This window comes from Phocaeicola sartorii JCM 17136 = DSM 21941 (assembly GCF_054653615.1).
In genome coordinates, this window is the sequence record NZ_BAAIFW010000005.1 from 230,687 (window position 1) to 346,029 (window position 115,343).

General features: G+C 42.4%; 101 protein-coding genes, 8 tRNA genes and 3 pseudogenes (2 of these 112 running past the window's edge). 90 read left to right on the forward strand and 22 right to left on the reverse strand.

All coding sequences use genetic code 11. The features are described from left to right. Window positions 1-779, reverse strand: the start of a protein-coding gene (gene pnp, locus ACYQ0C_RS01045; RefSeq protein WP_016275230.1) for a polyribonucleotide nucleotidyltransferase. It extends 1,357 nt beyond the left edge of the window; 779 of the gene's 2,136 nt are visible here — the first part of the coding sequence; its start codon is at window positions 777-779; the stop codon falls past the left edge of the window. A 215-nt stretch (window positions 780-994) separates the two neighbouring features. Here pnp and ACYQ0C_RS01050 point away from each other — a divergent pair, with 215 nt between their 5' ends. The 3 genes from ACYQ0C_RS01050 (at window position 995) to ACYQ0C_RS01060 (ending at window position 3,268) form a co-directional block, all read left to right on the forward strand. Beyond that, window positions 995-2,143 (forward strand): thioredoxin-like domain-containing protein, encoded by a 1,149-nt coding sequence (locus ACYQ0C_RS01050; RefSeq protein WP_025017958.1) that lies wholly within the window; start codon window positions 995-997, stop codon window positions 2,141-2,143. 201 nt (window positions 2,144-2,344) lie between these two features. Beyond that, window positions 2,345-2,809, forward strand: a complete 465-nt coding sequence (greA, locus tag ACYQ0C_RS01055; RefSeq protein ID WP_016275232.1) for a transcription elongation factor GreA — start codon at window positions 2,345-2,347, stop codon at window positions 2,807-2,809. A gap of 51 nt (window positions 2,810-2,860) precedes the next feature. Continuing rightward, on the forward strand, window positions 2,861-3,268 hold the full coding sequence (locus tag ACYQ0C_RS01060) for an HIT family protein (protein ID WP_016275233.1): 408 nt from the start codon (window positions 2,861-2,863) through the stop codon (window positions 3,266-3,268). 263 nt (window positions 3,269-3,531) lie between these two features. Here ACYQ0C_RS01060 and ACYQ0C_RS01065 read toward each other — a convergent pair whose 3' ends face one another. After that, a complete protein-coding gene (locus ACYQ0C_RS01065; protein WP_016275234.1) occupies window positions 3,532-4,575 on the reverse strand; it encodes a mannose-1-phosphate guanylyltransferase in 1,044 nt (347 codons plus the stop codon). A gap of 184 nt (window positions 4,576-4,759) precedes the next feature. Here ACYQ0C_RS01065 and ACYQ0C_RS01070 point away from each other — a divergent pair. From ACYQ0C_RS01070 to ACYQ0C_RS01080, 3 genes are all read left to right on the forward strand, one after another. Further along, window positions 4,760-4,843: transfer RNA gene (locus tag ACYQ0C_RS01070), tRNA-Leu, on the forward strand. A 165-nt stretch (window positions 4,844-5,008) separates the two neighbouring features. Beyond that, window positions 5,009-5,818 carry a Fic family protein gene (locus ACYQ0C_RS01075; RefSeq protein WP_016275235.1) on the forward strand — a complete coding sequence of 270 codons (810 nt, stop codon included), beginning with the start codon at window positions 5,009-5,011 and terminating at the stop codon, window positions 5,816-5,818. 146 nt (window positions 5,819-5,964) lie between these two features. Beyond that, on the forward strand, window positions 5,965-7,788 hold the full coding sequence (locus tag ACYQ0C_RS01080) for a WG repeat-containing protein (RefSeq protein WP_016275236.1): 1,824 nt from the start codon (window positions 5,965-5,967) through the stop codon (window positions 7,786-7,788). A gap of 24 nt (window positions 7,789-7,812) precedes the next feature. Here ACYQ0C_RS01080 and ACYQ0C_RS01085 read toward each other — a convergent pair whose 3' ends face one another. After that, window positions 7,813-8,031 carry a hypothetical protein gene (locus ACYQ0C_RS01085; RefSeq protein WP_016275237.1) on the reverse strand — a complete coding sequence of 73 codons (219 nt, stop codon included), beginning with the start codon at window positions 8,029-8,031 and terminating at the stop codon, window positions 7,813-7,815. Between the two features lie 312 nt (window positions 8,032-8,343). Further along, the gene (locus ACYQ0C_RS01090; protein ID WP_371327421.1) at window positions 8,344-8,847 is read right to left on the reverse strand and encodes an ORF6N domain-containing protein; all 504 of its coding nucleotides are present in this window, start codon (window positions 8,845-8,847) and stop codon (window positions 8,344-8,346) included. Here ACYQ0C_RS01090 and ACYQ0C_RS01095 point away from each other — a divergent pair. Both ACYQ0C_RS01095 and ACYQ0C_RS01100 read left to right on the forward strand, forming a co-directional pair. Then, window positions 8,759-9,103: pseudogene (locus ACYQ0C_RS01095) on the forward strand (Fic family protein); the annotation flags it as partial. The gene ACYQ0C_RS01090 and the pseudogene ACYQ0C_RS01095 overlap by 89 nt on opposite strands. Window positions 9,104-9,858: 755 nt before the next feature. After that, entirely contained in the window at window positions 9,859-10,374 is a 516-nt protein-coding gene (locus tag ACYQ0C_RS01100) for a hypothetical protein (protein ID WP_016275241.1), read from the forward strand. A gap of 134 nt (window positions 10,375-10,508) precedes the next feature. Here the strand turns inward: ACYQ0C_RS01100 and ACYQ0C_RS01105 are convergent, their stop codons facing one another. From ACYQ0C_RS01105 to ACYQ0C_RS01115, 3 genes are read right to left on the reverse strand one after another with little or no spacing between them, the layout of a single operon-like run. Next, window positions 10,509-12,146 (reverse strand): B12-binding domain-containing radical SAM protein, encoded by a 1,638-nt coding sequence (locus tag ACYQ0C_RS01105; RefSeq protein ID WP_016275242.1) that lies wholly within the window; start codon window positions 12,144-12,146, stop codon window positions 10,509-10,511. 15 nt (window positions 12,147-12,161) lie between these two features. Then, entirely contained in the window at window positions 12,162-12,683 is a 522-nt protein-coding gene (locus ACYQ0C_RS01110) for a GNAT family N-acetyltransferase (RefSeq protein ID WP_016275243.1), read from the reverse strand. Window positions 12,684-12,700: 17 nt separating this feature from the next. After that, on the reverse strand, window positions 12,701-13,132 hold the full coding sequence (locus tag ACYQ0C_RS01115; protein ID WP_016275244.1) for a GNAT family N-acetyltransferase: 432 nt from the start codon (window positions 13,130-13,132) through the stop codon (window positions 12,701-12,703). A 106-nt stretch (window positions 13,133-13,238) separates the two neighbouring features. Here ACYQ0C_RS01115 and ACYQ0C_RS01120 point away from each other — a divergent pair, with 106 nt between their 5' ends. From ACYQ0C_RS01120 to ACYQ0C_RS01140, 5 genes are all read left to right on the forward strand, one after another. Continuing rightward, window positions 13,239-13,724, forward strand: a complete 486-nt coding sequence (locus tag ACYQ0C_RS01120) for a GNAT family N-acetyltransferase (protein WP_016275245.1) — start codon at window positions 13,239-13,241, stop codon at window positions 13,722-13,724. Between the two features lie 74 nt (window positions 13,725-13,798). Beyond that, window positions 13,799-14,155, forward strand: a complete 357-nt coding sequence (locus ACYQ0C_RS01125) for a DUF488 domain-containing protein (RefSeq protein WP_016275246.1) — start codon at window positions 13,799-13,801, stop codon at window positions 14,153-14,155. A 176-nt stretch (window positions 14,156-14,331) separates the two neighbouring features. After that, on the forward strand, window positions 14,332-15,843 hold the full coding sequence (gene accC, locus ACYQ0C_RS01130; RefSeq protein ID WP_016275247.1) for an acetyl-CoA carboxylase biotin carboxylase subunit: 1,512 nt from the start codon (window positions 14,332-14,334) through the stop codon (window positions 15,841-15,843). A gap of 24 nt (window positions 15,844-15,867) precedes the next feature. Continuing rightward, complete coding sequence (locus ACYQ0C_RS01135) at window positions 15,868-16,383, forward strand: acyl-CoA carboxylase biotin carboxyl carrier protein subunit (RefSeq protein WP_016275248.1); 516 nt, start codon at window positions 15,868-15,870, stop codon at window positions 16,381-16,383. A gap of 2 nt (window positions 16,384-16,385) precedes the next feature. Then, window positions 16,386-17,918 (forward strand): acyl-CoA carboxylase subunit beta, encoded by a 1,533-nt coding sequence (locus ACYQ0C_RS01140; RefSeq protein ID WP_016275249.1) that lies wholly within the window; start codon window positions 16,386-16,388, stop codon window positions 17,916-17,918. A gap of 131 nt (window positions 17,919-18,049) precedes the next feature. Here the strand turns inward: ACYQ0C_RS01140 and ACYQ0C_RS01145 are convergent, their stop codons facing one another. The 3 genes from ACYQ0C_RS01145 to ACYQ0C_RS01155 form a co-directional block, all read right to left on the reverse strand. Beyond that, window positions 18,050-19,360 (reverse strand): S28 family serine protease, encoded by a 1,311-nt coding sequence (locus ACYQ0C_RS01145; protein ID WP_016275250.1) that lies wholly within the window; start codon window positions 19,358-19,360, stop codon window positions 18,050-18,052. A 204-nt stretch (window positions 19,361-19,564) separates the two neighbouring features. Then, window positions 19,565-19,638: transfer RNA gene (locus tag ACYQ0C_RS01150), tRNA-Asn, on the reverse strand. A gap of 25 nt (window positions 19,639-19,663) precedes the next feature. Continuing rightward, window positions 19,664-19,737: transfer RNA gene (locus ACYQ0C_RS01155), tRNA-Asn, on the reverse strand. A gap of 80 nt (window positions 19,738-19,817) precedes the next feature. On the opposite strand from ACYQ0C_RS01155, the gene ACYQ0C_RS01160 reads away from it, so the two are divergent. The 3 genes and pseudogenes from ACYQ0C_RS01160 to ACYQ0C_RS01170 form a co-directional block, all read left to right on the forward strand. Further along, on the forward strand, window positions 19,818-20,804 hold the full coding sequence (locus ACYQ0C_RS01160; protein WP_025017978.1) for an adenosine kinase: 987 nt from the start codon (window positions 19,818-19,820) through the stop codon (window positions 20,802-20,804). A 43-nt stretch (window positions 20,805-20,847) separates the two neighbouring features. Further along, window positions 20,848-22,542 carry a S41 family peptidase gene (locus tag ACYQ0C_RS01165; protein ID WP_016275252.1) on the forward strand — a complete coding sequence of 565 codons (1,695 nt, stop codon included), beginning with the start codon at window positions 20,848-20,850 and terminating at the stop codon, window positions 22,540-22,542. Window positions 22,543-22,589: 47 nt separating this feature from the next. Next, a pseudogene (locus ACYQ0C_RS01170) lies at window positions 22,590-23,338 on the forward strand (sensor histidine kinase); the annotation flags it as partial. Between the two features lie 742 nt (window positions 23,339-24,080). Here the strand turns inward: ACYQ0C_RS01170 and ACYQ0C_RS01175 are convergent. Genes ACYQ0C_RS01175 through ACYQ0C_RS01185 form a run of 3 tightly spaced genes read right to left on the reverse strand, consistent with a single transcriptional unit; the run spans window position 24,081 to window position 26,943 of the window. Then, window positions 24,081-24,566 carry an outer membrane protein gene (locus tag ACYQ0C_RS01175; protein WP_016275255.1) on the reverse strand — a complete coding sequence of 162 codons (486 nt, stop codon included), beginning with the start codon at window positions 24,564-24,566 and terminating at the stop codon, window positions 24,081-24,083. Between the two features lie 52 nt (window positions 24,567-24,618). Further along, complete coding sequence (locus ACYQ0C_RS01180; RefSeq protein ID WP_016275256.1) at window positions 24,619-25,152, reverse strand: gamma carbonic anhydrase family protein; 534 nt, start codon at window positions 25,150-25,152, stop codon at window positions 24,619-24,621. Between the two features lie 9 nt (window positions 25,153-25,161). Then, window positions 25,162-26,943: an aminopeptidase P family protein gene (locus ACYQ0C_RS01185; RefSeq protein ID WP_016275257.1), complete on the reverse strand. Its 1,782-nt coding sequence runs from the start codon at window positions 26,941-26,943 to the stop codon at window positions 25,162-25,164. 168 nt (window positions 26,944-27,111) lie between these two features. Here ACYQ0C_RS01185 and rpsU point away from each other — a divergent pair, with 168 nt between their 5' ends. The 53 genes from rpsU to ACYQ0C_RS01450 all read left to right on the forward strand — a co-directional run bounded on the left by rpsU (window position 27,112) and on the right by ACYQ0C_RS01450 (window position 61,863). Further along, window positions 27,112-27,303 carry a 30S ribosomal protein S21 gene (gene rpsU, locus ACYQ0C_RS01190; RefSeq protein WP_016275258.1) on the forward strand — a complete coding sequence of 64 codons (192 nt, stop codon included), beginning with the start codon at window positions 27,112-27,114 and terminating at the stop codon, window positions 27,301-27,303. Between the two features lie 77 nt (window positions 27,304-27,380). Further along, window positions 27,381-28,262, forward strand: coding sequence for a tyrosine-type recombinase/integrase (locus ACYQ0C_RS01195; protein WP_016275259.1), 882 nt, complete (start codon window positions 27,381-27,383; stop codon window positions 28,260-28,262). Between the two features lie 14 nt (window positions 28,263-28,276). Next, the gene (hpf, locus tag ACYQ0C_RS01200; protein WP_016275260.1) at window positions 28,277-28,576 is read left to right on the forward strand and encodes a ribosome hibernation-promoting factor, HPF/YfiA family; all 300 of its coding nucleotides are present in this window, start codon (window positions 28,277-28,279) and stop codon (window positions 28,574-28,576) included. A 98-nt stretch (window positions 28,577-28,674) separates the two neighbouring features. Beyond that, window positions 28,675-28,748 (forward strand) — tRNA-Thr (locus ACYQ0C_RS01205). 45 nt (window positions 28,749-28,793) lie between these two features. Continuing rightward, window positions 28,794-28,876: transfer RNA gene (locus ACYQ0C_RS01210), tRNA-Tyr, on the forward strand. A 32-nt stretch (window positions 28,877-28,908) separates the two neighbouring features. Then, window positions 28,909-28,981 (forward strand) — tRNA-Gly (locus ACYQ0C_RS01215). A 10-nt stretch (window positions 28,982-28,991) separates the two neighbouring features. Continuing rightward, window positions 28,992-29,063: transfer RNA gene (locus ACYQ0C_RS01220), tRNA-Thr, on the forward strand. Window positions 29,064-29,114: 51 nt separating this feature from the next. Continuing rightward, complete coding sequence (tuf, locus tag ACYQ0C_RS01225) at window positions 29,115-30,299, forward strand: elongation factor Tu (protein ID WP_016275261.1); 1,185 nt, start codon at window positions 29,115-29,117, stop codon at window positions 30,297-30,299. A gap of 65 nt (window positions 30,300-30,364) precedes the next feature. Next, window positions 30,365-30,437: transfer RNA gene (locus tag ACYQ0C_RS01230), tRNA-Trp, on the forward strand. A 16-nt stretch (window positions 30,438-30,453) separates the two neighbouring features. Then, window positions 30,454-30,648 (forward strand): preprotein translocase subunit SecE, encoded by a 195-nt coding sequence (gene secE, locus ACYQ0C_RS01235; protein ID WP_007838971.1) that lies wholly within the window; start codon window positions 30,454-30,456, stop codon window positions 30,646-30,648. A gap of 13 nt (window positions 30,649-30,661) precedes the next feature. Further along, window positions 30,662-31,204, forward strand: coding sequence for a transcription termination/antitermination protein NusG (gene nusG, locus ACYQ0C_RS01240; RefSeq protein WP_016275262.1), 543 nt, complete (start codon window positions 30,662-30,664; stop codon window positions 31,202-31,204). A gap of 60 nt (window positions 31,205-31,264) precedes the next feature. Beyond that, on the forward strand, window positions 31,265-31,708 hold the full coding sequence (gene rplK, locus ACYQ0C_RS01245; protein WP_016275263.1) for a 50S ribosomal protein L11: 444 nt from the start codon (window positions 31,265-31,267) through the stop codon (window positions 31,706-31,708). Window positions 31,709-31,723: 15 nt separating this feature from the next. Beyond that, window positions 31,724-32,422: a 50S ribosomal protein L1 gene (gene rplA / locus ACYQ0C_RS01250; RefSeq protein ID WP_005844828.1), complete on the forward strand. Its 699-nt coding sequence runs from the start codon at window positions 31,724-31,726 to the stop codon at window positions 32,420-32,422. Between the two features lie 15 nt (window positions 32,423-32,437). Beyond that, window positions 32,438-32,956, forward strand: a complete 519-nt coding sequence (gene rplJ / locus ACYQ0C_RS01255) for a 50S ribosomal protein L10 (protein WP_016275264.1) — start codon at window positions 32,438-32,440, stop codon at window positions 32,954-32,956. A 46-nt stretch (window positions 32,957-33,002) separates the two neighbouring features. Further along, the gene (gene rplL, locus ACYQ0C_RS01260) at window positions 33,003-33,377 is read left to right on the forward strand and encodes a 50S ribosomal protein L7/L12 (protein WP_005844832.1); all 375 of its coding nucleotides are present in this window, start codon (window positions 33,003-33,005) and stop codon (window positions 33,375-33,377) included. Window positions 33,378-33,479: 102 nt separating this feature from the next. Beyond that, complete coding sequence (gene rpoB, locus ACYQ0C_RS01265) at window positions 33,480-37,292, forward strand: DNA-directed RNA polymerase subunit beta (protein ID WP_016275265.1); 3,813 nt, start codon at window positions 33,480-33,482, stop codon at window positions 37,290-37,292. Between the two features lie 37 nt (window positions 37,293-37,329). Continuing rightward, window positions 37,330-41,616, forward strand: a complete 4,287-nt coding sequence (gene rpoC, locus ACYQ0C_RS01270; RefSeq protein ID WP_016275266.1) for a DNA-directed RNA polymerase subunit beta' — start codon at window positions 37,330-37,332, stop codon at window positions 41,614-41,616. Window positions 41,617-41,826: 210 nt separating this feature from the next. Then, window positions 41,827-42,168 (forward strand): DUF3467 domain-containing protein, encoded by a 342-nt coding sequence (locus tag ACYQ0C_RS01275; protein WP_005844838.1) that lies wholly within the window; start codon window positions 41,827-41,829, stop codon window positions 42,166-42,168. Between the two features lie 189 nt (window positions 42,169-42,357). Then, window positions 42,358-42,771, forward strand: a complete 414-nt coding sequence (rpsL, locus tag ACYQ0C_RS01280; protein ID WP_005844840.1) for a 30S ribosomal protein S12 — start codon at window positions 42,358-42,360, stop codon at window positions 42,769-42,771. A 146-nt stretch (window positions 42,772-42,917) separates the two neighbouring features. Beyond that, on the forward strand, window positions 42,918-43,394 hold the full coding sequence (rpsG, locus tag ACYQ0C_RS01285; RefSeq protein ID WP_016275268.1) for a 30S ribosomal protein S7: 477 nt from the start codon (window positions 42,918-42,920) through the stop codon (window positions 43,392-43,394). Window positions 43,395-43,425: 31 nt separating this feature from the next. Next, window positions 43,426-45,543, forward strand: a complete 2,118-nt coding sequence (fusA, locus tag ACYQ0C_RS01290) for an elongation factor G (protein WP_016275269.1) — start codon at window positions 43,426-43,428, stop codon at window positions 45,541-45,543. Window positions 45,544-45,627: 84 nt separating this feature from the next. Then, a complete protein-coding gene (gene rpsJ / locus ACYQ0C_RS01295; RefSeq protein ID WP_002558075.1) occupies window positions 45,628-45,933 on the forward strand; it encodes a 30S ribosomal protein S10 in 306 nt (101 codons plus the stop codon). Between the two features lie 21 nt (window positions 45,934-45,954). Further along, the gene (rplC, locus tag ACYQ0C_RS01300) at window positions 45,955-46,572 is read left to right on the forward strand and encodes a 50S ribosomal protein L3 (RefSeq protein ID WP_016275270.1); all 618 of its coding nucleotides are present in this window, start codon (window positions 45,955-45,957) and stop codon (window positions 46,570-46,572) included. Continuing rightward, window positions 46,572-47,198, forward strand: a complete 627-nt coding sequence (gene rplD, locus ACYQ0C_RS01305) for a 50S ribosomal protein L4 (RefSeq protein WP_016275271.1) — start codon at window positions 46,572-46,574, stop codon at window positions 47,196-47,198. The genes rplC and rplD overlap by 1 nt, the downstream gene beginning before the upstream one ends. Window positions 47,199-47,219: 21 nt before the next feature. Then, entirely contained in the window at window positions 47,220-47,510 is a 291-nt protein-coding gene (rplW, locus tag ACYQ0C_RS01310; RefSeq protein ID WP_016275272.1) for a 50S ribosomal protein L23, read from the forward strand. A 5-nt stretch (window positions 47,511-47,515) separates the two neighbouring features. Next, the gene (gene rplB, locus ACYQ0C_RS01315; RefSeq protein WP_005844853.1) at window positions 47,516-48,337 is read left to right on the forward strand and encodes a 50S ribosomal protein L2; all 822 of its coding nucleotides are present in this window, start codon (window positions 47,516-47,518) and stop codon (window positions 48,335-48,337) included. Between the two features lie 22 nt (window positions 48,338-48,359). After that, entirely contained in the window at window positions 48,360-48,629 is a 270-nt protein-coding gene (gene rpsS, locus ACYQ0C_RS01320; RefSeq protein ID WP_009125135.1) for a 30S ribosomal protein S19, read from the forward strand. A gap of 36 nt (window positions 48,630-48,665) precedes the next feature. After that, window positions 48,666-49,076 (forward strand): 50S ribosomal protein L22, encoded by a 411-nt coding sequence (gene rplV / locus ACYQ0C_RS01325; RefSeq protein WP_005844856.1) that lies wholly within the window; start codon window positions 48,666-48,668, stop codon window positions 49,074-49,076. A gap of 6 nt (window positions 49,077-49,082) precedes the next feature. Next, window positions 49,083-49,814 carry a 30S ribosomal protein S3 gene (gene rpsC, locus ACYQ0C_RS01330; protein ID WP_005844858.1) on the forward strand — a complete coding sequence of 244 codons (732 nt, stop codon included), beginning with the start codon at window positions 49,083-49,085 and terminating at the stop codon, window positions 49,812-49,814. Window positions 49,815-49,835: 21 nt separating this feature from the next. Then, window positions 49,836-50,270, forward strand: a complete 435-nt coding sequence (gene rplP / locus ACYQ0C_RS01335; protein ID WP_016275273.1) for a 50S ribosomal protein L16 — start codon at window positions 49,836-49,838, stop codon at window positions 50,268-50,270. A 6-nt stretch (window positions 50,271-50,276) separates the two neighbouring features. Continuing rightward, on the forward strand, window positions 50,277-50,471 hold the full coding sequence (rpmC, locus tag ACYQ0C_RS01340) for a 50S ribosomal protein L29 (protein WP_005844862.1): 195 nt from the start codon (window positions 50,277-50,279) through the stop codon (window positions 50,469-50,471). An 11-nt stretch (window positions 50,472-50,482) separates the two neighbouring features. Continuing rightward, window positions 50,483-50,740 (forward strand): 30S ribosomal protein S17, encoded by a 258-nt coding sequence (rpsQ, locus tag ACYQ0C_RS01345; protein WP_005844864.1) that lies wholly within the window; start codon window positions 50,483-50,485, stop codon window positions 50,738-50,740. A gap of 2 nt (window positions 50,741-50,742) precedes the next feature. Then, window positions 50,743-51,108: a 50S ribosomal protein L14 gene (gene rplN / locus ACYQ0C_RS01350; RefSeq protein WP_005941865.1), complete on the forward strand. Its 366-nt coding sequence runs from the start codon at window positions 50,743-50,745 to the stop codon at window positions 51,106-51,108. A 20-nt stretch (window positions 51,109-51,128) separates the two neighbouring features. Then, window positions 51,129-51,452 carry a 50S ribosomal protein L24 gene (gene rplX, locus ACYQ0C_RS01355; RefSeq protein WP_007838941.1) on the forward strand — a complete coding sequence of 108 codons (324 nt, stop codon included), beginning with the start codon at window positions 51,129-51,131 and terminating at the stop codon, window positions 51,450-51,452. Continuing rightward, window positions 51,452-52,009 (forward strand): 50S ribosomal protein L5, encoded by a 558-nt coding sequence (rplE, locus tag ACYQ0C_RS01360; protein WP_005844870.1) that lies wholly within the window; start codon window positions 51,452-51,454, stop codon window positions 52,007-52,009. Before rplX ends, rplE begins: the two co-directional genes overlap by 1 nt. 6 nt (window positions 52,010-52,015) lie before the next feature. Then, on the forward strand, window positions 52,016-52,315 hold the full coding sequence (gene rpsN / locus ACYQ0C_RS01365; protein WP_005844872.1) for a 30S ribosomal protein S14: 300 nt from the start codon (window positions 52,016-52,018) through the stop codon (window positions 52,313-52,315). A gap of 57 nt (window positions 52,316-52,372) precedes the next feature. Continuing rightward, the gene (gene rpsH / locus ACYQ0C_RS01370; RefSeq protein WP_005844874.1) at window positions 52,373-52,768 is read left to right on the forward strand and encodes a 30S ribosomal protein S8; all 396 of its coding nucleotides are present in this window, start codon (window positions 52,373-52,375) and stop codon (window positions 52,766-52,768) included. Between the two features lie 14 nt (window positions 52,769-52,782). Continuing rightward, the gene (gene rplF, locus ACYQ0C_RS01375) at window positions 52,783-53,352 is read left to right on the forward strand and encodes a 50S ribosomal protein L6 (protein WP_016275274.1); all 570 of its coding nucleotides are present in this window, start codon (window positions 52,783-52,785) and stop codon (window positions 53,350-53,352) included. A 21-nt stretch (window positions 53,353-53,373) separates the two neighbouring features. After that, window positions 53,374-53,715, forward strand: a complete 342-nt coding sequence (gene rplR, locus ACYQ0C_RS01380) for a 50S ribosomal protein L18 (RefSeq protein WP_016275275.1) — start codon at window positions 53,374-53,376, stop codon at window positions 53,713-53,715. A 6-nt stretch (window positions 53,716-53,721) separates the two neighbouring features. After that, on the forward strand, window positions 53,722-54,237 hold the full coding sequence (rpsE, locus tag ACYQ0C_RS01385; protein ID WP_007838936.1) for a 30S ribosomal protein S5: 516 nt from the start codon (window positions 53,722-53,724) through the stop codon (window positions 54,235-54,237). Window positions 54,238-54,246: 9 nt separating this feature from the next. After that, complete coding sequence (rpmD, locus tag ACYQ0C_RS01390; protein WP_005844887.1) at window positions 54,247-54,423, forward strand: 50S ribosomal protein L30; 177 nt, start codon at window positions 54,247-54,249, stop codon at window positions 54,421-54,423. A gap of 30 nt (window positions 54,424-54,453) precedes the next feature. After that, window positions 54,454-54,900, forward strand: coding sequence for a 50S ribosomal protein L15 (gene rplO / locus ACYQ0C_RS01395; protein WP_016275276.1), 447 nt, complete (start codon window positions 54,454-54,456; stop codon window positions 54,898-54,900). A gap of 4 nt (window positions 54,901-54,904) precedes the next feature. After that, complete coding sequence (gene secY / locus ACYQ0C_RS01400) at window positions 54,905-56,251, forward strand: preprotein translocase subunit SecY (RefSeq protein ID WP_005844891.1); 1,347 nt, start codon at window positions 54,905-54,907, stop codon at window positions 56,249-56,251. 10 nt (window positions 56,252-56,261) lie between these two features. Continuing rightward, window positions 56,262-57,059, forward strand: a complete 798-nt coding sequence (gene map / locus ACYQ0C_RS01405; RefSeq protein WP_016275277.1) for a type I methionyl aminopeptidase — start codon at window positions 56,262-56,264, stop codon at window positions 57,057-57,059. A 1-nt stretch (window position 57,060) separates the two neighbouring features. Continuing rightward, window positions 57,061-57,279 carry a translation initiation factor IF-1 gene (gene infA, locus ACYQ0C_RS01410; protein ID WP_002558052.1) on the forward strand — a complete coding sequence of 73 codons (219 nt, stop codon included), beginning with the start codon at window positions 57,061-57,063 and terminating at the stop codon, window positions 57,277-57,279. Window positions 57,280-57,293: 14 nt separating this feature from the next. After that, a complete protein-coding gene (gene ykgO / locus ACYQ0C_RS01415) occupies window positions 57,294-57,410 on the forward strand; it encodes a type B 50S ribosomal protein L36 (RefSeq protein WP_002558051.1) in 117 nt (38 codons plus the stop codon). Window positions 57,411-57,443: 33 nt separating this feature from the next. Further along, complete coding sequence (gene rpsM, locus ACYQ0C_RS01420) at window positions 57,444-57,824, forward strand: 30S ribosomal protein S13 (RefSeq protein ID WP_016275278.1); 381 nt, start codon at window positions 57,444-57,446, stop codon at window positions 57,822-57,824. A gap of 11 nt (window positions 57,825-57,835) precedes the next feature. Next, window positions 57,836-58,225 (forward strand): 30S ribosomal protein S11, encoded by a 390-nt coding sequence (rpsK, locus tag ACYQ0C_RS01425; RefSeq protein WP_004296327.1) that lies wholly within the window; start codon window positions 57,836-57,838, stop codon window positions 58,223-58,225. Window positions 58,226-58,341: 116 nt separating this feature from the next. Then, on the forward strand, window positions 58,342-58,947 hold the full coding sequence (gene rpsD, locus ACYQ0C_RS01430; protein ID WP_016275279.1) for a 30S ribosomal protein S4: 606 nt from the start codon (window positions 58,342-58,344) through the stop codon (window positions 58,945-58,947). Between the two features lie 11 nt (window positions 58,948-58,958). Continuing rightward, the gene (locus ACYQ0C_RS01435; RefSeq protein WP_005844902.1) at window positions 58,959-59,951 is read left to right on the forward strand and encodes a DNA-directed RNA polymerase subunit alpha; all 993 of its coding nucleotides are present in this window, start codon (window positions 58,959-58,961) and stop codon (window positions 59,949-59,951) included. 3 nt (window positions 59,952-59,954) lie between these two features. Next, window positions 59,955-60,443 carry a 50S ribosomal protein L17 gene (rplQ, locus tag ACYQ0C_RS01440; protein ID WP_005844904.1) on the forward strand — a complete coding sequence of 163 codons (489 nt, stop codon included), beginning with the start codon at window positions 59,955-59,957 and terminating at the stop codon, window positions 60,441-60,443. Between the two features lie 337 nt (window positions 60,444-60,780). Continuing rightward, window positions 60,781-61,206, forward strand: coding sequence for a hypothetical protein (locus ACYQ0C_RS01445; RefSeq protein ID WP_016275281.1), 426 nt, complete (start codon window positions 60,781-60,783; stop codon window positions 61,204-61,206). Between the two features lie 117 nt (window positions 61,207-61,323). Then, the gene (locus tag ACYQ0C_RS01450) at window positions 61,324-61,863 is read left to right on the forward strand and encodes a hypothetical protein (RefSeq protein WP_016275282.1); all 540 of its coding nucleotides are present in this window, start codon (window positions 61,324-61,326) and stop codon (window positions 61,861-61,863) included. Between the two features lie 94 nt (window positions 61,864-61,957). Here the strand turns inward: ACYQ0C_RS01450 and ACYQ0C_RS01455 are convergent, their stop codons facing one another. Beyond that, window positions 61,958-63,757, reverse strand: coding sequence for a MutS family DNA mismatch repair protein (locus tag ACYQ0C_RS01455; protein ID WP_025076770.1), 1,800 nt, complete (start codon window positions 63,755-63,757; stop codon window positions 61,958-61,960). A gap of 1,505 nt (window positions 63,758-65,262) precedes the next feature. Between ACYQ0C_RS01455 and ACYQ0C_RS01460 the strand changes: the two genes are divergently transcribed. After that, entirely contained in the window at window positions 65,263-65,934 is a 672-nt protein-coding gene (locus ACYQ0C_RS01460) for a YMGG-like glycine zipper-containing protein (RefSeq protein WP_016275285.1), read from the forward strand. A gap of 258 nt (window positions 65,935-66,192) precedes the next feature. Here ACYQ0C_RS01460 and ACYQ0C_RS01465 read toward each other — a convergent pair whose 3' ends face one another. The 6 genes from ACYQ0C_RS01465 to ACYQ0C_RS01490 all read right to left on the reverse strand — a co-directional run bounded on the left by ACYQ0C_RS01465 (window position 66,193) and on the right by ACYQ0C_RS01490 (window position 70,513). After that, a complete protein-coding gene (locus tag ACYQ0C_RS01465) occupies window positions 66,193-66,651 on the reverse strand; it encodes a DUF4252 domain-containing protein (RefSeq protein WP_007838906.1) in 459 nt (152 codons plus the stop codon). Then, complete coding sequence (locus tag ACYQ0C_RS01470) at window positions 66,648-67,178, reverse strand: hypothetical protein (protein ID WP_016275286.1); 531 nt, start codon at window positions 67,176-67,178, stop codon at window positions 66,648-66,650. Before ACYQ0C_RS01470 ends, ACYQ0C_RS01465 begins: the two co-directional genes overlap by 4 nt. After that, complete coding sequence (locus ACYQ0C_RS01475) at window positions 67,165-67,677, reverse strand: RNA polymerase sigma factor (RefSeq protein WP_016275287.1); 513 nt, start codon at window positions 67,675-67,677, stop codon at window positions 67,165-67,167. The genes ACYQ0C_RS01470 and ACYQ0C_RS01475 overlap by 14 nt, the downstream gene beginning before the upstream one ends. Next, window positions 67,664-68,158 carry a DUF4252 domain-containing protein gene (locus ACYQ0C_RS01480; protein WP_016275288.1) on the reverse strand — a complete coding sequence of 165 codons (495 nt, stop codon included), beginning with the start codon at window positions 68,156-68,158 and terminating at the stop codon, window positions 67,664-67,666. Before ACYQ0C_RS01480 ends, ACYQ0C_RS01475 begins: the two co-directional genes overlap by 14 nt. Before the next feature lie 338 nt (window positions 68,159-68,496). Next, window positions 68,497-69,225, reverse strand: coding sequence for an SDR family NAD(P)-dependent oxidoreductase (locus ACYQ0C_RS01485; protein ID WP_016275289.1), 729 nt, complete (start codon window positions 69,223-69,225; stop codon window positions 68,497-68,499). Between the two features lie 10 nt (window positions 69,226-69,235). Beyond that, a complete protein-coding gene (locus ACYQ0C_RS01490; protein WP_016275290.1) occupies window positions 69,236-70,513 on the reverse strand; it encodes an O-acetylhomoserine aminocarboxypropyltransferase/cysteine synthase family protein in 1,278 nt (425 codons plus the stop codon). A gap of 122 nt (window positions 70,514-70,635) precedes the next feature. Between ACYQ0C_RS01490 and ACYQ0C_RS01495 the strand changes: the two genes are divergently transcribed. Then, window positions 70,636-71,085, forward strand: coding sequence for an acyl-CoA thioesterase (locus tag ACYQ0C_RS01495; protein WP_016275291.1), 450 nt, complete (start codon window positions 70,636-70,638; stop codon window positions 71,083-71,085). 82 nt (window positions 71,086-71,167) lie between these two features. Here the strand turns inward: ACYQ0C_RS01495 and ACYQ0C_RS01500 are convergent, their stop codons facing one another. Next, entirely contained in the window at window positions 71,168-72,340 is a 1,173-nt protein-coding gene (locus ACYQ0C_RS01500) for an iron-containing alcohol dehydrogenase (protein ID WP_016275293.1), read from the reverse strand. Window positions 72,341-72,542: 202 nt separating this feature from the next. Between ACYQ0C_RS01500 and ACYQ0C_RS01505 the strand changes: the two genes are divergently transcribed. The 14 genes and pseudogenes from ACYQ0C_RS01505 to ACYQ0C_RS01570 all read left to right on the forward strand — a co-directional run bounded on the left by ACYQ0C_RS01505 (window position 72,543) and on the right by ACYQ0C_RS01570 (window position 105,564). Continuing rightward, entirely contained in the window at window positions 72,543-73,592 is a 1,050-nt protein-coding gene (locus ACYQ0C_RS01505) for an acyltransferase family protein (protein ID WP_016275294.1), read from the forward strand. Window positions 73,593-73,599: 7 nt separating this feature from the next. After that, window positions 73,600-74,778, forward strand: coding sequence for a DUF418 domain-containing protein (locus ACYQ0C_RS01510; protein WP_016275295.1), 1,179 nt, complete (start codon window positions 73,600-73,602; stop codon window positions 74,776-74,778). 266 nt (window positions 74,779-75,044) lie between these two features. Then, entirely contained in the window at window positions 75,045-77,243 is a 2,199-nt protein-coding gene (locus ACYQ0C_RS01515) for a GH92 family glycosyl hydrolase (protein ID WP_016275296.1), read from the forward strand. A gap of 34 nt (window positions 77,244-77,277) precedes the next feature. After that, the gene (locus ACYQ0C_RS01520; RefSeq protein WP_016275297.1) at window positions 77,278-79,560 is read left to right on the forward strand and encodes a GH92 family glycosyl hydrolase; all 2,283 of its coding nucleotides are present in this window, start codon (window positions 77,278-77,280) and stop codon (window positions 79,558-79,560) included. A gap of 119 nt (window positions 79,561-79,679) precedes the next feature. Next, window positions 79,680-82,082, forward strand: a complete 2,403-nt coding sequence (locus tag ACYQ0C_RS01525; protein ID WP_175271301.1) for a glycoside hydrolase family 95 protein — start codon at window positions 79,680-79,682, stop codon at window positions 82,080-82,082. Between the two features lie 186 nt (window positions 82,083-82,268). Further along, a complete protein-coding gene (locus tag ACYQ0C_RS01530) occupies window positions 82,269-83,663 on the forward strand; it encodes a sugar porter family MFS transporter (RefSeq protein WP_011964891.1) in 1,395 nt (464 codons plus the stop codon). A 12-nt stretch (window positions 83,664-83,675) separates the two neighbouring features. Next, on the forward strand, window positions 83,676-87,017 hold the full coding sequence (locus ACYQ0C_RS01535) for a DUF5107 domain-containing protein (protein WP_016275299.1): 3,342 nt from the start codon (window positions 83,676-83,678) through the stop codon (window positions 87,015-87,017). A gap of 128 nt (window positions 87,018-87,145) precedes the next feature. Next, window positions 87,146-91,180, forward strand: coding sequence for a hybrid sensor histidine kinase/response regulator transcription factor (locus ACYQ0C_RS01540; RefSeq protein ID WP_016275300.1), 4,035 nt, complete (start codon window positions 87,146-87,148; stop codon window positions 91,178-91,180). A gap of 207 nt (window positions 91,181-91,387) precedes the next feature. Continuing rightward, window positions 91,388-93,415 (forward strand): alpha-galactosidase, encoded by a 2,028-nt coding sequence (locus tag ACYQ0C_RS01545; protein WP_016275301.1) that lies wholly within the window; start codon window positions 91,388-91,390, stop codon window positions 93,413-93,415. A gap of 39 nt (window positions 93,416-93,454) precedes the next feature. Further along, window positions 93,455-96,570 (forward strand): annotated as a pseudogene (locus ACYQ0C_RS01550) (SusC/RagA family TonB-linked outer membrane protein). 62 nt (window positions 96,571-96,632) lie between these two features. Further along, window positions 96,633-98,228, forward strand: coding sequence for a RagB/SusD family nutrient uptake outer membrane protein (locus tag ACYQ0C_RS01555; protein WP_235783088.1), 1,596 nt, complete (start codon window positions 96,633-96,635; stop codon window positions 98,226-98,228). Window positions 98,229-98,260: 32 nt separating this feature from the next. Continuing rightward, a complete protein-coding gene (locus tag ACYQ0C_RS01560) occupies window positions 98,261-101,209 on the forward strand; it encodes a galactose-binding domain-containing protein (RefSeq protein WP_016275305.1) in 2,949 nt (982 codons plus the stop codon). A gap of 11 nt (window positions 101,210-101,220) precedes the next feature. After that, window positions 101,221-103,494, forward strand: a complete 2,274-nt coding sequence (locus ACYQ0C_RS01565) for a glycoside hydrolase family 3 N-terminal domain-containing protein (RefSeq protein WP_016275306.1) — start codon at window positions 101,221-101,223, stop codon at window positions 103,492-103,494. A gap of 117 nt (window positions 103,495-103,611) precedes the next feature. Further along, window positions 103,612-105,564 (forward strand): sialate O-acetylesterase, encoded by a 1,953-nt coding sequence (locus ACYQ0C_RS01570; protein WP_025076767.1) that lies wholly within the window; start codon window positions 103,612-103,614, stop codon window positions 105,562-105,564. A 12-nt stretch (window positions 105,565-105,576) separates the two neighbouring features. On the opposite strand, the gene ACYQ0C_RS01575 is transcribed toward ACYQ0C_RS01570, so the two are convergent. After that, window positions 105,577-106,473, reverse strand: coding sequence for an AraC family transcriptional regulator (locus ACYQ0C_RS01575; protein ID WP_016275308.1), 897 nt, complete (start codon window positions 106,471-106,473; stop codon window positions 105,577-105,579). 187 nt (window positions 106,474-106,660) lie between these two features. On the opposite strand from ACYQ0C_RS01575, the gene ACYQ0C_RS01580 reads away from it, so the two are divergent. The 5 genes from ACYQ0C_RS01580 to ACYQ0C_RS01600 form a co-directional block, all read left to right on the forward strand. Beyond that, entirely contained in the window at window positions 106,661-108,817 is a 2,157-nt protein-coding gene (locus ACYQ0C_RS01580; RefSeq protein ID WP_016275309.1) for an alpha-galactosidase, read from the forward strand. 847 nt (window positions 108,818-109,664) lie between these two features. After that, window positions 109,665-110,255 carry an RNA polymerase sigma-70 factor gene (locus ACYQ0C_RS01585; RefSeq protein WP_016275310.1) on the forward strand — a complete coding sequence of 197 codons (591 nt, stop codon included), beginning with the start codon at window positions 109,665-109,667 and terminating at the stop codon, window positions 110,253-110,255. A 60-nt stretch (window positions 110,256-110,315) separates the two neighbouring features. Next, window positions 110,316-111,314: a FecR family protein gene (locus ACYQ0C_RS01590; RefSeq protein ID WP_016275311.1), complete on the forward strand. Its 999-nt coding sequence runs from the start codon at window positions 110,316-110,318 to the stop codon at window positions 111,312-111,314. A 156-nt stretch (window positions 111,315-111,470) separates the two neighbouring features. Next, window positions 111,471-114,767, forward strand: a complete 3,297-nt coding sequence (locus ACYQ0C_RS01595) for a TonB-dependent receptor (RefSeq protein WP_016275312.1) — start codon at window positions 111,471-111,473, stop codon at window positions 114,765-114,767. Between the two features lie 31 nt (window positions 114,768-114,798). After that, window positions 114,799-115,343, forward strand: partial view of a RagB/SusD family nutrient uptake outer membrane protein gene (locus tag ACYQ0C_RS01600; protein ID WP_025076765.1) — the beginning only. 898 nt of this gene lie beyond the right edge of the window; the window shows 545 of its 1,443 coding nt (coding positions 1-545); its start codon is at window positions 114,799-114,801; its stop codon lies beyond the right edge, outside the window.

Sequence of the window (115,343 nt, forward strand, 5' to 3'; positions counted from 1 at the left end):
GCGATAGCGTATGCTTTATCATAACAAGCTTCGCGTACAGCTTTGCGCAGGTCTTCATCGTTCTCTTCGTGGCAATATTCACGTTTTACCGTAGAACCGACCTCTTCCATCAGTTCCATTTGCGCTTTGCAATGAACTTTGATTGCTTCGTGAGCGGCTTTCATGGCAGCCAATAAGTCTTGTTCGCTAACTTCCTGCATCTCGCCTTCCACCATCATGATGTTGTCGTATGTAGCGGCAACCATTAAGTCCATATCAGCTTTTTCAAGTTGTTCGAAAGTGGGGTTGATAACAAACTGACCATCAATACGTGCTACACGTACTTCAGAAATCGGTCCGCCGAAAGGAATGTCGGAAACAGCCAATGCAGCCGAAGCGGCCAATCCAGCCAGTGCATCAGGCATATCTACTCCGTCGGCTGAGAAAAGAACAATGTTTACGTAAACCTCTGCGTGGAAATTATCGGGAAATAAAGGACGCAATGCGCGGTCTACCAAGCGGCAAGTCAGAATCTCATAATCCGAAGCTTTGCCTTCTCTTTTGGTAAAGCCACCGGGAAAACGTCCGAATGCTGCATATTTTTCTTTGTACTCTACCTGAAGGGGCATAAAATCTGTACCGGGAACTGCATCTTTTGCTGCACAAACAGTAGCTAGCAACATGGTGTTACCCATGCGAAGCATTACAGAGCCGTCTGCCTGTTTTGCCAGCTTTCCCGTTTCGAGTGTGATGGTTCTACCATCAGGAAGCTCGATCGTCTTAACAATTGGATTGATCATAAAAAATGTTTTAATATATTTTTCGTCTAAAATTCATGCAAAGATAGGCATTTATTCTTCTAATTTGGTGAGAATGAGATAAAAAGTTACTATGATTACTGTTTTTTTTCATTTTAATGTGTAAGAAGGTGGATAAATGCTTTGACAAACCACGAAAAGACGTATCTTTGCATCCGAATTTATTAAGAGAACACACATTTATATTAATTTTAGCGATGAAAAAGAATGTATATTTTTTGCTCGCACTTCTGTTGATAGGGTTGAGCGCCTGCGACAATGAACCGAAGTTCAAAGTTCAAGGTGAAATTAATGGTGCTGAAGATAAGATGCTTTATTTGGAAGCGTCGGGGTTGGATGGCATAGTAGCGCTTGATTCGACCAAATTAGGCGGTAGCGGAAGTTTTAATTTTGCGCAGAAGCGTCCGGAATCTCCCGAATTCTATCGTTTGCGTTTGGATAATAAAGTGATAAATTTTGCTGTTGACTCTACGGAAACAGTATCAGTCAAGGCGGCGGCAAATGATTTTGCGACCGGATATCGTATTGAAGGTTCGGAAAACAATTTGAAAATCAAGGAATTGGTGCTGCTGCAAGCTGATTTGCAAAAGAATGTGGACAAATTGGGCCAGAACCGTAATATTCCTGCGGGTATCGCACAGGATAGTCTTTGGGCTATGGTGAACAATTACAAGAATAAAGTGAAGCGCGAATATATTTTTGCGGCTCCTAATATGCCATACGCTTATTTCGCTTTGTTCCAGTCGCTGAACGGGTATATGATTTTTGATCCTTTGACTAATAAGGAAGATGTGAAGTGCTTCGCAGCGGTGGCTACGAGCTTGAACAATGCTTATCCGCATGCCGACCGCTCGCGTAATCTGTATAATATGGTTATAAAAGGAATGAAGAATACTCGTACTCCACGTCAGCAGACGATGGATATTCCTGAAGATAAAATCAAGGAGGCCAGTATCATTGATATCCAGCTGAAGGATTTGAAAGGGAATACACGCAGTTTGACAGAGCTGAAGGGCAAGGTGGTGCTGATAGATTTTACAGTGTATAATAATGCAATGTCTGCCACACACAACTTGGCATTGCGCGAACTTTATAATAAGTACGCTTCTCAAGGGTTCGAGATTTATCAGATCTCACTGGATGGTGATGAGCACTTTTGGAAAACATCGGCAGATAATCTGCCTTGGGTTTGTGTGCGCGACGCTAATGGTGCTTATTCTTCATACATTTCGTTGTATAATGTAACCAATCTGCCTTCAGTGTTCCTGGTAAACCGTAGTAATGAGCTGAGTGCTCGTGGCGAGAATATTAAAGATTTGGATGAAGCCATTAAAAAACTCTTGTAAAAAGCTAATTATGAGTTGAATTTGTTTAAACATGTTACATAGCATCCTTATAAACTTGACTTGTATTAGATAAAATTCTATCTTTGCAAGACTTGAAATACCAAAGAGGGTTCCGACATTTCCATGTCGGAATTCTTTTTGTTTTTATAGGCATAACTAGAACAATGAATAATTTTATAATTTAATAAGGAGGAAAATATTATGGCTTATATGTCAGAAGAAGGTTACAAACAGCTGATTGAGGAACTGAAGTACTTGGAATCAGTAGAACGTCCTAAAATTGTGTCGGCTATTGCCGAAGCCCGTGATAAAGGTGACTTGTCGGAAAATGCCGAGTATGATGCTGCCAAAGAGGCGCAAGGTCTGTTGGAAATGAAGATCAGCCAGCTGAAATCAACAATTGGTGATGCTAAGATTATTGATACTTCAAAAATGAAAGCAGATACAGTGCAGATTTTGACGAAAGTCGAATTAAAGAATGCCAAGACCGGAATGAAGATGGTTTATACTATCGTAGCCGAAAGCGAAGCCAACTTGAAACAGGGCAAGATTTCAGTAAATACTCCGATCGCACAGGGATTGTTGGGCAAGAAGGTGGGTGATGTGGCTGAGATCACCATTCCGCAGGGTAAAATCAGCTTGGAAGTTGTGAATATTTCATTTTAATATGTAAGGCAGGTCTGTTATGCGGGTCTGCCTTATTTAATACTTATAGATATGGCAACAATATTTAGTAGAATTATTGCAGGTGAGATTCCTAGCTACAAAGTGGCTGAAAATGATAAGTTCTATGCCTTTCTGGATATCAATCCGTTGGCCAAGGGGCATACATTGGTTGTCCCGAAACGCGAGGTGGACTATATTTTTGATCTGGATGACGACGAACTGGCGGCGATGCATGTTTTTGCAAAGAGCGTCGCTCTTGCCATCCAACAAGCATTTCCATGCAAGAAAGTAGGTGAGGCGGTGATCGGACTGGAGGTTCCTCATGCACATATTCATCTGATTCCTATCCAGAAGGAATCGGATATGATATTCTCTAATCCGAAGTTGAAGCTCACAAATGAAGAGTTTGTGGAGGTGGCGACAGCAATCAGTCAAGCCTGGGAAGGTGGTGACAAGTAATCTTCTTCTTTAATATATAAAGAGCGGGATGCGGATTTTTCTGCATCCCGCTTTCTTTGTATAGTCAGGCTGAATGGATTTGCCCAATATGAGGTGAAACGGTAAGTTAACTTCATGAGGCAAGTAAGTTAAGTTAAAGTGCCAAGTAAGTTAAGTTACTTGCCCGATGCACTTAAGTTACTTTTTTGAGCTATCGGTGGCTCATCCACCTTATTTTTCGCCAGTCAATTTTATCCGACTATGATCAATGACAGATTTCAGCTTTATACAAATTGATCGCCTAACTTGATCTGTACGTCATTTACGAATTTCCGGATAGCGCTTTCATCGTCTTTCTTGCAGATGAGTAATACATTGTCTCTTGCAGCCACTAAATAACCTTCCAGATCCTGTATAACGGTTAATTTCCCTTCCGGCGCCACTATTACATTATTATGACTGTTATATAATAAGGAGTTTCCGTTTACTACCACATTTCCTTCTTGGTCTTTGGGAGATACGTCATACAAGGAGCCCCATGTACCTAAATCCGCCCAGCCGAAGTCGCATAGCTGGACGAAGACATTGTTGGCTTTCTCCATGATTCCATAGTCAATGGAAATGTTGGGGCAGGAGGCGAAGTCCTCTTCTCCATTGGTCAGTTTGATACAAACTTCGGGCATAATCTCATTGAAAGCTTCTAAAATTGTATTGATATTCCATAAGAAGATCCCTGAGTTCCAATAGAACTCGCCACTTTCAACGAATACTTTGGCAAATTCCAGTTGGGGCTTTTCAATGAATGTTTTTACTTTGAAGAAGTCTCCTTGTTTTTCTTCCTCAACCTGGATATAGCCATAACCGGTTTCCGGCCTGTTGGGTTTGATACCTAATGTCAGCAGTTGTGGAGAGTTTGAAACAAACTCCAGTCCTTTCAAAATAGCAGCTTTGAATTCGTCTTCCTTTAAAATCAAGTGGTCGGACGGGGCTACAATGACATTGGCATTGGGATTGATCTTTTTTATGTGATAGGAAGCCCATGCTATACATGGGGCAGTGTTTCTGCGGGTGGGCTCCAATAGAATTTGTGATTCGTCCAATTCGGGAAGTTGCTCTTGGACTAATTCTTTATACAATACATTGGTTGTTATAAAGATGTTTTCTATGGGGACTATTTTTTTATAGCGATCAAACGTTTGTTGTATTAAAGAACGTCCGGTCCCGAAGAAATCAAGGAATTGTTTGGGGAGGTTTTTGCGGCTATATGGCCAGAACCGGCTACCTATACCTCCCCCCATGATGACACAATAATTATTGTTGTTTGTCATGATATAAAGTCGTTTTAAAGTTTCTGCTAATATAGGGCTTATTTTTAGAAAACCATTGTCCGTTATCCCATAAATCGTAGTACATTTATCTTTTTTTGAAAAAAAATGCGGAAAAGTTTGCAGATATGAAAAAAAGTCGTACCTTTGCAACCGCAATAGAGAAACAAACAAAGTTTCAAAAGATGCCCAGATGGCGGAATCGGTAGACGCGCTGGTCTCAAACACCAGTGGATTCACTTCCATCCCGGTTCGACCCCGGGTCTGGGTACGGATGTAAAAGCTAAGTATTGATTTATCAATCACTTAGCTTTTTGCTTTATTCGAATTTTCCCCACACGTGCAAAAATTCTAGCAGTAAGTCATTATTTTCTTTGGTTGAACATAGTAAATACGCTACCTTTGAAAAGAAATAAAGCCTATTAAATAAAAAACAATGGAACAAGGTGTTTGGCAAGAGATAGAACAGCTATATCAAAAGTTTCAGGAACTAGGTATCAGTGAAGCGGTGGACTATGATAAGTACTACCTCTATTCTCTTGTCACCCATTCCACAGCCATAGAAGGTTCAACGCTGACGGAGCTTGACACTCAGCTTCTTTTTGACGAGGGGGTAACAGCGAAAGGGAAACCGCTTGTGCATCATTTGATGAATGAGGATTTGAAGCAAGCGTATGAGCTTGCCAAGGCAGAATCTGACTGTCTTGTACCTATAACTCCTGCTTTTCTGAAAAGGTTGAATGCAACGTTAATGCGTACTACAGGCGGTGTACATAGTGTAATGGGCGGCTCTTTCGATTCTTCAAAAGGAGATTTTCGTTTATGTGGTGTTACGGCTGGTGTTGGCGGACATTCTTATATGAACTATCTGAAAGTTCCTGCTAAGGTAGAAGAACTCTGTGTCATTCTGCAAGAGAAGCAAAAGACCGTGGGAACATTTCGGGAACAGTATGAATTGAGTTTCAATGCCCATCTTAATTTAGTAACCATACATCCGTGGGTGGATGGCAACGGCAGAACGGCACGATTGCTGATGAACTGGATCCAATTTTATTATCACCTTTTCCCAGCCAAAATATTCAAAGAGGATAGAGAAGAATATATCCTTTCCCTACGTCAATGTCAGGATGAAGAATCCAATCAGCCTTTCTTAGCATTCATGGCAGGACAGTTAAAGAAATCTCTCTCTTTGGAGATTGAACGGTTCAACGTTTCACAGAAGAGAGGGTTTAGCTTTATGTTTTGAAATAAGGATTATGCCACTGGTTTTATATCTTGACGTATTAAATTGGTATATTAAATAAATAGAGTGTTTTTAGGAAGAATTTAATGGATTGATGAGCCCAATGCAAACTCTTTGTTACTTTTGTTAAATGATAAAATGAGAATACTATGGATAAGCCTTTGTTTGTTGAATGTCATAACGCATTAGAATATAATTATCTATTTAAGGATGTTGATAATATGAATTTTTACTCAGCTAAGATGGATGAAAATGAGTATATAGTGGTAGATGATTATGATTGTGATAATTATGACATTTGGTCTGAGGTGCAAATTGTTTTTTTGGAGAATGACAGATTGCTTTGTAGGCATAAAGGAAAATATGGTGTGGTAAATTCAGAAGGTTGGGATATTATTCCTTTTGTTTATGATAAATTTGAGAAAAGAGCGGAAACTAATGGAAATATGTATGATGTTTTATTGGGTAATAGGTGGGGAGTCATTGATTCATCGGGAAAGGAGTTTTTCCGGATAAAATATAGTAACCCTATTCCAATATTAGAGTTTCCAAGAAGAGTTTCTGATGATATGTTGTGTAGGAGAACTATACTTGTAGAGGATGCTGATACTCACCGTAAGGGATTGGTGGATTTCGATGGACGGGAAATCGTCCCTACAATATATTCTAAAATAGAACGAAGTGGGAATTGGGACTATGTTTATGTGAATTTTGGAGCTATGGAGGAAACTGATCCTGATTGTACGTGGAATGGAGTATGGGGATGCTGCAATTGGCAAGGTAAAGAGATTATTCCCGTAAAGTATCATGCTATCCATTATATTAATGAGTATTTTATAGCTGGAGATGATGAATATGAATGTGGTGATGTGTTCGTGGATAGATATTATGGAACATATGATTTATACGATTTAGAAGGTACTATGATTATAGGTGGATTTAACAATTGTCAAATCGGAACTAATTATTTTATTCTTAATTTTGGGATAGTTGTTAAATCTTATTGGAAAACAACTTATTGGGGAAATACTGAAATTGAATATGGTGACGAATTAGTAAAAGAATTAAATTGTGATAAAATGTATTCTATCATTGTTGATAAAGATTTGAAATCATTTATTCCTAGGCATTTAATAAATGAAACTCGTGAAGAAATAGAATATGAATTTGATTTTCTATGTAACAATCTACCTGCGAGTGAAGGTCTGCTTATAGGGGAATCTCCCAAATTGCGCAAAGGGAAAAGATATAGTGAAGATGATAAGATAATAAAGGGGATTAGTGTCTGTTCGGCTTCTTCTATAAATGACACCGTCGTAATGTACAGTATAAGTAAAAAAAATGTAATGACTGATGACTCAATAGGGAGATTGAAAGGAATTGTTTTTTGCAATGAGCGAATGGTTATTGCTCCAACATATATAGATGTAAAATCAATAAATAGTGAGTTGCTTTTTATTCAAAATGAAAGAGGATTAGTTGGTATAAGAAATGTTACAAAAGAATTGCTGGAACCACAATTTAGTTTGATAACTAATCCATATAATAATATAGCTATAGGATTTAAAATTAAATATGTAGAAGAAGATGATATATATCAATGCCAATGCTGTTTATTGAAATTCAACAAAGATGCTATTTGTCAAGAAAATGTGGTAAAAATAACTGGGTCTCAGTTGTATGAATTGTTATATCCAACTTTTAAACCTTTAGATGGTTGGGAAACTCTTGTGTTAAGCGAGGTACATAAAACATTGATAGCACAGTATTGGGAGCACATACCTCATGATAACAATGATACTAATCGTTTTTGGTATCCATATTATAAAGATTTTAAATACCTTTGGGAGGATGAACATTATGAAGAAATAAGAGAGAGTATGTCCGATGATTCGGCAGATTCATACGATTGGAGGTATTATAATGATGGCTTGGATATGGATCAGCAAGATGAACGTTTTTGGAATTTTTAAAAATGCTGCTTTATTTTATATTTATCAAGTGGTGGTTGGCATTCCATTCTTGGATGTATATTGAAGCTTGTTTTGGATAAAATCTTGCAATATTTCTATGGCATACTTTTGAGACTGCTCTTTATTGAAGCTAGGATTTTCAATATATATGATAGAGCAAGAAGGCCCAATTTTTTCTACAAATTCATATTTATGATTCCTTTTTTCTACCACAGACCATGAAGGAAATGTTTCAATTTGCATAGGATTGAATGTTTGGATAGCTGGTTTGGCAGTACATTTATCTGTTTTAACAAAGCGTCCTTTTGTTATTTCTTTTACTATAGGAATTTCTATTTCCTCGGAAGAATGAAGAGTTTGATGACACTTTTGGCAAAGTGTTCTTTCCAGTTTACATATTTTCTGTGTACTTTTTCATACCATACTGCTATTTTTATTGCAGTAATAAACAGAATAGAATAAAAGCACCAACTAAAAGTAGAATGAGGTACATAATTGATTTTTTAAGTAGTTATTATAAGATTTGAACCTAATATTATATGATTAGAAGTTGAGTTAATCATTATCATATTGGATAAATCCAATAGGTTTACGTTCTCTTTGCTGGTTGATTTGCTTCTGTTTATCTGCCAACTGTGATAATGCCAAGTAAATATCATCAAGTTCTTTTCGGGTATCTTCACTAAGGTCATTAACTGCTGCTATTGCGTCTTCATTGCCTTCTTCCAGCATTTTCATGCGCTGCTTTAACTCTTCGATTTCCTTAGTTGTGCTATTTACAGAAGACAAGTATTGGCGTACAGTAACAAAAGCACGCATGATGGATATGTTTATTTCAATAGCTGCTTCGCTATTTAATACAGATGAAAGCATAGCAACACCTTGTTCTGTAAAGGCAAAAGGCATATATCGTGTACCACCTCTTTTGTTTGAGGACGCAATTTGCGACCTCAAACTTTCAAACTCTTCTTTTATTCTGCAAGAGAAGCAAAAGACCGCAAAAACATTTCGGAAACAGTATGAATTGAGTTTCAATGCCCATCTTAATTTAGTAACCATACATCCGTGGGTGGATGACAACGGCAGAACGGCACGATTGCTGATGAACTGGATCCAATTTTATTATCACCTTTTCCCGGCCAAAATATTCAAAGAGGATAGAGAAGAATATAACCTTTCCCTACGTCAATGTCAGGATGAAGAATCCAATCAGCCTTTCTTAGCATTCATGGCAGGACAGTTAAAGAAATCCCTCTCTTTGGAGATTGAACGGTTTAACGTTTTACAGAAGAGAGGGTTTAGCTTTATGTTTTGAAATAAGGATTATGCCACTGATTTTATATCTTGACGTGTTTTCTTCCATTGTTCTCTAAACCACTCGGAAATAAGTCTCTTGTTTATGGTCAATACCAGTTTGGTATTATCCATTGGGGCTTTCTCCACTTTGAATGTATCATTCTTGATGTCGAATCTCCGTTTTATGGAAATCGAGAAACACCAAGTAAAATTATGCCTGATTCGATAATGAAAGTGCGGCTAAATTCTTCTTGAAACTTCGAGATTCTTGAAGAATCAAGAAGAACCTACAATTCTCAGCAACTCCTGATTACCGCTTCCAACTGTAATCTTGAATTTCTATTTTATTTTTTGAAACAATATCTAGGGATATTCCTAAATAATATTCTATGAAAAAGATAGAAGACTAGCTATTTGGCCGAAAAAATAAGAGAAAAGCTCACGTAAAGTAAAATTTTTCTCTTGATTTATAAGAAAGAGGAACATTTACGGAATATCCCTATAACCGTGCAGGCATTCGGTCATTCTACGTACTCCGTTATGCCTAAAAGCATAACGCAAAGGTTGGTAGTTGTTCCCGGTCATCCTGAAACATAATCTTTCTTTTCTTAGAAATATATCGATTCCTTTTGAGAAGAATAACAATTAAAGTTGTGCATGAAAGTATTCCTCTTCCTGGCGGGAGAATTATGTTAATAGGTATGGTAATATCAGTTTATCTTGTTATCTTTGTAAGATAGGATAAGTAATATAGTAATCAATGAAAACTGGAATATGAAATCTTATATAGGAAGGATGATGCTAATATGCCTGTTTTCTATTGTTTGGGGGGGATGTAGTAAGGAAGATGATTTTGAGTTGCCTTCCTTTGCCCAGGCAGTGGGGAAATATGAGGGCAACTATGTGGCTTATAAAAATGGCGATGTGATAAATGAAGGGGAGGCTGCTGTCACAGCAGATTTGACTTCTGAAGAAGCGCGTCCCATTGCCTTGCAGTCGTTTGGATTATGTGTGGAAACTCAAATAATTGATTTTAATTTAAATTGTCGTATCAATCAAGATGAAAACGGATACTCTTGGCGGGAGGAAAAAGTAGCTACTATACCGGGAGTTATTGGGTTTTATGAGTATAAGTCTGTCATCTCAGGAAAGTTGGATGGTCGTACACTGAGTTTTGTCTGGAACAGAATTATATCAAATGCAAATTCATCTTCTGCGGTACGGGTTGTGTTTAATGGAAAAAAAGTAGAGCATGAATATACCTTATCGGGACTTTTTATTTCTTACTGATTAAGACTGTATTTCTATCAGAGCGACCCCACCGGCGCATACCGAAAAAAGTTGCCAGACAAAAATATCTTCCTTATATTTCACACGATGGGAGTACCTCATATTATACTCCCTTAGCGGAAACAGCAGCAATATTAAGTCCTTGCCTTGAACACAGGTTCCACCTTCTGTATCTCCGACTCAAAGCCGAACCAGTAGCCATGTTCCCCCTTTTCATCGGCAGGCAGAAAGCACAGGCGGAGGTTCTCCTTATATTCTCCGTCAATGATTTCCCAGTCAGACGGAGGCAGCTGCCGCTTTGTCCGTACCCTTTCGGCAGGGAGCTTTTTCAGTGACATTCCTGCCTCTATCCAGGCAATGGTGGCCTTTGTCTGGTATTCGGGATAGTTCTGTTTGCAATACTCATAGAGTATCAGTCCTCGTTTTTCCAGACTCATGGGCTGGTCTATCAGATTGGCCTTTGTCAAATATTCAAGAAAACGATAAAGGAATTGTTCATCATTCAAAATGAGTTCGCGTGTCAGTGTCTGCCATGCCGGGGCATTGTAAAAACCATCCAGCAGCCGGGAAAGCCGGCGGGCTGTTTGCAGTTCGCTTACACTGATTTCATGGGTCTGCAAAACCTCGTATGGGGGCAAGGGGGAATACTTGATTCCTAATTCTTCCGCCCTCCGGCGCATTTCGGTGCCGGGAAGCAGTTTGAGCGATTCCAGTTGGATCTCTCCGGCATTATATCCTGCCAGGGTACGGACATCTTCAAATATCTCATGGAGATGATAAAGAGGAAGCCCGGCAATAAGGTCGGCATGGGTTTCCATGTTGGGCAGGGCACACAGGAACTTCAGCCCGTTCAGGGCATCGGACAGCTTACCCATCCGGCGGCTTTTATCAAGTACGGGTTCACGCAGGCTCTGGATACCGGCTTCCAGATGAAGCAATCCTTCGGGCAGCCGGCTGAGTTCTTCTTTCAGCTCTTCCGACAACAAGGCGGGGTGTATCTCCAGATGGAAACGGATATCGGGATGGAATTCCAAAAAGAGCCGGAGCAGTTCTTTGGCTCTTCGCGGGTTGTAATTAAAAGTACGGTCTAATACGCGTACATTTTTGATGCCATGCGCATGGATGAGTCGCAGTCTTTCGCGGATGCTTTCGATGGAAAGGGTGCGTACCGGCTTTTCACCGCCGCTGACGCAGAAGGCGCAAGTGTTGAAACATCCACGTGTGGTTTCCAGTTGGACAAAGGGCTTGCTCCAGTTAAAGAAGCGGCTTTGTTCGGGAGGGACGAGTCCGGCGAAATTCAGTACGCGGGCTATGCCGTTGTCTTTATATTCTTTGTCGGGAGTGAGGTAACAGAGTCCGGGCACGGTGTGCCATTGTTCCGGATGGTTCTGGCAGGCCAGCCATTGTGGAAAGGCTTCTTCACCTTCTCCTCTGAAGACGCAGTCCACAAATGGATTTTTGCGGAGGAACTCTTCATTGTCTCCCAGAAATTCCGGACCGCCCAGTACTAGGCAGGCTTCGGGTATCAAGGCTTTTACTCTGGAGGTGACATGCATCAGCTGCTCATGGTTGAAAAGCCAGGTGGTTGCGGCAAGGATGTCGGGTTGATGGCGGCAGATCTCATCGACAATCATTCCCACATTTTCGTTGATGGTGGCAGATACGATTTCCCATTCTACAGAGGGGTCTGTCATGATTTGTGCATGTAGGGCCGGCAGGGCCAATGAGGAATGTGCATACGAGCTGTTCAGGTCTATCCAGAGAATTTTCATGTTTCTTATTCTTGTTTATTCGGTCGGCAAAGATAGCTCTTTTTCGGTTAATGTCCGCTGGTATGCGATGCGTGATGTGCCGTTGTGGGTATAAATGATGCCGCAACGCCGGAAACCGTACTTCTTCAGGATGTTCTGCATCACAAGGTTGTCATGGTGGGTGTCCACTCGGATATTATCGCAATGTTCGAAGCACCACTTGAAGCAGGCGTCGGCTATTCCCTTCTGTTGGCCACTGGTGGCCATGCGGTGAATAACGTGGTATGGTTCGTGGTTCAGCCAGTTGCCGTCATCAATGCGGGCATACGTGGGGTCTTCTCCGGGAATAAAACAGAAAGTCCCTATAATTTCTCCGTTTTCATTTTCGCAAACATAGTTGGTGCCGTTGGTTATTTCTTGCAGAATCAACTCGGTGGAAGGATAACCGTTTATCCACTGGTTGGGGTTGCCATGCTCTTTCATGAACCGGCGGGCATAGCAGAATATTTCCATAATTGCATCTAAATCTTCGGGTGATGAATGTCTGATTGTTATCATATTGAAATAGGAATGGGTTATTCTAAATTCATTTTGTACACATTGGTCTGTTTTTGTTCAAAGCCTGATTTTTGATACAGTTTGTTGGCGGCAGTCCGTGTGGGGTTTGAAGTAAGCATGATAAGAGGTATGCCTTGTTCCTTCACAAACCGGACAGCGTGTGTGACCAGTTGTTTGCTGAATCCTTGTCCCCGGTATTTTTCGTCTACTACCACATCTTCAATCCATGCCTTACCGCCTGTGGGGCTGTAATAGATACCTACGGTCAGCATTCCCGCAATTTTCTGATCTGCCAGCAGGAAGAACAGGTGGGTGTTCTCTTGGAATATGATTTCTCTGAGAGCCGTCCCGGTCAGTTTCACCGGACGACTTGTGAGCTGTTCCAGCAGTCTCTGCACTGCATCGGTGTACTCCGGAATAAAGTCTTTTACTTCTAGTATTTCTGTCATTTTTATAGCTGAAATTAGAACCGGCTGTAAATATAGTGATTATTCTCCGGATAACTGATTATTTTTTTATATCTTGCTTACGTTTTAATAATAGAGATATGCCATTATGATCAGACGAGTGGAACTTCAGGACGCCAAAGCCATCACGACGATATACAATGAATACATCGAATACAGTGTGGCTACATTTGAGACAGAACCTTTGAGAGAGGAGGACATGCGCAACCGTATTGCCGGAATTGCCGTGCGCTTTCCTTATTTTGTGTATGAGGAAGAGGGAAAAGTTGTGGGGTATTGTTATGCCCATCTGTGGAAGGAGAGGGCTGCTTACAGTCATACGTTGGAAACAACGGTTTATCTGGCTTCCGGATATGAGGGAAAGGGCATAGGCCGGGAATTGATGGAAAGATTAATAGAGGAATGCCGTAGGGATGGATACCATGCGCTGATAGCCTGTATTACGGAGGGCAATGCTGCTAGTGACGCTTTGCATTTGCGGCTGGGATTTAAAAGAGTCTCACGTTTCGAGAAGGTGGGACTGAAATTCGGGCGGTGGCTGGATGTGGTGGATTACGAGTTGCTGTTATCCTGAAACCGCTGTCTGGAATGAACTTTTTAGGGATGTATGGAGTTATAAGCTTGTACCTGAATTAAAAATAACCAGCTATGACTCAAGTAAACATCAAGAGGGTTTATGATGAACCTTCCGAACAAGACGGCTGTCGTGTCTTGGTAGACCGTTTGTGGCCTCGTGGCATGAAACGGGAATATTTGAAATACGATTATTGGGCAAAAGAAGTGACTCCGTCCAATGATTTAAGAAAATGGTTTCATGCGGATGTGGAAAAAAGATGGGGGGCCTTTGCGGATATGTATCAAAAGGAATTGGAAGAATCGGATGCGGCTAAAGCGTTCATTGATAAGATGAAAGCTTATTCGAAGGTAACATTACTTTACGCATCGAGAGAGCCGGAGCGAAATCATGCCAGAGTTTTGAAACATTATTTAGACACACATTTGTAGTTTTTGTGCAAAAAACAAGTATCTTTGCAACCAATTATGGCCCCCACTTCTAAAAATCAGGGGGCTTTCGTTAAATAATCAATACTAATGAGAGATGTCACCCATGTAAGGCGCGTTTATGTATAATGAACGCACCCGTAATTTTGTGTGACATTTCGGGTAAAAAGAGAAAGATTATGATACAAAAGGTTCTAATTGCCAACCGTGGCGAGATAGCCGTGCGCGTTATGCGCTCTTGTAAAGAAATGGGCATCCGCACGGTGGCGGTCTTCTCGGAAGCCGACCGTACGGCGCGTCATGTGATGTATGCAGATGAAGCCTGCCTGATAGGTCCTGCCGCTTCCAAGGAAAGTTATCTGAATATAGATACTATCATTAAAGCTGCCAGACAGCATCATGCCGATGCCATACACCCCGGTTATGGTTTCTTGTCCGAGAATGCCGATTTTGCCCGCCGTTGCAAGGAGGAGGGGATCATCTTTATCGGTCCTGCCGCTGAGACGATGGAGGCGATGGGTGACAAGATTGCCGCCCGTAAGCGCATGATTGCCGCTGGTGTGCCTGTGGTGCCCGGTACGGAACAGCCGTTGCAGAGCGCTGAAGAGGCGGTACGTATCTGTAATGAGATAGGCTATCCCGTCATGCTGAAGGCATCTATGGGAGGTGGTGGTAAAGGGATGAGGCTGATACACAGTGAAGATGAAGTGGTGGAGGCATACAACACCGCTCGTTCCGAGTCTATGTCTTCTTTCGGAGATGATACGGTCTATCTGGAGAAATTTGTAGAAGAACCCCATCATATAGAATTCCAGATTCTGGGTGACAATCACGGCAATGTGATTCATCTGTTCGACCGCGAGTGCTCTGTGCAGCGCCGCAATCAGAAGATTGTGGAGGAGAGTCCGTCTCCGTTCCTTACTCCGGAGCTCCGTCAGGAGATGGGGGAAAAGGCGGTGGCTGCCGCTAGGGCGGTGAACTATTCGGGAGCCGGGACTATCGAATTTCTGGTGGACAAGAACCGCAATTTCTATTTTCTGGAGATGAATACCCGTCTTCAGGTGGAGCATCCCATCACCGAAGAAGTGGTAGGTGTAGACTTGGTGAAAGAGCAGATCCGCATTGCCAATGATGAAGTGCTGCATTTGAAGCAGGAAGAGCTGTATCAGCGCGGTCATGCTATCGAATGTCGTATCTGTGCGGAAGACACGGAGAACAACTTCATGCCTTCACCGGGTATCATCAAGCAGCTGACGGAGCCTAACGGTATTGGTGTGCGCATTGACAGCTACGTGTACGAAGGGTATGAGATCCCAGTTTTCTACGACCCGATGATAGGCAAGCTGATCGTGTGGGCCACAACCCGCCAGTATGCCATAGAGCGTATGCGCCGTGTGCTCTACGAGTATAAGATTACGGGGCTGAAGACCAATCTCAGTTACTTGAAACGTATCATGCATACTCCCGACTTTGTGAAGGGTGAGTATAATACCTTGTTTATCGAGAAGAACTCGCGTATGCTGCTCCGTGGCAACGGCAACAATGAGGAGATTGAGAATATGGCCATGATCGCCTCTTATATTGACTATCTGATGAATCTGGAAGAGAATAAGAGTCCTCAGCTTTCCGATGCCCGTCCCATCAGCCGCTGGCGTGAGTTCGGCCTGCAGAAAGGAGTATTGAGAATCTGATTCTTCATTTAATTAAGCAAAAGTATGGAAATACATATTGGAGACCGCGTAGCCGATGTGACATTGGTGAGCAAAGAGGGTAACAAAGTACAATTTATGATTGACGGGAAGCCGTATGACGTGGATATCGTCATGGCTGAGAACGGAAGCTGCTCTATCCTGCATGACGGCAATTCCTTTAATGCCGAACTGATCCGCGGGGAGGGTGGGAAGAGTTATGATGTGAATATGTTCTACCGTTCCTATCATGTGGACATAGTGGACACCCAGACCAAGTATCTGCGTATGAAAAAGGGCGGCGAGGAGAGACAGGATGACAAGATTGTGGCTCCCATGCCCGGAAAGGTTGTGAAAATTCCCGTCCGGAAAGGGGACCGTCTGTCAGCCGGAGATATTGTGGTGGTGCTGGAGGCCATGAAGATGCAGAGCAACTACAAAGTGACCTCGGACTGCACGGTAAGGGATATCCTGGTCAATGAGGGGGATTCCGTCAATGCCAACCAGGTGTTAATTGTATTGGATATTATAAAAGAAGACTGATCATGACAAGAGAAGAAATATACAACCGGTTTGAGGAACTGGACAAACGCGCGTCGCTGGGCGGCGGTGTGGACAAGATCGAGAAACAACATGCCCAAGGGAAAATGACCGCCCGCGAGCGCATCGGGATGTTGCTGGACAAAGGTACGTTCAATGAGCTGGACAAGTTGGTGAACCACCGTTGCACCAACTTCGGCATGGAGAAGAAGCAGATTGCCGGAGACGGCATGGTCACCGGTTATGGAAAGATAGACGGCCGTCCGGTTTTTGTCTATGCATACGATTTCACCGCGCACGGCGGTTCGCTGAGCGAGACCAATGCGGCCAAGATTGTAAAAGTCCAGCAACTGGCGTTGAAGACGGGAGCTCCCGTTATCGCTTTGAACGACTCGGGCGGCGCACGTATCCAGGAAGGGGTGAACAGCCTCGCCGGATATGCCTCCATCTTTTATCAGAACACCATCGCATCAGGAGTTATCCCCCAGATTTCCGCCATTCTGGGTCCTTGCGCCGGAGGTGCCTGCTATTCTCCCGCACTGACCGATTTCATTTTTATGGTGAAAGAGCAGAGCCACATGTTCATCACCGGACCGGATGTGGTGAAGACCGTGACCAACGAAGAGGTGGGCAAGGAAGAACTGGGAGGCGCCCAGACTCACAGCGGCAAAAGCGGTGTGACTCATTTTATGTGCGATAACGAGGAGGAGACGTTGATGAGCATCCGCGAATTGCTGAGTTTCCTGCCTTCCAATAATATGGAGGATGCCCCGCTTGTTGCCTGTACCGATGACATCCATCGTCAGGTGGAGGCGTTGCAGACTGTCATTCCCGAAGATCCGAACATGCCTTATGATATAAAGGATATCATCGAACCGGTGCTGGACAACCAGTATTTCTTCGAGGTGATGCCTCACTTTGCTAAAAATGTGGTGGTGGGATTCGGTCGCCTGGGAGGTCGTTCCGTAGGTATTGTCGCCAATCAGCCCGCCTGGCTGGCCGGTGTTCTTGACATTGACGCCAGTGACAAGGCTGCCCGTTTCATCCGTTTCTGTGACTGTTTCAACATTCCGCTGATCACTTTCGAGGATGTTCCCGGCTTCTTGCCCGGAACGGTACAGGAGCACAACGGCATTATCCGCCATGGTGCGAAGATTGTCTATGCATACGCCGAAGCTACAGTACCCAAGGTTACTTTAATTACTCGTAAAGCTTATGGAGGTGCTTACATTGTTATGTCCAGCAAGCCGACGGGAGCCGATGTGAACTTGGCTTACCCACAGGCGGAAATAGCCGTCATGGGTGCGGAAGGGGCAGTGAACATCCTTTACCGCAAGTCTGCTCCGGAAGAGAAAGCTGAGATTATCAAGGAATACGAGGATAAATTCTCCAATCCTTATCGTGCGGCGGAACGTGGTCTGATTGATGAAGTGATTATGCCCCGTGACACTCGTTACAAACTTGTTCAAGCTTTGGAAATGTGTCACAACAAAAACCAGAGCAATCCGCCTAAGAAACATGGCAATATGCCTTTGTGATAAAAATCAATACCTCACCACAGATTACTCAGATTGACACTGGCCCACTATAAAACAAGGGGTCTCGATGGAAATAATCAGTGAAAATCTGTGTAGCCTGTGGTGAGGAAGTCCTTTATTTCGCTTCTTTGTTATTCTTTATTCAGCCATGCATGGATCTGTGTCTTGATTTCTCCTTGTGTGTCAGCGTCAAAGCTGCCGATACGGGTGGTATGGCTGCCGCCGGGTAACACATAAACTTTTATGTTTTTCTTGTTCTTCAGCCAAGTGACACCCGAAGCTGTCCAAGGGTCATCGCCGCCATAAATATAGATCATTTCGGGATCATTCTCTTTCAGGAATGTTACCACCTTATTATATAGGGTCTTGTCAAATTTGAGATTGGACAGTTCGGGCGGTAACATGACCTTGTGAAGATAGTCACGGCTGCTCTTTATCGTCAGATACTTTTTGAAAGGTTTGATGTCATATCCGTAATACCCCAGTTCTTTGGCCGCTTGCACATTAAAGGAAGGGTAGGGAGATTGTTCGGAGAAATAATCCGGTTCACAAATAGCCATGAAATGCTTGAATAACGTGTGGTCATCGGCATCTGTTTCCGGAATCTTATTTACAGGAGTTCCCCATTGCCATAGGGCGAATGAGTATTCCAATACATTGAAGTCGTACACTTCGGCTATAGGAACACGGAAGGTATATCCTTTATCCGAGCAATATTTCTCGAACATCGGGAGCAGCCGGCTTTTTCGTTTCAGCACTTCCAACTGGAAGTTTTCAACCCGTTTACGGTTTTCGGGAGTTGAAACTTTATTGGCGATGAACGGTTCATGACGGCCGTCCTCCAATGATTTGTTGAGGGGGGCTACGTAAGGTACGGAGATGTCCACATCATCGGGAAAGTAAGTGCGATAGAACATCGTAGTCTGTCCGCCTTTGCTGATTCCCGTAGCTATCCATTTTTGATCGTATAGTTGCTTTAGGGTAGTGGTTATATGATGCAAATCATACAGTGAGTTCTCTACCGTGAGATAATCCCAGTTACAGGGTTCCGGCATGGATTCGCCGAAGTAACGGTATTCTACGAACACCAGATTGGCGTTGAATAATTTAGATAACTCTTCCTGATAGCGCGGATGGGTGGCATAATGGGCGGCATAGCCTTCGGTAACCAGTACGGTGGGTCGGTCAAAACCTACATGCGAGAGAATGACCCTTTGTTTGAAACTTCCTGCTTCGGGGCGATGCGGATCTAATAGTTGATTAATGAAAAATACATATTTTTCCGGATAGGCATCACTTTGCAACGGCTTTAAATCACTGACGCCCGGAAGGCTTTGAAGTCTTTTTTGTAACTCGGTGGGTGCATCTGCAGCCCGGACCATTTGTAAGGGCAGCAAGACGGCCAGTATTGCCCATAACATAAAAGAATGCGTGTGTTTCATCGTTTATAAATGTTTAATAACTAATTGGCAACAAAAATAGCATATTTGTTCGATTTCACAAAGTTTTGTTCTGATATGCTTATAGGGCCTTAAATTAACAACATTCAATAAGGAAGCAGCTTTAATGTCTGGTCGGCCAGCGTATCCGCCCTGCCCACCTCTTTTCACATAAGAAAAAAGGCCCGCAATTTGCGAACCTTTTTGCTCTTCGTCTTGGACTTGAACCAAGGACCCTCTGATTAACAGTCAGATGCTCTAACCGACTGAGCTAACGAAGAATATTTGCATTTGACTTTAAAAGTGCTCTTCGTCTTGGACTTGAACCAAGGACCCTCTGATTAACAGTCAGATGCTCTAACCGACTGAGCTAACGAAGAAGGTTTTTCTCTCAAATGCGGTGCAAAGATAATAGGTTTTTCCGAAATATGCAATATCTTTGCAGAAAAATTTTAGATAAATGGATAAAATAATTGGAATGGGCAATGCATTGGTTGACGTTCTTGTTACTTTGCAAGATGATTCGCTATTGGATGAGATGGGTTTGCCTAAAGGAAGTATGCAACTTATAAATGAAGATAAATTCTTGAAAATCAGTGGAAAATTCTCTGAAATGAAAACGCATAAAGCCACAGGAGGGAGTGCGGGAAACACTATTTTGGCATTGGCTAACCTGGGGGCACATCCGGGATTTATCGGAAAGACGGGAAAAGATGATTTCGGGCAATATTTTAAAAAAAATGGTTTGAAGCAGGGAATTGACATGAAATTACTTGCCGGTGATTTGCCTACAGGAGTGGCTTCCACTTTCATCTCACCGGATGGGGAACGCACTTTTGGCACTTATTTAGGAGCTGCCGCCACCATGAAAGCCGAAAATCTGACATTGGATATGTTTAAAGGATATGCATACCTATATATAGAAGGATACTTGGTGCAGGATCATGAATTGATTCTTCGTGCTATGCAATTAGGCAAAGAAGCCGGATTGCAGATCTGCTTGGATATGGCCAGTTATAATATTGTGGAGGGAGACCTGGAATTCTTCGATATTTTGATTACTAAATACGTGGATGTGGTTTTTGCTAATGAGGAAGAGGCGAAGGCTTATACAGGCAAGGATGCCTGGGGGGCTATCAATGAAATCGCTTCTAAATGCAGTGTCGTGATAGTAAAACTGGGTGCCCAAGGCTCATGTATAAAGAAAGGTACGGAATGTATCAAACTGGAGGTGCCTCCGGTAAAAAAGGTAGTGGATACCACTGGCGCTGGAGATTATTATGCGGCCGGCTTCCTGTATGGACTGACTTGTGGCTATTCTTTAGAGAAATGTTCCATTATAGGCTCTATCTTAGCATCCAGTGTGATACAAGTGGTGGGTACAACCTTATCAAAGAAAAAATGGGACGAAATAAAGTTAAATATCGAGGCCCTTCTACAGGCTTGAATAGAATAATGTATTAATTTGTGGTTCACAAATACGTAAAGTGATGAAGTGGAATAGTAAGAAAATATTGTTAGTGATTTGCGTGGCCTTGGCTGGTGGCGCTTTGTTTAGTTTTAATAAGGGTGATGACCGTAATTTCCGGATAGCAAAAAACTTGGATATCTTTAATGCGATATTCAAGGAGTTGGATATGTTCTATGTCGATACGATTGATCCTGAAAAAGTGATAAAATATGGTATTGACGCTATGTTGGCGCAGACTGATCCTTACACGGAATATTATCCGGAAGAAGATAATACGTTGAAGGAAATGACTAGTGGAAAGTTTGGCGGGATCGGTTCGGTGATCCGATATTATACCCCCCGCAAGCGTGTGGCTATTATTGAACCGTCCGAGGGAAGCCCTGCTGCTGGAATAGGATTGAAGGCCGGTGATATCATCATGGAGATAAATGGAAAAGATATGGCGCAGGGAGACAGAATCCCCAATGAGCTGACTTCATACGTCAGTGATAATCTGCGTGGTGAGCCGGGAACAACTTGTGTCCTGAAAGTTGAGAGACCTACTTCGGATAGTACCTATGTACCCATGGAGTTTAAAATAACCCGTTCTACCATTCGCACGAATCCTGTGCCTTATTATGGGATGGCGGGCAATAATGTGGGGTATATCGTTATCAGCACTTTTGCTATAGAGAATTGTTCAAAAGAAATAAAGAAGGCATTGATAGAATTGAAACAGCAAGGTGCTGAATCTATTGTTCTCGATTTGCGGGGCAATGGCGGCGGCTTGCTGGGAGAAGCGGTGAACGTAGTGAATTTCTTTGTGCCGAAAGGAAAGGAGATTGTGGTGACAAAAGGCAAGATTAAACAAGCCGGAACTACTTACAAGACGATGAACGAACCGGTAGATACGGAAATTCCGCTGGCCGTGTTAGTGGACGGTGCTACAGCTTCGGCGTCCGAAATTGTCTCGGGTTCCTTGCAGGATCTTGACCGTGCCATTATCGTGGGAAGCCGTACATACGGTAAAGGCTTGGTACAGGTTCCCCGTGAATTGCCTTATAACAGCAGCATGAAAGTTACTACCGCAAAATATTATATTCCCAGCGGACGATGCATTCAGGCCATTGATTATGCTAAACGTAATGCTGACGGTTCGGTAGCCCGCACTCCGGATAGTCTGACCCATGTATTCCATACGGCAGCCGGACGTGAAGTACGTGATGGTGGCGGTATCCGGCCTGATGTGGAGGTGAAAGCTGAAAAGTTCCCGAACATCTTGTTCTATCTGCTCAATGATGATCTGATTTTCGATTATGCTACCCAGTATTGTATCAAGCATCCTCAGATAGGGGAAGTAAAAGACTTCACAGTAACGGATGCCGACTATGCCGACTTTAAGAAGATGTTGCATAAACGTAAGTTTACTTATGACCGACAGAGTGAGAAGATGCTGAAGAACTTGAAAGAAATTGCAGAGTTTGAGGGCTATATGGATGGAGCGAAAGATGAGTTTGCCGCCTTGGAGACGAAACTGACGCATAATCTGGATCATGAGTTGGATCGATTCTCGAAAGAAATAAAAGATGCCATTGCCCAGGAGGTAATCAAACGCTATTATTTCCAGCGTGGTTCGGTGTTACAACGTCTGAAAGATGATCCCGACTTGAAAAAGGCTATTGAGACATTGAATGACCAACCGGAATACAACAAGATACTTTCCGTAACGAAATGATACAATCAGGGGCGGACCTTTCATTGGTCTGCCCCTGATTGTATCATGAAGATTTCTCATACGCCATTATTCATACAATGAAAACTCCGCTGGCTTGTATTTTGATGGGGGGAAATGCTCAGATCAGGTAGGCTGGATCCCTATCCGGACAAGCGCGAGAAGCATTTTCAGATATTGCAGGATGAAAGTGAGTATCTGTTGTCGTTGACAAACAAAGTGCTGACTCTTTCAAAATTGGAAAACTATCAGCTGAGGCTTGTGAAGGAGGAAGTACAACTTCGTCCCATGCTGGAAGACCTTATCGGGAAATATACTGCCAAAGCGGAGAAACCGGTACATTTTTTCCCTCCGGCTGGAGTCGGAGTGGGTGTATGCTGATGAGGAATTTCTGCAAGAAACCCTCAGTAACCTGATAGACAAGTCTATAAAATATTCGGGTGAAGAGGCGGATATACAAATTTCATCCTCATACCAGGCTGATAAATCCTATTTAATAGAGGTAAGGGATAACGGTATGGGTATCCCTCTGAAAGATCAAAGCCGTATATTCGAGAAGTATGAATGTGCTTCGGCAGCCGATCGCAGCCGTAAGGGAGGTGCACCGGGTTTTGGATTGAACTATGTTTTCCGCGTGGCCGAGGCACATGGTGGAAAAGTGAATGTGGAAAGTATTGAAGGAGAGTATAGCGAGTTCTCTCTTTCTCTGCCGGGTGAGACTCTGGTATCCTACCGTGGATTTCAATGGAATTTGCTACAAAATCCACTGGAGCAGGGTGCAATACATACGTATGTGTAGGGCGATGCTTGCGTACGTGTGGCTCGATGCATGCATACGTGCAGGCTTACACGTTACTAACTAAAGTTTATTGTTGAATAAAATACGCCGACATGGTGTTTAAAATACGTCTTCATCTTTTAAGAAAACATCTTCATCTTTTAAGAAAACAACTATACGTTTTTTAAACACGCCAGCATGTTTCGTGAACAGACCTAGCCTGTTCAGTGAACAAGCCTAGTCTGTTCCGCGCACAGACCTAGTCCATTCAGTGTACAAACCTAGCTTGTTCATCGCATTCCCCCCTCGCTAAGTCAATATCCCCCTTTTTCCCTCATCCTTTCATCTTATGTCATACACACAGACAGTCAGCCACTAAAAACTGAAACCACTTCCCCACACTCCCGTTTCAGCCGTATGGCTTGTCTCCTTTCACTGAAATCGGTTGACTCGTGCTGAAAGGAGGCTGAAAAGACAATGACAGGATGTCCCTTTATAGCCGGAACGCCTATGAATAGGGCGTTTCAGTGGTAGCTGAAAGGAGGAAAGAAACAATCGGTTTTTATCGTTGAGGCATACAAAATGAAGGTAATTACAGCATCCCTACAGGTTCATGAACGGATAATGATCACTGGATTGGAAATCATGTGTGCAGGAGTCATTGACACCGGCACACATGAATGTATAAGGCTGGTTAGCCTTTTCGGTAGAAAGAAGGATAAAGGTATCTCTAAAGAGTGCTTTATCCTTCTTGGGTTATGATTTAGAAACTATAGGCTACGCCCAGATTGAATACTGCCTGATCCAGATCACTGATCAATTGGTATTTCATTTCGAAGTTCATGCTCCAGTTTCTATCTAAAGCAAATTCCATACCTGCCCCCAGGTTGACACCGAATTTGCTGGTGCTGGCCCCAAAGCCTGCCCCTATACCTAAATCTTGATGCCAGCTGGTAAATGTAAATCCGGCTAATGGATAAATTTTCACATTGCTTGCTATTGGAACCAAGTAATGGACATTGGCATTAATGTCGAACATGCTCAACCCGTTGTGCTTGAAAAAATAATCCATTGAAGGCTCAATGCGTATCTCATTGGTAATATTGTATTGGTATTTGGCACCAATACCCACACTTTCTGTTTCAGTTCCGTAGCTTAAGCTACCGCCCACTGCCTGTTTCCCTTGCTGAGCAAAAGCGGAACCTAATCCTAGAAATATCAGGCTGGCTGCAATAATGAACTTTTTCATAATCAATCCTTTTTAGTTAATACTAGCGTTTCTTTATTTTCGATAGATAGAACTATTTTTGTTCTTCTCCTTCTTCTTTAAACCAGGAAGCATACATCAGATATCCGTTGGCTATCTTTTGGTTCAGCTCTTTGCTTTGTGCTTCAGGTATCTTTTTGATGAACTTGGCCGGAACACCGGCCCAAAGACTTCCCGGTTCGATAATGGTATTGCTTAATACCAAGGCACCGGCGGCTACAATGGCTCCCTCGCCCACAACGGCATGATCCAGTACGGTAGATCCCATCCCGATCAGGGCGCCATCTTTTATGGTAGCTCCGTGTATGGTTACATTGTGTCCCACAGAGACGTCATTTCCAATCTCCACAACGGACTTTTGGTACAACGTGTGCAGTACGCTGCCGTCCTGAATGTTTACGCGGTCGCCTATACGGATGGAATTTACATCACCGCGCAATACGGCATTGAACCAGATGCTGCAATCTTTTCCGATGACAACATCGCCTATAATAGTGGCATTGTCGGCTAAATAACAGTTCTCGCCGATTTCCGGAGTGAATCCTCTTACTGATTTTATGAGTGCCATAATTTATTTCTAGCGTTTTAAGGGGGATGTTACTTCTTTTAACCACTCGCGCTCCTCATTGTTCAATTTCGGGCTTAATCGGTTATAAACTTTTTCGTGATAGTGGTTGAACCATTCCAGTTCCTCGTCACTCAGCAGGGTTGTAAGAATGGCTTCTTTGTCGATGGGGCAGAGAGTGAGTGGCTCGAATTTATAGTATGTGCCAAATTCGGTTTCCTGTGCCGGGACTATCAACATCGTGTTTTCTGTGCGTATGCCATGACGCCCGGCTTTGTAAATGCCCGGCTCATTGGTCACGGTCATGCCCGGAACAAGTAAGGCGGGCATGTGATTCATGCGGAACTGATGAGGCCCTTCGTGCACATTCAGGAAACAACCTACGCCGTGTCCTGTTCCGTGCAGGTAATTAATCCCGGCCTTCCACATGGGGAGACGGGCAAGTGCATCCAGCTGGGTGCCGCAAGTACCGTGTGGGAATTGTGCCATCGAGAGCTGGATAAATCCTTTCAGGACTAGGGTGTAATCCGTTTTTTCTTCTTCGGTAAGTGTTCCTAAAACAAGGGTGCGGGTAATGTCTGTTGTTCCATCCAGGTATTGTGCGCCACTGTCCAGCAGTAACATGCCTTCGGCTTTTAGTGGGACATCGGTTTCGGGAGTCGCTTCATAGTGCACGATGGCACCGTGGTCCTTGTACCCGGCAATGGTGTCGAAACTGATTCCTTTGAAAGAATCTTGTTCGGCGCGGAATTCGTATAATTTCCTGTCGATGCTGATTTCGGTCTCATTTCCGGTGGGAACGGCTGCTTTCAGCCAACGGAGAAACTTGACCATGGCCACTCCGTCGCGTTCCATGGCATGGTGGAAGCCTTCGATCTCGGTCTTGTTCTTCACCGCCTTCAACAGGAGTGCGGGAGAGGGGGCTACCTCGACAACGGAATTAGTGCAAGCCGCTGCATGGATGGCTGCATTGACACCGGTTGATACCTGGAGTTTTCCGGTGAAGGCTTTCAAATCTTCTTCTACCGCCGGGTAGGACTTGACCTCCACTCCGTTTTCTGCCAGATAACCTTTGATTTCTTCGGATAATTTGTTTTCTATTATATATAAGGTAGAGCCATTGTCGGTAATGAGAAGGTAACTCACAAATACCGGATTGCAGTGTACATCACTTCCTCTCAGGTTTAATGTCCATGCGACTTCGTCCAATGCGGAAATCAGTATGCCTGTGCAACCATTTCGGTGGACTGCCTCCTGTATCTGGGCTATTTTATCTCCACAGCTGATGCCGGCGTACTTTAATTCGTGTATAAACACCTGGTCGCCGGGTAGTCCGGGGCGATCTGTCCATAGCTCCTGAAATGGGTCGGGAGCAAGAGTCAGGCAGATCTGTTTCTTTTCCAACGCTTTCTGTAAGTCGCAGGTTTCCTGATAACTGTTTACCCAGCCGTCTATTCCTACTTTGTCTCCTGCCTTCAACACGCTGCCTAGCCAGTCTGTAATAGAAGGGGTGTCCGGCAGCCGGTCCTTGAATAAGTCGAAGCCTGTGCCTTCCAGTTGTTCGGCTGCTTGAAGAAAGTAGCGTGAATCTGTCCAAAGCCCGGCCTTGTCCAGTGTTACGACAGCTGTGCCCGCCGAACCGGTGAAGCCTGATATCCATTTACGCGCTTCCCAATGTGCGGGAACATATTCTCCCATGTGCGGGTCGGTACTGGGGATAATGAAAGCTGAAAGCTGGTGTTTACGCATGAAATGGCGTAGTCCGGCTATTCTATTTGTAATTTCCGATTTCATTTTAATTGGTTTATAATGGTTTGTACTGGAAAGCAAAGATACGATTTCTGGATTATTTTAGATAAATAATTGCGGAAAGTTTTGTAAATAAAGAAAGTATGTGTAATTTTGCGCCGCAATTTGACTATCAGAAAATTTTAATAACAACATATTTAATAATTAAAAACAATGATTGTAGTACCAGTAAAAGAAGGCGAAAACATTGAAAAAGCGCTGAAGAAGTTCAAAAGAAAATTTGAAAAAACAGGTGTTGTAAAAGAATTAAGAGCTAGACAACAGTTCGACAAGCCGTCTGTATTGAACAGACTGAAAAGAGAGCGTGCAGTCTATGTGCAGAAGCTTCAGCAAGTAGAAGAATAATTAAAAACTCGCACATTCTTTGAATAATTGAATTCTTTTTCATATATTCGTTGCTGAATTGATAAGCGACGTTTCTTATGATGACAGACTCTTTTTTGGATTATCTTCGGTTTGAAAGGAACTATTCTGAGAAAACGATAGTTAGCTATGGAATAGATTTGACCAAATTTGAAGAATACTTCAAGGGGAGGGATGAGAATATTGATTTTACAACGGTAGATGCGGATCTGGTCCGTGGTTGGATAATGAACCTGATGGAGGCTGGGTATACATCTACTTCTGTAAACCGGAAACTGAGTTCGCTCCGGTCGTTTTATCGTTTCCTTCTGAAGAAAGGCGTGGTGAGGGTGGACCCGATGTTGAAAATCATTGGTCCGAAAAACAAGAAGCCTCTGCCTGTATTTCTGAAAGAACGTGAAATGGACCGACTCTTGGATGAGGTCCCTTTTAAGGACGATTTTACAGGTTGTCGGGATAAAATGATATTGGAAATGTTTTATGCTACGGGCATGCGGCTTTCCGAACTGATAGGGCTGAATGATGTGGATGTCGATTTCTCTGCATCTCTGATAAAAGTGACGGGTAAGAGAAACAAACAGCGGCTGATTCCTTTTGGTGAAGAACTGCGGGAAGCGATGCTTGTTTATCTGAAGGTAAGAAACGAAGCGTTGCCTGGAAAAGCGGAGGCGTTTTTTGTTCTGGAGAATGGGAAACGGATGTATGCTGGAAAGGTATATCTTTTAGTGAAACGGAACCTCTCAAAGGTGGTATCGCTGAAAAAAAGAAGTCCGCATGTGTTGAGACATACTTTTGCAACTACTATGCTGAATAATGAGGCAGAGTTGGGCGCGGTGAAGGAATTGCTGGGCCATAGTAGTCTGACAACAACGGAGGTCTATACGCATACAACTTTTGAGGAACTTAAAAAAGTTTATGAACAAGCTCATCCAAGAGCGTAAAAAAGGAGGTATTTATGGAAGTTAGAATTCAAGCTATTCATTTCGATGCAACGGAAAGACTTCAGGATTTTATCCAGAAAAAAGCTGCTAAGTTAGAAAAGTATTGTGACGATATAAATAAAGTGGAGGTGTCATTAAAAGTGGTAAAACCTGAAACTGCAATGAACAAGGAGGCTAGTATGAAAGTGTTGGTTCCTAATGGTGAGTTCTTTGCAGAGAAGGTGAGTGATACATTTGAAGAGTCAGTTGACGTGTGCGTGGACGCACTTTCCAAGCAATTGACAAAATATAAAGAAAAACTGCGCGGTAAATAAAAAAAATCGCTGAAAGTTTTTGAGATTTAAAATAAATATCTAACTTTGCAGCCGCTTAACCATCCGAGGTGGAATGGTTGCAAAGTTAGAAATAACAAGCCTCTTTAGCTCAGTTGGCCAGAGCACGTGATTTGTAATCTCGGGGTCGTTGGTTCGAATCCGACAAGAGGCTCAAGAAAAGATGCTGAAAAGCTAATAGATCTTTGAAAAATAAGTTGGGCAAATACCAGAGTGGCCAAATGGGGCAGACTGTAAATCTGCTGTCTTTCGACTTCGGTGGTTCGAATCCATCTTTGCCCACATTCTTGAGGCTTTGAAAAGTCTTTAGTTTTGCGGAAGTAGCTCAGTTGATAGAGCATTAGCCTTCCAAGCTGAGGGTCGCGGGTTTGAGCCCCGTCTTCCGCTCTCTTTTCTTGCTGTTATAGCTCAGTGGTAGAGCACTTCCTTGGTAAGGAAGAGGTCACGAGTTCAAGTCTCGTTAACAGCTCTTTGATAACGTAATTGCTGATTATTAATCAAATAAATAACAAGTAAAGCTATGGCTAAAGAGAAATTTGAACGTTCGAAACCGCACGTTAACATTGGTACTATCGGTCACGTTGACCACGGTAAAACCACTTTGACTGCTGCTATCACTACTGTGTTGGCTAAAAAAGGTCTTTCAGAATTGCGTTCTTTCGATTCAATCGACAACGCTCCTGAAGAAAAAGAAAGAGGTATTACTATCAATACTTCTCACGTAGAATATCAAACTGCAAATCGTCATTATGCTCACGTTGACTGTCCGGGTCACGCCGACTATGTAAAGAACATGGTTACTGGTGCTGCTCAGATGGATGGCGCAATCATCGTTTGTGCTGCAACTGATGGTCCGATGCCTCAGACTCGTGAACACATCCTGTTGGCTCGTCAGGTAAACGTACCTCGTTTGGTTGTTTTCTTGAACAAGTGCGATATGGTTGACGATGAAGAAATGTTGGAATTGGTAGAAATGGAAATGCGTGAACTGCTTTCATTCTATGATTTCGACGGCGATAATACTCCTATCATCCGCGGTTCTGCACTGGGTGCTTTGAACGGTGTTGCTGAATGGGAAGATAAAGTAATGGAATTGATGGATGCAGTTGATACTTGGATTCCATTGCCTCCGCGTGATATCGATAAACCTTTCTTGATGCCTGTTGAAGACGTATTCTCTATCACTGGTCGTGGTACTGTTGCTACAGGTCGTATCGAAGCTGGTGTTATTCATGTAGGTGACGAAATTGAAATCCTTGGTTTGGGTGAAGATAAGAAATCAGTTGTAACTGGTGTTGAAATGTTCCGTAAACTGTTGGATCAAGGTGAAGCTGGTGATAACGTTGGTTTGTTGTTGCGTGGTATCGACAAGAACGAAATCAAGCGTGGTATGATCTTGTGTAAGCCGGGTCAGGTTAAGGCTCACTCTAAGTTCAAAGCTGAGGTTTATATCTTGAAGAAAGAAGAAGGTGGCCGTCACACTCCGTTCCATAACAAATACCGTCCTCAGTTCTATTTGCGTACTATGGACTGTACAGGTGAAATCACTTTGCCGGAAGGAACTGAAATGGTAATGCCTGGTGATAACGTAACTATTACAGTTGAGTTGATCTACCCGGTTGCATTGAACGTAGGTTTGCGTTTCGCTATCCGCGAAGGTGGACGTACAGTAGGTGCTGGTCAGATTACAGAACTTCTTGACTAATACACATTACATTAGATAAATAATATGATCAGTTCTCGGTCGTAATATACCGGGGACTGATTTTTACGGGAGTAGCTCAGTTGGTAGAGCACCGGTCTCCAAAACCGGGTGTCGGGAGTTCGAGCCTCTCCTCCCGTGCTAAACTTGAAAGAATATGTTTCAGAAAGTAGCAAATTATTGTAAAGAATCTTATGACGAATTAGTCCATAAAGTATCATGGCCTACTCGTAAAGAACTTTCTAGTAGCGCAGTGGTTGTTTTATATGCTTCCCTGCTCATTGCGCTAGTCGTTTTTCTTATGGATTCAGTCTTCCAGTTTGTAATGGAGGATATTATCTATCCGCACTAATAATTGAGTAAAGATGTCTGAGATTGAAAAAAAGTGGTACGTGTTACGTGCCGTTAGTGGAAAAGAAAGCAAGGTTAAGGAATATCTTGATGCTGACATTAAGAATAGTGACCTTAGCGAGTATGTGTCTCAGGTGTTGATTCCTACTGAGAAAGTGTATCAGGTTCGCAATGGTAAGAAAATTGTGAAAGAAAGAAGTTATCTTCCCGGATACGTTTTAGTAGAAGCTGCTTTGGTCGGTGAAGTTGCTCATCATTTGAGAAACACTCCGAATGTAATCGGCTTCTTGGGAGGTTCCGAAAATCCGGTCCCTCTGAGACAATCGGAAGTGAATCGCATACTTGGTACGGTGGATGAACTCCAGGAAGGCAGTGAGGAACTGAATGTACCTTACACCGTAGGAGAAACAGTGAAAGTTGCCGTTGGACCGTTCAGTGGCTTCAGTGGTCTCATTGAAGAAGTGAACACCGAAAAACGGAAGTTGAAGGTTATGGTTAAGATCTTCGGACGTAAAACTCCGCTGGAACTTGGCTTTATGGATGTCGAGAAAGAATAATGCATCCTGTTACGTGCATTAGACTTTCGATATAATTAATATATAAAAATTAGAAACAAAATGGCTAAAGAAGTTGCTGGACTAATCAAATTACAGATTAAAGGAGGCGCTGCAAATCCATCACCTCCCGTTGGACCTGCTTTGGGTTCTAAGGGTATTAACATCATGGAATTTTGCAAGCAATTCAATGCCAGAACCCAGGACAAAGCAGGTAAGATTTTACCTGTAATCATTACCTACTACGCAGATAAGTCTTTTGATTTTGTCATCAAGACTCCTCCCGTAGCTATTCAATTGCTTGAAATGGCTAAGATTAAGAGTGGTTCTGCTGAGCCTAACCGTAAGAAAGTTGCTGAAATTACTTGGGAACAAGTTCGTACGATTGCTCAGGACAAAATGGTTGACTTGAACTGCTTCACTATCGAGTCGGCTATGACTATGGTAGCTGGTACAGCTAGAAGTATGGGTATCGCTGTAAAAGGGGAATTCCCGGGTAATAACTAATAAACTTCAATTATAATGGGTAAACTGACAAAAAATCAAAAGTTGGCTGCAGAAAAAATTGAAGCAGGGAAAGCATACTCACTGAAAGAAGCTGCACAGTTAGTTAAAGATATTACTTTTTCTAAATTTGATGCTTCATTAGATATTGACGTACGTTTAGGTGTAGACCCTCGTAAAGCTAACCAAATGGTTCGTGGTGTAGTTTCACTGCCTCACGGAACAGGTAAGCAGGTACGTGTCTTGGTTCTGTGTACACCTGATGCTGAAGCTGCTGCAAAAGAAGCTGGCGCTGACTATGTTGGTCTTGACGAATATATTGAAAAGATCAAAGGTGGATGGACTGATATTGATGTTATCATCACAATGCCGTCTATCATGGGTAAGATCGGTGCTCTGGGTCGTGTTCTTGGTCCTCGCGGATTAATGCCGAATCCTAAGAGTGGTACTGTAACTATGGATGTAGCTAAGGCTGTTAAGGAAGTTAAGCAAGGTAAGATTGACTTTAAGGTTGATAAGAGCGGTATCGTTCATACTTCAATTGGTAAGGTTTCTTTCACTGCTGATCAGATTCGTGATAATGCGAAAGAATTTATCGCTACTATCATTAAATTGAAACCAAGCTCAGCTAAGGGTACCTATATTAAGAGTATTTATCTTTCAAGTACTATGAGTAAGGGTATCAAGATTGATCCCAAAACTGTAGAAGAAAACTAATAATAAGGAGGAATCATGAGAAAGGAAGATAAAGGCGTTATTATTGGTCAGTTGGCTGAAACCGTTAAGCAATACGGACATTTCTATTTGGTTGACACAACTGCTATGGATGCAGCTAAGACAAGTGAACTGAGAAGAAAGTGTTTTAAAGCTGGTATTAAGCTGGTTGTTGTGAAGAATTCTTTGCTTCACAAAGCTCTGATGAGCATGGAAGATGTTGATTTCTCTCCGTTGTTCGATTCTTTAAAAGGTACAACTTCAGTAATGTTTAGCGAAGTAGCTAACGCTCCTGCAAAGTTGTTGAAAGAATACAAAGAGGAAATTCCTGCATTGAAAGCAGCTTATGCTGAAGAAGGTTTCTATGTAGGTGCTAATCAACTGGATGCTCTTTGCAATATCAAGAGTAAGAATGAAGTTATTGCTGATATCATTGCATTGCTGCAATCACCGGCGAAGAATGTTATTTCTGCTCTTCAATCAGGTGGTAACACCATTCATGGAGTTCTTAAGACTCTGGGCGAACGTGCCGAATAATCAATTTTATAATCAATTAGTAACAAACAATTAAAATCATACAAAAATGGCAGATTTGAAAGCTTTTGCAGAACAATTAGTTAACTTGACAGTAAAAGAAGTTAATGAACTTGCAACTATCCTTAAAGAAGAATACGGTATTGAACCTGCTGCTGCAGCTGTAGCTGTTGCTGCTGGTCCTGCTGCTGGTGCAGCTGCTGCTGAAGAAAAAACATCTTTCGATGTAGTTTTGAAGAGCGCAGGCGCTGCTAAATTGCAGGTTGTTAAAGCCGTTAAAGAAGCATGTGGTCTTGGCTTGAAAGAAGCTAAAGACATGGTAGACGGTGCTCCTAGCACAGTAAAAGAAGGCTTGGCTAAAGACGAAGCTGAATCACTGAAGAAAACTTTGGAAGAAGCTGGAGCTGAAGTTGAGCTTAAATAATATTAGCCTGAGTATCAGGTAATACGGTTAGGAATCCTCAAGCAGAGGATTCTTAACCTTTTTGTGTCTATATTATTATTAAGTTCTACAAAATATTAACAAATGTCTTCAAATACTGAAAATCAAAGAGTTAATTTTGCTTCCATCAAGAATCCGATGAAGTATCCGGATTTCTTGGAAGTGCAATTGAAGTCATTCCAAGACTTTTTACAGTTGGATACCCCGCCCGAAAAACGTAAGAATGACGGGCTGTACAAGGTATTTGCTGAAAACTTCCCTATCGCTGACACTCGTAATAACTTTGTCCTTGAATTCTTGGACTATTACATTGATCCGCCTCACTATTCAATAGACGAGTGTCTGGAGCGTGGTCTCACATACAGTGTGCCTTTGAAGGCGAAATTGAAGCTGTATTGTACTGATCCTGATCATGAAGATTTCGACACGGTCATTCAGGATGTTTATTTGGGGCCTATTCCGTATATGACTCCGAAAGGAACTTTTGTAATCAATGGTGCTGAACGTGTAGTCGTTTCTCAGTTACATCGTTCTCCGGGTGTATTCTTCGGCCAGAGTGTACATGCTAACGGTACGAAATTGTACTCTGCCCGTATTATACCATTCAAAGGTTCATGGATCGAATTCGCTACAGACATCAATAATGTGATGTATGCGTATATCGACCGTAAAAAGAAATTGCCTGTAACGACTCTGTTAAGAGCGGTGGGCTTTGAAAATGATAAAGATATCCTCGAAATCTTTAACTTGGCTGAAGACGTTAAAGTTAACAAGACTAATTTGAAGAAAGTCGTAGGAAGAAAACTCGCTGCTCGTGTTTTGAAAACATGGACAGAGGATTTCGTAGATGAAGACACCGGTGAAGTTGTTTCTATTGAACGTAATGAGGTGATCATTGATCGTGAGACTGTGATAGAAGAGGATCATATCGATGAAATTATTGATTCTGGCGTTCAGAATATCCTTGTTCATAAGGAAGAAGCGAATTCATCCGACTACTCTATTATTTTTAATACGCTTCAGAAAGACCCGAGCAACTCTGAAAAAGAGGCTGTACTTTACATTTACCGCCAGTTGCGTAATGCAGACCCGGCTGATGATGCCAGCGCCCGTGAGGTTATCAATAACTTGTTCTTCTCTGAAAAAAGATATGACCTTGGCGAAGTAGGCCGTTACAGAATCAACAAAAAGTTGGGGCTGACTACGGATATGGATGTGAAGGTATTGACAAAACAAGATATTATCGAAATCATTAAGTATCTGATTGAGTTGATTAACTCTAAAGCGGATGTTGATGATATTGACCATTTGAGTAACCGTCGTGTACGTACGGTGGGCGAGCAGTTGTCTAACCAGTTTGCAATTGGTTTGGCACGTATGTCCCGTACTATCCGTGAACGTATGAACGTACGTGACAATGAAGTGTTTACTCCGATTGATCTGATTAATGCGAAGACTATTTCTTCTGTTATCAATTCATTCTTCGGTACAAATGCTTTGTCGCAGTTCATGGACCAAACCAATCCGTTGGCCGAAATCACTCACAAACGTCGTTTGTCAGCGTTAGGCCCTGGTGGTTTGTCACGTGAGCGTGCCGGTTTCGAGGTTCGTGACGTACACTATACTCACTATGGCCGTTTGTGTCCGATTGAGACTCCGGAAGGTCCGAATATCGGTTTGATCTCTTCTTTGTGTGTATATGCTAAGATCAATGAACTCGGCTTTATCTCTACTCCTTATCGTAAGGTAGCTGATGGCAAGGTGGATATATCTGCTGAAGGTATTGAATATCTCACAGCTGAAGAGGAAGAAGACAAGGTTATAGCTCAGGGTAATGCTCCGTTGGATGATGAAGGCAAATTTGTTCGTGAGAAAGTAAAAGCTCGTCGTGATGCCGATTATCCGGTCGTTACTCCTGACCAGGTGGAGTTGATGGATGTTTCTCCACAGCAGATCGCTTCTATCGCTGCTTCTTTGATTCCGTTCCTGGAACATGACGATGCTAACCGTGCATTGATGGGATCAAACATGATGCGCCAGGCGGTTCCTTTGTTGCGTACAGAGGCTCCTATCGTAGGTACAGGTATTGAAAAGCAGTTGGTTGAAGACTCTCGTACTCAGATTGCCGCAGAAGGCGACGGGGTTGTGGAGTATGTGGATGCAACGACTATCCGTATCCTGTATGACAGAAATGAAGATGAAGAATTTGTAAGCTTTGAACCTGCTTTGAAGGAATACAGAATTCCTAAATTCCGTAAGACTAATCAGAGTATGACTATTGACCTTCGTCCTACTTGTGATAAAGGTCAGCGTGTGAAGAAAGGTGATATCCTGACTGAAGGATATTCAACTCAGGGTGGTGAGCTTGCATTGGGTAAGAATCTGTTGGTGGCTTATATGCCTTGGAAGGGGTATAACTACGAGGATGCTATTGTGTTGAATGAACGCGTTGTACGTGAGGACTTGTTGACCTCTGTACACGTTGATGAATATATTTTGGAAGTCCGCGAGACGAAACGCGGTATGGAAGAATTGACTTCTGATATTCCTAATGTGAGTGAGGAAGCTACTAAAGATTTGGATGAAAACGGTATCGTTCGTGTAGGTGCGCGTATCGAACCGGGTGATATCTTGATTGGTAAGATTACTCCAAAGGGTGAATCAGATCCTTCTCCGGAAGAGAAATTGCTTCGTGCTATCTTTGGTGATAAGGCAGGTGATGTGAAGGACGCTTCATTGAAAGCTTCTCCGTCATTGCGTGGGGTCGTTATCGACAAGAAGTTGTTCTCACGTGTTATCAAGAGCAGAAGTGAGAAGAATGCCGATAAGGCTATTCTGCCTAAACTGAATGATGAATTCGAAGAGAAGGCTGCCAAACTGAAAGATATCTTGATTGAGAAATTGTTGGTGTTGACTAACGGTAAGGTTTCTCAGGGGGTAAAAGATTACTTGGGAACGGAAGTTATTGCTAAGGGTGCGAAGTTTACCAAACGCGATCTGGAATCATTGGATTATACTATTATTCAGTTGAGTAAGTGGACTGCCGACGCTCATAAGAATGATATGATCCGCGATTTGGTCATGAATTACCTGAAGAAATATAAAGAATTGGATGCTGAATTGAAGCGTAGGAAATTCGCTATCACTATCGGTGATGAACTTCCAGCAGGTATTATTCAGATGGCTAAGGTTTATATTGCCAAGAAACGTAAGATCGGTGTGGGTGATAAGATGGCGGGACGTCACGGTAACAAAGGTATTGTGTCTCGTGTGGTTCGCCAGGAAGATATGCCGTTCTTGGCGGATGGAACCCCGGTTGATATCGTATTGAATCCGTTGGGTGTGCCTTCTCGTATGAATATCGGTCAGATTTTTGAAGCCGTATTAGGTCGTGCCGGAAAAGAGTTGGGCGTGAAATTCGCTACCCCTATTTTTGATGGTGCTTCTATGGATGATTTAAATGAATGGACGGATAAAGCCGGATTGCCCCGTTATTGTAAGACTTATCTTTGTGATGGTGGTACAGGTGAGCGTTTTGACCAACCTGCAACAGTGGGTGTAACTTATATGTTGAAATTGGGTCACATGGTTGAAGATAAGATGCATGCTCGTTCTATCGGTCCGTACTCTCTTATTACTCAGCAGCCGCTTGGTGGTAAGGCACAGTTCGGTGGTCAGCGTTTCGGAGAAATGGAAGTGTGGGCGCTTGAAGCATTTGGCGCGGCACATATCTTGCAGGAAATCCTGACTATCAAGTCTGATGACGTTGTAGGACGTTCAAAGGCTTACGAAGCTATTGTGAAAGGTGAACCTATGCCGACTCCGGGTATCCCGGAATCTCTGAATGTATTGTTACATGAACTGAGAGGTCTTGGCTTGAGTATCAACCTTGAATAATAAAAAATATAACTCTTTACATTATAAATAAGGAAGTATGGCTTTTAGAAAAGAAACTAAGATAAAGAGTAATTTCTCGAAAATCTCAATTGGCTTGGCTTCACCCGAAGAAATCCTTGAGAATTCGAGCGGTGAGGTGTTGAAGCCTGAAACTATCAACTACCGTACCTACAAACCGGAACGAGATGGCTTGTTTTGCGAACGTATCTTTGGACCGGTAAAAGACTATGAATGTCATTGCGGTAAGTACAAACGTATCCGTTATAAAGGAATTGTGTGCGACCGATGCGGCGTTGAAGTGACTGAAAAGAAGGTGCGTCGTGAACGTATGGGACATATTCAGCTGGTTGTGCCTGTAGCACATATCTGGTATTTCCGTTCATTGCCGAACAAAATCGGTTATTTGTTGGGCTTGCCTACAAAGAAACTGGACGCTATTGTATATTATGAACGCTATGTAGTTATTCAGCCGGGTGTGAAAGCTGAAGACGGTATTAATAAATTTGATTTGCTTTCTGAAGAAGAGTATCTGGATATCTTGGATACGCTTCCAAAAGAAAACCAATATTTGGAGGATACAGATCCGAACAAGTTCATCGCTAAGATGGGTGCTGAAGCTATTTATGACTTGCTCTCAACTTTGGATTTGGATGCTTTGTCATACGAATTGCGTCATAAGGCAAGCAACGATTCCTCACAGCAACGTAAGAACGAGGCTTTGAAGCGTCTGCAGGTAGTTGAATCGTTCCGTGCATCTCGCGGGCGCAATAAACCTGAATGGATGATTGTACGTATTGTGCCGGTTATCCCTCCTGAACTTCGTCCGTTGGTTCCGTTGGATGGTGGTCGTTTTGCCACTTCTGACTTGAATGATTTGTATCGTCGTGTGATTATCCGTAACAACCGTTTGAAACGACTGATTGAGATAAAGGCTCCGGAAGTGATTTTGCGTAATGAAAAACGTATGTTGCAAGAAGCTGTCGATTCCTTGTTCGATAATTCACGTAAGTCAAGTGCGGTGAAGACAGACGCTAACCGTCCGTTGAAATCACTGTCTGATAGTTTGAAAGGTAAGCAAGGACGTTTCCGTCAGAACTTGTTGGGTAAGCGTGTTGACTATTCAGCTCGTTCGGTAATCGTCGTTGGTCCTGAATTGAAGATGGGTGAATGTGGTATTCCTAAGTTGATGGCTGCAGAACTTTACAAACCGTTTATCATCCGTAAGCTGATAGAACGTGGTATCGTGAAGACTGTAAAATCGGCAAAGAAGATTGTAGACCGCAAGGAACCTGTGATTTGGGATATCTTGGAACATGTAATGAAAGGTCATCCTGTATTGCTGAACCGTGCGCCGACTCTGCACCGTCTGGGTATTCAGGCTTTCCAGCCGCACATGATTGAAGGTAAAGCTATCCAGTTGCACCCGTTGGCTTGTACTGCGTTCAATGCCGACTTCGATGGTGACCAGATGGCTGTTCACTTGCCTTTGAGCAATGATGCGATTCTGGAAGCACAGATGTTGATGCTCCAGGCTCATAACATTTTGAATCCTGCCAATGGTGCGCCTATTACTGTGCCAGCACAGGATATGGTACTTGGTTTGTATTATATTACCAAACTGAGAAAAGGAGCTAAAGGTGAGGGCTTGACTTTCTACGGACCGGAAGAGGCTTTGATTGCTTATAATGAAGGTAAAGTGGATATTCATGCCATTGTCAACGTAGTTGTGAAGGATTTGGACAAGGATGGTAAAATCGTAGATGTGATGATGAAGGAAACCTCCGTAGGTCGTGTGATTGTAAACGAAATCGTTCCGGCTGAAGTAGGCTACCTGAATACCATTATTTCTAAAAAGTCTTTGCGTGACATCATTAGTGATGTTATCAAGGCTGTCGGTGTTGCACGTGCTTGTGAGTTCTTGGATGGTATTAAGAACTTAGGTTATTATATGGCTTTCAAGGGCGGGCTGTCATTCAACTTGGGCGATATTATTATCCCGAAAGAAAAAGAAGAACTGGTAAAACGTGGTAATGAGGAGGTTGAGCAGATTATGATGAATTATAACATGGGTTTCATCACTGACAATGAACGTTACAACCAGGTTATTGATACATGGACTCACGTAAATAGTGATTTGTCTGATATCCTTTACAAGACAATTAAGAACGATGACCAAGGTTTCAACTCAGTATTTATGATGCTTGATTCCGGTGCTCGTGGTTCTAAGGAGCAGATTCGTCAGTTGTCTGGTATGCGTGGTTTGATGGCAAAACCGCAGAAAGCCGGTGCTGAGGGTGCGCAGATTATTGAGAACCCGATTCTTTCAAACTTTAAGGAAGGTTTGTCTGTGTTAGAGTATTTTATCTCTACCCACGGTGCTCGTAAAGGTTTGGCGGATACCGCGTTGAAAACGGCCGATGCGGGATATTTGACTCGTCGTCTTGTGGACGTGTCTCATGATGTGATTATTAATGAAGAAGACTGTGGAACACTTCGTGGTCTGGTTTGTACAGCTTTGAAAAATAACGATGAAGTTATTGCCACTTTGTACGAACGTATTCTGGGACGTGTTTCTGTACATGATATCGTCCATCCTACTACTGGAAAACTGATTGTGGCTGGCGGTGAGGAAATTACAGAGGATATTGCGCAGGAAATCGAGGATTCTCCGATTGAAAGCGTTGAAATCCGTTCGGTATTGACTTGTGAATCTAAGAAAGGTGTATGTGCTAAGTGTTACGGACGTAACTTGGCATCCAGCCGTATGGTTCAGAAAGGTGAAGCTGTTGGTGTAATCGCTGCGCAGTCTATCGGTGAACCGGGTACACAGTTGACACTGCGTACATTCCATGCCGGTGGTATCGCAGGCAATATGGCTGCCAATGCAAGTATTGTAGCCAAGAATAATGCACGTTTGGAATTCGAAGAACTGCGTACGGTAGATACGGTTGATGAAATGGGTGAATCAGTGAAGGTGGTAGTCGGTCGTTTGGCCGAAGTCCGCTTTATTGATGTGAATACAGGAATTATCCTGTCAACTCATAACGTGCCTTACGGTTCTAAATTGTATGCTGCGGACGGTGATATTGTCGAGAAGGGCAAACTTATTGCTAAGTGGGATCCGTTTAATGCTGTCATTATCACAGAAGCTACTGGTAAGATTGAATTCGAAAGTGTGGTTGAAAACGTGACTTATAAGGTAGAATCTGATGAAGCTACCGGCTTGCGTGAGATTATCATTATCGAGTCCAAAGATAAGACTAAGGTGCCTTCTGCTCATATTGTGACAGAAGATGGCAATTTGATCCGTACTTATAACTTGCCTGTGGGTGGCCATGTCGTGATTGAAAACGGTCAGGCTGTGAAGGCTGGTGACATTATTGTGAAGATCCCTCGCGCTGTAGGTAAGGCTGGTGATATCACTGGTGGTCTTCCTCGTGTTACAGAGTTGTTTGAGGCACGTAACCCTTCTAATCCGGCTGTCGTTTCTGAAATAGACGGTGAAATTACTATGGGTAAGATTAAACGTGGTAATCGTGAAATTATCGTTACATCTAAGACGGGTGAGGTGAAGAAGTACTTGGTGAACCTGTCTAAGCAAATATTGGTTCAGGAAAACGACTATGTTCGTGCCGGAACTCCGTTGTCTGACGGTGCGATTACTCCTGCTGACATCTTGACCATCAAAGGTCCTACGGCTGTACAGGAATACATCGTTAATGAAGTGCAGGACGTTTACCGTTTGCAGGGTGTGAAGATTAATGATAAACACTTTGAGATTATCGTTCGTCAAATGATGCGTAAAGTAGAGATCGATGAGCCGGGCGATACCCGCTTCTTGGAACAACAGGTAGTGGATAAGCAAGAGTTCATGGAAGAAAACGACCGTATCTGGGGCAAGAAGGTGGTTGTTGATGCTGGTGATTCTCAGAATTTGCAGCCGGGGCAGATTGTCACTGCCCGTAAGTTGCGTGATGAGAACAGTATGCTGAAACGTCGTGACTTGAAGCCTGTTGAGGTACGTGATGCTATTCCTGCTACATCTACTCAGATTTTGCAAGGTATCACCCGTGCTGCTTTGGGAACTTCAAGCTTCATGTCGGCTGCATCATTCCAGGAAACAACGAAAGTCTTGAATGAGGCTGCCATCAATGGTAAGGTTGACAGGTTGGAAGGCATGAAGGAAAATGTGATTTGTGGTCACTTGATTCCTGCTGGTACCGGTCAGCGTGAATTTGAAAAGATTATTGTCGGTTCAAAGGAAGAGTATGACCGTATTCTTGCTACTCGTAAGAATGTCCTTGACTATAGTGAAGTAGAGTAATTTTAAATATACACAACGTAAAAGAGGCTGATTTCCCAGAGAGAAATCAGCCTCTTTAGATTTATAACAGATGCTATCGGAAAAATATATAGAGCAGCAGTGGGTATGTTGTATTATTGCAAATAAATATCTATATTTGTACTCTAACCAAAGAATTGAAGTTGGGAACATTGAGATTCAGAATATTTTTTAATGCTAAAGTATAAAATCATGGAAAACGAAAAAAATAACAATCAGCTGCAGATAGAGTTGAAAGAAGAAGTGGCTCAAGGAACGTATGCAAATCTTGCCATTATCACCCATTCCAGTTCGGAATTTATTGTTGATTTTGTGCGTGTAATGCCGGGATTGCCCAAAGCTGGAGTGCAGTCACGTATTGTACTGACTCCTGAACACGCAAAACGTTTGATGTATGCATTACAGGAGAATGTTGCAAAATACGAACGTAATTTCGGACCTATCCGAATGCCGGAAGAAATGAATGGGGGAAATAATGGACCGGATGGAAAAACATTCATTCCTCCTATAAGCGGATTTAAAGGGGAGGCATAAGGGCTTTTGTAGCGAAAATAACATAGTAGTCTGTTTTTCAAAAACTTTTTTTGAGAGACAGACTATTTTTATTGGTAGAAAGTATTGTTTATTAAAATGTTATTCGTAACTTTGCAGCCCAAAATGTATAGTTTTGGACTTAGTATAGCAAATTAATAAACAATATATAATAATTAAAAATCAAACAAAATGCCTACTATTCAACAATTAGTAAGAAAAGGAAGAGAGGTTTTGGTTGAGAAGAGTAAATCTCCGGCACTGGATTCATGTCCTCAAAGACGTGGTGTTTGTGTTCGTGTGTATACTACTACTCCGAAAAAGCCGAATTCAGCAATGCGTAAAGTTGCTCGTGTGCGTCTGACTAACTCTAAGGAAGTGAACTCTTATATTCCGGGAGAAGGTCATAACTTGCAGGAACACTCCATCGTATTGGTTCGTGGTGGTCGTGTGAAAGACCTTCCGGGTGTACGTTATCACATTGTTCGTGGTACTTTGGATACAGCTGGTGTGGCTGGTCGTACACAAAGACGTTCTAAATATGGTGCCAAGCGTCCTAAAGCTGGACAGGCTGCAGCTCCTGCAAAAGGAAAAGGAAAGAAGTAAATTGTAACTGAATTCCTGAAACAAAGAATATTAATTTAAGTTTTGGTTTGTTGGAATAAGCTATAAAGGTTGAGTAAATGCTTCGGAGGAAGCGTTGAAGTAAACGGAAAAGTGCAGCCCCAAACAAAACATTATTTTGAGAAAAAATGAGAAAAGCAAAACCAAAAAAACGTGTGATCCTTCCGGATCCGGTATTTAATGATCAGAAGGTCTCTAAATTCGTGAACCACTTGATGTATGATGGGAAAAAGAATACATCTTATGAGATCTTCTATGCAGCACTGGAAACAGTGAAAGCAAAACTTCCTAACGAAGAAAAATCATCTTTGGAAATCTGGAAGAAAGCTTTGGATAATGTAACTCCTCAGATTGAAGTAAAGTCTCGTCGCGTAGGTGGCGCTACTTTCCAAGTTCCTACTGAAATTCGTCCTGATCGTAAAGAGTCAATTTCAATGAAAAACTTGATTCTTTTCGCTCGTAAACGCGGCGGTAAATCAATGGCTGATAAATTAGCTGCTGAGATTATTGACGCTTTCAACGAACAGGGTGGCGCTTATAAACGTAAGGAAGATATGCATCGTATGGCTGAAGCTAACCGTGCATTCGCTCACTTCAGATTCTAATCAAGTAATAATTAATAAGTAAAGGACGAAAATGGCTAAACATGATTTGCATTTGACCCGCAATATCGGTATCATGGCTCACATCGATGCCGGTAAGACAACGACTTCAGAACGTATTTTGTTCTACACTGGATTAACTCACAAAATTGGTGAGGTGCATGACGGTGCGGCAACAATGGACTGGATGGAGCAGGAGCAGGAACGTGGTATCACTATTACATCTGCTGCTACTACTACTCGTTGGAAATATGCGGGAAATACTTATAAAATTAACTTGATTGATACTCCGGGACACGTTGACTTTACTGCTGAAGTAGAACGTTCCTTGCGTGTGTTGGATGGAGCTGTTGCGGCTTATTGTGCGGTAGGTGGTGTAGAACCTCAGTCGGAAACAGTATGGCGTCAGGCTGATAAATATAATGTACCTCGTATCGGTTACGTTAATAAAATGGACCGTTCTGGTGCTGACTTCTTCGAAGTTGTTCGTCAGATGAAGGATGTATTGGGCGCAAATGCTTGTCCTGTAGTAATTCCTATCGGTGCTGAAGAAAGCTTTAAGGGGGTTGTTGATTTGATCAAAATGAAAGCTATTTTGTGGCACGATGAAACAATGGGTGCAGATTATAGCGTAGAAGAGATTCCTGCGAACTTGGTTGATGAAGCTAATGAATGGAGAGAAAAAATGCTCGAAAAAGTAGCTGAATTTGATGACGCTTTAATGGAAAAATTCTTTGATGATCCTTCTACAATCACTGAAGAGGAAATTTTGCGTGCTTTACGTGCGGGAACATTGAAGATGGATATCGTTCCTATGTTCTGTGGCTCTTCATTCAAAAATAAGGGAGTTCAGACATTGCTTGACTACGTTTGTGCGTTCTTGCCTTCTCCGTTGGATACACCTGCTATCGTAGGTACTAACCCGAGCACTGGTGCAGAAGAGGATCGTATGCCTAGTGATGATGAAAAGACTTCAGCTTTGGCATTTAAGATTGCAACAGACCCCTATGTAGGTCGTTTGACTTTCTTCCGTGTTTACTCTGGTAAAGTAGAGGCTGGTTCATACATCTATAATACTCGTTCGGGTAAGAAAGAACGTGTGTCACGTTTGTTCCAGATGCATTCAAATAAACAGAACCCTGTGGAGGTAATTGGCGCAGGTGATATTGGTGCCGGTGTTGGTTTCAAGGATATCCGTACAGGTGATACATTGTGCGATGAAGATGCTCCGATCGTATTGGAGTCAATGGAATTCCCTGATCCGGTAATTGGTATTGCTGTTGAGCCTAAGACCCAGAAAGACCTTGACAAATTGTCTAACGGTTTGGCTAAATTGGCTGAAGAAGACCCGACATTTACTGTTAAGACTGACGAACAATCTGGTCAGACTATTATTTCTGGTATGGGTGAGCTTCACTTGGATATTATTATCGATCGTCTGAAACGTGAGTTCAAAGTAGAATGTAATCAGGGTAAACCTCAGGTTAACTACAAGGAAGCTATCACTAAGACTGTTGAGTTGCGTGAAGTTTATAAGAAACAGTCTGGTGGTCGTGGTAAGTTTGCCGATATCATTGTGGCAATCGGCCCGGTTGATGAAGACTTTACACAAGGCGGTCTGCAGTTTATTGATGAAGTGAAGGGCGGTAACGTTCCTAAGGAATTTATCCCATCAGTCCAGAAAGGTTTCCAGACAGCAATGAAGAATGGTGTATTGGCAGGTTATCCGCTGGATTCACTGAAAGTTGTTTTGAAGGATGGTTCATTCCACCCGGTTGACTCTGACCAGTTGTCATTTGAAATCTGTGCTATCCAGGCTTACAAGAATGCATGTGCTAAAGCAGGTCCTGTATTGACTGAACCTATTATGAAGCTGGAAGTTGTAACTCCGGAAGAAAATATGGGTGATGTTATCGGTGACTTGAATAAACGCCGTGGTCAAGTAGAAGGAATGGAATCAAGCCGTTCTGGAGCTCGTATTGTAAAAGCAAAAGTGCCTTTGGCTGAAATGTTCGGTTATGTAACAGCTTTACGTACTATCACTTCAGGTCGTGCAACCTCATCTATGACTTACGATCATCATGCTCAAGTTTCCAGCTCTATTGCTAAGGCTGTACTTGAAGAAGTGAAAGGTCGTGTGGACTTAGTATAATAGAAAAAGAAGGGGCGACGGGTTAGCGAATGACTCTTAATCCGGCCCCACTTTATATTTAATCATTTTTTAATTTAAAATCTAATGAGTCAAAAAATTAGAATTAAACTGAAATCTTACGATCACAACTTGGTGGACAAATCTGCTGAAAAGATCGTTAGAACTGTGAAGGCTACAGGCGCTATCGTCAGCGGTCCTATTCCATTGCCTACACACAAGCGTATTTTCACGGTAAACCGTTCGACTTTTGTTAATAAGAAGTCACGTGAACAGTTTGAATTGTCTTCTTACAAGAGATTGATCGACATCTATAGCTCAACAGCTAAGACAGTAGATGCTCTGATGAAGTTAGAATTACCGAGTGGAGTTGAAGTAGAAATTAAAGTTTAATGCATTTAAAAATTAACTGAAATGCCAGGATTATTAGGAAAGAAAATCGGAATGACATCCGTTTTCAGTGCTGATGGTAAGAATGTACCATGCACTGTTATCGAAGCTGGTCCTTGTGTAGTTACTCAGATTAAGAGTGTTGAGAAAGACGGCTATGCAGCTGTTCAGGTAGGTTTCCAGGACAAAAAGGAAAAACATACTACCAAACCTTTGATGGGGCACTTTAAAAAAGCTGGTGTAACTCCGAAGAGACACTTGGCCGAGTTCAAGGATTTTGAGACAGAACTGAATTTGGGAGACACTATTACAGTGGAATTATTCAATGATGTAGCTTATGTTGACGTTGTTGGTACTTCTAAAGGTAAAGGCTTCCAAGGTGTAGTGAAAAGACATGGATTTGGTGGTGTAGGTCAGACTACTCACGGTCAGCACAACCGCGCCCGTAAACCGGGTTCTATCGGTGCATGTTCTTACCCAGCAAAAGTATTCAAAGGAATGCGCATGGGTGGCCAAATGGGTGGTGACCGCGTTACTACACATAACTTACAGGTATTAAAAGTGATTCCGGAACACAATCTTCTTTTGATTAAAGGTTCGGTACCGGGTTGCAAAGGTTCAATCGTAATAATTGAGAAATAATGGAAGTTAACGTATTAAATATTAAAGGTGAAGACACCGGAAGAAAGGTTACGTTAAACGAATCTATCTTCGGAATTGAACCCAATGACCACGCTATCTATTTGGACGTTAAGCAGTTTATGGCTAACCAACGTCAGGGAACTCATAAATCTAAAGAAAGAAGCGAAATCAGCGGTTCTACTCGTAAATTAGGTCGTCAGAAAGGTGGTGGCGGTGCTCGTCGTGGTGATATCAACTCTCCGGTATTGGTGGGTGGTGCTCGTGTGTTTGGTCCTAAACCTCGCGACTATTGGTTCAAGTTGAATAAAAAAGTTAAGACATTGGCTCGTAAGTCAGCTCTGTCTTATAAAGTTCAAGAGAACGCAATCATTATTGTTGAAGACTTCACTTTTGAAGCTCCGAAGACTAAGGATTTCGTTGCTATGGTAAATAATCTTAAAATTGCTGACAAAAAGTTGCTTCTTGTTTTGCCGGAAGCTAATAAAAATGTATATTTGTCAGCTCGTAACATTGAACGTGCCGATGTAGCAATTGCTTCTGCATTAAATACTTACAAAGTATTGAATGCTGAAACTCTTGTTGTTACAGAAAACTCGCTCAAGGCTATCGAGAATATCTTATCTTAATTTAAAAAGGAGGCTTAGATAATGGGAATTATTATTAAACCGTTGGTTACTGAGAAAATGACTGCAATTACCGAGAAATTAAACCGTTTCGGTTTTATTGTGCGTCCTGAGGCTAACAAGTTGGAAATTAAGAGAGAGGTTGAAGCTTTGTATAATGTTACAGTAGTAGATGTAAATACGCTGAGATACTCGGGAAAGAGTAAAAGCCGTTACACTAAGTCTGGAATCATCAATGGTCGTACGAACGCTTATAAGAAAGCTGTTGTTACATTGAAAGAAGGCGATACTATTGATTTTTATAGCAATATTTAAAAAAGATGGCAGTACGTAAATTTAAGCCCACAACACCGGGGCAAAGACATAAAATTATTGGTACTTTTGAAGAGATTACTGCATCGGTACCAGAAAAGTCTCTTGTATTTGGAAAGCGCTCAACAGGTGGTCGCAACAATGTTGGTAAAATGACAATGCGCTATATGGGCGGCGGTCACAAGAGAAAATACAGACTTATCGATTTCAAGAGAAACAAAGACGGTGTACCCGCAGTCGTTAAAACAATAGAATACGATCCGAATCGTTCGGCTCGTATCGCTTTGCTGTTTTATGCTGATGGTGAAAAGAGATATATTATTGCTCCTAATGGATTGCAGGTTGGTAGCACATTGATGTCTGGAGCGAATGCAGCGCCTGAGATTGGTAACGCACTTCCGCTTGAAAACATCCCCGTTGGTACTGTAATTCATAATATTGAATTACGTCCGGGTCAAGGTGCAGCTTTGGTGAGATCAGCTGGTAATTTTGCTCAGTTAACTTCAAGAGAAGGCAAGTATTGTGTAATTAAATTGCCTTCAGGTGAGGTAAGACAAATACTTAGTGCTTGTAAGGCTACTATAGGTAGCGTTGGTAACTCTGATCATGGATTGGAATCTTCCGGTAAGGCAGGTCGTACTCGTTGGATGGGTCGTCGTCCTCGCAACCGTGGTGTTGTTATGAATCCTGTTGATCACCCGATGGGTGGTGGTGAAGGACGCGCTTCCGGAGGTCACCCAAGATCACGTACAGGCTTGTATGCTAAGGGCTTGAAGACAAGAGCTCCGAAGAAACAGTCTTCTAAGTATATTATTGAGAGAAGAAAGTAATAACTGATTAATTGAGTAAATTATGAGTCGTTCATTAAAAAAAGGTCCATATATTAACGTAAAACTTGAAAACAAAGTGCTTGCTATGAATGAAAGCGGCAAGAAGGTTGTCGTTAAGACTTGGGCTAGAGCTTCAATGATCTCGCCTGATTTTGTAGGGCACACAATTGCAGTTCATAACGGAAATAAATTTATTCCTGTTTACGTTACAGAAAACATGGTAGGACACAAACTGGGTGAATTTGCACCGACACGTACATTCCGCGGCCATGCAGGTAACAAGAAAAAATAAGCAGGATAATCTGAAGAAATAATAAAGTAATAAATAATGGGAGCAAGAAAAAAAATATCGGCTGAAAAAAGAAAAGAAGCCCTTAAGACCATGTATTTTGCAAAGTTGCAAAATGTTCCTACTTCTCCGCGAAAAATGCGTCTCGTGGCTGACATGATTCGTGGTATGGAAGTGAACCGTGCACTGGGTGTCTTGAAGTTTTCTTCTAAAGAAGCTTCTGCAAGAGTGGAAAAACTGTTGCGCTCTGCTATTGCTAACTGGGAACAGAAAAACGAACGTAAGGCAGAAAGTGGCGAATTGTTTGTAACAAAGATTTATGTTGATGGGGGTGCAACGCTGAAAAGAATGCGTCCGGCTCCGCAGGGTAGAGGTTACAGAATTCGTAAACGTTCAAATCATGTGACTTTGTTCGTTGATTCTAAGAGTACTAATGATAATCAAAATTAAGACTAGATGGGACAGAAAGTTAATCCGATAAGCAACCGTTTAGGAATTATCAGAGGATGGGATTCTAATTGGTACGGTGGCAATGATTATGGTGATGCTTTGTTGGAAGACAGCAAAATCCGTAAATATTTGAATGCCAGACTTGCAAAAGCCAGCGTTTCAAGAATTGTTATAGAACGTACACTGAAATTGGTGACAATCACAGTTTGTACAGCGCGTCCGGGTATTATCATTGGTAAAGGCGGTCAGGAAGTTGACAAGCTGAAAGAAGAGTTGAAGAAAATCACGGACAAGGATATTCAGATTAATATCTTTGAGGTGAAAAGACCTGAGTTGGACGCTGTTATTGTAGCTAATAATATCGCTCGTCAGGTAGAAGGTAAGATTGCCTATCGCCGCGCCATCAAGATGGCTATCGCTAACACAATGCGTATGGGTGCTGAAGGTATCAAAGTGTTGATTTCAGGACGTTTGAATGGAGCGGAAATGGCTCGTTCTGAAATGTATAAAGAAGGAAGAACTCCGTTACATACTTTCCGTGCGGACATTGACTATTGTCATGCAGAAGCTTTGACTAAGGTTGGTTTGCTGGGTATCAAAGTATGGATTTGCCGTGGTGAAGTGTATGGTAAGAGAGAATTAGCGCCTAACTTTACTCAGACTAAAGAGAGTGGTCGTGGCGGTAATGGCAACAATAACGGTGGTAAGAACTTCAAAAGAAAGAAAAACAATCGCTAACGGATTTGAATTTTAGGAATTATGTTACAACCGAAAAAGACAAAATTCAGAAGACAGCAGAAGGGCAGTCAGAAAGGAAATGCTCAAAGAGGAAACCAATTGGCTTTCGGATCATTTGGTATCAAATCTTTGGAGACTAAATGGATTACAGGTAGACAAATTGAAGCTGCACGTATTGCGGTAACAAGATATATGCAACGTCAAGGACAGATTTGGATCCGTATTTTCCCGGACAAACCTATTACCCGCAAGCCTGCTGATGTGCGTATGGGTAAAGGTAAAGGTGCTCCTGAAGGTTTCGTCGCTCCGGTTACTCCGGGTCGTATTATCATCGAGGCAGAAGGTGTTCCTTATGAGGTAGCTAAAGAAGCTTTGCGTCTTGCAGCACAGAAGCTTCCTGTTACTACTAAGTTTATAGTTAGACGTGATTACGATGCTAAAAATCAAAATGCTTAATTTATTATGAAGATTGCAGAAATTAGAGAAATAGCTACCAATGAATTGGCAGAAAGAATTGAAGCTGAAGTAGCCAATTACAATCAGATGGTTTTAAATCATTCTATCTCTCCGCTGGATAATCCTGCACAGATTAAGAAATTACGCAGAACGATTGCGCGTATGAAGGCAGAATTGCATCAGAGAGAACTTAACAAATAATAATGGTCCTCATGGAAGCTAGAAATTTAAGAAAAGAAAGAACAGGTGTTGTAGTAAGCAATAAGATGGATAAGACCATTACTGTTGCTGCTAAGTTTAAGGAAAAACACCCTATTTATGGTAAGTTCGTTTCTAAAACGAAAAAATACCATGCTCATGATGAAAAGAATGAATGTAATGTAGGTGATACAGTACACATCATGGAAACTCGTCCTTTGAGCAAAACTAAGAGATGGAGATTGGTTGAAATAATTGAAAGAGCTAAGTAATTATGATACAAGTAGAATCCAGACTTACAGTGTGTGACAACAGTGGCGCTAAAGAAGCTCTTTGTATCCGCGTATTAGGCGGTACGAGGAGACGTTACGCTTCTGTAGGGGATGTCATTGTAGTTTCTATCAAGAGTGTAATCCCCTCTAGTGATGTTAAAAAAGGTGCAGTATCAAAGGCTTTAATTGTACGTACTAAGAAAGAAATCCGTCGTGCTGATGGTTCTTATATTCGTTTTGATGATAATGCTTGCGTATTATTGAATAATGCAGGCGAAATTAGAGGAAGTCGTATTTTTGGCCCTGTTGCAAGAGAGTTGCGTGCTGCAAACATGAAAGTGGTATCACTTGCACCTGAAGTACTTTAATTTTGTAAAAGATTTAAGTAATGAGTAAATTACATATAAAAAAAGGCGATACAGTTTACGTAAACTCTGGTGAAGATAAAGGTAAAACTGGCCGTGTGCTGAAAGTTCTTGTTAAAGAAGGACGTGCACTTGTAGAAGGTATCAATATGGTATCGAAGAGTACCAAACCTAATGCAAAGAACCCTCAAGGTGGTATCGTAAAGCAGGAGGCTGCTATACATATCTCAAACTTGAATGTGGTTGATCCTAAAACAGGCAAGCCAACACGTGTGGGAAGAAGAGAAAGTTCTGATGGTAGAACATTTGTTCGTTATGCTAAAAAATCAGGAGAGGAGATTAAATAATGAGTAATACTGCTAGCCTTAAGAAAGAATATGCAGAGCGCATTGCGCCTGCATTGAAGAATCAGTTCCAATATTCTTCAACAATGCAGATCCCCGTACTTAAGAAGATTGTTATCAATCAAGGTTTAGGTATGGCTGTCGCTGATAAGAAGATTATTGAAGTTGCTATTAATGAGTTAACAGCAATTACTGGTCAGAAAGCTGTTGCAACAGTTTCACGTAAAGATATCGCAAACTTTAAGTTGCGTAAGAAAATGCCGATTGGTGTAATGGTAACTTTGCGTCGTGAAAGAATGTATGAGTTCCTTGAAAAGCTTGTTCGTGTTGCCTTGCCACGTATCCGTGACTTCAAAGGTATCGAAAGCAAGTTTGATGGAAGAGGTAATTATACATTGGGTATTCAGGAGCAAATCATTTTCCCTGAAATAAATATCGATAGTATTACTAAAATTCTCGGAATGAATATTACCTTTGTAACTTCTGCTCCGACAGATGAAGAAGGTTATGCTTTGTTAAAGGAATTTGGTTTACCGTTTAAAAACTCAAAAAAAGATTAATATATTATGGCAAAAGAATCAATGAAGGCTCGTGAAGTAAAAAGAGCCAAACTTGTAGCCAAATATGCTGAAAAACGTGCTGCGTTGAAGAAGATTGTCAACTCAGGTGACCCTGCTGAAGCTTTTGAAGCTGCTCAGAAATTGCAGGCTATTCCTAAGAACGCCAATCCTATTCGTTTGCACAACCGTTGTAAATTGACCGGTCGTCCTAAAGGTTATATTCGTCAGTTCGGAATTTCAAGAATTCAGTTCCGCGAAATGGCTTCTAATGGTTTGATTCCGGGCGTTAAGAAAGCAAGCTGGTAATTCTTTTTATTTTTAAATATTGTCAGGGTAGTCCTGATTAATTTAATTCATTATTATATGACAGATCCAATCGCAGATTATCTCACCAGATTGAGAAATGCAATTAGTGCAAAGCACAGAGTAGTAGAAGTGCCTGCCTCAAATTTGAAAAAGGAAATCACTAAGATCCTTTTTGATAAAGGCTACATTCTGAACTACAAGTTTGTAGAAGATGGTCCTCAAGGAACTATCAAAGTGGCTTTGAAGTACGACTCAGTAAACAAAGTGAATGCTATTAAGAAACTTATCAGAGTTTCTACTCCGGGTTTACGTAAGTATACGGGTTACAAAGACATGCCGAGAGTTATTAATGGTTTAGGTATTGCTATAATATCTACTTCCAAAGGTGTAATGACTAACAAAGAAGCTGCTGAGCTGAAAATCGGTGGTGAAGTTCTTTGTTATGTATATTAATAGGAGGATAAGCAATGTCAAGAATAGGAAAATTACCCATTAGTATTCCCGCTGGAGTAACAGTTACTCTGAAGGATAATGTAGTTACTGTAAAAGGTCCTAAAGGCGAACTTAGCCAATTTGTAGATCCTTCTATCAATGTTGCAATTGAAGATGGACATGTGGCGTTGACGGAAAACGAAAACGCAATGTTGGATAACATAAAGCAAAGACATGCTTTCCATGGCTTGTATCGTTCTTTGGTTAACAACATGGTTATTGGTGTTTCTGTAGGTTATAAGAAAGAACTGGAACTTGTCGGTGTAGGTTACCGTGCTTCAAACAATGGTAATATTATTGATTTCGCTTTGGGCTATACTCATAATATCTTTATGCAGTTGCCTCCTGAAATCAAGGTAGAAACTAAGTCAGAAAGAAATAAGAACCCTCTTATTATATTGGAATCTTGTGACAAACAACTGCTTGGTCAGGTTTGCTCAAAAATACGTTCTTTCCGTAAGCCGGAACCTTATAAAGGTAAAGGTATTAAGTTTGTTGGCGAAGAAATTCGTAGAAAGTCTGGTAAGTCAGCCGGTGCTAAATAATTTACATAAAATTGTATTATCATGACAACAAAATTAGAAAGACGAATCAAGATCAAATATAGAGTGCGCAATAAGATTTCAGGTACTACTGAACGTCCGCGTATGAGTGTGTTTAGAAGTAACAAGCAGATTTACGTTCAAGTTATCGATGACTTGGCTGGTAAGACTTTGGCTGCAGCTTCCTCTTTGGGAATGGAAGCTATGCCTAAGAAAGAACAGGCTGCTAAAGTTGGTGAACTGATTGCCAAGAAGGCTCAGGAAGCTGGTATTACGACTGTCGTATTCGACCGTAATGGTTACTTGTATCATGGGAGAGTAAAAGAAGTGGCTGACGCTGCTCGTAACGGTGGACTTAAATTTTAATCAATTATGGCAGTTAATAATAGAGTTAAGATAACTAACGATATAGAGTTAAAAGACAGATTGGTTGCTATCAACCGTGTTACAAAGGTAACAAAGGGTGGTAGAACATTCAGCTTCTCTGCAATTGTCGTTGTTGGAAACGAAGACGGTATTATTGGTTGGGGCCTTGGTAAAGCTGGTGAAGTAACAGCGGCTATTGCCAAAGGTGTTGAAGCAGCTAAGAAGAACTTGACTCGTGTTCCTGTATTGAAAGGTACAGTTCCTCATGAACAGTCGGCTAAATTTGGTGGTGCAGAAGTATTCATCAAACCGGCTTCTACCGGTACCGGTGTGGTAGCAGGTGGCGCAATGCGTGCTGTTTTGGAAAGTGTGGGTATTACAGACGTTTTGGCTAAGTCAAAAGGTTCTTCTAATCCGCACAACTTGGTAAAAGCTACTATTTTGGCTTTGGGTGAGATGAGAGATGCCCGTATGGTTGCTCAGAACAGAGGCGTAAGTATGGAAAAAGTATTTAGAGGATAAGGAGGAATTATGTCAACTATTAAGATTAAACAAGTAAAAAGTAGAATTGGTGCTCCTGCTGATCAAAAAAGAGTACTCGATGCGCTGGGACTTCGCAAGATGAATCGTGTGGTTGAGCACGAAGCAACTCCTTCTATTCTGGGAATGGTTGAAAAGGTAAAACACCTGGTTGCCATCGTTAAGTAATTCATTGTTAATAAAAAAACTAATTACGATATGAATTTAAGTAATTTAAAACCTGCAGAAGGATCTACAAAGACTAGAAAAAGAATTGGCCGCGGCCCCGGTTCTGGTTTAGGGGGTACTTCTACAAGAGGTCATAAAGGTGCTAAATCAAGATCAGGTTATTCAAAGAAGATTGGTTTTGAAGGTGGACAGATGCCTCTTCAACGTCGTGTTCCGAAGTTCGGTTTTAAGAATATTAACCGTGTAGAATATAAAGCTATTAACCTTGAAACTATTCAGAAGCTGGCTGATGCTAAGAATCTGACTAAGGTAGGTATGAATGACTTTATTGAAGCTGGTTTCATTTCTTCTAATCAATTGGTAAAAGTACTAGGTAACGGTAGTTTGACTACTAAGCTTGATGTGGAAGCTAATGCTTTCTCAAAGAGTGCGGTAGCTGCAATCGAAGCTGTTGGTGGTAATGCAGTAAAACTCTGATTCAATGAGAAAATCTATTGAAACATTAAAAAATATATGGAAAATTGAGGATCTGAGACAAAGGATCCTCATTACTATATTATTTGTTGCAATTTACAGGTTTGGTTCATACGTGGTTCTGCCAGGTATTAACCCTGCCATGTTAACTCAGTTGCATAAACAGACAAGTGAAGGTTTGTTAGCCTTGTTAAACATGTTCTCTGGAGGAGCGTTTTCCAATGCATCTATATTTGCATTAGGAATCATGCCATATATCTCGGCATCAATTGTAATCCAGCTTTTGGCGATTGCTGTTCCCTACTTTCAGAAAATCCAACGTGAAGGTGAAAGTGGTAGAAGAAAAATCAATCAATATACCCGTATATTGACAATTGCGATTTTGGTTTTCCAAGCTCCCTCATACTTGCTTAACCTTAAGATGCAAGCCGGACCATCACTTAATGCTTCATTAGATTGGACATTCTTTATAATTACTTCTACCATCATTTTGGCAGCTGGAAGTATGTTTATTCTGTGGCTTGGAGAAAGAATAACAGATAAGGGTATAGGTAATGGTATATCATTCATTATTTTGATTGGTATTATTGCCCGTCTGCCGCAATCTTTATTCCAGGAATTCGTTTCTCGTCTGGCTTCTCCGGGTGCAGGTGGTATCATCATGTTTTTGTTGGAAATAGTATTCTTGCTGTTCGTTATTGCAGCCGCAATTTTGCTGGTTCAAGGCGTTCGCAAGGTCCCTGTACAATATGCAAAACGTATTGTAGGAAACAAACAGTATGGTGGTGCAAGACAATATATTCCTTTGAAAGTGAATGCTGCGAATGTAATGCCTATCATCTTTGCTCAGGCAATCATGTTCATTCCTATTACATTGGTGGGCTTCTCAAACGCTGCAACAGCAAGTGGTATTGTACGTGCATTTGTAGATCATACTAGCTTCTGGTATAATTTTGTTTTTGCAATATTGATTATTGTGTTTACATACTTCTATACTGCGATTACAATTAATCCTAACCAGATGGCAGAAGATATGAAGAGAAATAATGGTTTTATTCCGGGAATAAAACCAGGTAAGAATACAGCTGAGTATATAGATGCGATTATGTCTCGTATTACTCTGCCGGGTTCTATATTCTTGGCTCTTGTAGCCATTATGCCTGCATTTGCTGGTATTTTTGGAGTAAAAGCTGAGTTCGCCCAGTTCTTTGGTGGTACATCCTTGTTGATTCTTGTAGGTGTTGTATTGGATACACTCCAACAGGTGGAAAGTCATTTGCTGATGCGCCATTATGACGGATTGTTGAATTCCGGAAGAATCAAGGGGCGTGCTGGTAATGTTGCTGCATATTAATTAGTCTGAGATGATATTTCTTAAGACAGATGATGAGATAGAGCTGCTTCGTCAGAGTAACCTACTTGTAGGTAAAACTCTGGCTGAAGTTGCTAAATTGATAAAACCCGGTGTGACAACCAGGGAACTTGACAAGGTAGCAGAAGAGTTTATTAGAGATAATGGAGCTGTTCCTACTTTTAAAGGTTTTCCCAATCAATATGGTGATCCGTTCCCCAGTGCCTTGTGTACTTCGGTAAATGATCAGGTTGTACACGGTATTCCCAATGATATTCCTTTGAAAGAAGGTGATATTGTTTCTGTTGATTGTGGTACTTACATGAATGGTTTTTGTGGGGACTCGGCTTACACTTTCTGTGTGGGAGAAGTTGATCCCGAGGTCTTGAAACTTTTGAAGACAACAAAAGAAGCTTTGTATTTAGGTATAGAGAATGCCGTTCATGGGAAGCGTTTGGGTGATATAGGTTTTACTGTCCAGCAACATTGCGAGGCTAATTCCTATGGAGTGGTGAGAGAATTTGTAGGTCATGGTATTGGAAAAGACATGCATGAAGATCCGCAGGTACCCAATTATGGAAAAAGAGGATACGGCACTCTGTTGAAAAAAGGTATGTGCATCGCCATTGAACCGATGATAACATTGGGCTCCCGTCAGATAGTAATGGAGAGAGATGGATGGACAGTACGTACTCGCGATAGAAAATGTGCCGCTCACTTTGAGCATACAGTTGCAATAGGAGTTGGGAAGGCAGATATTTTGTCCTCATTTGAATATGTCGAACAAGTATTAGGAGATAAAGCAATTTAATATGGCAAAGCAATCCGCAATAGAACAAGATGGAGTTATAGTTGAAGCATTGTCTAATGCAATGTTTCGTGTTGAGCTAGAAAACGGGCATGAAATTACTGCTCATATCTCTGGCAAGATGAGAATGCATTACATTAAAATATTACCCGGGGATAAGGTCAGAGTAGAGATGTCTCCTTATGACTTATCTAAAGGAAGAATCGTTTTTAGATACAAATAAAAAAGAAATAAGATATGAAAGTAAGAGCATCATTAAAGAAACGTACGCCGGAATGCAAAATCGTTAGACGAAATGGCCGTTTGTATGTTATTAACAAGAAAAATCCTAAGTATAAACAACGTCAAGGATAATTTATTATTTTTGCAAAAAAAATAATTTAGTATATGGCTATAAGAATAGTTGGTGTAGATTTGCCTCAGAATAAGAGAGGCGAGATTGCGTTAACATACGTATATGGTATTGGACGCAGCAGTTCAGCAAAAATCTTGGATAAGGCTGGTGTTGACAGAGATTTGAAAGTAAAAGACTGGTCAGATGATCAGGCAGCTAAAATCCGTGAAATCATTGGTGCTGAGTATAAAGTAGAAGGTGATCTTCGTTCAGAAGTGCAATTGAACATTAAGCGATTAATGGATATTGGTTGCTATCGTGGTGTGCGTCATCGTATTGGTCTGCCGGTTCGTGGTCAGAGCACTAAGAACAACGCTCGTACACGTAAGGGAAGAAAGAAAACAGTTGCAAATAAGAAAAAAGCTACTAAATAATAATTGTTGATATGGCAAAAAAAACAGTCGCAGCTAAGAAGAGAAATGTGAAGGTTGACGCTAATGGACAGTTGCATGTTCATTCTTCATTCAACAACATCATTGTATCTCTGGCAAATAGTGAAGGTCAGATTATCTCATGGTCTTCTGCAGGTAAGATGGGATTTAGAGGTTCTAAAAAGAATACTCCGTATGCAGCACAAATGGCTGCACAAGATTGCGCTAAGATAGCGTTTGATCTTGGCTTGAGAAAGGTGAAAGCATACGTTAAAGGTCCTGGAAACGGACGTGAGTCTGCTATCAGAACTATTCACGGAGCAGGTATCGAAGTTACTGAAATAATTGATGTAACTCCGCTTCCACACAACGGTTGTCGTCCTCCAAAGAGAAGAAGAGTTTAATAGATAACCTATTTTTATATGTAACTTGATTTTGTTAATAATGGATTGCACTTCCTTTCTGTAATCGCGGCTGCAACAAATTAAGTTCATTAGTAACAATTAAATTAGAAAAAGAAATGGCTAGATATACTGGACCAAAATCAAGAATTGCCCGTAAATTCGGTGAAGGAATCTTTGGAGCAGATAAAGTTTTATCTAAGAAAAATTATCCTCCCGGACAGCATGGTAACAACAGAAGAAGAAAGACTTCTGAGTACGGTATCATGTTGGCAGAAAAACAAAAAGCTAAATATACTTACGGTGTATTGGAAAAACAATTCCGTAACCTGTTTGAAAAGGCTGCAAGTGCTAACGGTATTACCGGTGAGATCTTGTTGCAGAGTTTAGAGGCTCGTCTTGACAACGTGGTGTTCCGTTTGGGTATTGCTCCGACTCGTGCTGCTGCCCGTCAGTTGGTAGGTCACAAGCACATTACAGTAGATGGAAAAGTAGTTAATATTCCTTCCTTCTCTGTAAAACCCGGTCAGATTGTAGGTGTACGCGAAAGATCTAAATCATTGGAAGTGATTGCTAATTCACTTGCAGGATTCAATCATAGCAAATATCCTTGGTTGGAGTGGGATGAAAGTTCAAAGGTAGGTAAGTTATTACATATACCTGAAAGAGCGGACATTCCTGAAAACATTAAAGAACACTTGATCGTTGAATTGTACTCTAAATAATAATTAATTTCATGGCGATATTAGCATTTCAAAAACCTGATAAAGTATTAATGTTGGAAGCGGACTCCAGATTTGGAAAATTTGAGTTCCGTCCACTTGAACCCGGTTTCGGTATTACCGTAGGTAATGCTTTACGCCGTATTCTTCTTTCTTCATTGGAAGGATTTGCAATCAACACGATTAAGATCGAAGGTGTGGAACATGAATTCGCATCTGTACCCGGTGTTAAAGAAGATGTGACCAACATTATCTTAAATCTGAAGCAAGTCAGATTTAAGCAAGTAGTAGAAGAGTTCGAAAATGAAAAGGTAAGCATTACCGTTGAGAATTCTAGTGAATTTAAGGCAGGTGATATAAGTAAGTATTTGACTGGATTTGAAGTGTTAAATCCTGAATTGGTTATTTGCCATTTAGATTCAAAAGCAACAATGCAGATGGACATTACTATTAATAAAGGTAGAGGTTATGTTCCGGCTGATGAAAACCGCGAATATTGTACCGATGTTAATGTAATTCCTATCGATTCTATTTACACACCGATACGTAATGTAAAATATCAGGTGGAAAACTTCCGTGTTGAACAGAAGACTGACTACGAAAAGCTGGTATTGGAAATTACTACCGATGGTTCCATTCACCCGAAGGAAGCTTTGAAAGAAGCTGCTAAAATATTGATTTATCATTTCATGTTGTTCTCTGATGAAAAGATTACTCTTGAAACATCCGATGTGGACGGCAATGAAGAATTTGATGAAGAAGTATTGCACATGCGCCAGCTGCTTAAGACGAAGCTTGTTGATATGGACCTCTCAGTTCGTGCCTTGAACTGCTTGAAAGCTGCCGATGTGGAAACATTGGGAGACTTGGTACAGTTCAACAAGACAGATCTGCTGAAGTTCAGAAACTTCGGTAAGAAATCGCTCACGGAGCTTGATGATTTGCTCGAGGGTCTGAATCTGTCGTTTGGAACCGACATCTCTAAATATAAATTAGATAAAGAATAAAAAATGAGACATAATAAGAAATTCAATCATTTAGGTCGTACTGCTTCTCACAGAAGTGCTATGTTATCTAACATGGCTTGTTCTTTGATCAAGCACAAAAGAATCACTACGACTGTTGCAAAGGCTAAAGCTTTGAAGAAATTCGTTGAGCCTTTAATTACAAAATCTAAAGATGACACAACTAATTCACGTCGTGTTGTATTTAGTAACTTGCAAGATAAGTTTGCTGTAACGGAGTTGTTCAAAGAAATCTCTGTAAAAGTAGCAGATCGTCCGGGTGGTTACACTCGTATCATCAAAACGGGTCATCGTTTGGGTGATAACGCTGAAATGTGCTTCATCGAGTTGGTAGATTACGATGAAAACATGGCTAAGACTGCAACTGCTAAGAAAGCAACTCGTACTCGTCGTTCCAAGAAGAGTGCGGCCGCTACAGAAGCTCCTGCAGCACCGGCAGCTGAAACTACAGAGGAAGCCCCTAAAGCTGAATAATCTGTATATCATCATATATAAAAGCCATAGCTATAAAAGCTGTGGCTTTTTTTATGTCATGACCGGCGATAATGAGAGGGGGCGGACAAAGAGAGAGACGCTTACAATTGGTCTTGTCAATGCCTGCAAAGGAGTTATATTGCCCAAAAACTGTTTTAGATTGGGGGAGCATGCAGGTTCTCCGTTAACCGTGTCAAAGCTTATAGGAAGTTTCTCCTCAGCGTGCAAAACAAAAAGACGCTTGCAGAACAAAATACCTTTGATATTTGTTAATTATTGTATGAAATGAACTCCGAGAAGCTATTTATGTTATCTTTGTAACACAGATAGTAAAACGATGAAAGGATTTGTAACAGTCATATTATTTTTTCTGTTGACTTTGGCTTTGGCCAGAACAGAATATGTTGATGTAGCTGCGGCTACATCAATGGAGGTATGCACTGTACAGCATACGGATGCTGCTTCACAACACTCCATCAATGAGGATCGTGTCATTCCCTTGGATAGCAATAAGGGAATAGCGGATATGGAGTTTGGAGATGCTCATACGTTAGCACATCGTGTCAGTGCTTCCGCAGAGCGCATGTACCGTTTTTCCTCCATCGAGACTACCCAATTTATAAAAACCTTGTTGCGTAAGATGGCCACTCGGATGGCCAGTCTTGCAAACTGTCACACCCGTGTGTATGCCTCTTCCCATTTCCTTAACTGGGATAGTGCTTGCGAGCATTATATCTTCGGTATGAGGCGTATTCTCATTTAGCTTTTATTCTTTCACCAATTTGTTTTTCCATGGTTCTGTCTTGTCGGTGATGGCGAGATGCGACCGTGGTATGAGTTATCGTATTTTTAATTAGTAAAGAATAAAATTCAGATTATTATGAGTGATACAGTTTCTGCTGAAGTAACCTTGTTTTCGGCAACACATCCCGATATTGTAAAACGTACCAGCGTCTCTTCCGTTCTTATATCCGCTATCCTTTGTGTGGCAGGTGCGGGTGCGTTTGTAACTTCTTTAAAGCTGGATGATTCCTCATCCACCATGAGTATGGTATGCATGACCGGTGGAACCATTCTGTTCCTGTGGGCCATATTCCGTTTTTTCTGGCGAAGCAAGGAATGGGTATATGTGCCAACCGGTAGTGTGGCGAAAGAAGGGACATGCTTCTTTGATGTATGCGATTTGCATGCCTTGACGGAGGCGTTGGAGAAGAAAGGTTTTGAAACCAAGAATGACGTGAAAGTAAAGACAAACGGAAACGTGCGTATGGACTATATGATTTCTCAAGATAAGAAATTCGTAGCCGCCCAGTTGTTCCGTTTTATCCCCTATACATACGAACCTGCATCTTCTGTGTTTTATTTCACGGGAAATGATGCAAGCGCGTTTGTACATTGCTTGGAGACAAGCGAATTTTGATTTTCTATGACTCTTTATGTTATGAAATAAGGTGTGCCTGTGAAGGTCTGCTTTATTTGCTTAAGACGTTAATGTGATAAATTGTCGGATGGGGTTAGTCGTTGATGATCAGCCCCATCTTTTTCATCAAGAAGCAGGCATTCATGTTTTGGGCTACTCCTTCACGGAGTTTGTATGAAAAGGCCAGCTCGTCGTTGGCGATGTCAGCTTCAAAACAATAGTTCCGTATTTCCTCAGGAAAGTATTCTATTAATTTCCCTAGCAGCAGGTCGTGTGTGGCAATGATGCCGTTCGCTTTCAGCTCCATCAGCTGGCGTACCAAAGCGAATGAGCCTTTCTGTTTGTCCATCGAGTTGGTTCCTTTTAAAATCTCATCCAGAATGATGAACAACTCCTCTCCCTTGTTCAGGCGGTCTATGATCTGTTTCAATCGTTTCAGTTCGGCGAAGAAGTAAGACTCGTTGTCTGTCAGCGAATCGGAAGTGCGCAGACTTGTCACCAGTTTGGCAGGATATAGTTCAAGGGAGGAACAGCATACGGGACAGCCGGTACATGCCAGTATATAATTCACTCCGATCGTGCGCAGATAAGTACTTTTACCCGCCATGTTTGCTCCTGTGATGATGACGAAGAAAGGCCTTGAGGGGATATCGGCATTATTGGTCACACATTGCCGCGCCGGCATCAGAGGGTGTCCCATTTCCTTGGCAAGGAAGACGAAAGGCTTGTCGGCAATGGCCGGATAAGCGTACGCGGGATGGTTGCCGGCAAATGTCGCCAGCGAACAAAGAGCATCAATGTCACCCAGCACGTCCAGCCAGTGGAGCAGATGTTTTCCATATTTGTGCCTCCATTGCTCAATGCGCATAACCTGCCGGAGTTGCCAGAACATGGAACCTTCCAGCAGGACATATAATAATTGGTTGTTGCGCAAGTCCAGTTTATCCAGTTCCCGTGAGAGCTCTTTCAAAATATGGGTGGTAGGTTTCCCGTCCATGCCGAATTCTGCTTTCAGCTGTCTCAGTAGCGGAGCGTTCATATCCCGGTTCTCTATCAGGCTGATCAGTTCGGCATAGATGGACAGGATGCGTAACTTCTTGTCATAAACTCTTTGCAGGTTGCTGACAGGCTTTATCAGTCCGAAACTACCGATCACGAACAATCCGAAAATCAGTCCGAACCACATCATCGGAATGACCCCGGCGAGCCCCAGCGCAGCTAGTACGATATTGACTCCGGGAACTAGTATCAATAACGGGCGGCTCCACCATTTCTCGCTGAAATAGGCCGATGCTTCCGTCCACTCTTTAATTTCGTCGCGGTCACTTGTCGCCCCTTTGTAGAGCAGGCCGGTGATCCGGAAGGCTTCCCGGAAATCGGAATAAGCAGCCAGTTCCTTTGTCGCCTCCTGCCGTCGGATGATCTCTTCCTTGGTCTCCAGATGATTTTGCAGCCATTCCGCCAGTTTCTCCTTTCCGAATGAAGTGCAGGTACGGTTCAAGGCTTGGAACAAGGAGTGTCTTCCGAACAAATCCAGATCGAAAGAATACCTGTGGGCGGGGTTTGTGAATTCCTTTCCGTCCTCAAAAGGCTCATAGTTGTCCGCCAGTGCGGAAAGTTCGTCACTATTCACCCGTATGCAGGTTACCAGCCAGTCTTTTCGGAAAAACAGCCGGTTGTGATACTTCACCAATGCCAGGAAAGGGAGAAAAGTGACCGCTATGGTGAGGCATATAATGGTCGTTCCTGTCTGATAGAAGTAGATGATTCCTATAATTCCCGCTACAAATAGCAAGACCCTCAGCGTGCTGATGCGGAGAATCTTGTTTTTTACTCGGCGGAGCTCTGCCTCGGCCTGTCCGATGCGTTGTTCGTATTTTGCTTTCAATTCCATAATGATAGGTTGTAAATGTCCTTTTGCCATATCGGGCACGGTTTTACCGTGGAGAGGGGGAAGCCTTCTGCGGCAATGCAAGGATATGGCGATGGACTTTTAACTTGTTTTCCGGCAAAGATAGACAAAAAAACGTCCCCTTCTGTTATTTGGATTTATTTTGTGCCTTTGGAACACGGCAGGATTGAGTCAAGGACAGGCTGTATCTACCGTGGGGAAGAACTGATTGTTGACAGGAAAACATGGAATGGGAATTTGACAGTTATAGAAATACTCACATCTACGGAGAAAAAGTCTGATGGCAGGAGTACATCTGAACAGTGACTGTACATTTCAAGCCTAGATAGCACTGCAGAGCGACTTGGTCAGATAATCAGACAGCATTGGGCTATTGAAAGCATGCATCGGGATCCTGACCGCAACCTCCGGCAGGGCAGCATAAAGCGTAAGGCTGAACGGGCGGTCGTGAATCTGGACACCATTCTTTGAAAGAAATAGATGCCGGAATATGAAAAGACAAAACGATATTTCATACTTCCGTAAGTGACAGTGGCGTAGGGATGTAATTCAATAGAAAGTTGGATGCGAAAATGCCCTCATACTCTCACTTTTGTTCTAACTGATTTATTATGAACTACTTATTAGTGGTGGAAGCATATTCTTCAGTGAGGGCATTGCTCTCACTAATGGATGCTTAAAAATAAATTATTCAAACTTTACAACATGATATAAAGTAGCTTTGTTGCTGGCTTTTTGGGGAATGTTCAGCTTACGGAGAATGCGTTCGGATCAATTCATCTTATTGATTGACAGATTCTCATACGTATATTCTTGCTGATAATTGAAAATCTTCATGGGCGGTCATCCATTCTTCTCTCTTCTCTGTAGTGGCAGAATAAAATTAACATTTAAGAAACTGTTCCAAAGGCGAAATTTGCTCAAATTCGGTGCTGTTTTGCCGCAATACCTCCTCTTTTTCATCATTCAACCCCTAACCGTTCGTCCTTATAAAGCAACTGCATGGCTTGTGTATCGGGTTGGCGGTGGTCTATATGCGCATATTCCCCTGTCTATTAGTTGTTTTCTACCTTTTCTTTTCTTACTTTTTATAGGTTATAATTGCTTAGTCACCTTGGTGGTTAAGTCTAACCACTAGGGTGATTAAAGTTAACCACTTAGGTGAACAGACTTAACCACGTCCGTGGTTAACGGATATTGAACCTTTCAATAACTTATGATTGTATTTAAGGATAAGCCGGATAACCTTGGCGATCCAATAAAGGTAACATAACGCACTGGCATGGGTAGGGGAATTGTACGCTCAATTCAAAGCTTAAATGAAAAAGCCGTGCTTTTGGGAAGAAGAACCCTCCATCAGGAATTGTGCCGGCTTGACCGGTGAGGATGAATGACGGAGAATGAAATTTTAACATTGCAGATAACCCCATTGTCAATAGGAAAAAGTATATTTGTCTGTCTGATAAAGATGATAAACGATTGGGAATATGAGAAGAATGATATTTGTTGGGGGGATGGTGGTCAGTCTGCTTACGGCCTGCTCGCCATACGGCATGCAAGGTAATCCGGCGGCAGTGCAAGCCGGTGCGGCCATCGGCGGAGTACTGGGCGCTATTGTGGGTGACAGGGCTGGTGGATATAACGGCTCGCAGTTCGGCGCGCTGCTGGGAACGGTGGCAGGGGCGGCTGTGGGAAATGCCGTGACTACACCCCGGGAGGAAACTTATCCGGCGGATGAGTATTACGTGGAGACCAGTCCGTCCTCTTCGCGGTATGAGAATACTCCCTCTTATGCGCCTTTGTCGGGATTGAGGATTGTCAACCTGCGTTTTATCGATGATAACCGTAACCATGTGATTGATGCGGAGGAAGACAGCAAACTGGTGTTCGACTTGGTGAATGATGGGGATGTGCCCGCTTACAACGTCACTCCGGTGATAGAGGAAATGAACGGCATGAAGCATCTTCTGATCTCACCTTCGGCTCAGATAGCCTATATGCCTGCCGGGAATCAGATAAGGTACACGGCTACTATTCGCGGAGGCAGGAAGTTGAAAACAGGCCAGGCGCAATTCCGTGTTTTTGCAACAGAGAGCAACGGGGCGGTGACCGAAGCGCATGAGTTTACTTTGCCTACCCAAAAACGGATAAAGAAATAAGTCTCTTGATTGGCGGGGCGGGGATTCTGCGGGCGGATAACCTTTTTCCGGAGACAACGTAAGCGTTCGCAGTCCTATTGTTAAGCTTTTCCGGCCGTCCGGTTACTATCTCCAAAACCTGCGGAGTTATCTCCATAGCCTTTGGAGTTAACTCCGCAAGCTTTGGAGATAACTCCATAGTGCTATGGAGATAGTATGTATCCTTTCTTCAGGCCTTAGCAGACGGGGGAAAAGCCTTAAGGTGGGGTATGCGTGGAGTTACTCCTTGTTGATGATGCCTTGTATCTCTTGCAGAGTCAGATTTCCTGTGATGGCGATGATGGTAAATTCATTTTTTTCCTGACTCATCAATACAAATTCCTTTTCTTTGTTTTTGTTCCGTTTCAGATAAATGATGGTTTTCTCGCCTTCATCGTTTATGCGCATCAGTTCCTCGTAGCCGTTCTTGGGGCTGATGAAAGCTGTTTCCTTTTTCAGCTTGGCGATAATGTCGGGCTTTTCACAACTTAGAATCTGGATGTTGTCCAGTTTGGAGGCTACTTCGCCTATATTTACCCCTTCCGTTTTCATGTTGGGCATCAGGCTGAGCATGGCTTTTGAGATATAGACAGAGGTTACCCCTTCCATATCAGCGAACTTGTCGAAAAAACTGTCCTGTGCGTAGGTAAACAGTGAGCACAGAGAGAGCAATAAGGTAATGATATATGTACGTTTCATTGTTTTATGTTATTTAATCGGTTTAATTGTTCGTTTACGTTCTCTTGAATCTTTCCGGTGGCTTCCTGCACCGATTCCACCTTTTCTATTCCTTTATTCAGGCTGCTGGAAAGCATGATAAGTGCCTTCTGGGCCTGTGTGTATGCTTCTTCGGGGGTGGCGCAGGTGTCTTGCGGTGCCGGATAGGGTTTGTATAGGTACAGTCCTACGGAGAGCAGGATGAGCAGGCTGGCGGCTATGCTTCCTATCCATTGCAAGCGGAGGACCCGTGTATGTCTTTTTATTTTCAGCGTGCGTCTTTCGCCTGTGTCCCATTCGTCTATCTTGCGGCTCAGCCTGCTTTCCAGTCCTTCCGGTATCTCGGGGGCGGGAGGCGCTGCCAGTTGCATGAAGATTTCCTTCTCGGCAAGTAAATGAGCCGGAACGTCCTCTTCGGTAAAAAAGCGTTTCAGTTCCTTTTCTTCGGTTTCGCTGGTTTCTCCATCGTAATACCGGGTCAATAGTTGTTCTATTTCATTTACTTTCATAGTTCATTATAGCATTATATTGTTCACGTATCTTTTTGCGGGCACGGCTCAGCAACACACGTATGTTGATGGCGTTCAGTCCTGTGGCTTGCTCTATCTCCTCAAAGGAGCAATCATTGACATCACGAAGCAGAATCACCCGCTTTTGTTGCTCGGGCAGCCGGCCGATGAGCCGGCGTACCTGGTTTACCTCGTCCCGTTGTTCTACTTCCCGGGCTATGTTGGTGTCCGTAGGGAGGTTCAGCTCTTCGGGTGCATGTCCGTCTTCATCGGGCCGGCTTCTGCGGAGGGCGTCGTAGCACAGGTTTTTGACAAGGGTGACACAGTAGGCTTCAGTGTTCAGCACGCCCGTCAGCTCATTGCGCTTGTTCCATAATTTCAGATACGCCTCCTGCACCATATCTTCCGCCTCCTGAGGGTTTTCTGTCAGCCGGAAGGCTGTCCGGTAGAGTTTGCGGTGGTAAGGCAGGAATTGTTGTTTAAACTCAGCGGCGTCCATGCTTCTTTTTATTTGTTGTTTGATCGTTTATAAGTTGGGCAATATCTTGTTTGCGTATTTTTCCGTTTACTTGTATCAGTGAGCATTCATCATCCTCTATGATAGCAATGAGCAATTCCCGGATGACCTCCTTTTTCATTCTCATTTGTATGTGTATTCGTTCTCCATCTTCATTCATTTGCATCAGCGTTTCGTAGCCGTTGTTGGACAATGCCTCGAATTGTCGGGAAAAGCGTTGTTTTACGTCTGGTGAGCACTCATCCAGATCTAGTATTTTGGCGGAGCGTATTTTGCTTGCTATTTCTTTGCCCTCATCATTATAAGAATAAAACATTTTTCCTATAAACATGAGGAAAGGGGATGCACTGACATATTCAGCGTTTTTCTCCCGGCGAAATTCATCAAAGAGTGCTGCAGAATTTTGTGCAAGACTAATCTGACACCCTAAGACTAACAATAGAGTAAATACAAACTTTTTCATGGTTTTATTTTGTTTTTGTTCATAACTGAATTTGTTTTTTGAAAGCGCTTTCAATCAGATAGACGGGGGAAGCGGGAAAGTTGTTACAAAGGGAAAAGATTTTTTTTAAGTTTCTATGTTTGTAAAGTGGTCCGGCTTTGCAAAGAAAGCATCATTCAATAGCCTGTTTGATCTTTCATCAGCCAGATCACAGGCTTTGCCGGTCTCCTTGATCAATTTCTTTCATTCAGGTAGTTCCGGGGAGGGGGAATAAAGAAGCCCTCGCCTTGTTTACAAATCTTTCGCAAGTTCAGGATGAGAACAAGGGGCTTCCCTATGAAATGATATCGGTTGGAGGATTATTGATTCCGTACGGGAAGCCTCACCCATAACCATCCGGGAATCAGTTTCCAAAAGAACACCAAAATTTGATAACGCCAGTCTATGACAGCTGTTCTTTTCCTTCGGGAGATGGCTTTTACAATGTGTGACGCCACGTGGGGAGCCTGCATCAGCAGTGGGTATTTGTCATCTTTCAACAGAGGGGTGGCAACAAATCCGGGACGGATGTCGGTGAAGGAAATGTGTAGTTTGTTCATGTGCGCCAATTGGTCCAAAGCATCCAGATAGGTGTTTTGAAACCGTTTGGTCGCTGAATAGGCAGGGGCGGACCCCAGTCCCTTGGTGCCTGCTATGGAACTGATCACCGCTATATGTCCTTTGCCTTGCTGTTCAAAATAGTGATAGGCGGCATTGACCATCCGTATGAATCCCGAGACATTGGTGGCTGCGGTCTGTAATTCTATATCAGGGCAGAGTGAAAGATTTTGTTTGCCTATGCCCGAGCTGAGCAGGAACACATCCATACCTCCCGTTTTCATAATCAGTTGCTTTAATAAGGCAGGGGCATCCTCGCGGGTGACATCTATCCGCTGGGTACATATCTGTCCGAGGGCGGACTGCCGGAGTTTTTCCAGTTCTTCCTCTCTACGTCCTGCCACGCCTACCTGCCAGCCGGCTTTCAGATAGCATCGCGCCACTTCCAGTCCGATGCCGGAAGTGGCGCCAATGATAATGATCCTTTTCATCCGCTTCGCCTTATTGTAAAGCTTGTTCAATATCGGCAATGATGTCGCTTACATTCTCAATGCCTACCGACAAACGGATCAGGTCCGGAGCGACTCCCGCTTCGCGCAACTGCTCGTCGGTGAGCTGGCGGTGAGTATGGCTGGCGGGATGCAGTACGCAGGTACGTGCGTCGGCCACATGGGTTACGATGCAGATGAATTTCAGTCTGTCCATAAATTCTATCGCTTCCTCACGGGTGCCGTTCAAGCCGAAAGCGATGACACCGCACGAGCCGTTTGGCATATATTTCTGTGCCAGATCATAGTATTTGCTGCTTTTCAGTCCGCAATAGTTCACCCATTTCACTTTCGGGTTGGCTTCCAGCCATTCGGCCACCTTCTGTGCGTTTTCGCAATGACGGGGCATGCGCAGGTGCAGTGTTTCCAGTCCCAGATTCAGCAAGAACGCATTTTGCGGAGACTGGATGGAGCCGAGGTCGCGCATCAGTTGGGCGGTTGCTTTCGTCATGTAAGCCATTTTGCCGAACGCTTTGGTGTATGTCAGTCCGTGATAAGATTCGTCGGGCTGGGTCAGGCCGGGGAATTTGTCCGCATGGGCTTCCCAGTCAAAGTTACCGCTGTCCACAATGGCGCCGCCTACACTGGTGGCATGACCGTCCATGTATTTGGTGGTGGAATGGGTGACGATATCCGCTCCCCATTCAAACGGGCGACAGTTGATGGGCGTGGCGAAGGTGTTGTCCACAATCAAAGGCACACCGTGCTTGTGGGCGATACGTGCGAACTTTTCGATGTCCAGCACGTCGATGCTCGGATTGGAGATGGTCTCGCCGAACAAGGCTTTGGTGTTCGGGCGGAAAGCCTGGTCTATCTCCTCCTCGGATGCATTGGCGTCAATGAAGGTACACTCGATACCCAGTTTTTTCAGCGTGACACCGAACAGATTGAATGTGCCTCCGTAGATGGTGGACGAGCATACGAAGTGGTCGCCTGCCTGGCAGATATTGAAAATGGCATAGAAGTTGGCAGCCTGTCCGGACGAGGTCAGCATAGCACCTACACCGCCTTCCAGAGCTGCTATTTTAGCGGCGACAGCGTCATTGGTGGGGTTTTGCAGGCGTGTGTAGAAATATCCCGAGTCTTCCAGATCGAACAGACGCGCCATTTGTTCGCTGGTGTCATACTTGAATGTGGTACTTTGATAAATAGGCAAAACACGCGGTTCGCCTTTTTTCGGAGTCCAGCCTGCCTGTACGCATAAGGTCTCCCTGCTATATTTCTTATCCATGTTTATATTGTTATTAAAATTACATATTCATTTATTTCGCAGCAAAATTAAGAATAATCTGTCATTTAGGGGTCAATTGCCGGGAAAAGTGTTATATTTGAACGATTTTAATTAACTAAACTATGGCAGAGGATATAAAATTCAGGCATACTATGCCGGTGCAGATACGATTCAGCGATGTGGATCAGTTTGGTCACATGAACAATTCAGTTTACTTTTCTTTGTATGATTTGGCAAAGACTACTTATATAAAAGATGTATTGGGTGATGCCGACTGGAGCAAGCTGGCTATTGTGGTGGCGAACATCAATGCCAACTTCTTTATGCCGGTGTTTTTCTCGGATCACTTGGTGATAGAAACGGCAGTGGTACATTTGGGGCACAAGAGCTTTACCTTGTTACAGCGTGCCGTGACTACGGATACCCATGAGGTGAAATGTGAGTGCCGCACGGTGATGGTGGGGTATGATCTGGCTACCAAGGAACCTAGATTGATTTCCGAGGATTATAAGGAGGCGATTTGCAAGTACGAGGAAAAAACGTTGGAGGAACTTTCAAAGGAGCGGAAATAGTCGTTGATTTTCCGGATCAAATCGTAGTTCAATGGTTTAACCTTGCCGTAACAGGTTACGGCAAGGTCTGGTTCTTTATCCATTATTTATAAGACTTCTCAAAGACATGCAGGATCTCTTCATCAGTAATCGGGCGTGGGTCCAGCGTGAACAGCCCTCCCATGGTGTCTCTTGCATTTTGCAGGAATTTCGGGAAATCTTCGGGCTGGATGCCGAATTCACTCAACTTGACAGGATGTACTTTACATTCTTTCTGGAGCGTGATCAATGCATCAATGAAATCGGACGAACGGTTGCTCTTCTTCTGAGTCATCACTTCGGCCATTTTCATGTAACGTTTTGTACAGTCATGACGGAAGGTTTCGAAGTATGCTTCCGACAAGGCAATGAGTCCGGCTCCGTGAGGAAGTTGCGGATAATATGCACTCATGGCATGTTCTAATGAATGTTCGGAAGTGCAACTAGAAGTAGCTTCCACCATGCCTGCCAAGGTGCTGGCCCAAGCAATTTTGGCACGCGCTTTCAAATTCTTTCCGTCGGCTACGGCTACTGGCAGATATTTGTAGATCAGACGAATGGCTTCTAAGGCATAGAGGTCGCTGATGGGGGTCGCGCAATTGGCGATAAAACCTTCGGCGGCATGGAAGAATGCATCGAACCCTTGATAGGCGGTGAGGTGCGGGGGAATGGAAACCATCAGTTCCGGATCTACAATAGATAAGGTGGGGAAGGTCAGCTGGCAACCGAAGCCTATCTTTTCCTGAGCCGTTTCGTGGGTGATCACTGTCCATGGATCCATCTCCGTTCCGGTTCCGGCGGTGGTAGGGATGGCGATAATGGGAAGTGCTTTGCTTACGGGACGCCCTTTGCCGCTGCCCCCTGATACATAGTCCCAGTAGTCGCCATCATTGCAGGCCATGACAGCGATGCTTTTGGCGGAGTCGATGGAACTTCCGCCTCCCAGTCCTACCACAAAGTCGCATTTTTCTTCGCGGCAGATGCCTGCTGCTTCCATCACGTGTTCTTTGATGGGGTTGGGAAGGATCTTATCGTAAACCAGTGTCTCTACATGATTCAGTCTTAATTGGGCGAGCACTTTCTCCAGATATCCATATTTCCGCATGGAAGTTCCGGATGAGATGACAACTAATGCCTTTTTCCCCGGTAGTTTCTCACTGGATAATTTCTTGATTTCTCCACAACCAAATATTAATTTGGTAGGGATGTACAAACTAAATACAGGGTTTGCTTTCATGTTCTTTCGTATTTAAAGTTTTACTAATAACAAATGTAGGAAAATAATGGTTTGGATGTCTGAGTAAACTGTTAAAATTTACATTTTAGTAAAATGAAGGAGCGGAAATCACCTGATGGCAGAGTGAATTTAATCCAGATCAATAAATAGTTCGAAAAAGAACCGTACCTTTGTGTCCGATTGAGACAGAAATGACGATACTATGATTGATACATTAACTTCTTTACGCCTCTTCTTTGCGCTGATGGTTTTCGGGGCGCATTGCTATGTAGTCGATTCCAGCTTCTCTACTCATATTTTTAAAGAAGGATTTGTGGGCGTAAGCTTCTTCTTTATACTAAGTGGCTTTATTATAGCATACAATTATCAAAAGAAGATGGAGGAACGGCTGGTGACGAAACGTCGGTTCTGGGCGGCACGTGTTGCCCGTATTTATCCATTGCATGTATTGACTTTGCTGGGAGTGGCTGTTGTAGGCAATTGGTTGACACCGACGGGCTGGTGTGAAGGGTTGAAACATTTTATTCCTGCACTGTTCCTGTTGCATCCTTTTGTCCCCCGGATGGATTATTTCTTTTATTTCGGCAGTCCCTCGTGGAGTTTGGGATGTGAGCAGTTGTTCTATTTCCTGTTCCCGTTCTTGGCTTTGTTCTTTAAGGAAAGACAAAGATTGGCAGGAACTTTGCTGGTATGCGCTGTGGCGGTTCCGGTACTGATGTCGCTGACGGATGAGGCAAATATCCGTGGCTATTGGTATGTGAATCCTTTGGCCCGCTTCCCCGATTTTCTGGTGGGTATGTTGCTTTATCAAGCCTATGGATGGTGCCGTTCCAAACAGTTGTCTTTCTTCACGGCGTCTTTGCTCGAAGTGGGTGCAGTGTGTCTCTTTCTGCTCTTTTACCTGGCTTCGGAGGATCTGGTTCCGAAAGTCTATCGTTACTCCTGTTATTACTGGATACCTATTTCATTGGTTCTCCTGATATTCTCTTTGCAGAAAGGGTTCCTTTCGCGTATCCTTTCCAATAAATATCTGGTCATTGGTGGCGATATCAGTTATAGTTTTTATCTGATTCATTTGTGGATTATATTGGCCTACGTGCAACTGGCGAAAACATACGATTGTCACATCAGCCTGTATATCAGCATTCCGCTTATTCTTGCAGTTACAATTGGATTGAGCCTGCTTTCTTATTCTTATTTTGAGAAACCGGCCAACCGTGTGGTAAAACGTATTTTAAACAAACAACAATAACTATTTCATGGAAAAACAATTAGCAGAAAAAACGCCACGCATTGAAGTGGTGGATGCCTTGCGCGGATTCGCGGTAATGGCTATTCTTTTAGTACATAATCTGGAGCATTTCATTTTTCCGGTTTATCCCACAGATCAGCCTGCTTGGCTGAAGATCTTGAATGACGGAGTATTCAACGTCACTTTCTCTTTATTTGCCGGAAAAGCGTATGCCATTTTTGCCCTTTTGTTCGGGTTTACTTTCTACATACAGTCTGCCAACCAGCAACGGAAAGGAAAGGATTTCGGTTATCGCTTTCTTTGGCGTTTGGTATTGCTGGCGGTGTTTGCCACATTGAACGCTGCTTTTTTTCCGGCAGGAGATGTGTTGTTACTCTTTGTGGTAGTGGGTGTTGTGCTTTTCCTTGTCCGCAAGTGGAGTGATTGCGCCGTCCTTATCACCGCTATCTTGTTCCTTTTGCAACCCGTTGAGTGGTATCATTATATAGTAAGTCTGTACGATCCTTCGCACACTTTGCCCGATTTGGGGGTAGGCGAGATGTATGGAGAAGTGGCAGCTTATACCAAAGAAGGAAACTTTGGAGAATTTATATGGCGGAATATTACTTTGGGACAGAAAGCTAGCTTGTATTGGGCTCTGGGTGCAGGGCGTTTTTGGCAGACTGCCGGCTTGTTTTTGATGGGATTATATATCGGGCGTAAACAGTTGTTTGTTATTTCTGAAAAACATACGCGTTTTTGGGTGAAGGCGCTCATTGTCTCTGCCATTGCCTTTGCCCCTCTTTTCCAGTTAAAGGAATTGATCATGGCAAGTGACAGCGATATTATTAAAAGTACGGCAGGAACCGCTTTTGATATGTGGCAGAAGTTTGCCTTCACTGTGGTGCTGGTTGCTTCTTTTGTCCTGCTTTATCAAAGGACAGGCTTTCAGAAGCTCGTGTCCAGCCTCCGTTCCTATGGGAAGATGAGTCTGAGCAACTATATAGGACAGTCCATTGCCGGTGCGGTTATTTATTTTCCGTTTGGGCTTTATCTGGCTCCGTATTGCGGATATACGCTGAGCCTGATTGTCGGTCTCGTGCTTTTCCTGTTGCAGGTTCAATTCTGCAAATGGTGGTTGAAGAGCCACAAGCAAGGACCGTTGGAAAGTATCTGGCATAAATGGACTTGGATGGGGGACAAGTAAATAGTATGTAAGATCGTTTATGTATAGTTGTAAGCCGCAAATTTTGCGGCTTACTTTGTTTTATTTAAAGAAGTCCGTTGGGGTATTTCCCGACTTGTAACTTCATTTCCCGGCTGGAAAAGATATGAAAGAAAAGCAGATTGGAGGGCTACACAGGTCGCTGAATGCTATAATTGAAGCAAATGAGCCTAAATTAGACGAAATTATATCTGTTTCCAGAACACGAATGAACTACCTTTGCCAATAAACAAAACTTTAAATCTATTATGAAGAGGCTGGTTCATTTATTAGTAACATTTATTCTTTCCGCAAATTTCATCTATGCTCAGAATCTAACCCGTTGGGTAAATCCGTTTATTGGAACAGGGGCAGTTAATTCCAGTCTTTCGGGAAACAATTATCCGGGAGCCACTGTACCTTTCGGTATGGTCCAGTTAAGTCCTGATACTCGCGAAGCTCCCGACTGGGCGCAGGCTTCGGGATATGATTATAACGACTCTACCATTTATGGTTTCAGCCATACCCGTTTAAGTGGGACGGGAGCTTCCGATTTTATTGATATATTGATGTTCCCCACGGTCAGTGATAAAACGAAATCAGCTTTCACTCACCAACAGGAACAGGCACGTCCGGGATATTATCAGGTGTTGTTGGATGATGAAGGGATTCAGGCGGAATTGACAGCCTCTGTACGTGTGGGCGTACATCGTTATACGTATCCGCAGGGTAAGGAAGCCAAACTGTGGCTGGACTTGGATCATTCCGCCAATAAAGGAAGCTGGAACCGTCGTATTATCCAGTCACAAATCCGGATCATTTCTCCTACTGAGGTAGAAGGTTATCGTATCATTACCGGATGGGCGAAACTGAGAAAAATCTATTTCCACATTGAATTTTCTAAACCGATACACTTTTCTGAATTTCATGACGGAGGCCGGAAATATAAAAATACACCGGTCATTAACGGAACGGATCTTCATGGTTTGTTTACGTTCGATATGCGGCAGGATCAGGAATTGGTGTGTAAAGTAGCCTTGTCACCGGTTTCTATAGAGAACGCCCGTCTGAATATGTCTAAGGAAGTTCCCGGTTGGGATTTTGATAATATTGCTTTTGCTGCCGGAGACAGTTGGGAAAAGGAACTGGAAAAGATAACCGTCCGGGGTACTGATCTGCAGAAAACGATCTTCTACACGGCTTTATATCACACGATGGTCCAGCCCAATACCATGAGTGATGTAAACGGTGAATATATGGCTGCCGATTATACGACACGTAAGGTTGCCGATAATGAAGTGCATTATTCCACTTTTTCTTTATGGGATACATTCAGGGCGGCTCATCCGCTTTATACTTTGCTGCATACCGGCCGCATTCCTGATTTTATTAAAAGCATGATGCGTCAATATGATTATTATGGTTATCTGCCTGTGTGGCAATTATGGGGGCAGGATAATTATTGTATGATTGGCAACCACTCCATTCCTGTCATTGTGGATGCTGTGCTGAAAGGTGTTGCAGGAGTGGATGCGGAAAAAGCCTATGAAGCAGTTCGTAGCAGTTCCATCGTATCTCATCCGAACTCTCCTTTTGAAGTATGGGAGAAATATGGATACATGCCTGAGGATATTCAGACACAATCTGTTTCTATTACTTTAGAACAAGCTTTTGATGATTGGTGTGTCGCACAGTTGGCCCGGAAATTAGGGAAAGAAGAAGATTATAGCCGCTTTATGAAGCGTTCCGCTTTTTACCGGAATCTGTTTAATGCAGAGACAAAATTCTTTCAACCGAAAAATAAGAAAGGAGAATGGATGGAACCTTTCGATCCTTATAAATATGGAGCCAATGGCGGCTATCCTTTCACTGAGGGGAATGCCTGGCAATACTTCTGGTATGTACCCCAGAATATACCCGACTTGATTTCACTGACAGGGGGCAACAACGCTTTTACCGCAAAATTGGATACCTTCTTCACTGTCAATGATCAAAGTGGTGAGCTGAATGACAATGCTTCCGGTTTTGTAGGGCAATATGCGCATGGCAATGAACCGAGCCATCATGTGGCTTATCTGTATGCTTGTGCGGGAGAACCTTGGAAGACACAGAAATATGTGGCGCATATCATGAATGAACTGTACAACGATTCTTCTTCGGGTTATGCCGGTAATGATGATTGCGGGGAAATGTCTGCTTGGTATGTGTTTGGCGCACTTGGCTTTTATCCGGTAAATCCGGTCAGCGGAGAGTACATTATCGGTACTCCTATGTTGGAGGAAGCGACTATTCAGTTGCCTGATGGAAAGACTTTTACCATCAAAGCCCCACGTAAAAAGCACAATGAGATTTATATCCGTTCCATGAAACTGAATGGTAAGAAATATACAAAGAATTATATTACCCATCAGGATATTATGAATGGCGGAACGCTGGAGTTTGTAATGAGTGCCACACCGCGAAAATAATGAATGGTTTGTTGTCCTTTAGTTTGATTATTTTATGAAAAGACCGATATCTGTATGTTTATTGTTCATTAGTTTGAATATTGTAAATGCCTGGGCTCAAAAGGCCCCTGTAGACTATGTCAACCCGATCATCGGAGCAACCACCGCTGATGAGATGGCCGGCTCCGATCACGGACTGGGAAAAACATTTCCCGGTGTGTGCACTCCTTTCGGCCTGGTGCAATTGAGTCCCGATACAAAGACCGGAGGAGATAACGGCCCCGGGTATTCCTGGCATCATTCTACCATCGAAGGATTCAGCTTCACCCACATGAGCGGCATCGGTTGGTATGGCGATTTGGGTAATTTCCTGGTTATGCCTACCACGGGAGAACTGCATACGTTCAAAGGTACGGAAGAAAATCCCGAAAGCGGTTACCGTTCCCGTTACTCTCATGACCGTGAGGTGGCGAAGGTGGACGGTTATTCTGTGATGCTGGATGATTATGGTATTCAGGTGGAATTGGCAGCGGCTTCCCGTTCGGGAATGATGCGTTTTACCTATCCTCAGTCTGAGGTTTCCCGCATACAGATAGATTTGGCACGCCGTATCGGTGGTACTTCTACTGAACAATATGTAGAAGTGGAGGACGATTATACCATTAAAGGTTGGATGAAATGTACCCCCGATGGTGGCGGTTGGGGAGATGGGGCAGGACAAGGTAACTATACAGCTTATTTCTATTGCTGCTTTGACCGTCCTTTGAAAAATTTTGGCGTATGGAGTGCGGATATCCCCGAGGGAGTGGAACGTAAGAATGCTTCCAATGATGATCCGGCTTACCATGAATATATCAAGAATGCTCATGTATTTCCCCGGAAAAAGATAGCTCAAGGGAAACATCTAGGCTTTTATACTGAGTTCTCCACTCGTGAAGGGGAGCAGGCTTTGTTGAAATGCGGCATCTCGTTTGTCAGCATGGAGGGTGCGCGAAAGAATCTGCAAAGCGATATTTCCGATTGGAATTTTGATGGAGTGCGTCAGCGTGCCCGCAGGCAGTGGAATGAGGCTCTCTCGGGTGTACAGGTGGAAGGAGAGGAAAAGGATAAGACTATTTTCTATACATCTTTATATCACACTATGATAGATCCGCGTTGTTTCTCGGATGTGGACGGCGCCTATCCGGGGGCGGATGGCAAGGTGCATTATGCGGATAATTTTATCTATCGTACTATTTTCAGCGGCTGGGATGTATTCCGTAGCCAGTTTCCTTTACAGACCATTATCAATCCCCGGCTGGTGGACGATGAAATAAACTCATTGATTCAACTGGCGGAACTGAGCGGTAAGAAATATTTTCCACGTTGGGAATTCTTGAATGCCTATTCGGGTTGTATGGTGGGTAATCCGGCCGTATCGGTGGTGGCGGATGCTTACAATAAAGGTATCCGGAATTATGATACCCGGAAAGCTTTGGAATATTCTTTGAACACAGTCCGCACATTTGGCAATAATGAGCAGGGATATACGCCGGATGATCTTTCGAAAACGTTGGAGTATGCTTATACGGACTGGTGTGTCAGCACTATGCTTCGTGATAGGGGAAGGGAACAGGAAGCTGTGGCATTTGAGAGGAAGGCACAATCTTATCATCAGGTATGGTGTGATAGTGTGAAATGGTTCCGTGCACGTTCGGCAGATGGTAGCTGGATGCCGTGGAAGGGGCGGAATGTACATTGGCAAGGTTGTATAGAAAGTAATAATTATCAGCAGGGCTGGTTTGTCCCGCATGATCTGGAAGGATTGATTTCTCTTATGGGAAAAGAGTACTTTGAACGGGAATTGGTAGCATTCTTCGAGGGAGCAGATGAACGTTTCATGTGGGGGGATTACTATAATCATCCTAACGAGCCTGATCATCAGGTACCTTTCATGTTGAACTATACTTCGCGTCCGTGGCTCACCCAATATTGGACACGGCGTATCTGCCGGAATGCATACGGTGATACAGTGAACGGATTGTGTGGAAATGAGGATGTGGGACAGATGTCTGCCTGGTATATTCTGGCGGCTATGGGATTCCATCCTATTTGTCCCGGCAACAACCGTTATGAACTGACAAGTCCTGTGTTCCGTAAAGTTATTTTATCTTTAGATAATCGATATTATAAAGGAAGGACATTTACGATCATAGCACATCATAATTCTCCGGAGAATGTATATATCCAGTCTGTTTCCTTGAATGGAAAGCCTTTGAACCGTCTTTGGATTACCCATGAAGAGATAACAAAGGGTGGCGTTCTGGAATTTGTGCTGGGAAAAGATCCTAAGCACTGAATCCTCCTTTTATAGGCTGTAATTGAAGCAAAAGAGCCTAAAAATGGCGAAATATTCTCTACCTGATGGGAGAGGTATGTTTACTTTTGCCTTGGAAGAAACTATTAATCATGAAAAATATGAAACATTTTAAGACTTATTTGGGAGCAATGGCTTTGGCGCTTTCCGGATGCCAGAGTGCGACTGATTCCTGTGAAACTACAGAATTATGGTATGCCCAGCCGGCAGAAGTTTGGATGGAATCTTTACCTATTGGTAATGGACGCTTGGGAGCTATGACTTATGGTGGGATAGAGGAAGAGAAACTGGCGTTGAATGAATCGACAATGTGGTCCGGCCAGTACAATGAGAACCAGAACATACCTTTCGGACGAGAGAAAATGAACCAGCTCAGAAAGTTGTTCTTTGAGGGAAAACTATCGGAAGGAAACCGTATAGCCGGAGATAATCTTCATGGCAACCAGACTTCTTTCGGAACTCATCTTCCCATTGGAGATTTGAAGATGCAATTCATTTACCCCGAAGGTAAAGTGACCGGCTACCGTCGTTCGTTAAGCTTGGATGAGGCTGTCAGCAGCGTTTCTTTCAACTCCGGTGGTGTGAACTATAAACGTGAGTATTTTGCTACAAACCCGGATAATGTTCTCGTACTCCGCTTGACCGCTGATAAGCAAAAGTCCATTACTATGAATATGGGATTGGATTTGATGCGTCAAGCCGACCTTTCTGTAGAAGATAACCAATTGGTATTTACCGGGAAAGTAGATTTTCCCTTGCATGGTCCGGGCGGAGTCTGTTTTGAAGGAAGAATAGCCGTTCTGGCTGATAATGGAGAGGTAAAGATGGAACAGTCTGGAGTAGGTATAAAAGAAGCTGATGCTGTGACTTTGATTGTCGATGTGCGTACCGATTATAAAAGTCCTGATTACAAGACTCTTTGTGCTGATGGCGTGAAGAAGGCTGCAGCTAAATCTTATGATGAATTGAAGCAGGCGCATATAAAGGATTATAACACGTTGTACAATCGTGTCTCTATTCATTTCGGGCAAGACGCTAACCGCGCGTTGCCTACGGATGTCCGTTGGAAACAAGTGAAGGAAGGCAAGACTGATACTGGTCTGGATGCCTTGTTCTTCCAATATGGCCGTTACCTCACCATTGCCAGTTCCCGCGAAAACTCTCCATTGCCCATTGCCTTGCAGGGTTTTTTCAATGATAACAAGGCGTGCAACATGGGCTGGACCAATGACTATCATCTGGATATCAATACTGAACAGAATTATTGGGCAGCCAATGTCGGCAATCTTGCCGAATGTAATGCCCCTCTGTTTACCTATATTAAGGATTTGGCGCATCACGGTGCGAAGACAGCCGAAGTGGTCTATGGATGTAAAGGCTGGACTGCTCACACTACAGCCAATGTCTGGGGATATACTCCCGCCTCCAGTACCATTATTTGGGGACTGTTCCCGATGGCAAGCTCATGGATAGCTTCCCATCTGTGGACACAATATGAATTTACACAGGACAAGCAATATCTGGCCGAAATGGCCTATCCGCTTTTGAAAGGTAATGCACAGTTCATCCTGGATTTCTTGGCAAAAGACCCGAAGAGTGGTTATCTGATGACAGGGCCGAGCATCTCACCCGAAAACTGGTTCCGTACAGCAGGCGGTGAGGAAATGGTTGCCTCCATGATGCCTGCCTGTGACCGTGAACTGGCCTACGAGATCTTGTCGAATTGTGTTCAGGCTTCAGAGATATTGAATACCGACCGCGAGTTTGCCGATAGCCTGCGTACTGCCATCGCCCAACTTCCTCCCATCCAGTTGCGTGCCAATGGTGCCATTCGTGAATGGTTTGAAGATTTCGAGGAAGCTCATCCCAACCATCGTCACACTTCCCACCTGCTGGCACTCTATCCTTTCTCCCAAATCACTTTGGAGAAGACTCCCGAATTGGCGGAAGCTGCCCGCAAGACCATCGAGAATCGTTTGTCTGCCGAGAACTGGGAAGATACAGAGTGGAGTCGTGCCAATATGATTTGTATGTATGCCCGCTTGAAAGATGCACAGGAAGCATATAAGAGTGTTCAATTATTGCAGGGCAAGCTTTCACGTGAGAATTTAATGACTGTATCTCCAGGTGGCATTGCTGGGGCGGAAGGTGATATTTATTCGTTTGACGGGAATCCCGCCGGTACAGCTGGTATGGCAGAAATGCTAATACAGAATCATGAGGGTTATGTAGAATTCTTACCTTGTTTGCCTATTGAATGGAAAGATGGTGGTTTTAAAGGTCTATGTTTAAAGGGAGGAGCTGAAGCGACTGCTGAGTGGACGAATACTGTCATTAATAAAGCTTCTTTAAAAGCTACTGCTGATCAGGTTTTAAAAGTGAAAATTCCTCAAGGGAAAAAATATAGAGTGCTTTTAAATAGTAAGGAGGCAATTGCAAATCCTGATGCAAAAGGTTTGATAACAGTGGAAATGAAACGTGGAGATTTGCTGGAATTGTTGTAAAAAACAGGTTGCTTTGCATAGCTTGATTGAGGATTACATCTCAGTATATTGAGGTGTAGTCCTCGTTTTATGATAAGGCAACCAGCAAAGTAATGAAATAGTAATATTGTCCATATCCTCAGTAATTTTTTCTATTCTTTAAGTCCTTGAATCCTTGTTACTTTGCATCATAAAAATAACTAATATATGATATTCATGAAAACACAATCTAATTTTTATCTATTTCTTATTGCTTTGATTTCTGCTATGGGAGGTTTCCTGTTTGGATATGACTGGGTAGTGATCGGAGGAGCAAAACCTTTTTATGAACAATATTTTGGTATAGCTGGTAACCCTGTTATGCAGGGATGGGCTATGAGCAGTGCCTTGATTGGTTGTTTGTTTGGGGCGCTAAGTGCCGGTAAGCTGAGTGACCGTTTGGGACGTAAGCCGATTTTGATTTTGGCGGCAGGATTATTTATCTGTACGGCTGTCGGTACAGGGGCGGTGCATTCTTTTACTTTCTTTAATGTATTTCGTTTGGTGGGGGGCTTTGCCATTGGGATTGCTTCCAGTTTGTCACCTATGTATATAGCAGAAATAGCTCCGGCACATTTGCGGGGACGGTTTGTGTCCATCAATCAGTTGACGGTAGTGTTAGGTATCTTGACTTCTCAGATTGTTAATTGGCAGATAGCCGAGCCTGTGGCATTAGGAGCTACTCATGAAATGATCCGTGAATCATGGAACGGACAGATGGGATGGCGCTGGATGTTTTGGGCAATGACTGTCCCGGCCGCCTTGTTCTTTGTTTTTAGTTTTATATTACCGGAGAGTCCTCGTTGGTTAGCCTCTTCGGGAAAGCGGGAGGCTGCACTCAAGGTGTTTACTCGTATGGGAGGAAAGGAATATGCTGTTACTGAGTTGGCGGCCATAGAAGCGGCTTCAGCCTGTCAGACGCAAGAAGGAGGTTTTCGTCAATTATTGAATCCTGCTATGTATAAAGTGTTGACTATAGGTGTTGTCATGGCTATTTTGCAGCAATGGTGTGGTATTAATGTTATTTTCAACTATGCACAGGAAATATTTATGGCGGCAGGTTATGGCGTGTCTGATGTCTTGATGAATATTGTGGTGACCGGTATTACAAATGTCATATTTACTATTCTAGCCATGTTTGTGGTAGACCGTTGGGGACGTAAGGCGTTGACACTGATCGGATCATTTGGACTGGCAGTAATTTATGCCTTTATGGGAGCCGCTTATTATTTTCATATCACAGGAGTTGTGCTGTTGATTATTGTTGTGATGGCTATTGCCTGTTATGCCATGACTTTGGCTACAGTGATGTGGGTCATTATCTCTGAGATTTTCCCGAACCGTATTCGTGGAGTTGCCATGTCTGTTTGTACTTTCGCTTTGTGGGCGGCCTGCTTTATACTGACCTATACTTTCCCGATGTTGAATAGTGGTTTGGGAGCTGCCGGGACATTCTGGCTGTATGGGCTGATTTGCCTGAGTGGGGGAATATTTGTTGTATTCCGTTTGCCGGAGACCAAAGGAAAGAGTCTGGAGGAAATAGAAAAGGAATTAGTGAAATAACAATCATTTATTATGGAAAAAATAACTCAATATTTAATTCAAAGTACCGTTCATGGCAGTGAGGTGCGTGCATGGGAGGAAGATATTATGCTTCCTACTTATGAGATAGGAGAGGAAGAGAAGAATCCTATTTTTCTTGAAAAGAGAGTTTATCAGGGAAGTTGTGGAGCTGTTTATCCTTATCCGGTAGTCGAGAAGATTTCAGATAAGAAAGCAGACAAGAAATATCATGCGTTGTTTATCGAGAATGAATACATTAAGGTGATGGTGCTTCCCGAGTTGGGAGGACGTATACACATGGCTTATGATAAGGTGAAGAAACGTCACTTTGTTTATTATAACCAAGTGGTGAAACCGGCATTGGTGGGATTGACAGGACCTTGGATTTCTGGAGGAATCGAATTTAACTGGCCTCAGCATCACCGTCCTTCTACTTTTTTGCCTACTGATTTCTTGATAGAGGAAAATGCGGATGGCAGTAAGACAATATGGTGCAATGAAGTGGAGAGAATGTTTCGTACTAAAGGTATGCAGGGATTTACGCTTTATCCGGGCAAGGCTTATATAGAAATTAAAGTGAAGATTTATAATCGTACGTCTTTCCCTCAGACTTTCTTGTGGTGGGCCAACCCTGCAGTGGTGGTCAATGACCATTATCATTCGGTATTCCCGCCTGATGTGAATGCGGTGTTCGATCACGGCAAGCGCGATGTCTCTTCTTTCCCTATTGCTACAGGGGTTTATTATAAGCAGGATTATTCTGCTGGTGTGGATATCTCTAAATATAAGAATATTCCGGTTCCTACATCATATATGGCTATCAAGTCTAAATATGATTTTGTGGGTGGCTATGAAGAAGATGTTCGTGGGGGACTTCTGCACGTGGCCGATCATCATGTTTCTCCGGGAAAGAAACAATGGACATGGGGAAATGGTGATTTCGGTAAGGCTTGGGATCGTAATCTGACTGATGAGGACGGCCCTTATATTGAACTGATGACCGGTATGTACACAGACAATCAGCCGGATTTCACTTGGTTGCAACCCTACGAAGAAAAATCATGGGTACAGTATTTTATGCCTTACAGTGAGGTGGGATATGTGAAAAACGCAACTAAAGATGCTTTGTTGAATTTGGAGATAAAAGAAGGTAAAGCTCGTCTGCTACTTTATACTACGGGAGTGAATAGTGGGGTACGCATTATAGTGAAGGATATAAAAGGAACTGTCTTATTGGACAGAACTACACAGGTTTCACCATCAGAGCCGTTTGTTACGACTTTTGCGGCGGAAGGGCTAAAAGAAGAGGACGTATGTGCGGAGGTTCGTGATAAAGAAGGTGCCGTTTTGCTTTCCTATCAGGCGGATAAACCGGAAATCAAACCGATTCCTGATCCTGCCAAGGCTGCTAAAGATCCTCAGGATATTGCTTCCATCGAGCAATTGTTTTTGACAGGATTACATTTGGAACAATATCGGCATGCCACTTATAATCCGATGGATTATTATAAGGAAGCGTTAAGACGTGAGCCGGGAGATGTACGTTGCAACAATGCAGTAGGACTACTGTTGATGCGTAAAGGACAATTTGCAATGGCGGAAAGTTATTTCCGGAAAGCGGTGGAAACCTTGACAGAACGTAATCCGAATCCTTATGACGGTGAACCTTATTATAATTTGGGCTGGAGTTGTATGATGCAACAGAAGTGGGAGGAGGCTTATGATGCTTTTTTCAAGTCGGCATGGAATGCTGCTTGGCAGGATGCGGCTTATTATGCTCTGGCGCAGCTTGACACTCGTAAAGGAAAGTATGAAAGTGCTCTGGATAAGATAGACCGTTCATTGATTCGCAATTGGCATAATCACAAGGCGCGTCAGTTGAAAACTTCCATTCTGCGCAAGTTGGGACGTAAAGAGGAAGCTTTGGCACTCGTATCCGAATCATTGCAGATAGATCGTTTTAATATGGGATGTCGTTTTGAACATTATCTGTTAACCCGGGATGTGAAAGTATTGGAGGAAATGAAAGAGTTGATGCGTGGTTGGGCACACGGATATATAGAATACGCATTGGATTTTGCTGCTGCCGGATTGTATGAGGAAGCTCTATCTTTACTGGAATGCCATGTCACCGGAACTACAGAAATATATCCTGTCGTTTATTATGCAATGGGATATTTCCATACCTGTAAGGGAGATGAGAGTAAAGCATTGGAATATTATCAGCGGGCAGAAAAAGAGAATCATTCATATTGTTTCCCGAATCGTATAGAAGAAGTATTGATTCTTCAAGATGCCTTACGTCTGAATATTCATGGGGCAAAAGCGGCATATAGTTTAGGTAATTTCTGGTATGCTAACCGTCAGTATGACAATGCCATTGCCTGTTGGGAACATTCTGCGGCCATAAATCCGGCATATCCCACCGTATGGCGTAATTTGTCGTTGGCTTATTATAATAAACGCGATGACAAGCAGAAAGCCTTGGAAACTTTGGAAAAAGCTTATGCATTGGATGAGCACGATTCTCGTATATTAATGGAGTTGGATCAACTTTATAAACGTTTAGGGCGGCCGCATAGTGAACGTTTGGCTTTTTTGGAAGCACATCTGCCCGAAGTAGAGCAGCGTGATGATCTTTCCATTGAACGTATCACTTTGTATAATCAATCAGGCCGCTATGCTGAAGCAAAAGAATTGATTGCCGCGCGTAATTTCCATCCATGGGAAGGAGGAGAAGGAAAAATCACCGGACAATATGTATTGTGTCGTGTAGAATTAGCAAAGATTGCTTTAAGTGAAAAACGCTATGCCGATGCTTTAGCCCTTTTAAATGAGACGGATGTTTATCCGGTTAATTTAGGTGAGGGAAAATTGGCAAATGCTGAGGAGAATGATATCTGGTATTATAAAGGCGAGGCGCTTCGTGGCTTGGGAAATGAGCAACAAGCGATAGATTGTTTTACCAAAGCGACCATTGGTTCTTCAGAACCACAACAGGCTTTCTTCTACAATGACCAACAACCCGATAAGATTTTCTATCAAGGTCTGGCATGGCGTGCATTGGGCAGAGAGGATAAGGCACGTAGCTGCTTTAACAAATTGATAAAGCATGGTGAGAAGCATTTGTTTGACCACTGCCGGATTGATTATTTTGCTGTTTCTCTGCCTGATCTGGCTATTTGGAAAGACGACTTGGATAAACGTAACCGCATTCATTGCAATTATGTGATGGGATTGGGTTATTTGGGATTGCGTGAGATGGGAAAAGCCATTGATTTTTTGGATAAGGTGCGAGAATTGGATATTAACCATCAAGGTGGACAAATCCATCGTAATTTGTGTGCTGTATGAAAGAAAAGAATGGGGGAATTTGTAATGGTTATTCGTGAAAAGAAATAGAGGGGTGACCCTCTATTTCTTTTATATTGGTATTATTTATCCTTTTTTTTTCTATCTTTGACTAAAATTTCAAGCAAACTATGAAAAAGACTTGGCTCATTATATGTTGTTTGTATGTTGTATTTACATTACAGGCTGTTGATAGGGGATTGTCCAATTTTTATTTTTCTCATATAACGGGTGAGAATGGGCTGTCACAAAGTAATGTGAAAGCTATTATTCAGGATAGTTACGGGTTTATGTGGTTTGGTACAAAGAATGGTTTGAACCGTTTTGACGGAACTTCTATTGTGCAGATGGATTGTGATGACTATGTGGCCGGTACGGGAAATCATAATATCTCTGCATTATTTGAAGATAAGGAACGTCAGTTATGGGTCGGGACGGATAGAGGAGTTTATCGTTATAATCCGACTTCGGATATATTCACGTTCATGAATCAGGAGACGGAAGAAGGGGTGAATATGAATAATTGGGTATCTGATATTGTAGCGGATTCTATAGGCAATATTTGGATTGTAATTCCTGATCAGGGAGTTTTTCGCTATAGGAATGAGAAACTTTATTTTTATGAAGTCACCAACAAAGAGCATTTTAAGACAGAAGCTCCGGAGTGTATTCTGGTGCGTCCTGATGGAGAGGTCTGGGTTGGTACATGGGGAGTCGGACTTTTCCGATATAATGGGAGTACGGATAGATTTGAACAATATTGTGTTGATAAAACCGGGTATTCATTAAAAGGAAAGAATATTAATTTTATTTGTAATTATGGCGATTGGATTGCAATGGCTGTTCATGAAGGGGAATTGATGAAATATAATCCCAGTACGAATCAGTTGGTAAAAATAGACATACCGGAAGCTGACCATACATTTGTACGTAATGTGGCTTGTTTTGACGATGAACTGTGGGTGGGAACTTATGAAGGTTTGTTTGTGGTAAATGAAAAAAAGAATAAAATAGTTCATTTGAAACAAGACTTGATGCGTCCGTTCAGCTTGTCGGATAAGATTATTTATACTATTTATCGGGATCGTGAAGATGGAATTTGGTTAGGAACCATGTTTGGTGGGGTGAATTATCTGCCTCATCATGACTTGTTATTTGATAAATATGTACCAGGAAGTGACGGACGTTCGTTGACTACAAAACGGATAAGGGAACTAGCTTCTGATAATAAGGGCAATATATGGGTTGGAACTGAAGACGACGGAATTAATATATTGGATATTGCTTCCGGGCAGGTAAACCGATTGCATCCGGTGGATGGTGATAAAGGGAGTCACATGGTTACTTTGGGGATGTTTGTTAAAGGAAACCAACTGTTTTGCGGCTTGTTCAAGCAAGGATTGGATGTGATTCAGTTACCTGAGAATAAAGTTTGTCATTATACTCCAGAGGAGTTGAATATAGGAGAAGGAAGTGTTTATACTTTCTTTATAGATGAGGCAGGATATAAGTGGATTGGCACAGGTTGGGGACTTTATAAAGCGGCTCCTGCAAGTTTTCATTTTGAAAAGGTGGAAGAAGTGGGTTTTGATTGGATTTTCGATGCATTTCAAGATAAGGATGGAATGATATGGTTCGCTTCCATGGGAAGCGGGTTATGGAAGCATGATCCGGGAAAGAATATCTTTAAAAAATATACTTATGAGGAAGGTAAGGAGAATACATTGGGATCCAATTCTGTCAGTTCGGTAATGCAGGATAGTAAAGGGCGGATTTGGATTTCCACTGATCGTGGTGGAATTTGTCGTTACAATTCTCAAACGGATGATTTTACCTCTTTTTCCATTAAAGACGGTTTGCCGGATGATGTGGCTTATAAGATATTGGAAGATGAGCAATCAAATTTATGGTTCGGGACAAATCGGGGGCTGGTCAGGTTTAACCCGGAATCGAAAGACGTGCGGGTATATACTACTAAGGATGGTTTATTAGGGAACCAGTTTAATTATAAGTCAGCTTTGAAGGGGGAGGATGGTAAGTTTTATTTTGGCGGTATAGACGGACTGATTGCCTTTGATCCTGATTCTTCGGAAAAAATTAATTTCTTGCCACCTGTTTATATCTCAAAATTTAGTATTTACAATCAGGAGATAACGGTTCATACTCCTAATTCTCCTTTGAAAAAGTGTATAGAACATACGGACGAGATCGTGTTGCCTTATGATCAGTCAAATATTAGTTTTGATGTTGCTTTATTAAGTTATTCCACTACGGAGTCCAATCAATACTATTATAAATTGGTTCCGTTGGATAAAGATTGGATCAGGGCGGCAAGTAATCAGAATATTTCTTATGCAAAATTGCCTCCGGGAAATTATACTTTGCAAGTTCGGGCTACCAATAGTGTCAAGGAAGGTCCCTATGCTACCCGTTCTTTATCTATTGTTATCCTGCCTCCTTGGTGGCAGTCTGTTTGGGCTTATTTTCTGTACATTATATGGGGAATCTGTGTCGTACTTTGTTGGTTCTTCTGGTATAAAAGACGTAAGGAGAAACAGATGGAAGAAAAGCAGAAATTATTTGAAATTGAGAAGGAGAAAGAACTCTATGAATCAAAAGTCAGTTTCTTTACTGAAATAGCTCATGAGGTGCGCACGCCCTTGACATTGATTAATGGTCCGTTGGAAGCTATTGAGGAAATGGATATCAAGGACCAGAAATTGAACAAGAATTTGAAAGTAATCGGGCAGAATACCAAGAGATTATTGGATCTGACCGGACAGTTGCTTGATTTTCAGAAAATAGGAGCGAGTAAATTTGAGCTGAAATTTGAAACGGTTGATGTAACGGCATTGTTGAATGAAACGATTGCTCGTTTTGAGCCTACTATTCTGCAAAAGCAGAAAGAATTATTGCAGCATATTCCCCAAGAAAGAATTATGGCTGCCATAGATAAGGAGGCCATTACAAAAGTATTGAGCAATTTGTTGAATAATGCTTTGAAATATGCCCGTCATACTATTACAATAGATTTATCCCAAGATGAAGTAGATTTTACTGTTCGTGTTGTCAGTGACGGAGAAAAGATCCCTGAATCCTCCAGCCAGCAGATTTTTGAACCCTTTTATCAGTTGGAGAAGAAGAAGGATGCAGCTCGGATGGGAGTAGGCATAGGATTACCTTTAGCTCGTTCGCTGGCTACTTTGCATAAAGGCAGGCTTTATTTGGATATAGAACAACCGGAGAATACATTTGTTTTGACCATTCCTTTGAATAAAGAGGAAGTAAGGCAGCAAATAGAGAAGGTTGTGGAGCAAAATATTGAAGTATTGGATGAGGAAACATCAACAGAAACAGACCAGATGAAAGGTTATACTTTATTGTTAGTAGAGGACAATGAAAGTATGAGATCTTTTATTTTTGAACGATTGGAAGCCTTGTTTACAGTAGAAACCGCTGTGAATGGACAGAAAGCGTTGGAGGTTTTACGTAGTAATCACATAGATTTGGTCATCAGTGATATAATGATGCCGGTGATGAATGGCTATGAATTATGTAAGGAAATAAAGGCGGATATTGATTTGTGCCATATTCCGGTTATTTTCCTTACTGCCAAGAACGATTTGGAGAGTAAGATTAACGGATTGAAGATAGGAGCGGAAGCTTATGTGGAAAAGCCTTTTTCTTTCAATTATTTGAAGACTCAGATTTTGTCTTTACTCAGTAATCGAAGGAAAGAGCGTGAGGCATTCTCCAAACGTCCTTTTTTCCCTGTGCATAATATGCAGATGAACAAGGCGGATGAGGAGTTTATGAATAAAGTGATCAATGTGATTCAAGAGAATATCTCGGATGAAAATTTCAATGTGGAACGTATGGCTGATATCTTATGTATGAGCCGTTCCAGCTTGTTGAGGAAAATAAAGATTCTATTCAATCTTTCACCCATAGATTTTATCCGGTTGATCCGTTTGAAAAAAGCGGCCGAATTGATTCAGGAAGGTAAGTATCGTATTGGGGATATCTGTTATATGGTAGGAATAAACTCTTCATCTTACTTCAGCAAATTATTCCTGAAACAATTCGGAATGACCCCGAAAGAGTTTGAGAAACAGTATCAAACATCCAAGGAAAAAGTTAAAATAGATCTGACGGAGAATCTCTGATTGAAAGAAATGCAGCAAAAAATGATGCATTTGCGGATTCTGCGGGTGTGGATGCGTCATTGCTGCAAAAATCCTATTTATTGCAGCGTTTGTATATTAACAGGTTGTCAAGATATGCCTACTTTTGACCATGCTTGAAAGGAAAAGAATTCCGGACAGTAAAGCAGACCTTAAGTAAATTTATCTCTTTGACAAACTAATAATATTATGAAGAATAATTGGTTAACTTTAAAATCATTGTTTCTCTGTGTTTCTGCATTGGGCGTTTCCGGTCTTATTTTGTCCGGGTGCGCTGAAAGTGCAAATCTGAATGTCGGTGAATGGTCTTTGGAGTACGATGCTCACGCTAATGGTATTGATATCAGCAAAGGCTCTAAGCTTATTTATGATAATGTATATGCATCTTATAAGCTGGCCGACAGTGTTGTTTCTACCCGTGATTATGCAAAGCATCATGTTTCTACCAAAAAAATCAATGATCATTTTGGAGAAGGATATCATTATGAGGTGACTTATACCGGGAATAATCTGCCTGCACTGGTTCAATCTTTTTATGTATATCCGGCAAAGGATTATGTGCTGACAGATTTCACTTTGGAGAGTACGACTGAAATAGCCTCGAATTATATGGCACCGGTCAATGTGGACCAAATGCCTGAAGTATTGAACCAGGGAGAAAATAATCGTGCGCTTTTCATCCCTTTTGATAATGACTGTTGGATCAGATATCAATCTCATCCGCTCACATTTACAGAACTGACTAGTTATGAAGTTACTGCCATATTTAATAATGATGACCGTGAAGCTGTGGTGGTAGGTTCTGTAGAACATGATTCTTGGAAAACAGGTATAACAATAGGTAAAGGTAATATATATAATGTAGGTTCGTTGGTATGTTATGGCGGTGTTGCCGATAAGACAACACGTGATTCGAAACCTCACGGTGCATTGAAAGGTACGAAAATCAAGTCACCTAAAATTTTAGTAGGATTTTTTAAAGACTGGCGTGAAGGTATGGAAGAATACGCTCAGGCTAATGCTGTGATTGCTCCTCCCAAGGCTTGGGATAAAGCTGTTCCTTTTGGCTGGAACAGCTGGGGAGCGTTACAATTTAATCTGACCTATCCGAAAGCGTTGGAAGTTTCTGATTTTTATAAAGAGAATTTGCAGTCCCATCATTTTGTGAATTCGGATAATCTGGTCTATACAGGTTTGGATTCTGGCTGGAATAGCTTTTCAGAAGAGGAGTTGAAAGCTTTTGTGGATAGATGTAAGGCAAACGGTCAGGTCGCCGGCGTTTATTGGACTCCGTTTACTGATTGGGCCAAAAATCCTGAACGTGAAATAAAAGAAATGCCGGGATATAAATATAAAGATGTGTATCTCTATGCAAATGGAAAACCGCAGGAATTAGACGGAGCTTATGCTGTTGATCCTACCCATCCGGCTATTGAGGCTATGATGAAGCATACATCGGAGCTATTCCATCGGGCCGGCTTTGAATATGTGAAAATGGACTTTATGACACATGGAGCAATGGAAGCCGACAAATGGTATAATCCGGAAATACAAACAGGTATTCAGGGATACAATTATGGAATGCAATTGCTTGACAAATATTTTGGTGATATGTATATCAATCTTTCTATTTCTCCTGTTTTTCCTGCTCATTATGCTCAGTCCAGAAGAATTGCTTGTGATGCATGGAATAAGATGAAGGATACCGAATATACCTTGAATGCACTTTCATACGGTTGGTGGCAGGATAAGGTCTATCTGTTTAATGATCCTGACCATATTGTATTGCGCGATGCTACAGATGGTGAGAACAGAGCGCGTGTCACTTCGGGGGTTATCACTGGAATTTTCATTGCTGGAGATGATTTCAGCAAAGGCGGTTCTAAAGAGGTGAAAGAGAAGGCGATGAAATATTTGACGAATGCCGAGATCAATGCCATAGCCAATGGGGAATCTTTTCATCCTGTAGATGGGAATGGTGAAAAGTCAGAAAATCAGTTTGTACGCATGGATAAGGATGGTAAGGCTTATTATGCGGTGTTCAACTATATGGATCAAGAGTTGAAGATGACTACAGCTTTAGAGCGTCTGGGGTTGGATTCGTCAAAGGAATATAAGTTGAAAGAATTATGGAGTGGCATTGAAAGTACTGCTAAGACTAACCTGGAAGTAACGGTTCCTGCATGTGATGTCGCAATTTTCAAAATGGAAGAATAAACCAATATAAACTTTAAATCGTACTTAAATTTACAAATTATGAAAAGAATTAGGCTTATTAATTTAATCCTTATCATGTTTTGTTGCTGCAATATGTTGGCACAGAACATAACGGTTACAGGACAGGTGGTGGATGTTACATCCGAACCTATCATTGGTGCAAGTGTAGTGGTAAAAGGTACAACCAATGGGACTATTACCGATTTTGATGGTAAATTTACATTATCAGTTCAGAAGGGGGGAACATTACATATTTCTTATATAGGATATGTTGCCCAAGATGTAAAAGTGATGGGTAACCAACCTGTCAAAGTGGTGATGGCGGAAGATACTGAAACATTAGACGAAGTGGTTGTTGTAGGTACTTCGATGAAGAAGAGTGATTTGACAGGAGCTGTAGGCAGTGTTAGTTCTGAGGTATTGAAAGAAAAACCGGTGACTGATATTAATCAAGCGTTACAAGGACGTGTGGCTGGTGTGTTGATTAATACGGCAGCAAAACCAGGTGATAACTCTTCTATTAAGGTAAGAGGTATCAATACGATTAACGGTTCTACTGATCCGATTTATGTAGTGGACGGTTTGGTGATGGATAATTATGGTGGCGGTTTTAATTCTGTTAATCTGAATGATGTCTCTTCTATTGAAGTATTGAAAGATGCATCGGCTACAGCATTGTATGGATCACGTGCGGCAAATGGTGTTTGATTACAACCAAGAAAGGTGCTAAGGGAGAAGGTAAGGTGAGTTATGATGGATGGATTGGCGTTCGCTCGTATGCCAATATGCCCGAGACGATGAACTCTAAGCAATTGTTTGAACTTCGTAGAGATGCTGCCATGAATAGCTTTGCGGCTCGTCATCCCAATGCAACAGAAGCTGAGATTAATGCAAATCTGCAAAATCGTATTATGACTCCTTATAATCCATTAGGGGGCGGTGGCTATGTATTTGGCCAATATGAAATAGATGCTTATAATGACCCTTCTTTTCAAGACTATGATTGGATGGATGAGGTGACACGTAACGCTATTGAGCATAATCATTCATTGAGTTTTTCAGGTGGAAGTGAAAAAGGCTCTTTCTTCCTTAGTTTGAATTATGCCAATCAACAAGGTATGGTGAGAAATTTGAATAATAAGAATATTTCAGGCCGTATTAATGCGGAATATAATGTTAAGCCTTGGTTAAAAGTAGGAACCAATACTTCGTATGTACGTACTGAATCACAGCTTGGTGATGGTGATGAAGTTTTCGATAAAGCCCGTGGAGCCAATCCGATGTTACCAATTGATTATGACTTATTGACATTGAATTATGGTGGCTATGTTGATGAAAACTACTTTAATCCATTAGGTACTATGCGTATTGAAAATGATCGAATAAGAAATCGTATCATTAGTTCTAACTTTTTGAATGTTAATCCTGTTAAAGGATTGAACTTCCGTACTACTTTTTCAGTGAATTATTTGGATGAGCAAACATTTAGATATCAACCCAATGATATTCAACAGGCGATTCGTTATTCTAATAAGGGACAAGCTTCCCATAACAGAGACAATGTGGTGACCTGGCAGTGGGACAATACAGTTTCTTATGATACAACTTTAGCAGATGTTCATCGTGTCAATGCTGTGTTAGGTACAAGTGCTTCTAATATTTCACGTAATTACACCAACGCTATAGGACGTGGCTTTGATTCTAATTTGTTTGGTTATCATAACATTGGAGCATCAGAGAAGCTAGCTGACAGACAATTAGGTTCTGATTTCTATTCTTCTTCATTGATGTCTTACTTCTTGCGTGCTAATTATACGTATGCAAGTAAGTATTATTTAACTGTAACAGCCCGTTATGATGGTTCTTCTAAATTTGCCCAAGGACATAGATGGGGGTTATTCCCTTCTTTTTCTGCTGCATGGAATATTGCTGAAGAAAATTTTATGCAAAAACAAACTATTTTTGATCAGTTGAAACTGCGTGCTGGATATGGTGTAGTTGGTAACCAGGAAATTGACAACTTTGCTTTCTTGACTTTATATAGACCGAACGTTTCTACAGGCAGTACTACTTATGTGCCAGATTCTAAACGAGGTACATCGGATATTACTTGGGAAGGGCAGCGTCAGTTTAATATTGGAGTAGATATGGCATTTTTGAATAATCGTATTAAACTGTCAGCAGACTATTTCCATATCGTTAATGATAATTTGTTGCTGACGAGAAATCTGGCAGAAACAACAGGCTTTAGTACGTCAATAGAGAATATTGGTGAAATTAAAAATCAAGGTGTTGAATTTACTGTAGATATAAATGCGCTAAGAACCAAGGATTGGGAATGGAACATTTCTGCTAATTTCTCGAGAGACCGTAATGAGGTGACTAAGTTGTATGGTGATGGAGTGCAGTTTATCAAGAAATACGATGGGGATCATAATTTGCAAAAAGAAGGTAACCTTTTCTTGGGTGAATCGCGTAATACTATTTATATATGGCGCACAGGTGGCATCGCTCAGGTTGCTGACATGGATCGTTTGAATCAAATAGATTGGCAGGGAAGACAGGTGAATCCGGGTGATTTGTATCCGTTGGATGTCTCAGGTCCTGATGGTAAGCCTGATGGAAAGATTAATGATGAATACGACCGGGTAATAGTAGGTTCTCCTGACCCTAAATTTTATGGTGGTTTCAGTACAGATCTTAGTTGGAAGGGTCTTTCGTTGAATCTTGTATTTAATTATTCTTATGGTGCAAAGAAACTGAGCTACATGTATGAAACATTGGTTGGAAGTGTGGGACGTTCTCTGGCTTCAGTGGATTTACTGGATCGCTGGACACCTGAAAATACGGATGCAAAGTTCCCACGCCCGATGTTGCATGACGGAAATGATGGAGCTCCTTCTTATAATACGTTTAATGCCGGACAAATGGACTTTTCCGTACAAGATGCTTCTTACTTGCGTTTGTCAACAATGACTTTGGCTTATACACTTCCTAAGAAATTGGTTAATACAATGAAATTGGATAATGTGAGATTCTATACTACGGCTTCCAATGTCTTTTGTTGGACTCCGTATAAAGGATATGATCCGGAAACCGGTGACTGGTATCCTCCTACAAGGATGTTCGTATTTGGCTTGAATGTAAGTTTCTAAGCATTCTCTGAAGAAAGAACAGTTTATAAATAATTCAATAACGTTTATGTAAAATGAAATCTATGAAAACAATACATACATTATTAGTCTCATCCCTGTGCCTGCTAGGTACAACTTCCTGCCAGGATTTCTTGGATAAGGAACCGCAAAGTGCTTTGACTGCTAATCAGATTTATTCAGATTTGAACAGACTGGAGCCTACCGTAGATGGCCTATATGTTAGTTTCCGTAATTCCAAAGTGGCTAGAGAAGGTTTTACTTTCTATATGATTGGTACGGATGAAGCTCAACAAGGCATTAAAGAAATGATTACTTATTCCAGCCAGCCTGGATTTGATTATTACAATGGTCAGCTTAATAGCTCGCTTGATAAGATATCAGCAATGTGGAAAAGTAAGTGGCCCATTATCAATACTTCTTCATTGGCTATTTGTGGTCTTACCGGTTTGGAAGAAAAAGGAGGAGATGAGGCGACAATGCAAAAAATCAGAGAATTAAAGGCTAATGCTTGTTTTATGCGTGCTATGTCTATGTTTGAGCTGGCTATGCATTGGGGAGAAGTACCTATTGTGGATTTCCCTTCTCTTGAACAGACTGATATAGAGTACACAAGAAGACCATTGCCTGAAGTCTGGGGACAAATTTTTGATGATTTTACTTACGCTTCTCAGAATTTGGCTAGTGGTAGGCAAACAGGTCCGCGTGCCACTAAAGGCTCTGCTCTGGCTATGTTGGGAAAGCTTCACATGTACGCACAAGTAGAAAGCGGCTATCGTGATTTTGAGAAAGCTATTGGTTATTTTGAAGAAATTAATGATGGACGTTATTCGTTGGAACCTGACTATGGCACCTTGTTTGATGAATGGGGAACATTGGAATTCAATTCGCCGGAATCAGTTTATGAAATTGATTATGAGCCAAATGATAATGGAAGAAGCGGATGGCAATGGGATATGGGTTCCAAAACCTTAGGACAGGCCGGTTATTCAGAAGAATGCTATTTGGGCGGATGGGATGTTATTATGCCTACTGTTTATATGTATAGCATGCAAGAAGATGGTGGCGTTTGGGAAGAAGGCGATTTGCGCAGAAATGTCAATTTGCGCTATGAATGGGAGTATGATGGAAAGAAATATACAGTTCCTACAGATGCTATTGATGAACTGGATCCACATATAAAGAAATGGGAAGATAGACGTGTTGACCGTTTTGCTCCAGATTTTCCTAATGTACCTAATAGAAGCTATTATCGTGTGGGAAAGAATTATCCGATGATTCGTTTTGCTGATGTATTGCTTTGTTTGGCAGAATGTCTGAATGAAACAGGAAAAACGGAAGAAGCGATGAAAATAGTGAATGATGTCCGTACACGTGCTTGGGGAGGGAATTTACCTGCTGATAAGAAATGGACTGGCTTCTCTAAGGAACAATTTAGAACTGAAATCTTGAATGAGCGTTTACGTGAACTTTGCTTTGAAGGTTGGAGACGTATGGATCTTATCAGAACGGGTCAGTTTGTAAAATTGATAAAAGAACGTAACCGCTGGGCAAAAGAATCCGGAACAATTGAAGACTATCACATGCGTTATCCTATTCCTGATTCTGAAATTAATAATAACTCAGCATTAACTCCTGATGATCAGAATCCGGGATATTAAAAGAAGGTTTAATCGATAGGCATATAGAAAATATGATAGAATTCAAAAAAATAATAGCATCATTTGCGCTTGCAGCCTGTATGACAGGGCTGCAAGCACAGCAAACGATTTATTTACATTCGGATAATCCGCAAACTGTATGGAAACTGAAACCGCAGGCAGAAGTGAATGGAGATGGGGCAGTGCTGTGTAGTACGGGGCTTGATGCTTCGAAATGGGTAGATGCTGTTGTGCCTGGAACAGCTTTTAACTCGTATGTGGTGGCAGGATTAGAAAAGGATCCTAATTTTGGAGATAATATTCATCAGGTGAGTCGTGAAAAATATGATCGTAGTTTCTGGTATCGTACTACGTTTGATATTCCTGCTGATTTTACTAAAGACTTGATATGGCTGAATTTTAATGGTGTGAATCGTCGTGCTGATATATACATGAATGGTGTTTTCTTGGGACGTTTGGATGGTTTTATGCATCGTGGGCGTTTTGATGTGACCCGAATAGCCAAACGTGATGCCAAAAATGTGCTGGCTGTGTTGGTGCACATGCCAGATACTCCATTGGCTAATCAGGGAAGCCCTACTTATCTTTCCAGTGGTGGTTGGGACTGGATGCCGTATGTACCTGGACTGAATAGTGGTATTACTGATAAAGTCTTTCTTTCCAATACGGGAAAAGCTACAGTGCGGGATCCTTGGATACGTACAGATTTGCCTACTAATGCACGTGCGGATGTGAGTGTAGAGATGGAAGTGAAGAATAATTCTTCAAAGAAAAGTAAGTTTGTAGTGCGTGGTACGATTCTTCCGGGTGACATAACTTTCGAGAAAGAGGTGGAAGTGGAAGCTAACCGCTTTTCTACATTGAAATTTGACAAACGTTATTTCCCACAACTCAGTATCGCGCGTCCCCAATTGTGGTGGCCCAATGGATATGGTGAGCCGAATCTTTATACTTGTAAGCTGGAGGTGCTGGCTGATGGTGAAGTTTCTGAAACAAAGGAATTGACATTTGGTATCAAGAAGTACACATATGATTGGGAAGGAGGAGTCTTTCACCTTTCCATCAATGGAATGCGTGTATTTGTGAAAGGAGCTAATTGGGGAATGTCTGAATATATGCTTCGGTGTCGTGGTAATGAATATGAGACTAAAATCCGCCTTCATAAAGAGATGAACTTCAATATGATACGCAACTGGTTAGGTTCGGTTACGGATGAAGAGTTCTACGAATATTGTGATAAATATGGACTTATGGTATGGGACGATTTTTGGATTAATTCCAATCCGAATCTGCCTTATGATTTGAATGTATTTAATAATAATGTAGTAGAAAAGATAAAACGTGTACGCAATCATCCTTGTATTGCCGTATGGTGTGGAGATAATGAAGCTTATCCTGAACAGCCTATTCAGGGGTGGATGGATGTGAATATTAAAACATTTGATGGCGGTGACCGTTATTTTCAAGCTTGTTCTAATACAGGGGGCTTGAGCGGAAGTGGTTATTGGGGAGCTTTTGACTCGCGCTATTATTTCTTAAATTATCCAGATCCTTCTTCGGGTGGTGATGGAAAACGTGGCTGGGGGTTCCGCACTGAAATAGGTACGGCGGTGGTGCCTACTTTTGAAAGCTTTAAAAAATTTATGCCTGAGTCTGATTGGTGGCCTCGTAACGAGATGTGGAACAAACATTATTTTGGCTCTAATGCAGGCAATGCTCGTCCGGATCACTATGTTGCTTCTATTGATAAAGGATATGGTAAGGCTGAAAATGCGGAGGATTTCTGTCGGAAAGCTCAATTGGTGAATTTGGAATCGAATAAAGCAATGTATGAGGGCTGGTTGGATCATATTTGGGAAGATGCTTCGGGCATTATGACTTGGATGGGGCAATCTGCTTATCCCTCTATGGTATGGCAAACTTATGATTATTATTATGATTTGACAGGAGCTTATTGGGGATGTAAATCTGCTTGTGAACCATTGCATATTTATTGGAATCCAGCAACGGAGGAAGTGAAAGTTGTAAACACAACGACACAGACTTTTGATGGATTGACCGCCGAAGCTGTTATCTATAATTTGGATGGCAAGCCTGTACAGCGTTATTCTCAAAGTCAGTTGGTTACTTCTTATCCCAATACTACAGCGCGGTGTTTTGTGCTTGGTTTGAATTGTGAACGTCCTAATCTTTCATTAGGCAAGCGTGTCGTGGCTTCTTCTACTTCTACGGGTGACCCTTCGTATGTTGTGGATGGAAAAGATGATACTCGCTGGGGGGCTAAAAAAGCAGATAATGAATGGATATATGTAGACCTTGGCAGTGTACAGCCTGTAGGTGGAGTGCGATTAAATTTTGAGGCTGCATACGGTAAGTCTTATAAGATACAAGTATCTAACGATGCAGAAAATTGGATGGAGGTCTATAAAACATCTGAGGGACGTGAGGGCTTGGAAGTAATTACTTTCCCTGAAGTCGATGCCCGCTATGTACGTATGTTTGGTATTGAACTAGGTTGGTGGTTTGGTTACTCATTATGGAGCTTTGATGTATTGGGTGGAACACAGCCTAGTGAGGGTTTGAGTGATGTACATTTTATCCGCCTGACGTTGAAAGATAAATCGGGAAAGATCGTGTCAGAAAACAATTACTGGCGTGGCAACGACCGTCTGGACTTTACGGCTTTGAATACTTTGCCAAAAGCTGAACTGAAAACTTCTTCCAAGTTAATTCGTAAGAATGGTGAGGCGGAGATACAAGCGGTCATAACACTTCCGAAATCGGCTAAGGGAGTAGCTTTTGCTGTACATGTGCAGGCTGTTCGTACTTCGGATGGCGAACGCATTCTGCCGGCATTGATGAATGACAACTATTTTACGTTGATGCCTGGAGAAACAAAGAATTTGAGCATTACATTTGATGAGAATTTGTTGCAGGGCGACAAATATAAGTTAGTGGTAACTCCTTATAATAACAAATAATTCAGATTAGTATGTGTACTAATAAATTTATTCTGTTCTGTATGGGGATAGTGATGAGTGTATCATCTTCAGCTTGGGCTGGAGATGATACCCCTCTCTATAAAGACAGGACGGTTCCAATAGAGAAGCGTGTAGACGACCTTATGTCTAGAATGACATTGCACGAAAAGGTATTGCAATTACAGAATCGTGCGTCTGGCCAGTTGGATGAGATTGACCGGATCTTCGCGGGGGAAAGTTATGGGACAACTCATGAAATGAGTATGTCTGCTTATGATTGCGCCGTGATGTATAAAGAATTACAGCATTATATGCGTACTAAGACTCGTTTGGGAATTCCGTTGTTGACTTCTGCTGAGGGCATACAGGGTATTATTCAGAATAATTGTACGCTGTTTCCTCATGCTTTGGCGCAGGGAAGCACTTTCAATCCTGAATTAATACAACAAATGACTGAGGCGGCTGGCGAAGAGGCTAAGGCGATAGGTATTCATCAAATTCTTTCTCCGGTTTTTGACATTGCCCGCGAGTTACGCTGGGGACGTATTGAAGAAACATACGGAGAAGACCCTTATCTGATAGCGGAAATGGGAGTGGCGTTTATCAAAGGGTATCAAAAACACAGAATTACTTGTATGCCCAAGCATTTTGTAGCCCATGGCACTCCGTCTGGAGGCTTGAATTGTGCGGGAGTAAGTGGAGGAGAACGTAAATTGCGTAGTCTCTATCTTTATCCGTTCCGTAAAGCTATAAGGGAAACTTCTCCGTGGGCGGTGATGACTTGTTACAGTGCGTATGATGGAGTGCCGGTTACAGGTTCTTCTTATTATATGACTGATATTCTTCGGGGAGAACTGGGCTTTAAAGGATACACTTATTCTGACTGGGGTTCGGTGGAGCGTCTGATGACTTTTCATCATGCAGCAGGCAGCCGTGAGGAGGCTTCGCGTATGGCATTAATGGCCGGAGTGGACTTGAACATTGATTCGACTTACGAAACATTGGAAAAACAAGTTGAGGAGGGAAGGCTTGATGTTGCATATATAGATCAGGCCGTGCGCAGAATATTGACGGTGAAGTTTGAATTGGGCTTATTTGATGAAACTTATGGTGATCCTAAACTGGTGAAGAAGGTCGTTCGCAATGCTGAAAAGGTGGCATTGGCTAAGAAAGTGGCTGACGAGAGTGCCGTATTATTGGAAAACAGAAATGATATTCTTCCTTTAGACTTGAATAAATACAAGTCTGTTGCAGTGGTGGGGCCTAACAGTAATCAAGCCGTGTTGGGCGATTACGCTTGGACGATGGGGGATACTAAAGAAGCAGTCAGTTTGTTGCAAGGATTGCAGGAAAGTGCAGGTGATAAAATAATGATCCGTCATGCTGAAGGATGTGATTGGTGGAGCCAGGACAAATCACATATTGCCGAAGCTGTGGAAGTTGTCCGTAACAGTGATATAGCTGTGGTGGCGGTAGGTACACGAAGCACTTATTTGGGAAGAAGTCCTAAATATTCTACGGCAGGTGAAGGATTTGATCTTTCCTCATTGGAACTTCCTGGGGTGCAGGAGGAGCTGTTGAAGGAGATAAAGAAAACGGGCAAGCCTATGATTGTCGTTCTGATTGCGGGTAAACCGCTTGCTATGCCTTGGGTGAAAGAAAATGCTGATGCAGTGTTGGTGCAATGGTATGCAGGTGAGCAGCAAGGATGTACATTGGCAGATATTTTGCTTGGAAAGGTGAATCCGTCGGGTAAGTTGAATGTATCTTTCCCGCGTAGCACAGGTAATACTCCTTGTTTTTATAATCATTTCGTGACAGATCGTGAAGAACCTTTTGACCAGCCGGGTACTCCTGAAGAACCTAAAGGTCATTATGTCTTTGATAAACCGGAACCTTTATGGAACTTTGGACATGGAAAAAGTTATACTACGTTTGATTATGTGGATTGTGCACTGAGTGATACGTTATTGGTTGCAAGTGATACATTGAAAGTATCCGTTACGATCAAGAATACGGGTAGGCGCGATGGCAAGGAGGTTGTGCAGCTTTATGTACGTGATAAGGTAAGCACGGTGGCTACTCCCATCCAACAGTTAAAGGCATTTCAAAAAGTTCTGGTCAAGCCGGGCGAAAGTCAATGTGTGGAGCTTTCTTTGCCAATCGCAGAATTAGCTCTGTATAATGCAAAAATGGAGGAAGTGGTAGAACCTGGGGACTTTGAAATTCAGATAGGAGCCGCCTCAGATGATATACGCTTTAAGAAAACAATTACTATAAACTGAAAATAAATGTGCTTGTCTTCTTGTTATTTCTTTTCTGATAACAAGAAGGCAAGCCATGTGATCGTATTGTTAGTACTGGTATGTATATATTTTCTTGTTAATTTACAACTATTTTATATGAGAAGCATCTTGTTTTTTCTTTCTTTTTTCAGCCTGACGTGTATTTCTTACGCCAAGGTGGTCTTGCCCGCTTATTTTACGGACAATATGGTTCTTCAGCAAAATACGAAGGTTACTTTTCATGGTAAGGCGGCATTGGGCAAAACCTTAAAAGTAACTACAGGCTGGAATAATGAAGTGTATGTGACTCCGGTGAATAAGGATGGTTATTGGACTTTGTCTGTGCCTACTCCTGTTGCAGGAGGGCCTTATACGTTGACATTTACGGATGGTAAGAAATTGCAATTAAAAAATGTAATGGTGGGAGAGGTATGGTTTTGTTCCGGCCAGTCTAATATGGAGATGCCTGTTGCGGGTTGGGGGAAAGTCATGAATTATGAGCAGGAGATAGCGGAGGCGAATTATCCTTCTATCCGTTTGTTCCAAGTGAAGAAAAATACTTCAGTAACTCCGTTGAGTGATGTGGAGGCTACGATGGGAGGATGGCAGGAATGTTCTTCCGCCACAATTCCTGAATTCTCTTCGCTCGCTTATTTTTATGCCCGTTCATTATGGAAGGAGTTAAATGTTCCTGTAGGAGTGATTGACTGTACATGGGGAGGAACACCTGCTGAAGCGTGGACCAGCTATGAAACATTGAAACAGGTACTGGGCTTTCATGAGGAGTTGGCTAAGATGGAACAATTGGATTTTGACCCTGTTCGTATGGAAAAGGCCTATAATCAAGAGCGCTCCGAGTGGCAATCTCTTTTTTCTAAGGAAGACAAGGGAATGGAGGAAGATAAGCCTTGCTGGATTGCACCGGACTTGTCAGAAGAACAATGGCAGGATATGTGTCTTCCCGGTTACTGGGAAAGGAATGGTTTGAAAGATTTTGATGGAGTTGTATGGTTCCGTCGTAGCTTTGAAATCCCGGTAGAATGGATTGGCAAACCGTTAAAGTTAAATTTGGGGATGATTGATGATGAAGACATCACTTATTTTAATGGGGTGGAGATTGCCCGGGGGGCAGGTTATATGACACCGCGTACTTATACCATTCCTGCAAAATTAGTGAAGGCTGGTAAGGCGGTTCTTGCTGTTCGTGTTTCTGATTTTGGTGGAGAGGGCGGTATTCATGGCAAGGCAGAGGAACTTTATGTAGAAGCTGATGGAAAGCGGATCAGTTTGGCCGGAGATTGGAAATATCGTATCGGACTTTCTTTAAAAGGGTTTCCACCCGCACCGGTTTCTCCCGTTCAAAGTTCCAGTTATCCTACGGTACTGTTCAATGCGATGGTCAAACCATGGACTGCTTTTCCCATTAAAGGAGTAATATGGTATCAAGGTGAAGCCAATGTAGGCCGTCCGGAACAATATGGGGATTTGTTTCCTGCTCTCATTACGGATTGGCGCCAGCAATGGCGGAGTGATTTCCCCTTTTATTTTGTACAATTGGCTAATTTTATGGAATCCAAGGAAATACAGCCGGATTCCGAATGGGCGGCTTTGCGTGAAGCACAAACTAAAGCATTAAAACTTGACCAAGTTGGTATGGCTGTGACCATTGATATTGGTTTGGCTGATGACATTCATCCTAAGAATAAGCAAGAGGTGGGACGCCGTTTGGCCTTGGTTGCCCTGGCCGGTAGTTATGGAAAAAATGTTTCCGATTCGGCTCCTGTATTCCGGAATTATAGAATCAAAGGGGATAAAATGGAATTGGATTTCGGACAAAAGCAAGATGGATTTCAGATTAAAGGTACAACTTTAAAAGGCTTTACCATTGCAGGGCCGGACCGTGTGTTTTATCCGGCAGAGGCGATGGTCCAGAATGGGAAAATTATAGTTTTTTCTCCTGAAGTTTCTATCCCTCTTGCTGCACGTTATGGCTGGGCGGATAATCCGGATTGTAATTTGTACGGAGAGAACGGCCTCCCGGTTGCTCCTTTCCGGACCGACTGTTGGTAGATGTCGTAAGTCTTAACCTTTTTTCTTCTCTTTGTAAGCTGATGGAGGCACTCCCATCGTCTTAGTGAATAACCGGGAGAAATAAAGAGAATCCTCATAGCCTACCAAGGGACTTATTTGGTTAATTTTCAGGTTGGTAAAATCCAGGTAATGACAGGCTTCCTGTATTCTGAGATAGGTAAGATATCGAAGAGGAGAGGAGCCTGTCTTTTCTTCAAACAGATTAGAGAAATAGGAAACCGAGAGGTTTACTTCCGCAGCGATATCTGCCAGACGAATGGTTTTGCTCAAATTTTCTTGCATGAAATGAATCGCTATTTGCACCACATCCTTGCTTCTGCAACCATTGCGCATGGAACCGCAATCCCGATATTCACCAATAAACTTCATGGAACCTAAAAAATGGAAAAGACTGGTAGTGGCATAAAGCATATAATTCTTGCTATATCCGGAGCTGATGGACGAGTAGATTTCTTCGAAGAGTACTAATCGTTCTTTGATTCGTGAATCCTCTTGTGGAGTGATGTCTTTCGGACGGTCAAAACCGGCACTGAAAAATGCAGCTTTTGTTCCATTGAAATGGATCCAGTAAATAGTCCAGGGATTTTTCTCATTACTGCCATAAGCATGTGCCTGATGTTCGGGTAGAATGAAAAATTGGTTGGCGGTAACTGCATATCGATATTTGTCTAATTCGAACCACCCTTCTCCCTCCATACAGTAAATGAGGATGAACTCGGTCGCTTCCTCGGTGTCACGTTTCCGGTAATGAAAACAGGCATGAGGATAATATCCTATATCTGTAATGTAAAGTTCGCTGCCTAGCGGATCTTGCTTTAATTCTTCAATCAGAAAAGTTGGGAGCACGATGGCGCGTTCTCCTTTAAATCCCTCTTTAATTCGTGGCATATATCCATGTATTAGAATTGGATAACAAAGATAGCAGACTTCCTCGACTTTACCTACAATACAGGCCTGATTTCGATGGTTTTGAGGCTATAATCGTCAATTTTCTTATTTTATGGCGCATTTGAGTCGGAATTTTTGAGGTTCTCTCCCTATCTTTGCACTATAATTTTAATCGATAAATAATACCATGAAAGAAAGATTGCTCTTCTTGATATGTTTTTTATGCATGTCATTTATGTTAAAAGCGGCGGATAAGCCAGTCATCAAAATTAGTACAGAAAATGTAGACCTTATTTACCGGGTTGGTGATAACGGACGTCTATATCAAAGTTATTTGGGAAAGAAGTTGAATCATGCTACAGATATTGTCCACTTGCCACAGGGCAGCGAAGCATATCTTACTCATGGCATGGAAGATTATTTTGAACCGGCTATTCATGTAGTGCATAATGACGGCAATCCTTCTACTTTATTAAAATATGTATCTCATACTCGGAATCAAGTGTCGCCGGGGGTAGATGAAGTGGTGATTACCATGCAGGATGATAAATATCCTGTCACTGTAAAACTTCATTATGTGGCTTACCAGAAAGAAAATCTGATAAAGACTTTCACTGAAATCAGTCATCAGGAAAAGAAACCTGTGCAGCTTCATAAGTATGCGTCTTCCATGTTGCATTTGAATCGTGACAACTATTTCCTGACTGAATTCTCGGGAGACTGGGCCAGTGAGGCGCATGTGAAGGAACAGCCTTTGGAATTTGGCAAGAAAACGATTGATACCAAGTTGGGAGCACGTGCCAATATGTTCTGCTCTCCTTTCTTCCAACTTGCATTGGACGGAAAGTCAGAAGAGAACCAAGGTGAAGTGTTAGTCGGAACATTAGGATGGACGGGTAATTTCAGTTTTGTATTCGAAGTAGATAATAAGAACGAACTGCGTGTTATTTCGGGTATTAATCCGTATGCTTCGGAATATAGTCTGAAACCGAATGAAATTTTCCGTACTCCCGATTTTTATTTTACTTACAGTTTTACAGGCAAAGGACAGGCTAGCCGTAATTTCCATGATTGGGCCCGTAAGCATCAGGTAAAGGATGGGAACCAGACTCGTATGACTTTGTTGAATAACTGGGAAGCCACCTATTTTGATTTTGATGAAGCGAAATTGGTGAAGCTGATGGATGATGCGGTAGAACTGGGTGTGGATATGTTTTTGTTGGATGATGGTTGGTTTGCCAACAAGTATCCGCGCAGTGGTGATCATCAAGGGTTAGGCGACTGGGATGAAACGGCTGATAAGCTTCCTCATGGTATTGGTTATCTGACGGAAGCTGCCAGAAAAAAAGGTATAAAGTTCGGTATTTGGATTGAACCGGAAATGGTGAATCCCAAAAGCGAGTTGTACGAGAAGCATAAAGACTGGGTGATCCATCTTCCGAATCGTGACGAGTATTATTTTCGTAATCAGTTGGTACTGGATTTGAGCAACCCGAAAGTGCAGGATTATGTATTCGGAGTCGTGGATAATTTGATGACAAAATATCCTGATATCGCCTTCTTTAAATGGGATTGCAATAGCCCTATTACAAATATTTATTCTGTTTACTTGAAAGACAAGCAGTCACATTTATATATTGATTATGTGCGTGGCCTGTATAATGTATTGGAACGTGTGAAAGCAAAATATCCTAATCTGCCGATGATGCTTTGTTCCGGTGGTGGTGGACGTTCGGACTATGAGGCCTTGAAATATTTTACAGAATTCTGGCCTAGTGATAATACCGATCCTATTGAACGCTTATTTATTCAGTGGGGATTCTCACAGGTGTTCCCGGCCAAGACAATGTGTGCGCACGTAACGACCTGGAATAAGAATAGCAGTGTGAAATTCCGTACGGATGTGGCTATGATGTGTAAACTCGGCTTTGATATAAAATTAGCGGACATGAGTAAGGATGATGAGGCTTATTGCCGTGCTGCCGTACAGAATTATAACCGTTTGAAACCAGTTGTCTTGGAAGGCGATATGTACCGTTTGGTATCTCCTTATGGCAGTAATCATACCTCCACTATGTATGTGGGCAAAGATAAGGATAAAGCAGTGGTATTTGCTTTCGATATTCATCCTCGGTATGCGGAAAAAACATTGCCGGTGCGTTTGCAGGGGCTTGATGCGGACAAAATGTATCGTGTGAAAGAAATCAACCTGATGCCCGGAGCCAACTCTTCTTTATCGGGCAATGGTGAGGTCTTCTCCGGAGAATTCTTGATGAATGTAGGATTGAATCTGTTTACTACACAGCAACTCAACAGTCGTGTAATTGAAGTTGTAGCTGAATGATCGGGGATTGATTGTATATAATTTAGTGTATTGCCTTCATTATTCGTCTTTATGAATGATGAAGGCAATTTTCTTTTCTACAGATGAATGATACTTGGCCGGTTGGATCATGATCTTAATTCATAGAAGATGCCGTGACACATGATAGATCTTCAGGTGTCATCGTTATATATGTTACACTTGTAAGATATATAATCTTTCGGGCTTAAGTTTTATATCAGAGAGGTTCGGGTTTTATATCTTGGGGGAGGTATATATTTATATATATACCCTCCTCCAAATCCGACTTTGTTTCCGTGCCGGAATATCTTTTTTATTCTGAAGACAGCCCCGTCCTTCTGAATTACGTTAACCTGCGCAAATCTACAATAATCAACTATAACCTACAACAACCTACAAGAATCAACTTTTTCTTGGCCCGTCTGTCGTATCTTCGTGTCCATAAACAAAATGAAAATGGAAAAGACAGAAATTTTAAGTCCGGATCATGGTGGTCCGCCTTTTACCGTTATTGGACGATGATCAACGGACGTAATAGTACCGATAAAGAAATCCTTGCAGATAGTGCGGAAACCAAAGCACATGACATGAACCTGTTCCTTTCGACGAAATCAGAGGCCGGTCACGATTGTGCTCCCCCACAGTAATGATATTCTCAGTATGTACTTTGTTTATAGATGTTGGATCGATGTCTTTGTGTGTGATATTTGTCTTCTTGTGTGAGAAATTTTAGAAATCAAAAACAAAATGAACTGTTTTTTTTGAGAAATCTAACAAAAGATATCTACATTTGTGCTATCTTTGTGATAAGTTGGCCTTTTAAGAAAACTTGGGAAAAGCATTTATTATGAATCAATATCCGGATTTTGACCAGAAGTTATATGACGATCTTCGCCGTGGTAAAGAGTATGCCTTTGCCGCTGTCTTTGATCGCTATCATCGGTTATTGTACACCATAGCCTATCGTTTTTTGAAATCGGAAGAAGAGGCGGAGGATGCAGTTCAGTATCTTTTCATGAAATTGTGGGAACAGAGGGAAACTTTTAGTTTTGAGTCGGGTATCCGCAGTTTGTTATTTACTATTTTGAAGAATTATATACTGAATGAATTGAGGCATCGCAGTCTGGTATTCGAGAAGTTGTATGAAATGGCCCAACAGGTGAATGATGAGGACGAAGATGCTTTTTTAACCCGGTTTGAACAGGGTGAACTCAGAAAATACTTGCGGGTTGCCATTGACAAACTTCCTCCTCAGAAACAAAAAATCTGCTTGCTGAAAATAGAATATGGGTTATCCAATCAAGAGATTGCCGACAGGATGGGCATCACTGTCCCTACAGTGAAATCTCATTACACACAGGCTATAAAGGCGCTTCGTAACGAGATTGAATCTTTGATTATGTGGTTTCCTGTAATATGGATTTATTTAATAGACTGAAATGTACTCATACTTTTATCGGAGTGGGGTGTTATTATAAATATACGAAAAAAATAGATTATGAAGATAGATGAATCGGTGATAGATAAAGTACTTGACAACAAAGCTGCTCCTGAAGAAGCTCGGAGAGTTGCCGGCTGGTTCGTTACGGAAGAAGGGCGTAAGTACTTGTCCGGACGATTGGACCGCGAGATGGAAGAGCTTGCAGAAGAGGTGCCGGAAGATGTCCGGCCTCCTTCTATTCGCGGCATGAAGATGAAACAGCGGTTTATGAGTGAGATAAAACGTGAGCGTGAAAGAAGGCCGGCCGGCCGTAAGTGGATGTGGGTGGCGGCTGTACTGTTGCCGTTTGTTTTCTTAAGCGTCTCCTTGTTGTTTTTGGCGAACCGGACGGGGATTTTCTCGGAAACGGAGTATGCTGAAATAAATGTTCCTTATGGTGAACAGATACGGGTGGTTTTGCAGGATGGCAGTATTGTGCACTTGAACTCGGATTCCCGCTTGAGGTATCCCAGACAGTTTGGATTGTTCAACCGTACGGTGGAGCTTTGGGGGGAAGGGTATTTTAATGTTGCCAGAGATGAGAACCGCCCTTTTAAGGTGGATTTGCAAGGGGTGGAAGTGAGAGTGACCGGGACCAGATTTAATGTAAAGGCGTATGCTGCCGAACCCAATATCTGGATAACCTTGGATGAAGGAGGCATTCTTTTCAGAGATCATAATGCGAAGGAGTACAGGCTTGTTCCGGGGGAGAGTGCGGAATATAACCGTCACTCGGGAAAATGCCTGATTTCCCGTCCGGATAATATGGAGCAGATTTCGGCATGGCGCTCCAACAGCCTTAATTTTTATCTGACTCCGCTCAATGAGATTCTAAAGGTGATGGAAAGACATTATGACGTTCATTTTATGGTGAAGGACTCTACGGTACTGAAGAACAGGTTTACTCTGTCAACAGGAAAAGTCAACGCGTCGGATGTACTCTATGATTTGGAGACTGTTTCCAATATCTGTTTCACGGAGGTGGGGGACGGTCTGTTTGAAGTGAACTCTAAATGATGGGAACCATAAAGGAAAACAGGGAATAGATGTGAGTGAATACACTTGCATCTATTTTTTTTTCGGAAAAATGAAAAAACGGACTCATACCTTTTCCCGGGTGATGTGTTAGCCTGTATAAGAAATCCTTTTGTTTCAAACTAATTATTGATGAAAATGAAAGCAAGAACCAAAATGAAGACATTACTGCTGTTGGGAGTCCTTTTATTTGGCTTTACTGTTTCAGCACAGTCGCAAAAAGTCTCTTTAGATTTTAAGAATGAGAGAGTGGAAAAAGTACTGGCGTCTATTAAAAGCCAGACCGGTATGAGCTTGGTTTTCAGTGACCAGTTGGTCGATGTGAATCGTAAGGTAACCATGCAGCTCAAAGATGCCACACTGAAGGAGGCATTGACAAAACTTCTTTCAGGAACTAATCTTACTTTTGAAATCAGGAACAACAAAATCTATTTCATCGAGAAGAAAACTGTCTCGCAACCCGGCTCTAAAAAGAAAAGAGTGACCGGAGTGGTGAAAGATGCGATGGGAGAACCTCTGATTGGTGCCAATGTTGTGGAAAAAGGCAGAAGTACCAATGGGGTTATCACCGATTTTAATGGGAAGTTTACGTTGGAAGTGGACGAATCCGCTTCGTTGGTTGTGAGCTATATAGGATATCTGGCACAAGATGTTCCGACAAAAGGAAAAGGGGATTTTCATATTACATTGAAAGAGGACGCCAATACGTTGGACGAGGTTGTCGTTACCGGATATGGGGATTTCAAGAAGGCGACTTATACGGGATCGGCTTCTGTGCTGACTACTGAAAAGCTGGAGGCATTGCCTGTTGTGTCCGTGGGGCAGATGATTGAATCGAATATACCGGGCATCAGTGTGGTTGCCGGTACTTCTTCGCAGCCCGGTGCGAAAACAACTTTACGGGTGCGGGGAGTCGCTTCCATGAATGCTTCTACCGAGCCTTTGTATGTATTGGACGGAGTGCCTATTCCATCTTATGACTTGAGTAACTTTACCAGTATGTCCGATGCGGGAGGAATGGGGTTCATTGAAACGCTGAATCCGGCGGATATTGAGAGCATCACCGTCTTGAAAGATGCGGCATCCGCTTCATTGTATGGTGCGAAAGGTGCTAATGGAGTCGTGCTGATCACTACTAAAAAAGGAAAGGAAGGCAAGCTTCGTGTCAATATGGCGGCGAAATACGGAATCACTGATTTCGCTTATACCTATCGTCCGTTGATGGGAGGCGAGGAAAGAAGGGAATTGATTCACGAAGGACTGGTTAATTTCCAACTGGATAAGGGGGCAAGCGAACAAGAGGCACAGCGGTATGCGGATGCGAATATAGACCAGTACGCCAAACGCCTGCCTCAGGGATATTCGGACTGGGAGAGTGCTTTGTTCAAGAAAGGTTATCAACAGGATTATAACCTGTCTGCCAGTGCCGGCAATCAAAATTCCAGTTTTATCGGTTCTTTGGGATATACCAAGCAGACGGGTGTTTCCCTGAATTCGGAAATGGAGCGCTTTACGGGGCGTGTGGATGCAAGTAACAAGTATAAAAGGGTGGAATTTGGCATGAACGCTTCCTTCTCGTGGACAAAGAACGTTCACTTGCCCGAAGGAAAGTTCTATGGAAGTGCCATTTATGCATCGAAAGTGAATCTGACACCTTCTACTCCTATTTATAATGAAGATGGAACCTATGCCAGCGGTTACCGTGAAAATAACGGTTACAATCCGGTGCTGGAGGCCGAGGTCAATGATTATTATGCCCGGACGGTACGTGCGATGGGTACGGCTAAAATAGCTTATAATGTTTGGGATAATTTGAAGGTATCCAGTGTGTTTACGGTAGATTATTCGTTGACAAAGGACTTTTTCTTCCAGTCTCCTGAGGGACGTGACGGAGCGACTTATCAAGGGCGGGGACGTATGCAGATGACTGACCGTATGCGTTATACTTCACAGAATAATTTGACTTATTCCAAAACGTTCGGCAGGCATTCGGTCAGTGCGGTCGCTGCTTTCGAGGTGATGAAGTATGATTATGAGGATTTGTATGCTGCAAAGAAAACTTACGGGCAGGATATCAACACTTCATTGGGGAACGCAGCCGATCCGATAGATGCGGACCAGCTTTTGCAGGAGGATGCATTGATGTCCTATGTGGCCAGTGTGAACTATTCTTATGGTGATAAATATTATGCCAGCTTCAGTTTCCGCAGGGATGGATCATCCCGCCTGTCTCCCGATACTCGTTGGGGTAATTTCTGGTCCTTGTCCGGTTCGTGGAGGCTTTCTCAGGAGAAGTTCATGCAGCCGTTGAAGTCAGTCTTAAGTGATTTGAAACTTCGTGCTTCCTATGGGGTGAACGGAAATCTTCCCTCTTCATATTATGGTTATCAGAGTACTTATACCACAGGAGCGTTTTATAATGGAAAACCTTCTCCGTGGGAAAGTACATTGGGGAATGAGGAACTTACTTGGGAGAAGAATTATGCATTGAATCTGGGACTGGATATCGGTTTGTTCAGTCGTGTGAATGTTTCCTTGGACTGGTACACGCGTACAACGAAAGATCTGTTGATGAGCAAGCAATTGAATTCCATCAGTGGGTTCTCTTCTCTGCTGACCAATGTGGGGCAGATGCGGAATACCGGTGTGGAACTTGAAGTCCGTTCCAATAATATCAAGACAAAAGATTTCAGTTGGACTACCGCCTTTAATTTGAGCCATAATAAAAATAAGATTCTGAAACTGGCGGATCTGCCCTGGTTTGTGGATGGCAGATATGTGCGTAAGGAAGGTTATCCGTTTAATACGATTTATCTGCGTGAGTTTGCAGGAGTGGATCCTGAAACCGGAAGTGCTTTGTATTATGATAACCGGCAGGATGAGAATGGCGGTTATACCAAAAATACGGTGACAGACCCCGGCAAGGCAAATCCAATTCCGCTGAAAGATATTACGCCCACTATCTCGGGAGGTTTTATGAATACCTTTAATTATAAATTCATTGATTTGTCATTCAATCTATCCTATAGTTTCGGTGGTTATTCGTATGATAATGCGTCCTATATTCTGCAAGATGATGGTTATTCGGTGATAAGCAATAAAAGTACCGAGCAACGCCGCCGTTGGCAGAAACCGGGTGATATAACGGATGTTCCCCGTTTTGTATATGGAAATAAAAAGGGGGGTAACTATAATTCTTCGCGTGCCATCCATTCTACGGATCATATCCGTCTGAAAAGTCTGATATTGGGGGTGAACGCTCCTAAAGCATGGTTGCAGAAATTAGGAATAGGGAATGCCCGTGTTTATTTCTCGGGTACGAATTTGCTGACATGGGCTGCTTACGACCAATATGATCCTGAAATGAGTGGGGTGGTAGGATTCTACACGCCTCCGTTGAAAACTTATGCTTTCGGACTGGAACTTAAATTTTAATCATCAATTACACTAAAAAAACAGAATCATTATGAAGAAAATACTTTTTATTTTAGGATTCGTTTCACTGCTCGTTACCGGTTGTGGTGATTTCTTCGATACAGCTCCCAGCAATAAAATCCCTACTACGATGGCTTTCCGTACAGTAACCGATGTGGATAATGCGGTGAATGGATTGTATGATCTGATGTCGGGGTCCGGATATTACGGGGCTGCTATGTTTGCCTATGGAGATATGAAGGGAGATGATATGCAGAGTTCCGAGGAAAGCGGGGTATGCAATACATGCTATATGTTCAATCATCGCCCTAATAGCTTGAATGCCGGTTCATTGTGGGGACGGCCTTTTTATATTCTTCGTGAGGCGTGGAATATTTTGAATGCCATTGCTGAAGGAAAAATTGAAAGCGGGGATGAAAAGAAGTTGAATGCTTTGAAAGGCGAGACGATGGCGGTGATTGCGCTTTGCCAGTTTGACCTGACCCGTTGCTTCGGCTATCCTTATACAAAAGACAATGGCGTGTCACTGGGTGCTCCGTTGATAGACCATCTGGTGGGGATCCATGAGAATCCTCC

Coding starts and splice junctions, on each gene's coding strand:
- ACYQ0C_RS01515 (WP_016275296.1), top strand. CDS start 75,045: ATGAAGAGGCTGGTTCATTTATTAGTAACATTTATTCTTTCCGCAAAT.
- rpoB (WP_016275265.1), top strand. CDS start 33,480: ATGTCTTCAAATACTGAAAATCAAAGAGTTAATTTTGCTTCCATCAAG.
- hpf (WP_016275260.1), top strand. CDS start 28,277: ATGGAAGTTAGAATTCAAGCTATTCATTTCGATGCAACGGAAAGACTT.
- rplN (WP_005941865.1), top strand. CDS start 50,743: ATGATACAAGTAGAATCCAGACTTACAGTGTGTGACAACAGTGGCGCT.
- rplO (WP_016275276.1), top strand. CDS start 54,454: ATGAATTTAAGTAATTTAAAACCTGCAGAAGGATCTACAAAGACTAGA.
- ACYQ0C_RS01435 (WP_005844902.1), top strand. CDS start 58,959: ATGGCGATATTAGCATTTCAAAAACCTGATAAAGTATTAATGTTGGAA.
- ACYQ0C_RS01115 (WP_016275244.1), bottom strand. CDS start 13,132: ATGACAGAAATACTAGAAGTAAAAGACTTTATTCCGGAGTACACCGAT.
- rplL (WP_005844832.1), top strand. CDS start 33,003: ATGGCAGATTTGAAAGCTTTTGCAGAACAATTAGTTAACTTGACAGTA.
- ACYQ0C_RS01470 (WP_016275286.1), bottom strand. CDS start 67,178: ATGAAAGTAAATGAAATAGAACAACTATTGACCCGGTATTACGATGGA.
- ACYQ0C_RS01475 (WP_016275287.1), bottom strand. CDS start 67,677: ATGGACGCCGCTGAGTTTAAACAACAATTCCTGCCTTACCACCGCAAA.
- rplR (WP_016275275.1), top strand. CDS start 53,374: ATGACAACAAAATTAGAAAGACGAATCAAGATCAAATATAGAGTGCGC.
- ACYQ0C_RS01460 (WP_016275285.1), top strand. CDS start 65,263: ATGAGAAGAATGATATTTGTTGGGGGGATGGTGGTCAGTCTGCTTACG.
- rpsM (WP_016275278.1), top strand. CDS start 57,444: ATGGCTATAAGAATAGTTGGTGTAGATTTGCCTCAGAATAAGAGAGGC.
- rplW (WP_016275272.1), top strand. CDS start 47,220: ATGGGAATTATTATTAAACCGTTGGTTACTGAGAAAATGACTGCAATT.
- ACYQ0C_RS01555 (WP_235783088.1), top strand. CDS start 96,633: ATGAAAACAATACATACATTATTAGTCTCATCCCTGTGCCTGCTAGGT.
- ACYQ0C_RS01120 (WP_016275245.1), top strand. CDS start 13,239: ATGATCAGACGAGTGGAACTTCAGGACGCCAAAGCCATCACGACGATA.
- ACYQ0C_RS01575 (WP_016275308.1), bottom strand. CDS start 106,473: ATGCCACGAATTAAAGAGGGATTTAAAGGAGAACGCGCCATCGTGCTC.
- rpmC (WP_005844862.1), top strand. CDS start 50,277: ATGAAGATTGCAGAAATTAGAGAAATAGCTACCAATGAATTGGCAGAA.
- ACYQ0C_RS01100 (WP_016275241.1), top strand. CDS start 9,859: ATGAAATCTTATATAGGAAGGATGATGCTAATATGCCTGTTTTCTATT.
- ACYQ0C_RS01060 (WP_016275233.1), top strand. CDS start 2,861: ATGGCAACAATATTTAGTAGAATTATTGCAGGTGAGATTCCTAGCTAC.
- ACYQ0C_RS01090 (WP_371327421.1), bottom strand. CDS start 8,847: ATGGTTACTAAATTAAGATGGGCATTGAAACTCAATTCATACTGTTTC.
- ACYQ0C_RS01165 (WP_016275252.1), top strand. CDS start 20,848: ATGAAGTGGAATAGTAAGAAAATATTGTTAGTGATTTGCGTGGCCTTG.
- rpsJ (WP_002558075.1), top strand. CDS start 45,628: ATGAGTCAAAAAATTAGAATTAAACTGAAATCTTACGATCACAACTTG.
- rplX (WP_007838941.1), top strand. CDS start 51,129: ATGAGTAAATTACATATAAAAAAAGGCGATACAGTTTACGTAAACTCT.
- rpmD (WP_005844887.1), top strand. CDS start 54,247: ATGTCAACTATTAAGATTAAACAAGTAAAAAGTAGAATTGGTGCTCCT.
- rpsH (WP_005844874.1), top strand. CDS start 52,373: ATGACAGATCCAATCGCAGATTATCTCACCAGATTGAGAAATGCAATT.
- rpsE (WP_007838936.1), top strand. CDS start 53,722: ATGGCAGTTAATAATAGAGTTAAGATAACTAACGATATAGAGTTAAAA.
- ACYQ0C_RS01275 (WP_005844838.1), top strand. CDS start 41,827: ATGGAAAACGAAAAAAATAACAATCAGCTGCAGATAGAGTTGAAAGAA.
- rpsK (WP_004296327.1), top strand. CDS start 57,836: ATGGCAAAAAAAACAGTCGCAGCTAAGAAGAGAAATGTGAAGGTTGAC.
- rplQ (WP_005844904.1), top strand. CDS start 59,955: ATGAGACATAATAAGAAATTCAATCATTTAGGTCGTACTGCTTCTCAC.
- ACYQ0C_RS01570 (WP_025076767.1), top strand. CDS start 103,612: ATGAGAAGCATCTTGTTTTTTCTTTCTTTTTTCAGCCTGACGTGTATT.
- ACYQ0C_RS01495 (WP_016275291.1), top strand. CDS start 70,636: ATGGCAGAGGATATAAAATTCAGGCATACTATGCCGGTGCAGATACGA.
- rpsN (WP_005844872.1), top strand. CDS start 52,016: ATGGCAAAAGAATCAATGAAGGCTCGTGAAGTAAAAAGAGCCAAACTT.
- ACYQ0C_RS01500 (WP_016275293.1), bottom strand. CDS start 72,340: ATGAAAGCAAACCCTGTATTTAGTTTGTACATCCCTACCAAATTAATA.
- secE (WP_007838971.1), top strand. CDS start 30,454: ATGTTTCAGAAAGTAGCAAATTATTGTAAAGAATCTTATGACGAATTA.
- rplP (WP_016275273.1), top strand. CDS start 49,836: ATGTTACAACCGAAAAAGACAAAATTCAGAAGACAGCAGAAGGGCAGT.
- accC (WP_016275247.1), top strand. CDS start 14,332: ATGATACAAAAGGTTCTAATTGCCAACCGTGGCGAGATAGCCGTGCGC.
- rplE (WP_005844870.1), top strand. CDS start 51,452: ATGAGTAATACTGCTAGCCTTAAGAAAGAATATGCAGAGCGCATTGCG.
- ACYQ0C_RS01180 (WP_016275256.1), bottom strand. CDS start 25,152: ATGGCACTCATAAAATCAGTAAGAGGATTCACTCCGGAAATCGGCGAG.
- ACYQ0C_RS01530 (WP_011964891.1), top strand. CDS start 82,269: ATGATATTCATGAAAACACAATCTAATTTTTATCTATTTCTTATTGCT.
- ACYQ0C_RS01565 (WP_016275306.1), top strand. CDS start 101,221: ATGTGTACTAATAAATTTATTCTGTTCTGTATGGGGATAGTGATGAGT.
- infA (WP_002558052.1), top strand. CDS start 57,061: ATGGCAAAGCAATCCGCAATAGAACAAGATGGAGTTATAGTTGAAGCA.
- ACYQ0C_RS01195 (WP_016275259.1), top strand. CDS start 27,381: ATGATGACAGACTCTTTTTTGGATTATCTTCGGTTTGAAAGGAACTAT.
- ACYQ0C_RS01075 (WP_016275235.1), top strand. CDS start 5,009: ATGGAACAAGGTGTTTGGCAAGAGATAGAACAGCTATATCAAAAGTTT.
- ACYQ0C_RS01595 (WP_016275312.1), top strand. CDS start 111,471: ATGAAAGCAAGAACCAAAATGAAGACATTACTGCTGTTGGGAGTCCTT.
- ACYQ0C_RS01540 (WP_016275300.1), top strand. CDS start 87,146: ATGAAAAAGACTTGGCTCATTATATGTTGTTTGTATGTTGTATTTACA.
- ACYQ0C_RS01450 (WP_016275282.1), top strand. CDS start 61,324: ATGAGTGATACAGTTTCTGCTGAAGTAACCTTGTTTTCGGCAACACAT.
- rpsQ (WP_005844864.1), top strand. CDS start 50,483: ATGGAAGCTAGAAATTTAAGAAAAGAAAGAACAGGTGTTGTAGTAAGC.
- ACYQ0C_RS01175 (WP_016275255.1), bottom strand. CDS start 24,566: ATGAAAAAGTTCATTATTGCAGCCAGCCTGATATTTCTAGGATTAGGT.
- ACYQ0C_RS01485 (WP_016275289.1), bottom strand. CDS start 69,225: ATGAAAAGGATCATTATCATTGGCGCCACTTCCGGCATCGGACTGGAA.
- rpsS (WP_009125135.1), top strand. CDS start 48,360: ATGAGTCGTTCATTAAAAAAAGGTCCATATATTAACGTAAAACTTGAA.
- ACYQ0C_RS01135 (WP_016275248.1), top strand. CDS start 15,868: ATGGAAATACATATTGGAGACCGCGTAGCCGATGTGACATTGGTGAGC.
- ACYQ0C_RS01590 (WP_016275311.1), top strand. CDS start 110,316: ATGAAGATAGATGAATCGGTGATAGATAAAGTACTTGACAACAAAGCT.
- greA (WP_016275232.1), top strand. CDS start 2,345: ATGGCTTATATGTCAGAAGAAGGTTACAAACAGCTGATTGAGGAACTG.
- rplK (WP_016275263.1), top strand. CDS start 31,265: ATGGCTAAAGAAGTTGCTGGACTAATCAAATTACAGATTAAAGGAGGC.
- rplA (WP_005844828.1), top strand. CDS start 31,724: ATGGGTAAACTGACAAAAAATCAAAAGTTGGCTGCAGAAAAAATTGAA.
- rplB (WP_005844853.1), top strand. CDS start 47,516: ATGGCAGTACGTAAATTTAAGCCCACAACACCGGGGCAAAGACATAAA.
- ACYQ0C_RS01085 (WP_016275237.1), bottom strand. CDS start 8,031: ATGCAAATTGAAACATTTCCTTCATGGTCTGTGGTAGAAAAAAGGAAT.
- rpsC (WP_005844858.1), top strand. CDS start 49,083: ATGGGACAGAAAGTTAATCCGATAAGCAACCGTTTAGGAATTATCAGA.
- rplD (WP_016275271.1), top strand. CDS start 46,572: ATGGAAGTTAACGTATTAAATATTAAAGGTGAAGACACCGGAAGAAAG.
- rplV (WP_005844856.1), top strand. CDS start 48,666: ATGGGAGCAAGAAAAAAAATATCGGCTGAAAAAAGAAAAGAAGCCCTT.
- ACYQ0C_RS01465 (WP_007838906.1), bottom strand. CDS start 66,651: ATGAAACGTACATATATCATTACCTTATTGCTCTCTCTGTGCTCACTG.
- ACYQ0C_RS01510 (WP_016275295.1), top strand. CDS start 73,600: ATGGAAAAACAATTAGCAGAAAAAACGCCACGCATTGAAGTGGTGGAT.
- ACYQ0C_RS01125 (WP_016275246.1), top strand. CDS start 13,799: ATGACTCAAGTAAACATCAAGAGGGTTTATGATGAACCTTCCGAACAA.
- ACYQ0C_RS01445 (WP_016275281.1), top strand. CDS start 60,781: ATGAAAGGATTTGTAACAGTCATATTATTTTTTCTGTTGACTTTGGCT.
- ACYQ0C_RS01585 (WP_016275310.1), top strand. CDS start 109,665: ATGAATCAATATCCGGATTTTGACCAGAAGTTATATGACGATCTTCGC.
- ACYQ0C_RS01160 (WP_025017978.1), top strand. CDS start 19,818: ATGGATAAAATAATTGGAATGGGCAATGCATTGGTTGACGTTCTTGTT.
- nusG (WP_016275262.1), top strand. CDS start 30,662: ATGTCTGAGATTGAAAAAAAGTGGTACGTGTTACGTGCCGTTAGTGGA.
- ACYQ0C_RS01145 (WP_016275250.1), bottom strand. CDS start 19,360: ATGAAACACACGCATTCTTTTATGTTATGGGCAATACTGGCCGTCTTG.
- ACYQ0C_RS01105 (WP_016275242.1), bottom strand. CDS start 12,146: ATGAAAATTCTCTGGATAGACCTGAACAGCTCGTATGCACATTCCTCA.
- fusA (WP_016275269.1), top strand. CDS start 43,426: ATGGCTAAACATGATTTGCATTTGACCCGCAATATCGGTATCATGGCT.
- ACYQ0C_RS01560 (WP_016275305.1), top strand. CDS start 98,261: ATGATAGAATTCAAAAAAATAATAGCATCATTTGCGCTTGCAGCCTGT.
- ACYQ0C_RS01490 (WP_016275290.1), bottom strand. CDS start 70,513: ATGGATAAGAAATATAGCAGGGAGACCTTATGCGTACAGGCAGGCTGG.
- ACYQ0C_RS01080 (WP_016275236.1), top strand. CDS start 5,965: ATGGATAAGCCTTTGTTTGTTGAATGTCATAACGCATTAGAATATAAT.
- ACYQ0C_RS01525 (WP_175271301.1), top strand. CDS start 79,680: ATGAAACATTTTAAGACTTATTTGGGAGCAATGGCTTTGGCGCTTTCC.
- ACYQ0C_RS01535 (WP_016275299.1), top strand. CDS start 83,676: ATGGAAAAAATAACTCAATATTTAATTCAAAGTACCGTTCATGGCAGT.
- ACYQ0C_RS01505 (WP_016275294.1), top strand. CDS start 72,543: ATGATTGATACATTAACTTCTTTACGCCTCTTCTTTGCGCTGATGGTT.
- ACYQ0C_RS01480 (WP_016275288.1), bottom strand. CDS start 68,158: ATGAAAAAGTTTGTATTTACTCTATTGTTAGTCTTAGGGTGTCAGATT.
- ACYQ0C_RS01140 (WP_016275249.1), top strand. CDS start 16,386: ATGACAAGAGAAGAAATATACAACCGGTTTGAGGAACTGGACAAACGC.
- rpsU (WP_016275258.1), top strand. CDS start 27,112: ATGATTGTAGTACCAGTAAAAGAAGGCGAAAACATTGAAAAAGCGCTG.
- map (WP_016275277.1), top strand. CDS start 56,262: ATGATATTTCTTAAGACAGATGATGAGATAGAGCTGCTTCGTCAGAGT.
- ACYQ0C_RS01580 (WP_016275309.1), top strand. CDS start 106,661: ATGAAAGAAAGATTGCTCTTCTTGATATGTTTTTTATGCATGTCATTT.
- rplJ (WP_016275264.1), top strand. CDS start 32,438: ATGAGAAAGGAAGATAAAGGCGTTATTATTGGTCAGTTGGCTGAAACC.
- secY (WP_005844891.1), top strand. CDS start 54,905: ATGAGAAAATCTATTGAAACATTAAAAAATATATGGAAAATTGAGGAT.
- ACYQ0C_RS01110 (WP_016275243.1), bottom strand. CDS start 12,683: ATGATAACAATCAGACATTCATCACCCGAAGATTTAGATGCAATTATG.
- rpsD (WP_016275279.1), top strand. CDS start 58,342: ATGGCTAGATATACTGGACCAAAATCAAGAATTGCCCGTAAATTCGGT.
- rpsL (WP_005844840.1), top strand. CDS start 42,358: ATGCCTACTATTCAACAATTAGTAAGAAAAGGAAGAGAGGTTTTGGTT.
- ACYQ0C_RS01520 (WP_016275297.1), top strand. CDS start 77,278: ATGAAAAGACCGATATCTGTATGTTTATTGTTCATTAGTTTGAATATT.
- rpoC (WP_016275266.1), top strand. CDS start 37,330: ATGGCTTTTAGAAAAGAAACTAAGATAAAGAGTAATTTCTCGAAAATC.
- tuf (WP_016275261.1), top strand. CDS start 29,115: ATGGCTAAAGAGAAATTTGAACGTTCGAAACCGCACGTTAACATTGGT.
- ACYQ0C_RS01545 (WP_016275301.1), top strand. CDS start 91,388: ATGAAGAATAATTGGTTAACTTTAAAATCATTGTTTCTCTGTGTTTCT.
- ykgO (WP_002558051.1), top strand. CDS start 57,294: ATGAAAGTAAGAGCATCATTAAAGAAACGTACGCCGGAATGCAAAATC.
- rplF (WP_016275274.1), top strand. CDS start 52,783: ATGTCAAGAATAGGAAAATTACCCATTAGTATTCCCGCTGGAGTAACA.
- rpsG (WP_016275268.1), top strand. CDS start 42,918: ATGAGAAAAGCAAAACCAAAAAAACGTGTGATCCTTCCGGATCCGGTA.
- rplC (WP_016275270.1), top strand. CDS start 45,955: ATGCCAGGATTATTAGGAAAGAAAATCGGAATGACATCCGTTTTCAGT.
- ACYQ0C_RS01455 (WP_025076770.1), bottom strand. CDS start 63,757: ATGGAATTGAAAGCAAAATACGAACAACGCATCGGACAGGCCGAGGCA.
- ACYQ0C_RS01050 (WP_025017958.1), top strand. CDS start 995: ATGAAAAAGAATGTATATTTTTTGCTCGCACTTCTGTTGATAGGGTTG.
- ACYQ0C_RS01185 (WP_016275257.1), bottom strand. CDS start 26,943: ATGAAATCGGAAATTACAAATAGAATAGCCGGACTACGCCATTTCATG.
- ACYQ0C_RS01065 (WP_016275234.1), bottom strand. CDS start 4,575: ATGACAAACAACAATAATTATTGTGTCATCATGGGGGGAGGTATAGGT.